The sequence below is a fragment of the Streptomyces sp. NPDC052496 genome (assembly GCF_040679095.1).
GTDB lineage: Bacteria > Actinomycetota > Actinomycetes > Streptomycetales > Streptomycetaceae > Streptomyces.
On the sequence record NZ_JBFAUH010000027.1, the window covers coordinates 37,083 to 138,022 of the forward strand.

Genomic DNA, 100,940 nt, shown 5'->3' on the forward strand with positions numbered 1-100,940 from the left:
GTCGTCCCGGCGGTCGCGGTTGAAGCCACCACCGGAACGGTCGTCACGACGGTCACGGCTGAAGCCACCGCCCGAGCGGTCGTCACGACGGTCACGGCTGAAGCCACCACGGTCGCCACGCTCGCCGCGGTCGTCCCGGCGGTCGCGGTTGAAGCCACCACCGGAACGGTCGTCACGACGGTCACGGCTGAAGCCACCGCCCGAGCGGTCGTCACGACGGTCACGGCGCTCGAAGTTGCCCCGCTCGTCGCGGTACGTGGAGCGGCGCGGCGCCTCGTCGGCCTCGGGGGCGGCCTGGGCCGGTACGGCGGCCTCGGCGGCCTCCTCCACGGCGGCCTCGGCGGCGGCCACCGCCTCCTCCGGGTCCTCGCCCCGCTCCCGCGCGGCGCGCGCGGTCAGCCGGTTGGCCTCCTCGCGCAGCTCGGCGGCGCGGCGCTGCGCGCGCTCCAGCTCGCGGGAGAGCTCCTGGGCCTCGCGCTCGGCCTGCTTGGCGGAGTTGGTCGCCGAGTCGGCCTGCACCTCGGTGAGGGAGCGGGCACCGGTGATCCGGGCCACGTCCTCGTCGAAGGCGCCGGCGCCGCCGACGATGTGGCGCGAGGCGTCCACGCCCGCGTCCTCCATCAGGCGGAAGATCTGGCGGCGCTGGTGCGGCAGCGCCAGCGAGACGACCGTGCCGGACTGGCCCGCGCGGGCGGTACGGCCGGAACGGTGCAGGTAGTCCTTGTGGTCACCGGCCGGGTCCACGTTCAGGACCAGGTCGATGCCGTCGACGTGGATGCCGCGGGCGGCGACGTCGGTGGCGACGAGGACGTTGACGTAACCGTCCTTGAAGTCGGCCAGCGTGCGGGTCCGCGCGCCCTGCGTCATGCCGCCGTGCAGCGCGTCGGCGCGCACACCGGAGTCGCACAGCTGCTCGGCGACGCGGTCGGCGCCGAGCTGGGTGCGGACGAAGATGATGGTGCGGCCCTTGCGGGCGGCGATGGCGGCGGTGACCGGCGCCTTGTCCTTCGGCTTCACGACCAGCACGTGGTGGGTCATGGTGGTGACCGCGCCCTGGGCCGCGTCGACCTCGTGGGTCGCCGGGTTGGTCAGGTAGCGCTTGACCAGGGTGCCGATCTCGTTCTCCATCGTGGCGGAGAACAGCATGCGCTGGCCGCCGGACGGGATCAGGTCGAGCAGCTCGGTGACCTCGGGCAGGAAGCCCAGGTCGGCCATCTGGTCGGCCTCGTCCAGGACGGCGGTCTCGACGTCGTCCAGCGAGCAGGCGCCGCGGTTGATGATGTCGCGCAGGCGGCCGGGGGTGGCGACGAGGACGTCGACGCCGCGCTCCAGCGCGTAGATCTGGTTGCCCATGGACGTACCGCCGCAGACGACCTTGAGCTTGAGGCCCAGGACGTCGCCGTACGGCTGGAGCGCGTCGCTGACCTGCATGGCCAGCTCACGGGTCGGGGTGAGGATGACGCCGCGGGGGCGCTTCTTCTCGGTGTGGCCGCCGGCCAGGCGGCTCAGCAGCGGCAGACCGAAGGAGAGGGTCTTGCCGGAGCCGGTGCGGCCCCGGCCGAGGATGTCGCGGCCGGCGAGCGCGTCCGGGATGGTCGCGGCCTGGATGGGGAACGGGGTGGTGACACCGTTCTGGGCCAGCTTGCGGACGATCTTGTCGTCGAGGCCGAGGTCACCGAAGGTGATCTCGGGGGCCGCGTCCTCGGCGGCGTCCTCGGTCGCTTCTGCCGGCTCGGGGGCCTCGGTGGCCTCGGCCACGTCGGCAGGCGTCTCGGTGACGGCCTGGTCCTGCGGCTGGTCCTGCTGGGGAGCCGCCTGCTCATCGGCTGCGGGCAGGACGGACTGATCAGTGGAAACAGACATGCGAAATGCGAAACCTTCCGGAGTCTCGGCACAGGCACGCGCCCAAACTCCGTGAGACTTCACAAACGACCGCCTCAATGCGGTCAGCCACGGCAAGGGAGAGAACGCGCCACACGGCGCTGCATCATGCGCCGGGCAAATGGGATCAAACGATCTACCACCATACTCACTCGGACCCCCGGAAGGCAAATGCCCTCCCGAACCCCCGTTCCCCACTGCGACTCCCAGGGCCCGTGTCACGCTCCGTACACCCCTGTTCTCGCAGGTCACACGGGTCGCCCGAGGACCCCCTCCGCGTGCTCCTCAACATGCCCCTCCGAAGCTCCCCGGATGGCCCGGAGGGCTCGGACGGCTCGGACGGCTCGGACGGCCCGCCCCTACCCCGCGCTCTCCGGGTTCGACGGAGCGGGCGGTGCGGACGACTGGGTCGGTGCGGGGGAACTCGGCTGCGGGTCCGGGCTCGCGCTCGGGGTCGGCTTCACGGTCGGGGTCGTACGGGGCGGCTGGGCCGTCGACGAGGGCCGGCCGCCGGGGTGCGCCGGAACGGGCGCCGCGGGACCGCTGCCGGGCGGTCCGGGCTGCTCGGGACCGGGGGCGGCGCCCGACGCCGGTTCCGGTTCCGGCTCCGTTTCGCCCGCCGAGGGCGTGCGATCGCTCGCGGGCGCCCCCGCGTGCCCCTCCACACCGTGCCCGCCGCCCGCACGCCCCCTGCGGTCCGGGCTCCCGCCGCGACTGTCGACCGTTCCACCGTCCGGCGCGGGCCCGCCGTCGGGGCGCGCCGACGAGCCCGACGGCTTGGGCGGTTCCGCGTCGCTCACGCTCATGCAGCCGCTCAGCGACGCGGCCAGGGCGGAGGCGGCGGCCACGGCGGCGGCGAGCCGGTTCAGGGCCGGGCCGGAATGGGGAGAAGCGATCGGGCGCACGGGCGGGACCTCCGGATCCGGAGCGCGGAGACTGCGGAGATGAACGCCCTGCCCAACTCCCGCCGACCGCCCGAGGACACGCGCCGTACGCACGAGATCGCGTCCGTACGGGCCTGATCACCGCCCTGATCGCCCTGCGGACGCCCCCGGCGCCATCGCGAAGGCCGCGAAGACCACGAAAGCCGTGAACCGACCGCGAAGCGACCGGGAACCGACCACGAACCGGCCGGGAACCGACCGCAGCGCGGCCCGTCCGGCCACCGCCCGCTCCCGGCCGGCCGAGCCTGTCCCGCGCCCCCGCGCCTCCTTCGCCCTTCACCTCTGTGTCCACACCCCTGCGCCCCTGGGCCCCTGCGCCCCGCCTCAGCCGTATCCCAGCGCGTGCAGCCGCTCGTCATCGATCCCGAAGTGGTGCGCGATCTCGTGCACGACGGTCACCTCGGTCTCCGCGACCACGTCCTCCCGGGTGTCGCACATCCGCAGGGTCGGGTTGCGGTAGATGGTGATCCGGTCGGGCAGCACGCCCGCGTACCACTCCCCGCGGTCGGTCAGCGGCGTCCCCTCGTAGAGCCCCAGGAGATCGGGGTCCTCGGCCGGTGGTTCGTCCTCGACGAACACCGCCACGTTGTCCATCAGCCGTGTCAGCTCCGGCGGGATCCGGTCCAGCGCCTCGGCCACCAGTTCCTCGAACTCCTCGCGCGTCATCTCCAGCACACCGCCCATTGTCCGTCACGGCACCGCGCGGCAGCGGTGCAGCTCGGCGGCGGTACCGCGCGGCGTGGCAGCGTCGACGGGCCGGCCCCGTAGGCGCGACCGGAGCCCATTCCGGGGCATGGCGGGCGCGGCGCCCGGGAATATGCGCCCAATGGCCCGTGTCGCGCCGCCCGGGGGCTCCTCCCCAGGCCCTCCCGACTCACCCGGCTCCTCCGGCTCGTCCGGCACTCCCGGACCCTCCGGCTCTCCCGCCCCGCCCGACCCGTCCGGCTCCCTCGTGCTCCGACTGCTCCGTACCGCGCTCGCCCGGATACGGGGCGTTCCCGCCGCCGTCCTCCGCGACTACCGCTCCCACCACACCGCCCCCACCAGCACCCTCACCCACACCCCGCACCCGTACGCCCGCGCCCTCGGCCTGCTCGCCGTCACCTTGCTCGGCGCCTGGCTGGGCCTGCTGATCGTCGGCAGCGTCCACGCTCCCGTAGGGCCGGTGGACACGAACATGACACTGCGGCCGTCGCTCTCCGGCGGCACGAAGATCAACGTCTCGCCGCTGGGCGCCCTGGAGCTGCGCAGCCACTACGCGCCGATACGGCTCGATGTCGACGTCGACCGGCTGGATCCCGTACGGTCCCAGGCCCTGGTCGACCACCCGGAACGGTTCGCCGGCCTCCAGGAGCAGGTCACCCGTGACGTCGTCAGCGGCACCGGCACCCTCGCCTTCCGTTCCTGCGTCGCGGTGGTCTCCGGCGCCACCGCGCTGGGCCTGGCCGTCTACCGGCGGCCGCGCCGCGCGCTGGCGGCCGGCGGACTGGCGCTCGCCCTGCTGGCCTCGTCCGGCGCCGCCGCGTACGCCACCTGGAACCCCAAGTCCGTCCTGGAACCGAAGTTCTCCGGTCTGCTGTCCTCCGCGCCCTCGGTGGTCGGCAACGCCCGCAACATCGTCAGCGAGTTCGACGTGTACCAGCGGGAGTTGGCGCGCCTGGTGACGAACGTGACCAAGCTGTACGAAGCCACCTCCACCCTGCCCGCGTACACGCCCGATCCCACCACCATTCGGGTGCTGCACGTCTCCGACATCCACCTCAACCCGGCGGCCTGGCAGATCATCAAGTCGCTGGTGAAGCAGTACAAGATCGACGTGATCATCGACACCGGCGACACCATGGACCACGGCTCGGCCGCCGAGAACGCCTTCCTGGACCCCGTCGCCACGCTCGGCGCGCCGTACGTCTGGGTCCGCGGCAACCACGACTCCGCGACCACGCAGCAGTACCTCGCGTCCCGGAAGAACGCCACCGTCCTCGACGGTGGCCGGGCGGTCAGCGTCGGCGGGCTGCGGATCGCCGGGGTCGGCGACCCGCAGTTCACCCCGGACCGCTCGGTCGTCGCGGAGGGCGACTTCGCCGAGCGCACGGCGGGCGGCAAGCTGGCCGACTCGCTCCGTACGCAGCGGCTCGCGGGTACGCCCGTGGACATCGCGCTGGCGCACAACCCGGTCGCGGCGGCCGAGGCGGACGGTCTGGTTCCGCTGGCGCTGGCCGGTCATGTCCACCACCGCGAGAACAGTGTGCTCCCCCAGGGCACCCGGCTGATGATCGAGGGCTCCACGGGCGGCGGCGGGCTGCGCGCGGTGCAGGGCAAGAAGCCCGCTCCGGTGCAGGCGTCCGTCCTCTACCTGGACCGCCGGACCCGGCACCTCCAGGCGTGGGACGAGATCACGCTCGGCGGACTGGGCCTGTCGAGCGCCGAGGTCAGCCGCCACCTGCCACGGGAGAACCGGCCGGGGGCCACACCGTCCGCCGGCGCCACGCCGTCCCCGAGGACCACGCAGTCCCCCAGCGCCACGCCACACCCGAGGACCACGTAGTTCCCCAGCGCCACACCGCACCCGAGCGCCACGCAGTCCCCCAGCACCACCCCGTCCCCGAAGCCCACGACGCCCCCGGGAGGCCCGTCGCCCCCTAAGGCCACGCCCTCCCCGTAAGCCTCGCCGACCCCGTCCGAACGCCTCCGCCACCGGCCTCGAACAAACCGTTTTGGCGAACGGTCCCTGCATCCCATATGCTTCTCACGTCCCCGACGGCGCCCCACAAGGCACCAAGGCGGGCCATCAGCCCTCATCGTCTAGTGGCCCAGGACGCCGCCCTTTCAAGGCGGTAGCACGGGTTCGAATCCCGTTGGGGGCACGCATTACCGTGTGCGAGACCAGGTACGCTTGATCTCGCACAGTGCAAGGTCCTGTGGAGCAGTTTGGAGTGCTCGCCACCCTGTCAAGGTGGAGGCCGCGGGTTCAAATCCCGTCAGGACCGCTGTGGCTGGGTAGCTCAGTTGGTACGAGCGATCGCCTGAAAAGCGATAGGTCGCCGGTTCGACCCCGGCCCCAGCCACCAGCAGTGGGAAGAGGCCCCGATCTTCGGATCGGGGCCTCTTTCGTTCACCCCTACGGCGGAGTCCGGCCCCGGGAGCGGGGCCGGACTCCGCCGTACGTTCAGGCCCCCGGCGCCCCCGCCCGGTGCACCCCCGACGCGAGCGCGCCCACCTCGCGCCCGCCCGGGTGCCGGTGCCGCCAGATCCAGAAGACCGCGCAGGAGACCAGCGCCCAGCCGGCCAGCACCAGGAACGGGAAGAGGTGCTGCGACGCGCCGAAGTAGACGGCCGTGTGCTGCGCGTTGACCGAGGCGCCCGGGGGCAGCCAGCGGCCGATGTGCCCGAGGACGGACGGCAGCAGCGGCCAGGAGACCGCGCCGCCCGAGGACGGGTTGCCCAGCAGCACCATCAGGCCCCACGTCGGGATCATGGCCCAGCGCCCGATCAGGGTGTTGAACATCGTGAAGACCATGCCGGACGTGAACATCGTCAGCGCCAGGATCAGCCAGGACTCCACGAACGGCAGGTCCAGCGCGCCCAGCAGCCAGTCCACGACCGCGGCGATCGCGAAGGCGCCCAGCAGCGCGTACAGCATGGTGAAGGCGATCCGCTCCAGCGGATTGAGCCCGCGCGCGTGCACGCTCAGCTGGATGGCGCCGACGAAACCGATGATCACGGCGGCGAGCGAGATGTAGAAGAGGGCGAGCCCGCGCGGGTCACCCTCCTGGAGCGGCTTGAGGTCCTTGACCTCGACCGGCACGCCGACCGCCTGCCCCACCTTGGGCCCCGCCTGCTCCAGCACCTGCGCCACCTGGGCGCCCGCCGCCCCGGCCACGTCCAGCTCCATGCCCTTGTCCCGCACCCGCAGGATCGCGAAGACCTCCTGCTCCTCGATGCCCTTCTCGGCGGCGGCGTACGAGTCGTACGTGTGCAGCTGGAGGGAGGCGTTCAGGGCCTTCTCCATGCCGCCGACGAACGCCTTGCCGTGCGGGGAGTCCGCCGGGCCGACCACGGCGGTCGGGATGTGCCGCGGGGTCGGGTTGGCCATGGTGTACGTGTACGAGCCCGCGAAGAGGCCGGCGGCGACGGCGAGGATGAAGACCAGCACGGTGGCGGGCAGGAACGGTGACTTCTTGAACGCGGCCCATCTCTCGGCCTTGGTCGGAGGCCGCCCGTGGGCGCCGTGCGGTTGGGGAAAGTCACCGTGCTGATCAGCCATGAGGCCACGCTAAAGCACCTAACCCGGACATTCTCCTGGTGGTCGGCCCACCGTGCGCGAGCCCTGCCGGGGCGACCGGGCAGCGGCCGGGAACACTCCTAGGACTGCCCGGCACCCCGGCCGCGAGCACCCCGCATCCCCACCCGGACGCCCACCGGCGGCAATTCGTTCGCCACCGTATTCGCGGAGGTGAGATCCTGGGTGACGTATGTCCAGTCAGCCTGCCTCCGCCCGGCCCGACGGTGCCGCCCCCTCCCTGCCCGCTCTCCTGGAGCGGCTGCCCGAGCTGATGCTGCGCGACCAGCAGCGGCTGGGGCGCCGGCTCGACGGCGCGCGCCGGATCCGTAAGCCCGAGGCCCGCGCGGCCGTGCTCGCCGAGATCGCCGCCGGGGTCGAGGAGGCGGAGCTGCGGGTCGAGCAGCGGCGCGCCGCCGTGCCCGCGATCACGTATCCGGAGCAGCTGCCGGTCAGCCAGAAGAAGGACGAGATCCTCGAAGCGATCCGCGACCACCAGGTCGTGATCGTCGCGGGCGAGACCGGGTCCGGCAAGACGACCCAGATCCCCAAGATCTGCCTGGAGCTGGGCCGTGGCGTACGCGGCCTGATCGGGCACACCCAGCCGCGCCGGATCGCCGCCCGTACGGTCGCCGAGCGGGTCGCCGAGGAGCTGAAGACCCCGCTGGGCGAGGCGGTCGGCTGGAAGGTGCGCTTCACCGACCAGGTCGGTTCCGACACCCTCGTGAAGCTGATGACGGACGGCATCCTGCTCGCGGAGATCCAGACCGACCGCGAGCTGCGCCAGTACGACACGATCATCATCGACGAGGCGCACGAGCGCAGCCTCAACATCGACTTCATCCTCGGGTACCTGGCCCAGCTGCTGCCCCGGCGCCCGGACCTGAAGGTCGTGATCACCTCCGCGACCATCGACCCGGAGCGGTTCGCCCGGCACTTCGGTTCCTTCGCCGCCGTGGCAGCGCCCCAGGACGGGGACGGGGGGCAGGAGAAGGGCGGGGACCAGGCTCCGAGCGCGCCGATCGTCGAGGTGTCCGGCCGTACGTACCCGGTCGAGGTCCGCTACCGCCCGCTCCTGGAGGAGGGCGGCACCGACAGCGACCGCGACCAGATCACCGCGATCTGCGACGCGGTCGACGAGCTGCAGGCCGAGGGGCCCGGCGACATCCTGGTCTTCCTGTCCGGCGAGCGGGAGATCCGCGACACCGCCGACGCGCTCAACAAGAAGAACCTGCCGCAGACCGAGGTGCTGCCGCTGTACGCGCGCCTGTCGCACGCCGAGCAGCACCGTGTCTTCCAGCGCCACACCGGCCGCCGGATCGTGCTCGCGACCAACGTCGCGGAGACCTCGCTGACCGTGCCGGGCATCCGGTACGTCATCGACCCCGGCATGGCCCGGATCTCCCGCTACAGCTACCGCACCAAGGTCCAGCGGCTGCCGATCGAGCCGATTTCGCAGGCCAGCGCCAACCAGCGCAAGGGCCGCTGCGGCCGCACCAGCGACGGCATCTGCATCCGGCTGTACTCCGAGGACGACTTCCTCACCCGTCCGGAGTTCACCGACGCCGAGATCCTGCGCACGAACCTGGCCTCCGTCATCCTGCAGATGACCGCGGCCGGCCTCGGTGACATCGAGAAGTTCCCGTTCATCGACCCGCCGGACCGCCGCAACATCAAGGACGGCGTCGACCTGCTGAACGAGCTGGGCGCGCTCGACCCGAAGCAGAAGGACCCCAAGAAGCGGCTCACCCAGCTGGGGCGCAAGCTGTCCCAGCTGCCGGTCGACCCGCGGCTGGCCCGGATGGTGCTGGAGGCCGATCGCAACGGGTGCGTACGCGAAGTCATGGTGATCGCGGCGGCCCTGTCCATCCAGGATCCGCGGGAGCGGCCCGCCGACAAACAGCAGCAGGCCGACCAGCAGCACGCCCGCTTCAAGGACGAGACCAGCGACTTCCTGGCGTACCTGAACCTGTGGCGGTACGTCCGCGAGCAGCAGAAGGCGCTGTCGTCCTCGGCGTTCCGCCGGATGTGCCGCAACGAATACCTGAACTACCTGCGCATACGCGAGTGGCAGGACATCTACTCGCAGCTGCGGACGGTCGCCAAGACGATGGGGGTGCACCTCAGCGAGCAGGACGCGGCCCCCGACGCCATCCACACCTCCCTCCTGTCCGGTTTGCTTTCGCACATCGGGCTGAAGGACACGGACGCCAAGAACGAGTACCTGGGCGCCCGTAGCGCGAAGTTCGCGGTCTTCCCCGGCTCGGCGCTGTTCAAGAAGCCGCCGCGCTGGGTCATGTCGGCGGAGCTGGTCGAAACGTCCCGCCTGTGGGCGCGGGTGAACGCGAAGATCGAGCCCGAGTGGATCGAGCCGCTGGCCCAGCACCTGGTGAAGCGGACGTACAGCGAGCCGCACTGGGAACAGAAGATGGCCGCGGTGATGGCGTACGAGCGGGTGACGCTGTACGGCGTGCCGATCGTCGCCCAGCGGAAGGTGAACTACGGGCGGATCGACCCGGAGACCTCCCGGGACCTGTTCATCCGCAACGCCCTGGTCGAGGGGGACTGGCGTACCCACCACCAGTTCTTCCACGACAACCGCAAACTGCTCGGCGAGGTCGAGGAGTTGGAGCACCGTGCCCGGCGGCGCGACATCCTCGTGGACGACGAGACGCTCTTCGACTTCTACGATCAGCGCCTGCCCGAACATGTCGTATCGGGTGCGCACTTCGATTCCTGGTGGAAGAAGAAGCGCCATGACGAGCCGGAGTTGCTCAACTTCGAGCACTCCATGCTCATCAACGAGTCCGCCGAAGCCGTCACCAAGGACGATTACCCGGACTCCTGGCGGCAGGGGAAGCTGAAGTTCCGCGTCACGTACCAGTTCGAGCCGGGTGCGGACGCGGACGGCGTGACCGTCCACATCCCCCTCCAGGTGCTCAACCAGGTCACTTCCGAAGGCTTCGACTGGCAGATCCCGGGCCTGCGCGAACAGCTGGTGACCGAACTGATCCGGTCGCTGCCCAAACCGATCCGCCGCAACTACGTACCGGCACCGAACTTCGCCGCCCGCTTCCTGGACTCGACCGTGCCGCTCCAGGGCGCGCTGACCACCTCCCTGGCGGCCGGGCTGCAGCGGATGGTCGGCGTCCCGGTCGACCCGGCCGACTTCGACCTGGCCAAGGTCCCGGACCACCTGAAGATCACGTTCCGGGTGGTCGACGAGCGCCGCCGCAAGCTGGCCGAGGCCAAGGACCTCGAAGCGCTGCGCCTCAAGCTCAAGCCGAAGACGCAGGCGGCCCTCACCAAGGCCTTCGCGCAGGCCGCCGAGCGGCCCGCCAAGGGCGGCGGGGACGGCGCGCCCGCGGGGGCCGGCGCACCGGCCGGCCTGGAACAGCGCACCGGCCTGACGTCCTGGACGCTCGGCACGCTGCCCCGCACCTTCGAGACCCGGCGCGGGGGCCAGCCCCTGAAGGCGTACCCGGCGCTGGTCGACGAGGGCACGAGCGTGGCCGTCCGCCTCTTCGACACCGAGGCGGAACAGCAGACGGCGATGTGGACCGGCACCCGCCGTTTGATCTTGTTGAATATCCAGAGCAACCCAGCCAAGTTCGCGCAGGGCAAGCTCACCAATCAACAGAAGCTGGCGCTCTCGGCCAACCCCCACGGCTCCATACAGGCCCTCTTCGAGGACTGCGTGACCGCCGCGGCCGACCGGCTGATCGCCGCGCACGGCGGGCCGGCCTGGGACGAGGAGTCCTTCCGCAAGCTCTTCGACGCGGTCCGCGCCGACCTGGTGGACGCGACGTTGAAGACGGTCCAGCAGGTACGGGAGGTACTGGCCGCCTGGCAGGCGTGCGAGCGCCGCCTGAAGGCCACCACCTTCGCCTCGCTGCTGCCCTCCCTGACCGACATCAAGGAACAGCTCGCCGCCCTGATCAAGCCCGGCTTCGTGACCGCGCACGGCGCCAAGCGCCTGCCGGACCTGATGCGCTACCTGGTCGCCGTGGACCGCCGCCTCCAGCAGCTCCCCAACAACGCCGACCGGGACCGCGCCCGGATGGCGAAGGTCAAGGAGATGCAGGACGAGTACGCCTGGCTGCTGGAGCAGTACCCCCAGGGCCGTCCGGTACCGGCCGAGGCCCGGGAGATCCGCTGGATGATCGAGGAGCTGCGGGTCAGCTACTTCGCGCACGCGCTCGGTACGGCGTACCCGGTCTCCGACAAGCGGATCGTGAAGGCCGTGGACGCGGCGGTGCCCAAGGCGTGACCGGCCCCGGGCCCCTTCCGGACGGCCCGGCGGGACCGAGTTCGACCGCACCCCCTGACCTGCTGTAGAGTCTTGCTTCGCAGCACCGCGCAAGCGGAAGCGGCACCAAGGTCCTGTGGAGCAGTTTGGAGTGCTCGCCACCCTGTCAAGGTGGAGGCCGCGGGTTCAAATCCCGTCAGGACCGCATCGTTCGGCCCGCGTCCCTCTGGGATGCGGGCCGATTGCGTTGTGGCAGCCGACCGGTCAGGCCGCGCCCGCGGCGGAGCCGCCATCAGGCACAGCAGATCCCGTCAGGACCGCATCGTTCGGCCCGCGTCCCTTTGGGATGCGGGCCGTTTGCGTTGTCCGGGGAGGGCGGCGGCTGTTTGCTTCGCCTCCCGCGTGGGGAGGGTGGACGGGAACGGCGTTCCACCCCGTGGCCTGAAGGCCCGGGCCGTGCGGGCCTGGGCCGATGCGCGTATTGACTGGGGCACGTACCACCGGTAGTCACGAGGAAGGGCGCGGGGCCGGGAGGAGTGTGCGATGTCGTCAGCCGCCAGGCATGAGACGAGGGCGCTGCTGCGGGCTCACCTGTCGGCCGCCACGGGCTATCGCCATCTGACCCGCCACTGCCCCGTCTGCGCCCGCCTGTTGCGGCTCGCCATGGAGCCCCGCAGCCGCGCCGCCGGCGCCCCGGCCGCCGACTCCGGCGCCCCGACGCCCGAGAAGCCCTTCAGGGGGCCCTCCACGGCTTCTGGCGCCGCGCCGGACGCGGACCCGGCGTCCCGCGAAGCGGCGCGTGCGGCGGCGGCCGTGCCCGCCGTGGCGTCCGCGGAGGCGGGCGGGGACCAAAGTCCCCCGGCCCGGTGACCAACGGCGGCTTTCCCACCGGCCCTGCGGTGGGAGGCTGTTGAGGGAGGAAGGGCCTACGGGCCCCAATATCGCAGCGGCGTCGGCGCCACAACCTTCCCGGGCTGTGACGGGTGTCACCGGCCGGGTTTCAGGAACCGGGAATCTTACGGCCGCCCTACACCCGGTCAATTTAATATGTGCAATTGCACTGCTCACCCGGCAGCCCTTGGACTGGACCGGAGAACAGCGAGGCCCCGGCCCCGGTAGCCCCCGCGGGCGGTGCCCAGCAGGCCGGGCCGGCCGCCCGTACGGGCCGTGGCGCGCACAAAAAAGATCGCGCTGGACCCGGCGGAGTCCAGCGCGATCGATGACGTACCCAGATGGTGCGGGTGTGGGGCCTGTTGGGGCAGGCTCCGCGTCGTATGGAGCTGTGTGGTGCTAGGTGGTGCTGAGTGGAGCCGGGTGGGGCTCCATGGGCCGAGGTCGGGTTGGGGGGCCCGAAAACAGCCCGGTCATGCGGTTGTTCAGCTTTCGCTGCGCTGCTGCGGAATGCCCGCGAGCAGAGCGCGAACCTCGGCTTCGCGGTAGCGCCGGCGTCCTCCGAGCGTGCGGATGGACGTGAGCTTGCCTGCCTTGGCCCAGCGGGTCACCGTCTTCGGGTCCACGCGGAACATCGTGGCGACCTCGGCGGGGGTAAGCAGCGGCTCGGCGTCAGGGGTGCGAGCGGTCATGAGCGGCCTCCTCGGGAGAACCGAACCATCACGGTTCTTTCCTCTAAATTCTGCACCTTGACCCGCGTTGCCCGAAATGGCGGACGCGGGCCGAGTCGGTTATAGGACGAACGGCTTGTCCTCGGCACTACAACTACACCATCTGTCCAGCCACGTCGGCCAAACCGATGGAATTGCCCTCTCAGGTGTTCAACCTCGGCGGAAGCCGATGGACCATGCCATAGCGGACAGTCACACCACCGTGACGATCAGTCACACGGTGATCAGCCGCCATCAGACCCACCAAGGAGCGCAATACCGAACTATCCGCCCTTAGTAGGGCGGAAGGGGCCCTTGTCAGGCTCCTTGTCCTATTTTGGCACGAGGGTATGGCTTGGCCGCAAGGCCCGAAGTCAGTGCTTTAGGTCACGCTTGAGGCAATCGCCCGGATCGGGACCTACGTCCTGCACCTCCGCACCAGTAGTGTGCACGAGCCTCGACGGCCGCAGATCATTTTGTCGTCCCGGAGAGGGGGACGAGCCCCGTCTCAGCTGGCGAACTGCCGCTCACGTACCTCTCGCCACCGGTCCGACAGCTTCTCGTACGCCTCGCCGGCCCGGTCGCTGTCCCCCTCGCGCAGCGCCGCCAGCCCCTCCGCCACCTCGGCGGCCGACCGGTCCTCGGCGAGCTGCCCCTCGGGCACCGCGTGCACCAGCCCGCCGTAGTCCAGCTCCACCAGCGCCCGCGGATGGAACTCCTCCAGCCAGCGCCCCACGTCCACCAGGCCGTCGATCAGCGGTCCCTCTTCCAGGGAGTCGCGCAGCGTACGCAGTCCCCTGGCCACGCGGCGCCGCGCCTGCACCATGGGCGTGCGGTACCGCAGTACCGGGCCGTGCTCGCTCTTGGTGTACTCCCGCTCGCCGTCACCGAAGAGGGCGAACCAGCGCACCGGTACGTGCCAGGTGGCGGTGCGGATCCAGGGCCGGGCGTCCGGATTGCGCTCCAGCCACTCCTCGTAGTCCGCGGCCGCCTGGCGCCGCACCACCGGTGGCAGCGCCGCGTCCAGCACGGGCGCCGGGAGCAGCTCGGTCAGCTCCTCCAGGGCCTGCCAGCCGCGCAGCCGCGTCCGCCAGGGGCAGACGCAGGTCACGCCGTCCACGACCGTGACGAAGGCGTCGCTGCTCTCATGGACCGGCACCGGCACCGGCGGGGTCGGCAGCAAATCGGCCAGAGACCGCCGAAGTTCGTCCTGAACCGTGGGGGTCTCCGCGCGTCGGGCATAGCGCGCCCAGTAGGAGCGCTCCGGTTCGGGGAACGCCGCGAGCGGCTCGTAGACCCGTAGATATGCCGCGTACGGGACCATCACCGATGACGCCAAGGCCACGCCCGCTCCTTTGTCTCCTACAACGTGACGTCCGCAGAACTACCGCAAAGATTGGCAAACAGGTGCAAAGCACCGGGAGTTGACTCACGCCACCCGGCTCGGGATACGGCAAATCGTCCCACGCCCGTCCCCCAGGAGAGGGTGATCCTCCGCACTGCACCGATCAGCGCGCCTCTCAGGTCTTACTCTCTTCCCGACCGGCCCTCCCGCCCTCCCCCTGCCACAAGCAATAGGGAGCCACCGGAGGGCGTACTCCGCGACTTATGGGAGTCACCACCGTGACCGACGTACGTCCCTCCTCCCCCCGGCATTCCGCGCAGGGGGCACCCGCAGCCGACGGCGGCGTCCTGCACACGCTGTTCCGTTCCGAGCAGGGCGGCCACGAGCAAGTGGTCCTCTGCCAGGACCGCGCCAGCGGCCTGCGGGCCGTGATCGCCATCCACGACACCGCCCTGGGCCCGGCCCTCGGCGGCACCCGCTTCCACGCGTACGCCTCCGAGGAGGAGGCGGTGCTGGACGCCCTGAACCTCTCCCGTGGCATGTCGTACAAGAACGCCCTCGCCGGTCTCGACCACGGTGGCGGCAAGGCTGTGATCATCGGTGACCCCGAACTGATCAAGACCGAAGAACTCCTGCTCGCGTACGGCCGGTTCGTGGCTTCCCTCGGCGGCCGCTATGTGACCGCCTGCGATGTCGGTACGTACGTCGCGGACATGGACGTCGTCGCCCGTACGAACCGGTGGACCACCGGCCGCTCCCCCGAGAACGGCGGCGCCGGCGACTCCTCCGTACTGACCGCCTTCGGTGTCTTCCAGGGGATGCGCGCCTCGGCGCAGCACCTGTGGGGCGACCCGACGCTGCGCGGCCGCACGGTCGGCGTCGCCGGCGTCGGCAAGGTGGGCCACCACCTCGTCGAGCACCTTCTCCAGGACGGCGCGGAGGTCGTGATCACGGACGTGCGCGCCGAATCGGTCGAGCGCGTCCGCAGCCGGCACCCGCAGGTGAGCGTGGCCCCGGACACCGGGTCGCTGATCCGTACGCCGGGCCTGGACGTGTACGCGCCGTGCGCCCTCGGCGGTGCGCTGAACGACGAGACGGTGCCGGTGCTGACCGCGAAGGTGGTCTGCGGCGCGGCCAACAACCAGCTGGCGCACCCCGGCGTCGAGAAGGACCTCTCCGACCGCGGCATCCTCTACGCGCCGGACTACGTGGTGAACGCCGGTGGTGTCATCCAGGTGGCGGACGAGCTGCACGGCTTCGACTTCGACCGCTGCAGGACCAAGGCGGCGAAGATCTTCGACACCACGCTGGCGATATTCGCTCGTGCGAAGGAGGACGGCATTCCGCCTGCCGCGGCGGCGGACCGGCTGGCCGAGCAGCGCATGGCGGACGCCCGGCGGGCCTGACATGTCCGGCGCCACCGCTCGCCGGTGGCGCCGACCCGGACGGTACCGCTCGATTCAGGCCAATTTTTCAGCCGGTCGCGGCCCAGATTGCGACCGATTCCGCCCATCAATGTCCGACAATGCTCGGGACCGACCGAAGCTGATCGCGATCCGATCATGCTCACGGACAGCTCCGAGCGAGCCCCTATCGCCCTGTTGACACCGCGTTAATCACCATCCGTATCGAGCGGCGTCACGGTGCGTACGGAAAACCGCCGCGGGGCGCTCGCGTGACGATCTCCGAGCGCTCCGTAAGGGATCACGTGTGGTGAAGGAGACATCCCTCACCACCCGTCGGCGGGTCGCCCGGGCGGACAGGTTAAAATCGCAGCTGACCAGCGGGGACGGGGCGTCCTGCCGGTCATGCCGAGCGGTCGGTGATGCGGGCGACGTACCGTATGGCCGCGGAAGCAGGTACCGTTGAAGCCCTACGGGCCGGTCTCTCCGTCGAGAGTCCGCTCTGAATCATGAACGCGTGTCAAGACTCTGGGGCCGTCGAGCCCCGTCGTTGAGGGGGTCGAGCCATGGGGCGCGGCCGGGCCAAGGCCAAGCAGACGAAGGTCGCCCGCCAGCTGAAGTACAACAGCGGTGGGACTGATCTCTCACGCCTGGCCGAAGAGCTGGGTGCATCGCCGCAACAGCCGGCACAGCAGCAGCCGCCGAACGGCGAGCCGTTCGAGGATGAAGAGGACGACGACCCGTACGCGCGGTACGCCGACCTTTACAACCGAGACGACGATGACGAGGACGAGGGCAACTCGTCCCAGCAGCGTCGTCGCGCCTGACGTACGACGTCTCCACTGTCGTACGTGCACGGTGTGCACAGCATTTCCACGGACCCGGTCCGGGGTAGTCACCTCGGACCGGGTTCTGTGCTGCCCTGCGGGCCGGGTCAGGCAGCGTAGTCACCGGTCAGGGTCACTGCCTCGGTGTGGTCACCACGCTCGACGATCTCGCCGCTGACCCAGGCGTCCACGCCGCGGTCCGCGAGGGTGGCCAGCGCCACGTCGACCGACTCCTGCGGGACGACGGCCATCATGCCGACGCCCATGTTCAGGGTCTTCTCCAGTTCCAGCCGCTCGACGTCACCGGCCTTGCCGACCAGGTCGAAGATCGGGTCCGGGGTCCAGGTGGACCGGTCGACCGTCGCGTGCAGGCCGTCCGGGATCACCCGGGCCAGGTTGTTGGCCAGGCCGCCGCCGGTGATGTGCGAGAAGGCGTGCACCTCGGCCGTACGGGTCAGGGCCAGGCAGTCCAGCGAGTAGATCTTCGTGGGCTCCAGCAGTTCCTCGCCCAGCGTCCGGCCGAGCTCCTCGACCCGCTGGTCCAGGGACATCCCGGCCCGGTCGAACAGCACGTGGCGGACGAGTGAGTACCCGTTCGAGTGAAGGCCGGAGGACTCCATGGCGATGACGACGTCACCCGTACGGATACGATCCGCGCCCAGCACCCGATCCGCCTCGACCACGCCCGTACCGGCGCCCGCGACGTCGAAGTCGTCGGCCCCGAGCAGCCCCGGGTGCTCCGCGGTCTCGCCGCCGACCAGCGCGCAGCCGGCCAGCACACAGCCCTCGGCGATGCCCTTGACGATCGCCGCGACCCGCTCCGGGTAGACCTTGCCGACGCAGATGTAATCGGTCATGAACAGCGGCTCGGCACCGCAGACGACCAGGTCGTCGACGACCATCCCGACCAGGTCGTGACCGATGGTGTCGTACACCCCCATCCGGCGGGCGATGTCGACCTTGGTACCGACGCCGTCGGTGGCCGAGGCGAGCAGCGGCCGCTCGTACCGCTTGAGGGCGGAGGCGTCGAAGAGGCCGGCGAACCCGCCGAGGCCGCCGACGACCTCGGGGCGGGTGGCCTTCTTGACCCACTGCTTCATCAGGTCGACGGCGCGGTCGCCCGCTTCGATGTCCACGCCCGCTGCTGCGTAGCTGGCGCTGGTGCCCGCGTGCTGGGCATGCTCAAAAGACTCGGCAGACATGGCGTTGAAATCTTCCTGTCGGTGTGAACGAGCTCTACGGGCGGCGCAGCGCGTCGGCGCCGCCGACCCCGGCCGTCAGCGTCTCGACGCCGTCCAGGTCCGGCTTGGCCTGGCCCGCGGTCTCCGCCTCCAGGAGGTGCTTGCCCAGCAGCTCCGGGTCGGGCAGGTCGACCGGGTACTGGCCGTCGAAGCACGCGCGGCACAGGTCCGGCTTGGCGATCGTCGTCGACTCGATCATGCCGTCGATCGAGATGTACGCCAGCGAGTCGGCGCCCAGCGACGTACCGATCTCATCCACGGTCAGACCGTTGGCGATCAGCTCGGCGCGGGTGGCGAAGTCGATGCCGTAGAAGCACGGCCACTTGATCGGCGGCGAGGAGATCCGGATGTGGACCTCGGCCGCGCCGGCCTCCCGGAGCATCCGGACCAGGGCGCGCTGGGTGTTGCCGCGGACGATCGAGTCGTCGACGACCACCAGGCGCTTGCCGCGGATGACTTCCTTGAGCGGGTTGAGCTTGAGGCGGATGCCGAGCTGGCGGATGGTCTGCGAGGGCTGGATGAAGGTCCGGCCGACGTAGGAGTTCTTGACCAGGCCGACGCCGTACGGGATGCCGCTGGCCTCGGCGTAGCCGACCGCGGCCGGCGTGCCGGACTCCGGGGTCGCTATGACGAGGTCGGCCTCGGCGGGCGCCTCGGCGGCCAGCTTGCGGCCCATCTCCACCCGGGAGAGGTACACGTTGCGGCCCGCGATGTCGGTGTCGGGACGCGCCAGGTAGACGTACTCGAAGACGCAGCCCTTGGGCTTGGCCTCGGCGAAGCGGGAGCTGCGCAGGCCGTTCTCGTCCACGGCGATCAGCTCGCCCGGCTCGATCTCGCGGATGAAGCTGGCGCCGCAGATGTCCAGGGCGGCCGTCTCGGAGGCCACCACCCAGCCGCGCTCCAGGCGGCCGAGGACCAGCGGGCGGATGCCCTGCGGGTCACGGGCCGCGTACAGGGTGTGCTCGTCCATGAAGCACAGCGAGAAGGCGCCGGAGACCTTGGGCAGGACGCGCGGGGCGGCCTCCTCGACGGTCAGCGGCTTGCCGTCCTCGTCGACCTGGCCGGCCAGCAGGGCCGTCACGAGGTCGGTGTCGTTGGTCGCGGCCACCTGGGTCGCGCGGCCGCCCTCACGGGGCAGTGCGGCGACCATCTCGGCCAGCTCGGCGGTGTTGACCAGGTTGCCGTTGTGACCCAGGGCGATCGAGCCGTGCGCGGTGGCACGGAACGTCGGCTGGGCGTTCTCCCACACCGAGGCACCGGTGGTGGAGTAACGGGCGTGACCCACGGCGATGTGGCCCTGAAGGGAGCCGAGGGATGTCTCGTCGAAGACCTGGGAAACCAGGCCCATGTCCTTGAATACGAGGATTTGGGAGCCGTTGCTCACTGCGATGCCCGCGGACTCCTGTCCGCGGTGCTGCAGGGCATACAGCCCGAAATAGGTGAGTTTGGCGACCTCTTCACCCGGAGCCCAGACACCGAAGACGCCACATGCGTCCTGGGGGCCCTTCTCGCCGGGGAGCAGGTCGTGGCTGAGTCGTCCGTCACCACGTGGCACATCACTGAGTCTAGGGCAGGACCGCGATTCATCCGAACCGGGGATCGAACCGGGGCGGGGTCCGGGGGGCCTGCTCCAGGTGGCCGAGTGCTTGCCGTGAGCGTGTGCTCACGGACAGGATCACGCCCCACGCAGAGTCCGCAGCCCTTGGTGCAGCGCCGCCGCGTCGGCCTCGGTCGCGTCGCCGGCACCACCTGCCGCTGCCCGCGACGCGGCTGACCGCCGCTTTCCCCTGCGTTTCCTTCCACGTTCACTTCACGCGAGGCCCGGCCGGTTCCAGTACGGGGCCGACGTGCTCCGCAGCGCCTTCCTGGCGGCCCGCACCGGGCCCGAGGTGAGATGCGCCACTCCCGCGCCCGAGAGGGGTGTCGCGGTGAGCGTTCCGGTGATTTCCGGGTTATTTCACCCATGGCCCCTGGCGTTTCCCGCCCGCGTTCCTCCGGGGCGCTCGCCGCCTTCGCCCCTTACGGAAGGGCCTGTTCCGCGAGGCGTTGCGACTCTGTCCGCGCTTCTTCGCGCTCCTTCGCACTTCTTCGCGCTCCTTCGCGCTCCTTCTCCCCGGCCCGGTTCCGGCTGGGAACGGCGGGTTTCTGCCGCGGGTGGCGCCTCCGTAGATCGCCTTTCCTCGGGTGGCCTCTTTTCGGGTGGGTTCTCCTTGGGTGGCTTCTTCTCGGGTGGCCTCTCCGCGGGTCGATCCTCCTCGGGTGGCTACTCCCGCCGCGCCTTCAGCGGTCTGGGAGGCGGTGAACGCGGACATTGCTGCCGTATGAGGCGGTGAAAGCGGACATTGCTGCCGTATCCGGGGGGGGGTGAGGCCGGCCGCCCCGGGGCGGCTCGTCGCGTAGCTGCTCTGGGCGGACCGGCGCCGGACTCAGCCCATGAGGGGCAGGTACGGCGCGAGGTCCGCCCGTTCGCCGCTGGCCCGTACGGCGGCCGCTTCCAGCGCGTGAGGCCAGGCCGTACGGCCGGTGGCCAGCCGCAGCCAGGTCAGCGGGTCGGTCTCGACGACGTTCGGCGGCGTGCCCCGGGTGTGCCGGGGGCCCTCGACGCACTGGACGACGGCGAACGGCGGCACCCGGACCTCGACGGAACCGCCGGGTGCCTTGGCGGCCAGCTCGTCGGCGAGCAGCCGGGCGGCGGTGGCCAGGGCCTGGCGGTCGAACGGGATCTCCAGGCCGGTGGCGGCCGCCAGGTCGTCCGTGTGCACGACCAGTTCGACGCAGCGGACCACCAGGAAGTCGTCCAGGCGCATGGCGCCGATACGGGCCGCCAGCAGCCGGTCGTCGGGCGCCATCGGGACGGCCTCGGCGTACCGGGCGGCAGCGTGGTCCAGGAGGGCGGACGGCTCGCCGCCGGCCGCCGTGTCGCGGGCGATCTCGTCGACCTTCGCGGCCAGTGCGCGGGTCGCGGACGGCCAGTCGGCGAGGGTGACTTCCTGGGCGGGCGGCGCGGGCTGCGCGAGCGCCGCGGGGACCTGTTCGACCGCCATGGCCAGGTGGGCGACCAGTTCGCGGACCGTCCAGTCACCCAGGCGGGTGGGCAGCGCGAACTGCTCGGCAGCCAGGCGTTCCACGGCGGCGCGTACGTGTCCGAACTGGGCGACGACGGCGGCGCGGGTCTTCGCCGAGTCGTACCTGCGGGCGCGGGATCTACCGGACGGCTTGCGGGCACTTGGCATGGCGTCGAGGCTACTCGGCGGGGCGCGTGGCGTGGTCCCCCAGTGGTGCGGCCCTCTTCGGGACGGTGCTGGCCCGCGTCTACGCCGCCCACCGAGGGCGCCCGCGCCGGGAGGCCCGTACGGCCGCCCAACGGCGCGGTGGCCCGCCCCGAGAAGGGACGGGCCACCGTACGGGCGGACGGGCCGACGGCTCGGGCGGCAGCTGCCCGAACGCGGCGGCTGCCGGAGCCGGCCGGACTCAACCGGGCTCAACCGGACGGAGCCCGCCTCAGCCGAAGAGGCCGGGGAGCGTGGCCTCGTGGGCGTCGCGCAGGTCGTTCAGCGACAGGGTGAACTGGCCCTGGACATCGAGGGCATCACCGTCCACGACGCCGATACGGGTGGCCGGCAGCCCCCGCGCCGCGCACATGTCACTGAAACGCAGCTCCTCGCTGCGCGGCACCGCCACCACCGCGCGGCCCGCCGACTCCGAGAAGAGCAGGACGAAGGTATCCAGCCCATCGGGGACGACGATCCGGGCGCCCTTGCCGCCGCGCAGGCACGACTCGACCAGCGCCTGGACCAGTCCGCCGTCGGAGAGGTCGTGCGCCGCATCCACCATGCCGTCCCGCGACGCCGAGATCAGGATCTCGGCCAGCAGCTTCTCGCGGCCCAGGTCCACCCGCGGGGGCAGGCCGCCCAAGTGGCCGTGGACCACCTGCGACCAGGCCGAACCCCCCAGCTCGTCCCGCGTGTCCCCCAGGAGGTAGAGCAGCTGCCCCTCTTCGGCGAACGCCATCGGCGTACGACGGCTGACGTCGTCGATGACGCCGAGCACCGCCACCACCGGCGTCGGGTGGATGGCGGCCTCGCCGGTCTGGTTGTACAGCGAGACGTTGCCGCCGGTGACCGGCGTGCCCAGTTCCAGGCAGCCGTCGGCCAGCCCGCGCACGGCCTCGGCGAACTGCCACATCACCGCCGGGTCCTCCGGCGAGCCGAAGTTCAGGCAGTCCGAGACCGCCAGCGGCCGGGCGCCGGTGGCCGCGACATTGCGGTAGGACTCCGCCAGCGCCAACTGCGCCCCGTGGTACGGGTCGAGCTTGGCGTAGCGGCCGTTGCCGTCGGTGGCGATGGCGACCCCGAGGCCGGTCGCCTCATCGATGCGGATCATGCCGGCGTCCTCCGGCTGCGCCAGCACGGTGCCGCCCTGCACGAAACGGTCGTACTGGCTGGTGATCCACTTTTTGGAGGCCTGGTTGGGCGAGGCGACCAGCTTCAGGACCTGCGCGCGCAGTTCCTCGCCGGTCTGCGGGCGCGGCAGCTTGCCCGCGTGGTCGGCCTGGAGCGCGTCCTGCCAGTCGGGGCGCGCGTAGGGACGCTCGTAGACCGGGCCCTCGTGGGCGACGGTCTTCGGGTCGACGTCGACGATCTTCTCGCCGTGCCAGTAGATCTCCAGCCGGTCGCCGTCGGTGACCTCACCGATGACGGTGGCGGTCACGTCCCACTTCTCGCAGATCGCCAGGAACCGCTCGACCTTCTCCGGCTCCACGACGGCGCACATGCGCTCCTGCGACTCGCTCATGAGGATTTCCTCGGGCGAGAGCGTGGAGTCGCGCAGCGGCACGTCGTCCAGCTCGACGCGCATGCCGCCGGAGCCGTTGGAGGCCAGCTCGCTGGTGGCGCAGGACAGGCCGGCCGCGCCGAGGTCCTGGATGCCGACGACCAGCTTCTCGGCGAACGCCTCCAGGGTGCACTCGATGAGCAGCTTCTCCTGGAAGGGGTCGCCGACCTGGACGGCGGGCCGCTTGGAGGGCTTGGCATCGTCGAAGGTCTCGGAGGCCAGGATGGAGGCGCCGCCGATGCCGTCGCCGCCGGTGCGGGCGCCGTAGAGGATGACCTTGTTGCCGGCGCCGGACGCCTTGGCCAGGTGGATGTCCTCGTGCCGCATCACGCCGATGGCACCGGCGTTGACCAGGGGGTTGCCCTGGTAACAGGCGTCGAAGACGACCTCGCCGCCGATGTTGGGCAGGCCCAGGCAGTTGCCGTAACCACCGATGCCCGCCACGACACCCGGCAGGACACGCTTGGTGTCGGGGTGGTCGGCAGCACCGAAACGCAGCGGGTCCACGACCGCGACCGGCCGGGCGCCCATGGCGATGATGTCGCGCACGATGCCGCCGACGCCGGTGGCCGCGCCCTGGTACGGCTCCACATAAGAGGGGTGGTTGTGCGATTCGACCTTGAAGGTGACCGCATAGCCCTGGCCGACGTCGACGACGCCGGCGTTCTCGCCGATGCCGACGAGCATCGCGTCGTTCTCGGGGACCTTCTGGCCGAACTGCTTCAGGTGGACCTTGCTGCTCTTGTAGGAGCAGTGCTCGGACCACATGACGGAGTACATGGCCAGTTCCGCGCCGGTGGGGCGGCGGCCGAGGATCTCGCGGACGCGCTCGTACTCGTCCTGCTTCAGGCCGAGTTCGGCCCACGGCTGATCGGTGTCCGGCGTCTCGGCTGCGTGCTTGACCGTATCGAGCGTCATGCGTTGACCAACTTCTTCAGGATCGAGGTGAAGAATCCGAGACCGTCCGTACGGCCCGTGCCGATCAGCGGCTCGACGGCGTGCTCCGGGTGCGGCATCAGGCCGACGACATTGCCCGCCTCGTTGGTGACACCGGCGATGTCACGCAGCGAACCGTTCGGGTTGCCGTATCCGTCGGCGGCGTCGCCCTGGGTCTGGTAGCGGAAGGCGACCCGGCCCTCGGCCTCCAGCATGTCGAGCGTGCGCTCGTCGGCGACGTACCGGCCGTCGATGTTCTTCAGCGGTACGGAGATCTCCTGACCGGCCGTGTAGTCGGTGGTCCAGGCGGTGTCCGCGTTCTCCACCCGCAGCTTCTGGTCGCGGCAGATGAAGTGCAGGCTGTCGTTGCGCAGCATGGCACCGGGCAGCAGGTGCGTCTCGGTCAGGACCTGGAAGCCGTTGCAGATGCCCAGGACCGGCAGGCCGTCCCTGGCCTGTTCGATCACGGTGTCCATGACCGGGGAGAAGCGGGAGATGGCGCCGGCCCGCAGGTAGTCACCGTAGGAGAAGCCGCCGGGCAGCACCACGGCGTCGACCTGCTTGAGGTCCTTGTCGCGGTGCCACAGCGGCACCGCCTCGGCCCCGGCGAGCCGCACGGCCCGCTGGGTGTCACGGTCGTCCAGCGTGCCCGGGAAGGTCACGACTCCGATGCGTGCCGTCATGACCCGGCGGTCCCGTCCTCGACGTGCACGGTGAAGTCTTCGATGACGGTGTTGGCCAGGAAGGTCTCGGCCATCTCGTGGATACGGGCGAGGGCGGCGTCGTCGACCGGGCCCTCCACCTCAAGTTCGAATCGCTTGCCCTGACGGACGTCGCCGATCCCCTCGAATCCCAGGCGTGGCAGTGCGCGCTGCACCGCCTGCCCCTGCGGGTCGAGGATCTCCGGCTTGAGCATGACGTCGACTACGACGCGTGCCACTGGCACTCCCGATGGTGTGGTGCGTAAGGCGGTGCCATCACAGTACCGTGTTCGAAAATCTACGCGCATAGATATCGTGACGGCCCGGTCACGGTACGGCGTCGGCCGCGGTAAGCGGTGGGGAAAATCTCAGAAAAGACCTAGGGTCCGCATTGCGGAAGGACACGCTGAGGAAATTAACTGGGCTTCACCATGCAATGCCCGCCGCTGTACAAATGAAAATGCATTGATCCCAATCAGCCGGATCTGCAGCATCCCCCCATGTCAAGGCGGGGTCGCTGCTCGAAAGGACCGATATCCGTGGCGCAGCGCGTAGTAGTCACGCTCTCCGATGACATCGAAGGCGGAGAAGCCGCAGAGACGGTCACCTTCGGCTTGGACGGGAAGTGGTACGAGATCGACCTCAATCCCGCCAATGCGAAGAAACTGCGCGGCACCCTCGCCCCGTTCGTGGAGGCCGGCCGCAAGCGGTCGAAGTCCGGCAAGGCGTACCACCACACCTCCGTGACGGCCGACCCGGCCGCCGTACGCGCCTGGGCCCGTTCCCACCACATGGACGTGCCCCCGCGCGGCCGGATCCCGAAGAAGGTCTACGAGGCTTTCGACGCGGCCAACAGCTGACCCTGACCGGCCGCCGCCCCGCCCACCCCCTCCCCGGGGACGCCGGACGGACACCGCACGGGCACCGGGCGTGCGGCGGCCGGGCCGGAGCCGGGCGGCGGCCGGTTCCGGCTGTTCCGCAGCGGAGTTGCGCGGCACCCCTGTTGATCAGCTAGAGTCTGGAGCACGCCGAGGGGCGAGGCCGAAAGGCCGGATCCCGAGGAGTCACGCGGGTGTAGCTCAGTAGTAGAGCGCCCTCTTTCCAAGAGGGAGGCGCAGTGTGCGATCCCTGTCACCCGCTCTGACAGCATCAACCGGTTCTCACGGACCGATTGATGGTGGTCATGCGGGTGTAGCTCAGTAGTAGAGCGCCCCCTTTCCAAGGGGGAGGCGCAGTGTGCAATCCCTGTCACCCGCTCCGACAGTACCGACCACTCCGGTGGATCAGGTAGAGTAGCTGTCGCGCCGCCCGGTGAAAGCCGGTCGGATGCCTGCGGACGTAGCTCAGTTGGTAGAGCGCAACCTTGCCAAGGTTGAGGTCGCGAGTTCGAGCCTCGTCGTCCGCTCAGGAAAAAGACCCCGGTCCTCGTGACCGGGGTTTTTTGTCTGCCCCGGGCGTCCCCGGCGCCGGCCCCGCTCCGGCCCCCGACCTCCACTCGCCCCGCGCCCCGCCCCTCCTGACATTTGTCATCTGCGGTGATGACAAGCCGCACTGCCCCGGGCCGGATTCCGGCGGGAGCCTTGAAGCATGAACATCGGGGACACGAACGGGCACGTGATTGACGTCACAGGCCTGCGCAGGCGGTACGGACCGGCCGGGGGCGGCCGGAAGCGCAAGAGCGGCAAGCAGAGCACCGCGGCCTTCGAAGCGGTGCGCGGCATCGACTTCTCCGTGGCCCGCGGCGAGCTGTTCGCCCTGCTGGGGACGAACGGGGCGGGCAAGACCTCCACCCTCGAACTCCTGGAGGGGCTGGCGGAGCCGACCGGCGGCACGGTGCGGGTGCTGGGCCACAACCCGTACACGGAGCGGACGAAGGTCCGGCCGCGGGTCGGCGCGATGCTCCAGGCGGGCGGCTTCCCCGCGGAGTTGACCGTCGAGGAGACCGTACGGATGTGGGCCGGCGCCACCACCGGCGCCCGGCCGGTCGCCGAGGCGCTGGCCACGGTCGGTATGACCAAGCGCAAGGACGTACGCGTCAAACAGCTCTCCGGCGGCGAGCGCCGGCGGCTGGACCTGGCCACCGCGACGCTCGGCCGGCCCGAGGTGCTCTTCCTGGACGAGCCGACCACCGGTCTGGACACCGAAGCCCGCCACACGACCTGGGAGTTGATCCGCGAGCTGCGGGCGGGCGGCACGACGGTGGTGCTGACCACCCACTACCTGGAAGAGGCCGAGGAGCTGGCCGACCGCCTGGCGATCATGCACCGGGGCCGGATCGCGACGACCGGCACCGTCGCGGACGTGGTGGCCACCCACCCCGCGCAGATCTCCTTCGAACTGCCCCCCGGCCACACGGTCGGCGACCTGCCGCCGCTGCCGCAACTGGGCGTCGACGGACACCAGACGGTGGGCCGGACCCTGCGGCTGCACACGTCCGACCTGCAACGGGCCGCGACCGGCGTACTGCTCTGGGCGCGGGACGAGGGAATCGAGCTGCGGGGGCTGGACGCCCGTTCGGCATCGCTGGAAGAGGCGTTCCTGCGGATCGCCAAGGGTTTGGAGGACAAGTGAGCGTCACCGACGTCGAGACCGTCGAGGAACGGCCCGGCCCGGGTGCCGCGCCGGCCGCCCGAAAGGGAGCGCGGGAGCGGCTGGCCGCGCTGGCCCGCGCGGAGCTGATCCTGCTGGGCCGCAACAAGACCACGCTGTTCATGGCGCTGCTGATGCCCGTGATCATGGCAGGCGCCCTGCGGCAGGCGGTCGCCGAGCTGCCGCTGCAGAAGAACGGCCTGTCGGTCGGCACCGTGCTGCTGCCGGGCACCCTCGGCTTCGTCCTGATCTTCGCGGTGTATTCGACCGTCACCGGCGCGCTGGTGACGCGGCGCGAGGAACTGGTGCTCAAGCGGCTGCGCTGCGGTGAGCTGACGGACCGGGAAGTGCTGGCCGGCACGGCGCTGCCGACCGTGCTCATCGGGCTGGCGCAGTGCCTCCTGCTCACGGTCGGCGGCAGTCTGGTGCTGAAGGCGGACCTGCCCCGGGCCCCGCACCTGGTCGTACTGGGACTGCTCCTCGGCATGGTGATCGTGGTGGCGATGGCCGCGGTCTCCACCATCGTCACCAAGACCACCGAGGCGGCCTCGCTGACCACGCTGCCCTTCGTCTTCCTCTCGATGGCCGGGTCCGGGCTGTTCATACCGCTGGACATCTTCCCCGACCGGGTCGCCGCCGTACTGGAGCTGCTGCCGCTGTCCCCGGTCATGGGCCTGATACGGGACGGCTGGCTGGGTGAGGGCGACCTCATGGACACGCTGAAGCGGCTGGTCATCGCGTTGGTCTGGGCCGGTCTCGCAGTGTTTGCTGTACGTCGGTGGTTCCGCTGGGAGCCACGGCACTGACGATGTACGGCGATGGGGACGACGGGGGTGCGGGGCCGGTGTTCCACGGGCAGCTGCGCAAGTTGCGGGGGCGCGGCAGGGTCGCGCAGGTCTATCTGTGGGCGCGGTGGACGCTGTACGTCACACCGTGGCTGATGTTCATCGGCTGGCTCGCGGCGCCCCTGACCGCCGCGGCGGCCGAGGTGCACCGGGTGCCGCCGCTGGTCATGGCGGTCGCGGTGCTGGGACTGGTGCAGTGCGGTGTCTACGTTCCCGGTGTCCGGCGCGGACTGTCGCACTACGTGTACGGCACCCCCGCTCCGTGGCGGCTGATCGCCGTGTCCGGGGTGCTGTCGGCCGTGTCGGTGGGTCTGCTGACAGCGGTCGCCGTCACCCTGCCGTTGCGGGCCGCGGTCTACGCCACGGCGATGCTGTTCCCCACCCTGCCCGCCGGATCCCTCCTCTCCCTGGTCGTCAAGAAGCGCTGGCAGGCCCTGGTGTGCGTCGCGGTCTCGGTGGTCAGCGTGGCGGCGCTGGCCCTCGCGGGCGTCCCGCTGAAGTACGCAGGGGGGTTGCCGCCCACCTTCGCCTTCTCCGCGGCCTTCGCCGCGCTGACGTGCCGCAGCTGGGCCTGGATCCTCGCCGCGATGCGGGAGCTGGACGAGGCCAAGGGTGATCAGGCCCGGCTGGCCGTCACCGAGGAGCGGCTGCGGTTCGCGCGCGACATGCACGACGTGGTCGGCCGGAACCTGGCCGTGATCGCGCTCAAGAGCGAGCTGGCGGAACGGCTCGCGCGCAAGGGGCGCCCGGAGGCCGCCGACCAGATGGCGGAGGTGCAGCAGCTGGCCCAGGACTCCCAGCGGGAGGTACGGGACGTGGTGCGCGCCTACCGGGAGGCCGACCTGGAGGTGGAGCTGGCGGGGGCACGGGCCGTGCTCCAGGCGGCCGGGGTGGAGTGCCTCATCGACCAGGAGGACAGCGCCGGGGTGCCGCAGCAGACGCAGTCGGTGCTGGCCTGGGTCGTACGAGAGGGCACCACCAATGTGCTGCGGCACGCCAACGCGGCCACCTGCTGGCTGACGCTGCGGGTGACGGGCGACGGCCCGCACGGCGCCGGGCGGACGGCCCCGGCGGTACCGTCCGGGCCTGCGGTGGTGTTCACGATGGAGAACGACGGCGTGGTGCAGGATGCCGTGCGGCGCGACGGCGGGAGCGGCATCGCCGGGCTGCGGGAACGGCTCGCCGCCCTCGGCGGCACCCTGACCGTCGGCCCCCGGCCGGACGGACGCTTCTGGCTGCGGGCCCAGGTACCGCTGGAGAAGGACGAACCGCAGAGGTACGGGCCGGAGGCCGCCGTGGACGGGCGGGCCGCCGCCGGGACGCGGAAGTAGGCACGAGGACGGCCGGGCGTGGTGCCACAGGCCACCGGAAGCCGCCGGATGCCACCGGAAGCCCCGGCGCAGGACGGAACGACGTGAGAGAAGCGGAGAGCATGGTGGAGGCGCAGCGGGCCGAGGGGCGGGGACCTGAGGGACGGGGGCCGGAAAGGGTTCCGGGCGCGGAGGGGGCTCCAGGCGTGGAGGGGGCTCCAGGGGCTGCAGGCGTGGAGAGGGCTCCGGATGCCATCGGGGCTTCGGCTGGGGCTCCGGAGGCCGGCGAGGGTCCGGCGCCGCTGCGGGTGCTGCTCGCCGACGACGAGCATCTGATCCGGGGCGCGCTGGCGGCGCTGCTGGCGCTGGAGGACGATCTCCAGGTGGTGGCGGAGGCCGCTTCCGGGCCGGAGGCCCTGGCGATGGCGCTGGCCCACCGTCCCGACATCGCCGTACTGGATCTTCAGATGCCGGGGCTGGACGGTGTGGCGGTGGCCACATCCCTGCGCAGCCGGCTGCCCGGCTGCCGGACCATGATCGTGACCAGTCACGGGCGTCCCGGCCATCTGAAGCGGGCCCTGGAGGCGGGGGTGCGGGGGTTCGTCCCGAAGACCGTGTCGGCCCAGCGGCTGGCCGAGATCATCCGTACGGTGCACGCCGGAAACCGTTACGTGGACCCGGAGTTGGCGGCCGACGCGATCAGCGCCGGGGACTCGCCGCTGACCGTACGGGAGGCGGAGGTGCTGGAGTACGCGGAGAACGGCGCGCCCATCGCGGAGATCGCGGAGCGGGCCGCGCTGTCGCCGGGAACGGTGCGCAACTACCTCTCCTCGGCCGCCGCGAAACTGTGCGCGGAGAACCGTCACGCGGCAGCGCGCATCGCCCGCGCCCGAGGTTGGCTATAGTGGAGCCCGCACCGCGCCGCAGAGCGCGGGGCAGGCGGACGTAGCTCAGTTGGTAGAGCGCAACCTTGCCAAGGTTGAGGTCGCGAGTTCGAGCCTCGTCGTCCGCTCAGGGAAAAGGCCCCGGTCATCGCGACCGGGGCCTTTTTGCGTACAGGCGGTGTGGGTGGTGCGGACGGTACGGGTGGGGAGTGACGGCACCCCCCACCCCGTACGTCACGACCAGGCCAGCCCGGTGAGCCGCTCGTACGCCTCGATGTACTTGGCGCGGGTGCGCTCGACCGTCTCCTGGGGCAGGGCCGGGGGCGGCTGCTCACTCCTGCGGTCCCAGCCGGAGGCGGGCGAGGTGAGCCAGTCGCGGACGAACTGCTTGTCGAAGGACGGCTGGGACCGGCCCGGCTGCCACGCGTCCGCCGGCCAGAAGCGCGAGGAGTCCGGCGTGAGCACCTCGTCCGCCAGCGTCAGCTGCTGCTTCCCGTCGAAGCCGAACTCGAACTTGGTGTCCGCCAGGACGATGCCGCGTTCGCGGGCGATGTCGCGGGCGCGCCCGTACACGGCGAGGGTGGTCTGCCGGAGCTGGGCGGCGACCTCCGCGCCGACCTGGCGGGCGACCTCCTCGTACGGGACGTTCTCGTCGTGCTCGCCGACGGCGGCCTTGGTGGCGGGGGTGAAGATCGGCCCGGGCAGCTCCGAACCGTCGGTCAGTCCCTCCGGCAGCGCCAGCCCGCAGACGGTACGGGTCTGCTGGTACTCGGCGAGGCCGGAGCCGGTGAGGTAGCCGCGGGCGACGCACTCCACCGGGACCATGGCCAGCGAGGTGCAGACCGTCGTACGGCCTTCCCAGTCCGCCGGGGCGCCGGGGGGCAGGTCCGTGGACAGCACGTGATTCGGGACGAGGTCGGCCAGCTGGTCGAACCACCACAGGGAGAGCTGGGTCAGCACGCGCCCCTTGTCGGGGATCTCGGTGGGCAGCACCCAGTCGTAGGCGGACATCCGGTCGCTGGCGACCATGATCAGCTCGCCGTCGGCGTTCTGGTAGAGGTCGCGCACCTTGCCGGTGTGCAGGTGGGTGAGACCCGGCACCTCCACGGCCTCGGGCTTTTCTACAAAACCGGTCACGCTGCCTCCGCGTAGGTTGATCCAGGCCCCGCGGCCCGATTCTCCCGCATGCAGGGTGACAACGGCGCCGCAGGGTCGGGGGTGACCGGCCCGGAGCGGCCGTTCGGGGCGGGGCTACGGGTGGGGGCGGGGCGGGAGCGCTCTGGGCCAGGGCCCTCAAGGCCGTTCGTGGCGAGCCGCCCGGGTGACCGCGCCCAGGGTGAGGACGGCCAGGACGGCGACACCCGTGAGGACGGCGGGCGGCGGGACCAGTGCGCCGAGCAGGGTGATCACGTACGGGGCGAAGAAGCCCAGGTAGGCGAGGGTCCAGAAGCGGGCGGTGAGGCGGGCCAGACGGTGCGGCGGCGCCAGGGCGGCGACCTCGGTGAGCCCGTACGCCACGCAGAGCCCGTAACCACCGCCCAGCACCATCGCGGCGACCAGCGCCACGACGGGCTGGGTGGCCGCGACGGCGACGGCGGCGACGAGCAGGCCGAGAGCGACGGCCGCCAGTCCGGCCGCGGCGGTGGCGAAGCGGTGCCGGGCGGCGAGCCGGCGGGCGACGGGCGCCACGAGGAGCCCGGCGCCGGGGGTCACGGCGGTCGCGACGCCCGCGTACACGGTCTGCCAGCCGTCCAGGCGGTCGCCGACGAGCCCGGGGAGGGTCACGAACGCGATGGTGGGGGCCGCGAACACCCAGGGGGCCACCGGGACGACCAGCCGCCGGAAGGAGGCACGGGCCGGGCGGTGGGCTGCGGAGCGCGGCTCGTCGGTGGCGTTCCGCGCCACATCGGTGGCGACCCGCGCCACATCGGTGGCGACCCGCTCCGCATCGGCGACGGCCCGTTCCGCATCGGCGACGGTCCGCGCCTCGTCGGCAGCCGGCCTGGGCGCTGCCCCGGTACGGGCCGTTTCCGGCGCCCGGGCGGCCGCCACCGCGGCCACCGCCGAGAGCACCAGGTGCGGGACGTACGCGGTGACCATCGGGTGCGGCGCCCACTGGGCGATCAGCGCGGCGGCCAGCCCGCCGGAGGCGAAGCCCGCGGAGAGGAAGAGCCCGGAGCGGCGGGCCGCCGTGCCGGGCGGGGTGCCCCGGTCGTACGGGGCGGACGAGAGCTCCTTGATCCAGACGCTGCCCGCGGTCAGCAGGGCGCCCGCGCCGAGGCCGGTCAGGAAGCGGCCCGGCCACAGCAGCCAGGTGGCGGCCGGGCCCGCCATCAGCAGGCACGTCGCGACGGCGGCGGTGGCGAGCGCGGTGAAGACGACCGGGCGGCGGCCGCGCCGGTCGGCCAGCGGACCGCCCAGCAGCAGGCCGGGAATCAGGCCGAGGACGTACACCGCGAAAAGGGCGGTGGTGGTGGCCGTGGTCAGCCCCAGGTCGTCGCGGTAGGCGCCGAGCAGGGCGGAGAACTGGTTGGCGCTCCAGCCGGAAGCGGTCATCATCCAGCCGGCGCGCAGCCAGTGGCGGCGGGGGCGGCAGCGGGCGCGGGCTTCGGTGGGGGCCTCGGCGCGGGCTTCGGTGTGGGGGCGGGTGTGGGGGCGGGTGCGGGGATCGGTGCGGGGGTCGGCGGCGGGCGTGCTCATGAGAGCCGTTGTACGAGGCCGGAGGCCTCCGGCGCCGCCCCCGTTCAGGAATCGTGAACGGCCCACGGGGCCGGGCGCCCGCGCGATTTATCGTGGCACGCATGGACCTGCGACGGCTGTCTTCCTTCCTGGCGGTGGTCGAGGAAGGACACTTCGGGCGGGCCGCGTCGCGGCTCTACCTGTCGCCGGCCGCGGTCACCCAGCACGTCCAGCAGCTGGAGCGCGAGCTGGGCGCCCGGCTGCTGGACCGCGGCAACGGCCCCGTACGCCCGACCGCCGCCGGGCAGCGGCTGGCCTCGCACGCCCGGACGCTGCTGGCCGCCGCGAACGCCGCCGTGGAGGACGTGACCGAGGCGGCGCAGCGCACCTCGGCGGCGTCGGCCCTGGCGGCGCGCGGCCTGCGGGTGGGGGTGATGGGGCACGGTTCGGCCGAGGTGACGCCGGCGGCCGTCAACGCCTTCCGCCGGGCCCGCCCGGAGATCCCGCTGAAGCTGGTCCAGCTGAACTTCACGGAGCACTGCAGCGCGCTGCGCGAGGACCGGGTGGACGTCGCCTTCGTACGGCCCGCCGTGCAGAGCGAGGACATCGAGGTGGACATCCTCACCACCGAGCAGCGCATCGTCGCCGTCCCGGCCGCCTCGCAGCTCGCGGACGCGGCGGCGACGGGCGTACGGGTCGCGGACATCATCGACCTGCCGTACCTGCGGCTGCCCCGGCACACCCCGCGGCCCTTCACCGACTACCTGTACTTCGACGAGGGCGAGCGCCGCGCCCCGGACTGCGCGCTGACCCCGCACGACGTGCTGACGAGCGTCGCGGCGGGCCGCGGGGCGGGCTCCGGACTGAAGTCCTTCGCCCGCTACTACCCGTGGCCCGGGACGGTGTACGTGCCGGTGCTGGACGCGCCCTGCGCGCACAGCGTGCTCGCGACGCGGGCGGGCGACCCCAACCCCGAGGTGCGGATCTTCCGGGCCCTGACGGTGGCGCTGGCACGGGAGCTGGGGCCGTTCGCAGCGCGGTGACCTCCTGGCGCGTCAGTCGCGTTTGCAGATCCGGTCGAGCAGGTTGGCCGTGGCGCGCTGGACGCGCTCGTCGACGTGTCCCGGGCGGTCCAGCGCCGGTGACCAGGCAAAGGTGCCGGACGCGAAGACCAGGGCGCCGCTCAGGGCGCGGTACAGGGACGTCTCCTGGTGACGGCGGGTGCCCTCGCTGTCCTCGTACGGGGAGTGCGCCAGCAGGATGCGGTGGCTGTGCTCGGGCAGCGGCGTGCGGGGGAAGTAGCGGTCGGCCTCGCCGGCGACCAGGCCCGGCAGTTCGTCGCCCTCATGGGCGCCGGTGGCCTCCCACATCCAGTGGTCGGCGTTGCGGACGACCAGGGGCGCGGGCTCCGGAACCCGGCCGGCGTACTGGATGCCCATCAGCTGCTGCTCCGGGTCTCCGGCCTCGCGCCACAGGGCCGGACGGCCGGGCCCCTGCCGTTTTCGGCAGCTGAGCAGCGAATCCGGGCCGGCGGGCGAGGGGGCCAGTTCGACCTGCCAGTACATGGTGTTGGCGGACAGGAAGACGAGCGAGGTGCCGCTGTCGCGGGCCAGTTCGGCGGTCCGGCGCATGGGCTGGGACCAGTACTCGTCGTGGCCGGGGAAGACCAGGCCGCGGTAGCGGGACGGGTCGACCAGCCCGGCGTGCAGGTCACGGGCGTCGGCGTACGCGAGGTCGTAGCCGTAGCGCTCGGCCCAGCGGATGAAGTCGTAGGCATGGCCCACGTGCAGCGGCAGGCCGGCGCCCGCGTACGGGCGGTCGAAGGAGACGGTGGTGGCGGCGTCCGACTCGCCCAGCAGCGAACCGTCCGCGTCCCAGGCGTGGTACAGGCTGGCGCCGGTGCGGCCGTCCTCCGGGTAGAGGTTGTAGGCCTGCCAGGTGATGTCGGGCAGGAGCAGCAGGAGGTCGGCGGGGTGGGCGTCGCGGACCGTGAAGGGGACGTGGCTGCGGTGGCCGTCGGCGGTGGTCAGGACGGCGACGTAGGCGCCCAGCTTCCAGTACGTGGGGACCTGGAGGCGCCAGGACAGCCACCAGTGGTGGCAGGAGACCGTGCGGTCGGCGGTGAGCGGCGCGGGCTGCACGATGCCGGCCAGCCGGGGGCTGGTGGTGATCTTGGCGGCGCCGGTGCCCGCGTAGTGGCCGATGCGGTAGATGTCGATGCTGAAGGGCTGCGGCGGGTCGACCGAGACGCGGAAGTCGATGGCCTCGCCGGGGGCCACCGCGCCGGTGCTCACGAAGCCCTTGATCTGCCGCCGTACGTCGTCGGCCGTACGGGGGCCTGCGCTGGAGCGGGGCGAGGGCAGGCGCTTCTCACCGGGGGCCACCGCCGGGTCGACGTACCAGGGGACCACCTGACCGGAGTCGAAGTAGTTCTCACTGCCGCGCAGCCAGGGCAGCGGGCCCTGTCCGAACGGGTCCGTGACCGCGTGCGCAAGCGCTCCCGACTCCCAGCGCCGGATCTGCTCCGTCCCCACCTCGTACTCCCCTCCCTGCGTCCCCCCGCCGACTGAGCAGGCCGCCGCGGCACTCAGATTTCGTGCTCGATTGAACGACTGGGGCCTCCCCCAGCACATCACATTACGCACTTGCACCGTCACCCTTCGTCGTGAATTCGCGCGGGTTCCGGCCATGAACGACGAACTGGAGGGGAACATTCAGCCCGGTCGTGCGGGTGATGCTCAGCGGGTGCCGACAACAGGCGCACTCGGCTCCTTCATGCCCCCGAATGCGCCCCCGTACGCTCCCAACGCGCCCTTGGCGCCCCTCATACGAGCCGGACCGGCTTCTCGGGACGCACCCCGACCTCACCGAGCCACTCCCCCAGCGGACCGGCGTCGCCGTCGTCGACGAGCCGGAGCACCGGGTGGCCCAGATCCGACCGGCGCACCCCGTCGACCAGCAGGACAGGACCGTCGAGCCAGTCCAGGCCGGGGGCGGCGCCGGCGGTGTCCACGGCGGCGCAGCACACCATCGCGGTCACATGGTCGGCGAGCAGTTCACGGCCCGTGCGCGGGGGCTGCATCGGGAACAGCGGAAGCCCGTCGGCGAGGCCGTCACCCCAGGTGACACCCGGCCCGCCCGAGACGCCCGGCGTACCCGGTACGCCCGCGTCCGGGCCGCCGTCGGCCGCGGGCTCACGGGCCGCCTGGCGCTCCGCCTCCGCGCGCTCCTCGCGAGCCACCTCGGCACCGAGCCGGGCCGCGACGAGGTCGCCCGCGCGCTCGTCCCCCATCAGACGCTCGATGACCCGTATCAGCGTCGGCCCGGAGCTGCCCGGGCCGGGATCGACGGAGCGGGCGGGGGGCTGGGGCTCGGGGCGCGGCTGGGGCTCGGGGTACGGCTGAGGTTCGAGACGCGGCTCGGCCTGGGCGCGCGGTTCGGGCTCGGGGCGCGGCTCCGGCTCGGTGACAGCCTGCGGCTCAGGCTGCTCCACCGCCGGATTCCGCGGTTCCGCCACCGGACCCTGTGTTTCCACCGCCGGATTCCGCGGTTCCGCCACCGGATCCCGTGGTTCCGGGCGGGGTATGGGGAACTCGGGCCGGGCGGACCGGTCATGCGCCGCCGGGGGGCGCGCAGGCCGTGCGCCGTCACCCGGGGCGGGCGGGAGCGCGTCCAGAACCCGGTGCAGCCGGGCCGCTTCCTGACGCCACTTGCGGTCCACGACCTCTTCCGGATACTGCTGCCAGCCGACCGGGGACCAGTCCGGTCCCGGCTCGGCCGGGCCGCCGTGGAAGAGCCGGGCGGCGAGGAGGGACGCGGCGCGGTCCACGGCGCCGGGCTCCTCCAGCAGATCGCACGCCGGGCGCTCGCCCAGGCGGGAGGCGAAACCTTCGGCCAGACGGTCGCGGCGGGACAGTTCGGTGAGCGCGGAGACCACCCCGGCGTCCAGCCGGGAGGGCCAGCGGCCCATCCGCCAGGCGGGCAGCGCGACGCGGGTCAGCAGCCGGTCCCAGCCCGCGTACGCCAGGCCGACCTGCTCCTGGGCGACGACCCGCAGGCCGTAGTCCACGCTCTGGGCGCGCTCGGAGGCGGCGGCGGCCACGCACCGCTCCATCTCCAGGGCGTGCTCACGGCAGGCCCGCAGCAGCAGCCGCGCGACCCAGCCCACGAACGCCGGCGCCGGTGCGGCGAGCGGACTCCTGGCACGCGCGGAGACCGCCACCGCGGCGTCCAGGCCCCGTACGAAGCGGCGGGCCGCGGCTATGTCCGGGTTGGCGGAGGGGCCGGTGCCGGCCACGACGGGCGCCAGCAGCGCCCGCAGCTCGGCGACCCGCATCCACCACATGAACGGCGACCCGATCACCAGGACCGGCGCCTGCACGGCACGCACGCCGTCACGCACTCCCGCGCCCGCCGCCTCACCCGCGCCCCGGCGCGCCGCCCGGCCGCGCGGCGGAGCGTGCGCCCGGTGCGTACGGTCCTCCAGCCAGCTGTCGCAGTCGGGCGTCAGGGCTATCGCGGACGGCGCGGGCACCTCCAGACGGTCGGCCAGGTCCCGTACCAGGCGGTAGAGATCGGGGGCCGAGGACTCCGCTATCGGGACCGACGGGCTCAGCGCGGGCCGGGCCCGGACGATGACGGCCGTGACCAGCGCCGCCAGCAGCAGCACGACCAGCGCGAGGCCCGCCACGGCCCAGCGCGCCGCGTCCCAGCCGCTGGAACTCGTGACCGGGTCGGCGCGCCCGATCCTGCCGGTGAGGCCGCCGACGAGCAGCACCACGGCCACCGCTGCGGGCACCAGGGCCACGCCCAGCGCCGCGCCGCGGATCCGCAGCACCGCGAGCGCGCGGGCGCGCGCCGCCTCTGCTCCTGCTTCCGGACCTGCCACCAGCCTGTACACCCCCTGCTGCCCTGGACCAACGGGACGGAGAGAACACGGGACGACCAGAGCGGGACAACGGCGCCGGGGCCGCTGACGGCTCCCGGCGGCGCTGCTCACTCCCCACCACTGTGGCACCGGCCACTGACATCGCAATGCCGGTGAGCCACTTGCCGGACGCCGCCGCGGCAGCCGGGCCGCGGGCGGCACGGGCGCCGGACGACGCTTGCGGGGAACCCTAGTTGGGGCTCCCCGCCCCGTCAGCCGGATGGCGGTGTGGTCACTCGATGGAATGGCTTTGGGTAAAGCCGGGAGCCCCATCCCGGCCAAAATCATCCGGGTCAGCCGGGCCGGCCGAGGGCAGACCGTCGGCAGGTCAGCGGCAGATCAGCGGCAGAGCGACGGCCGGCCGGAGCAGCTCAGTGGCAGAGCGACGGCCGGCCGGAGCAGCCCAGTGGCAGAGCGACGGCCGGCCGGAGCAGCCCAGCATCAGGCCAGGGAGACCCACCAGCGCACCGGCAGCCGGCCCGGGAGCGTGCCTACCGCCCCCTCGCCGCCCCCTAGCCGTCGCTCTCAGCTCTCCCCCGCCGCCCGCGCCGCGATGTCCGTACGGTGGTGCGAACCGTCCAGCGTGATCCGGCCGAGCGCCCGGTAGGCACGCTCCCGGGCCGCGGCCAGGTCGGCGCCGGTGGCCGTCACGGACAGCACCCGGCCGCCCGCGCTGACCACCTCGCCGGTGGCGGCGTCCTTCTTCGTACCGGCGTGCAGGACGTACGCGCCGGGCGCGTCCTTCTCCGCGACCTCGGTCAGGCCGCCGATCGGGTCACCCGTGCGCGGCGTACCGGGGTAGTTGTGCGAGGCCACCACGACCGTCACCGCGGCGTCGTCGCTCCAGCGCAGCGGCGGCAGCGCGGCGAGCGTGCCGGTCGCGGCGGCGCGCAGCAGCGCGGACAGCGGGGTGCGCAGCCGGGCCAGCACGACCTGGGTCTCGGGGTCGCCGAAGCGCGCGTTGAACTCGATGACGCGCACGCCGCGCAAGGTGATCGCCAGGCCCGCGTACAGGAGTCCGGAGAAGGGCGTGCCGCGGCGGCGCAGTTCGTCGACGGTGGGCTGCAGCACGCTCCGCTGCACCTCGTCGACCAGCTTGGGGTCGGCCCAGGGGAGCGGGCTGTAGGCGCCCATGCCACCGGTGTTCGGGCCCTGATCGGCGTCGTGCGCGCGCTTGAAGTCCTGGGCGGGCTGCAGCGGTACGACGGTCTCGCCGTCGGTGACGGCGAACAGGGAGACCTCGGGGCCGTCCAGGAACTCCTCGATGACGACCCGGTCGCAGGCCAGCGCGTGCGCGCGGGCGGCCTCGACGTCCTCGGTGACCACGACGCCCTTGCCGGCCGCCAGGCCGTCGTCCTTGACGACGTACGGGGCGCCGAACGCGTCCAGTGCCGCGTCGATCTCTTCCGGGGTGGTGCACAGGTAACTGCGGGCGGTGGGCACCCCGGCGGCGGCCATCACGTCCTTGGCGAACGCCTTGGAGCCCTCCAGCTCGGCCGCCCGGGCGGACGGCCCGAAGACCGGGATGCCGCGCTCGCGGACGGCGTCGGCGACCCCGGCGACCAGTGGCGCCTCGGGGCCGACCACCACCAGGTCCGCTTCCAGGCGCTGCGCCAGGTCTGCCACGGCCGCGCCGTCGACGGCGTCGACGGCGTGCAGCTCGGCCACTTCCGCGATGCCGGCGTTGCCGGGGGCGCAGTGCAGCGCGGTGACGTCGGGGTCGAGGGACAGTGAGCGGCACAGGGCGTGTTCGCGGGCGCCGCCGCCGATGACGAGGACCTTCACGTGTGCAGCCTAGTCGCCGTCGGCGCCGGTGCGGGGCGGCGCCCCCGCGGGCCCCGTAGGGCGGGGCGGGGTCTGCGGGGACGAGACGGGCGGAAGGCGGGGAAACCGTACGACGCCGGGCAGTGGCCACTCTTTCGAGTGAGAGCGGGCATGGTCCTATACCTGATTCCGCACCACTTCCGGGCGGAAATAAAGCGATCTTGGGGGCGAGGCCCACCGTTCGGCGGTAGGAAGGTGGATGCGCACCGGCCGTCTCGTACGTACCGCGCGCACCGCACGTATCTGCATGAGGGAGTGCACGGGTGAGTCAGCCGGAGATGCAGCCCGAGGGGCTCCCTCGGGAGGAGCGCGGGCCCGGGGGCGGCCGCGGCGATCTGGGGAGCCGCCCCTTCCCGCTGGGGGACTGGGGCGAGCCGGCTGAGCGCCTCGACGAGCTGTACCACTGGGTCGAGGAGGGCGCCTTGCGGGCCGCCTCCTGGTACCTGCACGACCGGGTGGCCAAGCGGCGCGGTGCGCGGGCGCTGCGCCTGGGGGCCGCGATCGGGGTGGCGGCGGGCGGCCTGATGCCGCTGCTCGATCTGACCGGGGTGGCGCCCGGGGGCGCGAAGTGGGGGTACCTGGCGCTGCTGGTGGCGGCGGCGTGCGTGGCCGGTGACCGGTTCTTCGGGGTGACCGCGGGCTGGATGCGGGACATGGCGACGGCGCAGGCGGTGCAACGGCGGCTGGAGGCCCTCCAGTTCGACTGGGCCTCGGAGAATGTCCGCGAGGTCCTCGGCCCGACGGAGGGCACCGCGGGCGAGGCGGCGGAGCGCTGTCTGGGCGTACTGCGCCGGTTCAACGAGGACATCGCGGAGCTGGTGCGGGCCGAGACCGCCGACTGGATGGCCCAGTTCCGTCCAGGCCCGCTGCCGCCGGCCGCGCGGGCGACCGCGCAGTGGGGCCAGCGCCCGGAGCCCGGCGGTCCGCAGCCCGGCCGGATCACGCTTCCTCCGGGCACCCGCCCCAACATGCCGCGGCAGCGGCCGCCGGAGTCCCCTCGCTGAGGCGAACACCCGCTGGCACACGTACCCGCTTGCCCACGTACGCCTGCTTGCCCACGTACGTTCGCCCGCGCACCGAGCGGACCTACGCGGCGCGCGGGCGAACGTACGCGGCGCGCAAGCGGGCGGACGCCTCGGCCCGCACACGGCGTACAAGCGGGCGTACGCCCCGGCCCGCACACCGCCCGCGCACGGCCCACACGCGGGCGTACACCTCGATCCGCACACGGCGCGCAAACAGGCGTACTCCCCAGCCCACAGACGCCGCACCGCCCCCGTCAGCTGAAGACGATCATCGACCCCTGCCCCAGACTGCGGGTCGCGGCGGCGTGCAGCCCCAGCCAGACGTGCCGCTCCCGCGCGAACGGGCTGTCGTCGAGCGGCAGCCCCTCCACCCGTTCCTCCAGCGTGGTGGGGCGCGACGGCGGCTGCGGCGCGGCCGGCGGATTGGCCGGATCGATACCGATGGTTGGCGCGACCAGTTCGAGATCGCGCAGCAGACCGTGTGCCGAACCCAGCGGCCCGCCGCCCGCCAGCAGTTCGTCGGTGGCCAGCGGATGCGGGAAGTCGACCGGGACGTACGCACCCGCGTGGTCGTAGTGCCAGACCAGGTGGGACTCCTGGGCCGTGGTCTCGAACATCTCCAGCAACTGCTCGTAGTCCCCGCCCAGTTCGTCCACCGGGGTCACTTCGAGCCCGCAGATCCGCAGCAGGTACGCACGCCGCAGGAAGTGCAGCGCGTCGTAGTCGAAGCCCGCCACGGGGGCGACGTCCCCGGAGAGGCCGGGCATGTAGCTGAAGACGGGGACGGGCGGCAGTCCCGCCTCCGTGAGGGCCTGGTCGTAGACGGCGATCTCTTCGGAGAAGGGGTTGTCGGGGCTGTGGCACAGCACATCGACAAGGGGGACCAGCCACAGGTCACATGCCACGAGATGAGGCTCGCTTCCGGTCGGGTGGGGGGCGGTCGGGACAGCGTAGTGCTACCCGGGGCCACCGACGAGAGCGAGGGAGTGCTCGTTGTACTCGCGCACCAGCCGCTGCGCCTCGGGCAGGTCGTGCCGCGCGACGGCGCTGACCAGATCGCGGTGGCCGCACCACAGGCGGCCGCGCAGATCCGCCTCGCGCCGCAGCAGCGGCACGGCGAAGACCCAGCTCTGGACCCGTACCCGGTCCAGGAAGTCACTGATGTACGGGTTTCCCACCAGACTGCCCAGTTCGCGCCAGAAGCGCAGGTCGTACCCGATCAGTACGTCCAGGTCCCCGGCCCGCGCGGCCCGTTCGGCCTCCTCCGCGCGGCGCCTGACGGACATCATCACCGCGGGGGACGCGGTGCTCAGCGCCCGTTCCGCGCGGGTGCGGAAGATGCCCTCGACGATCAGGGTGCGGGCCTCGACCATGGCCCGGTAGTCCGCGGCCGTGAAGGCGTGCACCCGGAAGCCGCGGTGCTGTTCGACGTCGAGGAGCCCCTGGGCGCACAGGTCGAGCAGCGCCTCGCGTACGGGCGTCGCGGAGACGCCGTACTGCTCGGCGATCTCCTTGACCGTGAACTGGTCTCCGCAGGGCAGCCGTCCGGCCAGCACCTCGTCGCGCAGCGCGTCGGCGATCTGCTGGCGCAGGGTGTTGCGCCGTATGACTGCGCTGCCTGGGCCGGCGGGCATCGTGTCCGTCTCCTTCGGCGGCCGCGTGGGCCCGGGGGCCCGTGCGACCGCATGGTCCGTAGACCGCGCAAGGAGAGCGGCCCTCGCCCTCACGATAGGCGAGGGGGACGGGCGGGGCGACGGTGGCGCAGGGGCCGGGCCGGGACGGCCGGTGCCGCCGGGCCGGTCCGGCGGGAGCTCCGGGCCGGCCCGGCAGGGGCTCCGGGCCGGCCCGGCGGGGGTTTCCGGCCCCGCGCCCCCGCTCAGCGGGTGTGCGCGTCCGCCGCCGACAGGGCCGCGTCCAGGATCGCCAGGCCTTCCTTCGCCTCGGCCTCCGTGACGGTGCAGGCCGGCACGGCGTGCGTACGGTTCATGTTCACGAAGGGCCACAGGCCGCCCCGCTTGCAGGCCGCCGCGAACTCGGCCATCGGCGCGTTGGCCGCGCCCGACGCGTTGTACGGGACGAGCGGCTCGCGCGTCTCCTTGTCCTTGACCAGCTCCAGCGCCCAGAAGACGCCCAGGCCGCGCACCTCGCCGACCGAGGGGTGCCGCTCCGCGAGGGCCCGCAGTCCGGGCCCGAGGACCTGCTCGCCGATCTCCGCGGCGTTCTCCACGATCTTCTCCTCGGCCATCGCGTTGATCGTGGCGACGGCGGAGGCGCAGGCCAGCGGGTGCCCGGAGTAGGTCAGGCCGCCCGGGTAAGGACGCTGGTCGAAGGTGGCGGCGATCTCGGCGGAGATCGCGACGCCGCCCAGCGGTACGTAGCCGGAGTTGACGCCCTTGGCGAAGGTCAGCAGGTCCGGGATGACGTCGAAGTGGTCGGCGGCGAACCAGCGGCCCGTACGGCCGAAGCCCGCCATGACCTCGTCCAGGATGAAGACGATGCCGTACCGGTCGCAGATCTCGCGGACACCGGCCAGGTAGCCGGGCGGAGGGACCATGATCCCGGCGGTGCCGGGGACGGTCTCCAGGATGACCGCGGCGACCGACTGCGGACCCTCGAAGGCGATCGTGTCCTCCAGGTGCGCGAGGGCGCGCTCGCACTCCTGGGCCTCGGTCTCCGCGTGGAAGGGCGAGCGGTACCGGAACGGGCCCCAGAAGTGCACGACACCGGCCGAGGCGGTGTCGGAGGGCCAGCGGCGCGGGTCGCCGGTCAGGTTGATCGCGGCGGCGGTGGCGCCGTGGTACGAGCGGTAGGCGGACAGCACCTTCGTCCGGCCGGTGTGCAGCCGGGCCATGCGGACCGCGTTCTCCACGGCCTCCGCGCCGCCGTTGGTGAAGAAGATCTTGTCGAGGTCGCCGGGGGTGCGCTCGGCGACCAGCCGGGCGGCCTCGGACCGGACGTCCACGGCGAAGCCCGGTGCGATCGTGCACAGCTTGCCGGCCTGCTCCTGGACCGCGGCGACGACCTTCGGGTGCTGGTGGCCGATGTTGGTGTTGACCAGCTGGGAGGAGAAGTCGAGGTAGCGGTTGCCGTCGTAGTCCCAGAAGTACGAGCCCTCGGCACCGGCCACCGGCAGCGGGTCGATCAGGCCCTGCGCGGACCAGGAGTGGAAGACGTGCGCGCGGTCGGCGGCCTTGACCGCCGCGCCTGCTGCCGGGTCGGGTTGCGTCGTGGTCACGGTCACTACCTCGGATCGCTCGGGCCCGCCAGGGGGCACGGTACGGCGGACGCCCTCAGCCTAGGGAGCGCCGTGCGACGCCAGGCACCGACACTGTGTAAGGCGCTCCGCGCGGGCGCGGACAGTCTGTCGGTGGGGCTGTAGGAAGCTCCAGGGCGGTCCCGGCAGCTGCTGGGACGGCTCAGTCGTCATCGTCGTCCGGGGCCTGGGCGGCCTGCGGGCGGCCGTCCGCCGCGCAGCGGAGCGTGTACGCGTGGTCGTCGCCGGAGTGGTCGTCGAGCGGCTCGAACTCGATCGCCGCGGTGGCGGCCGGGCCGCGCCGTACGTCGTCCGCGCGGTAACCGGTGGCCGGGCTCCAGGCCGTCAGGTAGACGCGGCCGTCCGTACGGCACTCCGCGGTGGCGGTGCCGCCGGCCAGGCGGACCGTTCCGCCACCGGCGGGGCGGGCCGTCGGGGAGCCGGAGGCGGTACGGGACGGGGACGCGGCCGGACCGGACGGCGACCCCGGCCCTCCTGACTGCGCGGAGGACGGGCCTTCGGAGGACGGCCCTTCGGAGGACGGACTCGGGGCGCCCGGTTCCGGCGAGGCGGCGCGGGCCGCGGCGAGCTTGTCCCGTACGCCTCCGTCGTCCAGTGGTACGGCCCGCTCGTGGCGACCGCCGGTGTCGGCACTCGCCAGCGACCAGGCACCGAGACCGCCCGCCGCGGCCACCGCACACACCCAGGCAGCCGTCGCCGCCACACTGCGCCACGCCATCACGCCGTCCTTCCCGCCGTCCGTCGTACGGCCCCGGCGCCCGTACGGCCCGCGTCACCGTCCCGGTCACCCTCCCGCACCCTTTCCTAACGTCCGGTTAAGGCGCGGACAAACCCCTGGCCCGGCGCGCACCGGCCGGCCCCGGCACCTCCCGCCCCGGCGGCGCGCCTGGTTACGGTGACGGGCATGTCCCACCTCCTCGTCGTCGAGGACGACCCCCAGCTGCGCGGCGCGTTGCTGCGCGCCCTGCGCGACCGCGGCCACGCCGTGGCCACCGCGGCGACCGGCATGGCCGGCCTGGACGCCGCTGTGACGGACCGCCCGGACCTCGTCGTCCTGGACCTCGGGCTGCCGGACGTGGACGGTGCGCAGGTGCTGCGGATGCTGCGGGCCGTCAGCGACGTACCGGTGATCGTCGCCACCGCGCGCGACGAGGAGCCGGACATGGTCGCGATCCTCGGGGACGGCGCCGACGATTACCTCGTCAAGCCCTTCGGCGCTGCGCAGTTGGACGCCCGTATCAAGGCGGTGCTGCGCCGCCTCACCACCACCGGACCGGAACCCGCGCTGCGGGTCGGTGGCCTGCGCGTGGACCCGGCCGCGCGCGAGGTGTCCCTGGACGGCACGCCGCTCGACCTGACGCCACGCGAGTTCGACCTGCTCGCCTACCTGGCGCGCCGCGCGGGGCAGGTGATCTCGCGGCGGGAGCTGCTGGCGGAGGTGTGGCAGCAGCCGCTGGGTGGCGCCGACAAGACGGTGGACGTGCATCTGTCGTGGCTGCGGCGGAAACTGGGCGAGACGGCGCAGCGGCCGCGCTACCTGCACACGGTCCGGACGGTGGGGGTCAAGCTGGCGGCCCCGGACGCGGCGGACGGCGCGGACCCGGCAGGCACCCCGCCCGCATCCACGTCCACCCCGCGCCGCACGCCGTAACCATGCGCCGCAGCCTGCTCCTCCTGACCGCCGCGACCACCGCGCTGGTCCTCGCCGCCCTGCTGGTCCCGCTCGCCCTGCTCACCCGCAGCCACGCCGCCGACCGGGCCACCGCCGACGCCACCTCGCGCGCCCACTCGCTGGCCGCCGGGGTCGGTCAGGCGCTGGCCGGCGCGCCGGGCGGCGGATCCGGCGGGGCCGCGGACGCGCGCCGGGCCGCCGCGGGCATCGTCGGCTCCGCCAACGGCCCCGGTCTGCCCCGTACCTCGGTCGTACTGGCCGACGGCGCCGTGCTCGGGCCCGCCACGCCCGTCACCGACGCGGTGCGGCTGGCCCGCTACGGGCGGGCGTTCACGTACGAGCCGCCCTCCGGGGGCCGTACCGTCCTGGTGCCGGTACAGGGGGTGGCGGGCGGCACCGCGGTCGTCCTCGTCGCCCTGTCGGAGAGCCGGCTGTACGCGGGCACGCTGGCCTCGTCGCTGGAGCTCGCCGGGATCGGTGTGGCGCTGGTGCTGCTCGGGCTGCTGGTCGCCGACCGGCTCGGTGCCCGCCTGGTCGGCTCCGCGCGCCGCCTGTCCCGGGTCGCCGACCGGCTGGCCGCAGGCGACCTGGCGGCCCGCGCCGAACCGTCCGGGCCGCCCGAACTGCACGCGGTGGCCCGGCAGGTGAACCACCTCGCGGACCGTATCGAGGGCTTCCTGACCGCCGAACGGGAGAACGCGGCCGACCTCGCACACCGGCTGCGCACCCCCGTCGCCGCGCTGCGTCTGGACGCGGAGGGGCTGCGCGACCCGGCGGAGGCGGAGCGGATCGCGGCGGGCGTGGCGGCGCTGGAGCGCAGCGTCGACGACATCATCCGTACGGCACGCGAGCCGCTGCGCGCGGCCCGGCGGGACGCGGAGGGCCCGCGGACGGACACGCCGCCGGCCCGTACCGCACAGCACCCGCCCCGGGCCGACCTGGCCGCCGTGGCCCGCGAACGCGCGGACTTCTGGCGGCCGCTGGCGGAGGACCAGGGCCGCGAGCCGGCCTTCCAGGCCCCTGACGGGCCGGTCGTCGTACGGGCCGACGCGGCCGGGCTCGCCGCGGCCGTGGACGCCCTGATCGGCAACGTCTTCGACCACACCCCGGACGGCGCCGGGCTGCGCGTCACGGTCGCCCGCGAGGACGACGGCCGGGGCCGGCTGACCGTCGAGGACGACGGCCCCGGCTTCCCGGCCGGGCACGTCCCGGAACGCGGCCGCAGCGGCGGCGGGTCGACGGGGCTGGGTCTGGACATCGTGCGCCGGGCGGCGGAGGAGTCGGGCGGCTCACTGGAGTGCGGCACGTCGGCCGGGGGCGGCGCACGCGTCACGGCCCGCTTCGGCCCGGGCCTACGCGCCTGACGGCGTCCCGGCCTCCCAACCGTGGGCCGCCGCCCGCGGGAACGCCGCCCGCACCGCCCGCCGCCACTGGTTGGCCGTCAGGCCGGGCCGGAGCGCCGCCATCGCCCCGCAGTACTTGGTGAACTCCGCGGCGCGCAGCCCGTAGGTGTGCAGCAGCCGGTCCGCATCCGTCAGGTGGCCGGTGACCGGGGTCTTGGTCTCGACCAGGACCAGGCCGCCGTCGGCCCGTACGCTGCGGCCGGTGCTGGCGTCCCGGCAGACCAGGTCGGCGTCGCAGGTGATGCGCTGCCCGTCGGCGACGAACGTGGTGCGCCGGTAATCGGTCACCAGCGACGGCACCAGCTCCTCGGGGGCGGCGATGCCGTACGTACCGTGCAGGACGGCGGCCAGGAAGCCGCGCGGGCCGCGCCCGAGCGTCGCCTCCCCGGGCAGCAGCGGCTGCCGCCGTTTGAGCGTCTCGCCGCGCCGCCCCTTGAGCTTGATCTCGAACTGCCGCTCCCCGGAGTCCTCGTACAGCCGCTCGCGGATCTTGTAGCGGTAGCGCCGGCCCTGCCGGTGGTCGTGGAAGGTCTGAAGGTCAGGGGTGTCGTAATAGACCGAGTGGTACCCGAACCAGCGGCGGCCGTTGATGCACAGCGCGTGGAAGGGGCCGCCCGGCCGCCGCGGGTCGGTCAGCCGGGCGGCGAAGTCCGCGAAGACCTCGACCGGTACCAGGTAGCTGTGGTCGATGCGGGCCATCAGCTCCGCGCGGGCCTGGAGTTCGGAGAGGGTTATCGGGCGCGCGGCCATGGCGGCGCGGGCGATCGCCCGTACGGCGGGAATCACACGGTCTCCTCGGAAAGGGGACGGGGCTGCGGGTGCGCGGGGGGACGGGTGATCGTGCGGGGCCGGTTGCGGTGGGAGCGTTGTGAGGTCGTACGAGCGGGCCTGCCGAAAGGTTCCGGCAGGCGGAAGCGGACGTCCACCACCATCAGGTCCCGGACAAAGTCGACTTCCTTGACCGTCCAGTTGAAGGGCTCACCGCCGAGGCGGCGGGCCAGGTCGTCGCGGAGCGCCTGCTGCCCGGTGTGGACGGCGTCGAGGGTGACGACGGTGCGGCAGGTGCGGGCCATCAGCCGTGGGTGGTCGGCGCCGTACATGACCAGGAGCAGCAGCCCGGCGAGCGACGCCGCCATGGGGAATCCGAGGTGCGGCAGGCCGCACAGCAGGCCGAGGACCAGGGTCGTGAAGTAGTACGCGACCTCCTCGTGCTGGATCGAGTCGGACCGCAGCCGGATGATCGACAGCACTCCGAACAGGCCGAAACCGAGCGCCGTGCCGCCCTCGCCGACCTGGGCCAGCGCGGAGACGACCGCGAACAGCGCGACGTTCAGCGCGAGGTAGGCGGGCACCAGGTCGCGGCGCCGGTGGCGCGGGTAGTAGATGGCGAACGTCAGCACGCTCACCGCGGCGAGGTCGAGCACGAGGTGGGCGGCGAGCTGCCCCGGCGTCTCCATGGCGCTTCTCCTGTCGGTCGCTGATCGGTACGCGTCAGACGCTAGGAACGGACGGGTTAACTCCACCCCTCCCCGCGGGTTAACGCGCGCGGCCCACCCGGACGGCCGACATCCGGCCCGCCTATTGACAGCCTGCTGTCATAGCGACAGGATGCTGTCACAGGGTCCGCGCGGCACCGTGCGGCGCGGCCCGCTCACCAGGGGGAGCCACCGTGGCCCGTACGACCGAACAGTCCCGTACGACCGAGCAGCCCAGCACCGCCGGGCAACCCAGCACCACCGTCCAGCCCAGCACCACCACCCAGCCCCGCACCGCCGCCCAGATCCGCACCACCGACGCGCCCCGAACCACCGTCCACCTGGCCGTCTACGACACGCTCGCCGACTGGGAGCCCGGCTTCGCCACCGCCCACCTGCGCGCGGGCACCGCCTTCCGCGCCGGCCGTACCGGCTTCGACGTCGTGACCGTCGGCCTCGGGGACGACCGCCCGGTGACCACCATGGGCGGACTGCGGATCACGCCCGACACGACGCTCGACGCCCTCGCCCCCGGGGACAGCGCGTTGCTGATCCTCCCCGGCGCCGGCCTGTGGGACGCCGGAGACACCCTCGCCCCGTTCGCCCGGACGGCCCGTACGTTCCTGGAGGCGGGCGTTCCGGTCGCCGCCATCTGCGGCGCGACCGCCGGCCTGGCCCGCGAGGGGCTGCTCGACAGCCGTACGCACACCAGCGGCGCGGCCGGCTACCTCGCCGCGCAGGACGGGTACGCGGGCGGCGGGCACTACCGGGAGACGGACGCGGTGCGCGACCGCGGGCTGATCACGGCCGGGCCGACCGAACCGGTCGCCTTCGCCCGGGAGATCCTCGCCGAGCTGGACGTACTGGAGCCGCACGTGCTCGACGCCTGGTTCCGGCTCTTCCGGCACTCGGACGCGAGCGCCTTCCCGGTACTGGCGGCCGCGGGCCAGGAAGGGGAAGCGGCGTGAGCACGCCGGACGCCGGCACCGGTGACGCCCCGCGCACCGACCCCGCCCCCGAACTCCTCAGCCGTACCGCCCTCGGCGTCTTCCGCCTCAACGGCCAGTTCCTCGCGGTGTCGGAGAAGCTGGCGCGCCCGGCCGGCCTGACCACCGCCCGCTGGCAGGTGCTCGGCGCCGTGGCGGGCGGGCCGCTGCCCGTGGCCGGGATCGCGCGGGCGATGGGCATCACCCGGCAGAGCGTGCAGCGGGTCGCGGACCTGGTGGTGGCGGAGGGGCTGGCCGAGTACCGGCCCAACCCCGCGCACCGGCGGGCCAAGTTGCTCGCCCTCACGGACGACGGTCTGACCGCTTTGCGCCGGATCACCCCGGATCACGGCGCGTTCGCCGCCGAGCTGGCCGAACAGCTCGGCGGGGCACCTGAGTTCCGTGCGGTCATGGAGGCGGTGGAGACGCTGTCGCGCGCGCTCGATAACCTCGGCTACTGAGTTCACCGGAGTGTGGGCTCGTGCCCGCGTCCTGACGACCGTTCCGAAGCCCGCGCCCGGCCCGGCCGGCCCGACCGCACCGCCTCGCACCACGTACCACTCGGCCCGGCCACGGCCCGTACGGACACCGGGGAACCGAAACGAAACCGGCGGCGTCGTCCAGAACGTTCGCGTCTGCGGCGCCGTCCCCGCAGGGCACGTCCGGGAGCACAGGGCGAACAAGGTGAAAGGGCAAGCGGAACGTGAATGAGCGCGCAGAGCGCGGCCGCCTCGGGCAGCTCGGCCCCCAGGACCCGCCGCGGATCGGGGCGTACCGGCTGCTGGGGCGGCTGGGCGAGGGCGGTATGGGCCGGGTCTACCTCGCCCGTTCCGACCGCGGCCGCACGGTCGCCGTCAAACTGGTCAAGACCGAACTGTCGGGCCAGGACGACTTCCGGGCCCGCTTCCGGCAGGAGGTGCAGGCCGCGCGGCGGGTCGGCGGCGAGTGGACCGCGCCCGTCCTGGACGCCGACACCGAGGCCGCCACACCGTGGGTCGCCACCGGTTACATCGCGGGCCCCTCGCTCCGGCAGGTGATCACCGAGGGCCGCACGCCGCTGCCCGAGCGCTCCGTACGGATCCTCGCCGGCGGGCTGGCGGGCGCGCTGCGCAGCATCCACGCCGCCGGCATCGTGCACCGCGACCTCAAGCCGTCCAACATCCTGCTCACCATCGACGGTCCGAAGGTCATCGACTTCGGCATCGCGCGGGCGCTGGAGGCGGTGACCGTCGGCGGCGGTCTGACCCGCACCAACCAGGCGGTCGGCTCGCCCGGCTTCATGTCGCCCGAGCAGGTGCGCGGCAGGCCCGTCACGCCCGCCAGCGACGTGTTCTGCCTCGGCTCGGTGCTGATGTTCGCGGCCACCGGGCGGCTGCCCTTCGGTACGTCCGACAGCGGTGTGCACGCCCTGATGTACCGCATCGCCCAGGAGGACCCGGACCTGACCGGGCTGCCGTACGGGCTGCACAGCCTGGTCGCCGCCTGCCTCGCCAAGGACCCGGCGCAGCGCCCGACGCCGGACCAGCTCATCGCGTACACCAGGTCCGACGACGACGGCCACGAGCCCTGGCTGCCGGGCGCGCTCATCGCCGAGCTGGGGCGGCACGCCGTCCAGCTGCTCGACGCGGAGAACCCCAACGGCGCCGGGGACGAGCCCGGCGGCCCGCCCTGGGAGTCCGCCGACCGCCACGCCGACCGCTCCTGGAGCCACTCCGAAGCGGCCCGGGAGCAGACCCCCGCACCCGCTCCGCCGCCCGCGTCGGTCCCGATGCCGCCGCCGGCCTCCGGGTCCGCGACCCCGCCGCCGTACGCGGCGGCCGGCGCCCCGGCGCCCGTGACGGCCGGTCCGGAGGCCCCGGACGCCACCGTGGCCCCGCCCGCGTCCGCCACCACGCACGGGCGGCGACGCAAGAGCCCCACCGGCCGCACCGGTCACGGCGGCAGCTCCGGCCACAGCAACAGCGGTCACGGCAGTCACAACAGCCACAGCGGCGGGCGTTCCGGGCCCGTCGGCCGCGGCCGCTCCACCGGCGCTGCCGGCCGCGGCCGCAAGCGCACCGCCAGCCTGGCCGCCGCCGTCGGCATCGGCCTCGCCACCGCCGGCATCGGCATCGCCTACGTCCTGTTCAGCCCCGAGGACGACGGGGCCCCCGCGAAGGCCGACGGCTCCACCGTGACCGCGGCGGACGGCAAGGTCGGCAAGGCGGCCGGCAAGGAGCCCGGCGTCATCCCGCAGAAGTTCCTCGGCGTCTGGGAGACCAAGCGCGGCAAGGGCGGCAGCGACACGTACCGCTTCACGATCTCCCAGGGCGCGGTCGGCGACACCGTCCTGGCCATGGAGGTGCGCGGCCCCACCTTCCGCTGCGAGTTCAAGGCCATCCTCATGAACGGCGGACCGCCGCTGCGCCTCGGCCCCACCACCGTCGTGGCGGGCCCGGCGACCAGCTGCAGCCCGGGCGCCCCCAGCACGCTGCGCATCCAGCCCGACGGCAAGCTCCGCCGCGCCTTCGACGACGGCAAGCCGACGTTCACGTACACGAAGAAGGGGTGAGGCCGGGCGGCCCGCCCCGGGACGGCCGCGACACGCGAAAGCCGTGTCCCCGCTCCGGAGCGGAGCGGGGACACGGCTCGCGTACGGTCACCGCCTCACGGGCGGCCCGGTACCCGTCAGTCCAGGAACGAGTTGATCTCGATCGTCTCGTCCCGGCCCGGGCCGACGCCGATGGCGGAGATCGGCGCGCCCGACATCTCCTCCAGCGCCTTGACGTACGCCTGGGCGTTCTTCGGCAGCTCGGCGAAGGTCTTGGCCTTGGTGATGTCCTCGGACCAGCCCGGCAGGGTCTCGTAGATCGGCTTCGCGTGGTGGAAGTCGGTCTGCGAGTAGGGCAGCTCCTCGACGCGCTTGCCGTCGATCTCGTACGCGACACAGACCGGGATCTGCTCCCAGCCGGTGAGCACGTCCAGCTTGGTCAGGAAGAAGTCGGTCAGGCCGTTGACGCGGGTCGCGTAACGGGCGATGACCGCGTCGAACCAGCCGCAGCGCCGGTCGCGGCCGGTGGTCACACCGCGCTCGCCGCCGATGGTGCGCAGCGCCTCGCCGTCCGCGTCGAACAGCTCGGTCGGGAACGGACCGGCGCCCACGCGGGTGGTGTACGCCTTGAGGATGCCGATGACCCGGTTGATCTTCGTGGGGCCGACCCCCGCGCCGGTGCAGGCGCCGCCCGCGGTCGGGTTGGAGGAGGTCACGAACGGGTAGGTCCCGTGGTCCACGTCGAGCAGCGTGCCCTGGCCGCCCTCGAAGAGGACGACCTTGCCGTCGTCGATCGCGTTGTTCAGCAGGAGGGTGGTGTCGGCCACGTAACCCTTGATCTGGTCCGAGTAGCTGAGCATCTCCTCGACGACCTGCTCGGCGACCACCGCACGGTGGTTGTAGAGCTTGGCCAGCACCTGGTTCTTGAAGTCGAGGGCCGCCTCGACCTTCTGGTGCAGGATCGACTCGTCGAAGAGGTCCTGCACGCGGATGCCGGTGCGGTTGATCTTGTCGGCGTAGGTCGGGCCGATGCCGCGGCCCGTCGTACCGATCTTCCGCTTGCCGAGGAAACGTTCCGTGACCTTGTCGACCGTGATGTTGTACGGCGTGATCAGGTGCGCGTTTCCGCTGATCAGCAGCTTGGACGTGTCGACACCACGCTCGTTGAGTCCGCTCAGCTCGGAGAGCAGGACCGCGGGGTCGACGACGACACCGTTGCCGATGACCGGGGTGCACCCCGGCGAGAGGATTCCGGAAGGGAGAAGGTGCAGCGCGTATTTCTGGTCGCCTACGACAACCGTGTGACCGGCGTTGTTGCCGCCCTGGTAACGCACCACATAGTCGACGGACCCACCGAGCAGATCGGTGGCCTTTCCCTTGCCCTCATCACCCCACTGAGCACCGAGCAGCACAAGTGCGGGCACAGGCGTACACCCCTTCCGGGCGGGGCATGTCCAACGTGCGCGAGGCCGTGTGCGCGCGGACGCACGCGTACGGCAACGCTGAAGCCGTCGAACCGGTGCCCCGGAATAGACGAAGCCCCTGGCGCAATAGCGCAAGGGGCTCTTGCACCGAGATGCTACCTGAGGAAGGACCGAGGTGTCGGCGCAGCCTTCTGGGCACTCTCTCCCGGACGGGGTCCGGGGGCACCCCCTGCTCGTGGTCATCGACCCGGCCGCCCGCAGTACGGACGGGGAATCCGTACGGATCGCCAAGGACGTCCTGTGCGCGGGCGCGGCCGCGAAGATCTGCCTCCCGGACGGACCCGAGGAGTACGCGCGGGCGCTCGCCCGCCGCGGCCATCGCCGCCCCGTGGTGATCGGCGACGACCGCGCCCTGCTGCGCGCCGTGGCGCTGCTGCACAAGGAGCGCGATCTGGCGGGCGTGGCGCTCGCGGTGGTGCCGGTGGGCGCGCCGGGCACGGTGGAGCTCACCCGCGCGCTGGGCGTGCCGACGGACACCGTCGCCGCCGCGCGGGCGGTCCTGGACGGCACGGACCACAGCCTGCACCTGCTCACCGACGACAGTGACGGCATCGTGCTGGGCGGCCTGGACATCCCCTCCGGCACGGAACCGGAACCGCGGGCCGAGCCGGGCCGCCGGCAGCGGCGGCGGCACCGGGGGCCGGTGCCCGAAGGCCGGCAGGGGCGGCCGGGCGGCTCCGAGCGGCGCCTGCCGGGCCCGCGCGCCGGCGCGGAAGCGGGCTCCCGGCCGGACCCGCGCGCGCCCTGGTGGGCCCGGCTCACCCGTGGAGCCCGTACGGCTCTGTCGCGGCTCACGGCCGCCGCCGGCACCTCGCGCCCGCCCGGCAGCCGGCGCTCCCGTCCGGCGGGCCACCGGCTGCGGGTCGAGGCGGACGGCGTGGTGCTGGCCGACCTGGACCGCCCGGTGCGGTGGGTCTCGGTGACGCCCGGCGACGGCGACGGCACCGGGCTGGCCGAGGTCGTCGTGCACTGGCTGGAGTCCGGGCCGCCGGTACGGGCCCGGGCGCGGGCGGTGACCGTCTCGGGCGCGGACTTCCGCTACCGGGCGGACGTGGTCGTCGGCGGCCCGGTCCGGACCCGTACGTGGACGGTGCACCCGGACGCGTGGCGGCTGACGCTGCCGCACGACTGAGCCGGCGCCGGGCGGCGGCCGTGCCTCAGCTGTCCTCCGCGAGCCGCTGCGCCCGGTGCTCGCGCCAGCGTTCCAGCAGCACCTCCAGCTCGCCCTGCATGAACTCGAAGAACTCGACGGTCTCGGCGACCCTGGCGCCGGCGGGCGTGTCCGGTCCGAGGGTCTTCGCGCCCTCCCGCAGCACTTCCTCCCAGCGGGTCAGCACCTTGTCGCGGTTGCCCAGCGTCTCGTACCAGAGCTCGTTGTAGAGCCGGTAGCGGTCCCGTCTGGTGCCCGGTTCGCGCTCGCGGCGGACCATGCTGACCTGCACCAGGTAACGGACCGCGCCGGAGACGGCGGCGGGGCTGATCTGCAGCTGCTCGGCCAGTTCGGCCGAGGTGAGAGTGCCGGAGTCGGAGGCGAGCAGGGCCGCGAAGACCCGGGAGGCCATCCGCTGCATGCCCGCCTCGGCCAGTTCCGCCGCGAAGCGTTCCACGAAGCGGGAGACCGCCTCCTCGTCCCGCCCGGTGGTCCGGTCCTGGTGCTGCTCCGCCTGCTCGCTCACCGTCTCATCCTCTCCCCTGTGCCCCCGGCCCGGAACGTTCCCTCAACTTTATACGCTTTCTTAACTTCACAAATTTGTGAAAGAAGCGTACGTTCAAAAACATGACGAAGGCAATCTCGGTGTCCGGCCTCCGCAAGACCTTCGGCCGGACCCAGGCGTTGGACGGTCTCGACCTCGGCGTCGAGACCGGTGAGGTGCACGGCTTCCTCGGCCCCAACGGGGCGGGCAAGTCCACCACCATCCGTGTCCTGCTCGGCCTGCTGCGCGCCGACGGGGGCGGCGCTCAGCTGCTGGGCCAGGACCCGTGGCGCGACGCGGTCGCCCTGCACCGCCGGATCGCCTACGTCCCCGGGGACGTCACCCTGTGGCGCAACCTCTCCGGCGGCGAGGTCATCGACCTGTACGGGCGGCTGCGCGGCGGCCTCGACCGGGCCCGCCGGGACAGCCTCCTGGAGCGCTTCGAGCTGGACCCCACCAAGAAGGGCCGGACGTACTCCAAGGGCAACCGCCAGAAGGTCGCCCTGGTCGCCGCGTTCGCCTCCGACGTGGACCTGCTCATCCTGGACGAGCCGACCTCCGGGCTGGACCCGCTGATGGAGGAGGTGTTCCAGGACTGCGTCGAGGAGGAGCGCGACCGCGGCCGTACGGTGCTGCTCTCCAGCCATGTGCTGTCCGAGGTCGAGGCGCTGTGCGACCGGGTCAGCATCATCCGCAGGGGCCGTACCGTCGAGTCCGGCTCGCTCGCCGACCTGCGGCACCTGACCCGTACGAGCGTGACCGCCGAACTGGCCGGCGCGCCGAACGGCCTCTCCGCCCTGCCCGGCGTGCACGACCTCGACATCCAGGGCCACCGGGTCCGGCTCCAGGTGGACACCGACAAGCTGGACGCGGTGCTGCGGTCGCTCAGCGGGTCCGGCGTACGCAGCCTGACCAGTACGCCGCCCACGTTGGAAGAGCTGTTCCTGCGCCACTACCAGGACGACACCCCGGCCGCCCGAGGAACGGCAGCCGCCGCCTCCGCTGCCCAGAAGGCGGCCCTGCGATGACTGCCGTGACGCTCCCCGCCGCCACCCGCACCGGCGGCTCCCGCGGCCTGGCCGGCACCGGCACCCTGCTGCGCCTGGCACTGCGCCGCGACCGGCTGATGATCCCGGCCTGGGTAGTGCTGCTGGGACTGACCGTCGTCAGCATGAGCAGCGCTCTGGAAAAGTTCTACGACACACCCGCCAAGCGCGCGGAAGTGGCGGGCTCGATGACCGCCAACGGATCACTGCGCGCCGTCTACGGCCCGGTGTTCAGCGACTCCCTGGGCGGCCTGACCGCCTGGCGCATCGGCGGCATCGCCGCGCTGCTGGCCGGCGTGCTGAGCCTGCTCATCGTCGTACGCCACACCCGCGAGGAGGAGGAGACCGGCCGCCAGGAACTCCTCTCCGCCGCCATGGTCGGCCGGCGCGCACCGCTCACCGCCGCCCTGCTCACCGCGCTCGTCGCCGACGCGGCGCTGGCCCTGTTCGTCACCGCCGGGCTGGCCGCCTCCGGCCGGCCGGCGGACGGGGCGCTGGCCCTCGGCCTCGCCGTCGGCGGCACCGGCCTGGTCTTCGCCGGGCTGGGGGCGGTCACCGCGCAGCTCACCGAGAGCGCGCGGGCCGCCAAGGGGCTGGCCGGGGCGGTGCTCGGCGCGGCCTTCGTGCTGCGGGCCGCGGGCGACGCCGTCACCGAGGACGCCTCCTCCCCGCTCACCTGGGCCTCCCCCGTCGGCTGGGCCGAGAACCTGCGCGCGTTCGCCGACGAGCGCTGGTGGGTGCTGCTGCTCTTCCTCGCCGGCACGGCCGTCACGGCCGTCACCGCGTACTCCCTCACCGCGCGCCGCGACCTCGGCGCGAGCTTCCTGCCCGCCCGCCCGGGACCGGCCCGCGCACCCGCCTCCCTCAGCGGCCCCTTCGGGCTGGCCTGGCGCCTCCAGCGGACCACCCTGCTCGGCTGGTCGGCCGGCTTCCTCGCCGCCGGCGCCGTCTTCGGCGGCATCATCGACGGCGCGTCCGGCCTGGTCGGCGACAACGAGCAGACCCGCGAGATCTTCCAGCGGATGGGCGGGCAGCAGGGCCTGACCGACGCGTTCGTGTCCGCGCTGACCGGCATACTCGGCATGGTCGCGGCCCTCTACGCCACGGGCGCGGTGCTGCGGCTGCGCGGCGAGGAGACCGGCGACCGGGCCGAGCCGGTGCTGGCCGGCGCCGTCGGACGGCTGCGCTGGGCCACCGGGCACCTGGCGATCGCCTTCGCCGGCACGGCCCTCGTCCTCCTCCTGGGCGGCCTGGGCCTCGGCCTCACGTACGGCCTGACGGCCGGCGACGTCGGCGGACAGCTCGGCCCCGCGGTGGGCGCGGCGCTGGCCCAGACCCCGGCCGTCTGGACGCTCACCGGCCTCGCGGTGCTGCTCGTCGGCGCCCTGCCCAAGGCGTCGGCCGCCGCCTGGGCCGTGGTCGGCGGCTGCCTCGGCATCGGCTGGGTGGGCCCGGCCGTCCGGCTCCCCCAGTGGGTGATGAACCTGTCACCCTTCAGCCACCTCCCGAAGCTCCCGGGCGCCGAGACCACCGCGGCCCCGTTCCTGTGGCTGCTCGGCCTCACCGCGGTCCTGGTGGCCGCGGGCCTGGCAGGACTGCGGCGCCGCGACATCGGCTGAGCGCCGGGACGGCACGCCTCCCGGACGTGCGGCGCCGGAGCTGTAGCGGACTCCGGCGCCGCACTTCCCCGTACGCCACCGCTGCGTCGTACGGCGGGAGCGACCCCCGCCCGGGGGCGTGCGCCGGTCCGGCGTCCGCGCTCCCCACCGCTCCAACTGGTCGAGACCTCCTGCCGCCACCGGTGCTCCGTGAGCGCCCGGAAAAGACCAGTGGAGCGGGAGTGAGGCATTCCGCGCCGGTGTGCCGCGGGCCACGCCGTGGGCCGCGGTTGTCCGCCTTTACGGCTGGGCACACATCCGGCGAGCGGCGATGACGGCGCGCACAGGCCGGCACGCCGCGGTTTCACGCCTGAGGGCGGGCGGAGGTGTCCGTGAACGGAATGGGACCACGCACAGCGATCTCGGTACTGCGGAATCTGGGAGTCGTCCTGGCGGCCGGAGCAGCCTGTGTGCTGTTCAGCCTGATCATGACGATGGTGCCCGGTCTGCGCACCCCCGGCAGCGGAAATGCGGGCCAGGCTTATGGCGCCGCGGCTTCTTCCACCGCCGTACTGGTGCTGTTCTACATGGCGAGGACGCTGCGCCTGCAGCGCGACGAGACCTCGCTGCAACGCCAGGAACTGGAACTGCAACGCGCGGAAATGCGGCTGCAACGCACCGAACTGGAGCTGCAGCGGGACGAGCTGCGCCGGTCGGCCGGTGAACTGCACCGCAGCGCCGAGGCCGATATGCGGCGCCTGCACATGGAACTGCTCAAGATGAGCATCGGCGACCCGGAACTGGCCGAGGTCTGGCCCGCGTACGCACCGGGCCTGTCACCGAAGGAGAACCGCCAGTACCTGTACGCCAACCTGATCTACTCCCATTCCATGCTCGTCCACAAGCTGGGGATGGCGAACGACCGCGAGATGCTCGGCCATCTGCGCTACATCACCGACACTCCGGTCTTCCGCGGCTACTGGGAATCCGCGCGCTTCATGCGCGCCGAAATGGATCACGCATCGCACGAACACCAATTCGCCGTTCTCGTGGACGAGGCACTGACCCAGACGAACGCCCAGCCACCGGCACCCCCCGTGCCGAATCTGCGTTTGATCGACGGGCAAAACACCGAGCAGTGACCCACTCACAGGTGTAGTGCTTTTCCCCCGAAGGGAAAACCTCTGCAATTCGGCTCGCACTGCCGCGCGCCACCGGGGTAGTCCAGGGCCGGTGACAGCACCCGACATCTCCCGGCGCCTGGGCGCCACCCCCCAGGAGCGCGGCAGCGTGGGCAACGGCAGCTGCCCCGATCTGTTCGAACTCAGCGACGGCCGTATCGCCGTGATCGGCACCGACATGACGGCCGACCTGGACGGCAAACTGCCGGACGACGCCAGCCGCGCCGAGTACGAAAAGATCGTGGTGATCACCCGCGACACCCTGCTGCGGGCCAGACCCGACATCGCGCACCTGTGAGCCGCCCGGCGCGCCGGGCGGCCGTCACCCGCCCGGCGTGACCAGCCGCGCCTCGTACGCGAAGACCGCCGCCTGGGTGCGGTCGCGCAGTCCCAGCTTCACCAGAATCCGGCTGACGTGCGTCTTCACCGTCGACTCGGCCACGACCAGATGCTCGGCGATCTCACCGTTGGACAGTCCCTGGGCCACCAGCACCAGGACCTCGGTCTCCCGCTCGGTGAGGTCGCCGACGCGTTCCTGGGTGGGTGCCCTGGGCGTGTCCAGCTTGGAGAACTCCGAGATCAGCCGCTTGGTGACGGCCGGCGCGAGCAGCGCCTCGCCGTTCGCCACGATCCGTACGCCCTCCGCGAGCTGGCCCGCCGAGGCGTCCTTGAGCAGGAAGCCGCTCGCCCCGGACCGCAGCGCCTGGTAGACGTACTCGTCCAGGTCGAAGGTGGTCAGCACCAGCACCTTGGCGTCCGCGTCGGCCGCGACGATCTCGCGGGTCGCCTCCAGCCCGTTCATGTGCGGCATCCGGATGTCCATCAGCACCACGTCCGGCCGCAGCTCGGCGACCTTGGCCACCGCCTGCCGGCCGTCCACGGCGGCGCCCACCACCTCGATGTCCGGCATCGCGCCCAGCAGCACCGAGAAGCCCTCCCGGACCATCTCCTGGTCGTCCACGATCAGTACCCGGATCACGCCGTCTTCCCCTCCGCCGCACCCGGCGTCGCCGACACCGGGATGAAGGCCGCGACCTCGAAGCCGCCGTCCTCGGTGTGGTCCGCGGTCATCTCCCCGCCCAGCATCTGCACCCGTTCCCGCATTCCCAGTACGCCGTGCCCGGCCCCCGGTGACGGTTTGGCCAGGCGGCTCGCCTTGCCGTTGACGATACGCAGTCCGAGACCGCCGAGCACGTACGAGATCTCCACCCGCGCCTCGGCACCCGGCGCGTGCCGCAGCGTGTTGCTCAGCGCCTCCTGGACGATGCGGTACGCGGACAGCTCGACGCCCTGCGGCAGCGGCCGCGGCGAGCCGGTGATCACCGCTTCGACGACCAGCCCCGCACTGCGCACGCTCTCCAGCAGCGAGTCGAGACTGGCCAGCGTCGGCTGCGGCGCCTCGGGGTCGGCGTCGGCGAAGGCGTCCGGGTCCTCGGACCGTACGACACCGAGGATGCGGCGCAGCTCGGTCAGCGCGGCCACCGCGTTCTCCCGGATGGTCGAGAAGGAGGTGGCCAGCTCGGGCGGGGTGTCCTTGACCCGGTACGGGGCGGCCTCGGCCTGGATGGCGATGACGGACATGTGGTGCGCGACCACGTCGTGCAGCTCGCGGGCGATCAGGGCGCGCTCCTCCAGGAGAGTGCGCCGTGAGCGTTCCTCGGCGGTGGCGGTCCGGGTCTCGACGACGTTCTGCCGCTCCTCGCGCCAGGCGCGGATGGCGGCGGCGGGAACCAGCACGAACACCGTGAACACCGCGAACGCCACCACGTCCGAGAGCCGCCGCGGCAGGAACACCACCATGAGACCGCCCGCGGCCATGGTGGTCAGCCACATCTCGGCGGCCAGCCGGGGCCGGGTGCGGAGCACGACCAGGGCCATCACCGCGATGTGGAGGACGGCGCCGATCTCGTACCCGGCGGAATCGGACCCGGTGACGGCGTACACCGCCATCGTGAAGAACAGCGCCGCGCCCGACAGCCAGAACGCGCCGACCGGCCGGAAGAGCGTGAGCACGATCGGCGCGGCGAGCAGGAAGCTCTGGACCACCGTGAAGAGCAAGGACAGCGGGCCGGAGCGGGCCAGCACGCTCGTCGCCCCGAGGAAGACGACGGCCGCGACGCCCGCGAGCACGAAATGCGGGGCCCAGCGCACATGGCGGCGCAGCCGCTGGGGCGCCCACGACCAGCCGGACACGCGCGCGTCGTCCAGGGGCAGCATCGGGCGGAAGGCGAAGGCGTCCACGATCAGGTCCTGGCGCAGCCGGTCGAGCGCGCCGCGGACGAGCCGGGCTTCCGAGCGCAGGTCGTCGCGCTGCGAGTGGGTCGTCTGGTTCACGCACACCACGGTATGCAGCGCGCGGCCTGCGGTCGTCCCCTGCTGAGCGGATCTGCGGCCGTCCTCCTCAAGTACTACGCAGGGTGTCGAGGAGGACGCGGAAGGCGGCGGTGCCGGGCGTGACGTGCGCGTAGTGGCCGGTGCCGGCCTGTTCGCGCAGCAGCGGCACGGGGCCGCCGGCGGCCGCCGCCGCCCGTACGTAGCGGCGGGACAGCTCGACGGGCACGTCGGGGTCGGCGGTGCCGTGCAGGATCGTCACGGGCACCGTCGCCGGCAGCCGCCGTACCGGGTCTGCAGCGGCGAGCCGGTCCGCCCGCCCGGGGCCGTCGCCCAGGAACTCCGCCACCGCGCCGCCGCTCAGCCCCAGCTCGTGGGCGTGCGCGAGGTCGGCGACGGGCGCCACGGCGACGACCCGCAGCGGGGCGTCCGGCCCGGGACGGTGCGCGCGCGCCGCCGCGAGCAGCAGTGCGAGGTGCCCGCCCGCCGAGTGCCCCACGGCCACCACGGGCCGCGCGAGCGCGGCCGCCGCGGCCGGCACGTCCTCGTACGTACGCGGCCAGCCCCCGCCCGCGCCCACCCGGCGGTACTCGGCGAGGGCGACCGGCAGCCCGTGCCGGGCCAGCTCCGCGGCGAGCGGCGACAGGTGCGTACGGTCGTACGCGGCGCGCCAGAAGCCGCCGTGCAACAGCAGCACCACCGGTCCGTCGTTCCGCGGCCCGTACAGGTCGATCACCTGGTCCGGATGCGGCCCGTACGCCGTCGTCGCGTCCGGCGGCACCGGCGCGAGGCCGAGCAGCGCCGCCTCCTCGGCCGCGGCGCCCGCGGCGTTCACCCCACGACCTCGCCCAGTACCCGCGCGGCCCGCGCCACGTCCGCGAAGGACGTGTAGAGCGGGGTCAGGCCGAAGCGCAGCACGTCGGGGTGGCGGAAGTCGCCGACCACCCCGCGCCGGATCAGCTCCGTCATCACCTTCCCGGCGTCCGCACAGGCCAGCGCGATCTGGCTGCCCCGCAGCGGGTGCTCCCGCGGGGTGACACAGCGCACCCGGCCCTCCGGGACGTACGCGTCCACGCACTCCAGGAAGAAGTCGCCGAGCGCGAGGCTCTTGGACCGTACGGTCTCGACGCTGATGCCGTCCCAGACGTCCAGGGCCGCCTCCAGAGCGAGCATGGACAGGATGTCGGGGGTGCCGACGCGGCCGCGGGTGATGCCGTCGGCCGGGGCGTACGCGGTGTCCATGCCGAAGGGCACGGCGTGCGAGTTCCAGCCGGGCAGCGGCGAGTCGAAGCGGGCCTGGAGCTCCTCGCGGACGTACAGGTACGCGGGCGCGCCCGGCCCGCCGTTGAGGTACTTGTACGTGCATCCCACCGCGAGATCCACGCCGTGCGCGTCCAGCCGGACCGGCAGCGCGCCCGCGCTGTGGCACAGGTCCCAGAGCGCCAGGGCCCCGGCCTCGTGCAGCGCGGCGGTGATGCCGGGCAGGTCGTTGAGCCGGCCGGTGCGGTAATCGACGTGGTTGACCAGCGCGAGCGCGGTACGGGGGCCGGCCTCGCCGGCCATCCGCTCGGCGGGCAGGGCCCGCAGCGTGCAGCCCGTCATCCGGGCCGCGGACTCCGCGATGTACCCGTCGGTCGGGAAGGACGCCTCGTCGGCCAGGATCTCGTCCCGGCCCGCACCCGCCATCCGTACCGCGCCGACCACCGCCTTGAACACGTTGACGCTGGTCGAGTCGCCGGCCACCACCTGCCCCGGCGCGGCGCCCAGCAGCGGGGCGATCCGGTCGCCGACGCGTTCCGGGGCGCTCCACCAGCCCGACTCCTCCCAGGAGCGGATGCGCAGTTCGCCCCACTGGCGGGTGATGACGTCCGCGACCCGGCCGGGTACGTGGCCGGGCAGCGCGCCGAGCGAATTGCCGTCCAGGTACACGCAGTCGTCCAGGACGAACCTGTCCCGGACGGGTGCCAGTTCGTCCTTCGCGTCCAGCGCCGCGGCGCGCTCGTCCTGCTCAGACATGGCTGCGCGCCGTCCACAGCTCCGGAAAAACGTTCTTGCTGGCGCGCTTCTCCAGCCACGCCACGCCTGCCGAACCGCCGGTGCCCATCTTGGCTCCCATCGCCCGCCGCGTCGCCACCAGATGATCGTTTCGCCAGCGCCACACCAGCTCCGCGACGTCCGTCAACGTCTCGCCGAGCCGCACCAGTTCGCTGTCCCGCGGCCCCGCGTACACCTCGGCCCACACCGCCTCGACCCGCGCGTCCGGCTCGTACCGCGCCGTCACCTCGCGCTCCAGCACCTCGCGGGGGATCCCGTACCCGCGGCGGGCCAGCAGCCGCAGCGTCTCGTCCCACAGACTCGGCTCCTGCAGCGCCTTCTCCAGCTCCGCGTACTCCCGCGGCGCCCCGCGGTGCGGTACGAGCATCGACGCCGACTTCTCGCCCAGCAGGAACTCCAGGCGCCGGTACATCGCCGACTGGAACCCCGAGCCCTCGCCCAGCGCGCCCCGGAACGCGTTGAACTGCGCGGGCGTCAGCCGCGCCAGCGGCTTCCACGCCGCGTTCAGCGCCTCCAGCTGGTACGTCGAACGCTCCAGCGCCTCCAGCGCGGCCGGCAGGTCGTCCCGGCGCAACGCCTGCGCCGCGGTGTGCCACTCATGCACGACGACCGTGAACCACAGCTCCATCACCTGGGTCGTGACCAGGAAGGCCATCTCGCCCGGATCGTCGGACAGCGGATGCTGAAGGTGGGTGAGCACGTCCGCGTGGACGTAATCCTCGTACGGGGTCGTCCCCGTGCTGCCGATGCTCAGATCGGGCCGCCGGGCCTCGGCGGCCTCCGGCTGATCCTGTGGGGCGGACTGCTGCGACATGAGGAACTCCTCGATGCTGCCGGCTTCCGGGTAGCGGTCCGCTCCTTCCCGTCGGCAAACGGAGCCCCGGTCCCCTCGGGCACGGAATCTTCCGGCCCACTGGCATCATCCGTGCTGCGCCGGGGGCGCGCAAGGGGCCGCCGCCGGGTGTGCCGAGGGCCGGTCGCGCTCGCGCGACCGGCCCTCGGTTCACTGCGTCCCGCAGCCGGGGCGCGGCTCTACGCCGGGCCTACGCGGGGCCGACGCGGGCTCGACGCGGGGTTCGCACGCCTTACGAGAGGGTGTCCGCCGCGGTGGGCGACGAGTCCCGCAGGAACGTCGTGCAGCGCTCGTACTCCTCCTGCTCGCCGATCGCCTGCGCGGCGCGGGCGAGCGCGTGCAGGGCGCGCAGGAAGCCCCGGTTCGGCTCGTGCTCGAACGGCACCGGCCCGTGCCCCTTCCAGCCGGCCCGGCGCAGCGCGTCCAGCCCACGGTGGTAACCGGTACGCGCGTACGCGTACGACTCGACCGTCCGCCCCGCCTGGAACGCGTCGTCCGCCAGCTGCGCCCAGGCCAGCGAGGAGGTCGGATACTTCGCCGCGACGTCCGTCGGCGCGGCACCCGAGGCGAGGAGCTCGCGGGGTTCGGGATCGTCGGGCAGTTCGGTCGGGGGCGGGCCCCCGAGCAGGTTTTCGTGAATGGCCATAGCTCCATCTTCCCGGAGGGACCGACTGGTCTCGCGCTTCGCGCGAGGTTTTGCGCTGTCGCGCGGCTCGCATAGGTAGGTGCCGGGGCGGGGGCGCGCAGGGGGCCAACTCCTCGGCACCGTGTACGTCGCCCGGGACGTGAGGTGAACCCGGGCTCCCGGCTGACCTGCGGGGATGGCCCCCTACGCACCCCCTCAGGCCGGTTCGGCGAGGCCGAGACAGCAGGGGGGAATCTGTCGATCACCCCGGTGTGCCCCCACCACATGGTGAGGCTCACGTGGGGGTAGGGGGTGGCCCCACTGCACGCGCCCTGAATCGCGGCCCGGATGTCGGCCTGCCTCCTCGCGCTGCGCGCGAGGGGGCGGGATTTTCGCCACGATGGCGGGATAGCCGCAAACGGCGCGGGCTCGGGGACATACAGGGGTCTCCCCGCAGGTCAGCCGGGAGCCCGGGTTCACCTCACGCCCCGGGCGACGTACACGGTGCCGAGGAGTGACCCCTGTGTGGCCCCGAGCCCCCCACCACCGGACCCATCGCGCACAACGCATACCCCCACCAGGCCCCACACCCCCACACCAGGCCGGCGCACCCACAAGCCCGTCCGGCGATTGAGGACAACAGGAACCCCAGCCACAACAGACCGACAACGCAACGGCCCCGCTCCCCCAAGGGGCAAACGCGGGGCCGCAGCACCAAAGGCGTTACTTGATCTTGGTCCCGGTGGACCGCAGATTCGCACAGGCCTCGGTGACCCGCTTGGCCATGCCCGCCTCCGCGAGCTTGCCCCAGCTGCGCGGGTCGTACGTCTTCTTGTTGCCGACGTCGCCGTCGACCTTCAGGACGCCGTCGTAGTTGCGGAACATGTGGTCCGCGATCGGCCGCGTGAACGCGTACTGCGTGTCCGTGTCCAGGTTCATCTTCACGACGCCGTTCTCCAGCGCCGTGGCGATCTCCTCCGCCGTGGAGCCCGAGCCGCCGTGGAAGACGAAGTCGAACGGCGAGGACTTGCCGTACTTGGAGCTCACGCCCTCCTGGAGGTCCTTCAGGAGCTCGGGACGGAGCACGACGTTGCCCGGCTTGTACACGCCGTGCACGTTGCCGAACGAGGCCGCGAGCAGGTAGCGGCCCTTCTCGCCCAGGCCCAGCGCCTCAGCGGTCCGCAGCGCGTCGTCGACGGTGGTGTACAGCTCGTCGTTGATCTCGTGGGTGACGCCGTCCTCCTCGCCACCGGTCGGGGTGATCTCGACCTCAAGGATGATCTTCGCGGCGGCAGCCTGGGCCAGCAGCTCCTGGGCGATGGACAGGTTGTCGGCCAGGGTCTCGGCCGAGCCGTCCCACATGTGGGACTGGAACAGCGGGTTCTGGCCCTTGGCCACCCGCTGCTCGGAGACGGCCAGCAGCGGACGGACGTAGCCGTCCAGCTTGTCCTTGGGGCAGTGGTCGGTGTGCAGCGCGACGTTGATGTCGTACTTCTCGGCGACGATGTGCGCGAACTCCGCCAGCGCGACGGCGCCGGTCACCATGTCCTTGTTGTGCTGACCGCCCAGGAACTCCGCACCACCGGTGGAGATCTGGACGATGCCGTCGCTCTCGGCCTCGGCGAAACCACGCAGCGCTGCGTGCAGAGTCTGCGTCGAGGTCACGTTGATGGCCGGGTAGGCGAACTTGCCTGCCTTCGCCCGGTCCAGCATCTCGTTGTAGACCTCGGGAGTTGCGATGGGCATCTGTCCGCTCCTTGTGATGTGCGGGTGTGCGTTCTTGGCCCTGACCAGGGGGCGACGACATCGCCGTAGCTCATCTTCCCAGACGCGGCGGTTTGCTCCACATCCCCTACACGCCACCCGCGCGCAAAGGGGTGGCCGGTTTCACGTGAAACCGACCACCCGTTTGCGATAAGCGCTGGTCAGCGCCAGGACGGCCGTACGGGGCTCAGGCCAGGCCGAGGTCCCCGAGCTGGTAACCGGTGATGTACGGCAGACCCGCGTCGGCGATCGCCGCCTCCGCCCCGCGGTCCACGATCGTGGCGACCGCGACCACCTCCGCACCCGCCTCGCGCGCCGCCTCGACCGCGGTCAGCGGCGAGCCGCCGGTGGTGGAGGTGTCCTCGACCACCAGGACCCGGCGGCCCTTGATGTCCGGGCCCTCGATCCGCCGCTGCATCCCGTGCGTCTTCTGCGCCTTGCGTACGACGAACGCGTCCAGCCGCCGCCCGCGCGCCGCGGCGGCGTGCAGCATCGAGGCCGCGACCGGGTCGGCGCCGAGCGTGAGCCCGCCGACCGCGTCGTAGTCCAGGTCGGCGGTGATGTCCAGCATCAGCTGCCCGACGAGGGGCGCGGCCGCACCGTCGAGGGTGATCCGGCGCAGGTCGATGTAGTAATCGGCCTCCTTGCCGGAGGAGAGCGTCACCTTGCCGTGCACCACGGCCTTGTCCTTGATCTGCTGCAGCAGATCGCCGCGTACGTCGTCAGTCATGTGCATGAGCTTAGAAGGTGGCCGGGGCCCCGGCCCGACACCGGTCGCCGGGGCCGGGCGGTCACGACAGCGTGCGCCAGCTCCACGTGGTGGAGATTTCCAGCGGTTCGATGGGCGTGACCAGGCGCGGCGCCGTGTTGAGGCCGTTCGGCGGACCGGACTGCGGCTCCACGCAGACCGCTTCGTCCTGCTCGTCGTAGACCACCACCCACTCGGCACCGCTGGTGACCGTCAGCTCCAGCCGGCCCGGCCAGGTGAGGGTGACGTCCACGCCGTCCGGCATGCCGAAGCAGTCGTCCCAGGGCCCGGGCTTCGGGTCGATCCGCCGGCCGGTGGGCAGGTGGTCGTCGCCCCGCTCCTCCTGCCACGCGGCGCTGAAGTCGATCCGTACGTCGTCGCCGCCCCGGCCGTCCCCACCCAAACTGCGCAGGAACCACGGGTGCCAGCCGGCCTGGGCCGGGAAGGAGTCGCCGCTCGCCTCGACGCCCATGGTCAGGGTGAGCGAGCCGCCGTCCTCGGCCAGCTCGACCAGTTGGGTGACGCGGCCCGGGTACGGCCAGGGGGCGGCGCCCGGGTCGAGGAGGTCGTAGGTGAACGCGGCGCTGGCCGCGTCCGCGCGCGCCGTCGTCCAGGCGACGTTGCGGCCGGTGCCGTGAATCGCGTGCGGCGGGGAGTTGACCGGCATCTGGTGCAGCTCGCCGCCGTTGCGGAAGCGCCCGTTCTCGATCCGGCCGCACCACGGCACCATCGGGAAGGAGCCGTACTTGGCGCCCTGCCGCAGCAGTTCCGTGCCGCCGATGCGCAGGCTCGCGAGCCGGCAGCCGTTGGCCGGGTCGACGGTCACTTCGGCGTCGCCGGCGGTCAGCCGCACCTGCCCCGGCGTGGCGTTTCGCGTGTCGTTGTCACTCACGGTCCGACCCTAACGGGGAGCCGGCGCGGTACGGCGGCGCGCCAGGCGCGATGTCGCGCGCGGCGCGGACCGGCCCCGCGCCCGCACCGACCGGAGCACCTGCACCGGTCAGCCTCGCACCCGCCCGACCGGCCGGAGCGCCCGCACCGACCGGCCCCGCGCCCGCACCGACCGGCCGGAGCACCCGCACCGACCGGCCCCGCGCCCGCTCCGTCCGGCTCAGCGGCGGCGCCGCAGTACGCGGCCCACGACCACCGCCGACGCGAGCGCGAGGGCCGCCGCCGGGGCCGCCCACCGCAGGGTGGCGGAAGTGGTCGCCGACTGCGGGGCGGGCACGGGGGCGTACCGGCCACGCGGTGGTGCGTGGTCGACCTCCTCCGCGCTGCGCCCGATCATCGTGCGCCGCGCGTGCGCGGCCTCGGCGGGCGGAGTGCCGTCCTGGTCGTCGGCGTCGGCGAGCGGGTCGAGCGACGGCGGCGGGACGTCGGTGTCGAAGACGGACGCGGCGGCAGGGGAGGCTGCCGGCGGGCCGCTGTCCGCGGGGGCCGGCGGGTTGTCGGTGAGGTCGGCGGCGAGGTTCGCGGCGAAGCGGTCCAGGACGCGGCGTCCGGCGGACCCGGCCGCCTGGTCGCCGGCCTCCGCGAGGCGGCCCGTGCTGGTGACCGTGCCGGCGCACCGCAGGACCGTGGCGGCGGAGTCGTCGGGCGCGGTGGCGAGCCGTACGGTCAGGGACAGCTCGGCGGAGCCGTCACCGCGCGACTCCATGCCGCTCGCCTCGACCAGGACCGTGTCGGCGCCGCGGCCGGTGACGGTCAGGGTGCCGCGGTAGGTGATGGTGGAACTGCCGATGCGCAGCCGCAGCCGCCCACCGGGGGTGCCGGGGTCCGCGTCGGCGTCGAGTTGGCATCCGGGGATGCAGCGCGCCACGCGCTCCGGCTCGGTCAGCGCCTGCCGTACGGTCTCGACGGGAAACGGAACGTACACCTCGTGCTCCATGGCATGGGAGCCTACCCAGCCGCCCCGGCCCACGTGCCCGCTCCGGCACCATTTTCTCCCGCGGCCGAACGGGGGAGCGAGAGCGGAGCGCCGCCGACGGGCGCCGGTCCGGCGGCCCGGGCCGGTGTCAGTTCAGGTACCGCGGATGCATCAGCGTCGACGGCGGGCCGGGGATGCGCGCGCCGGCGAGGGCGCGGGCGGCGGCCTGGAGGGAGGCGGGCGTCAGGGAGCGGAGGGTGGGGGTGTCCGGGGAGAGGGTCAGGCGAGGCGGCTGGCGGGCGGCCAGCAGGAAGCCCCAGCCGCAGGCGGGGCGGTGAGCGGCCGGCCGGCCGGTTCCGCAGGAGCGTTCCGGCGCGCTGTCGCGGGGCGGGGTCCGGGGCACGGTGCGCCCGGGAACGCGGTACGGGACGGTGCGCAGACCGGCTGCCCGTACGGTCGCGTCGACCGTCCAGAACGTACGGGGCCGGGACACGGGCTCTCCGGCGTGCACCGCCAGCCGCCCGCCCGCGGCCAGGGCGCGGACCACGAGGCCGTAGAACTCCTGTGAGTAGAACTTGGTGCCGGCCGTGCTCCCCGGGTCGGGCAGGTCGGCGATCACGACGTCGTACGGTCCGCCGTTGCGGTCCGCGGCGCCGCCCCGCCGCAGCCACTCGAACCCGTCACCCGCGACCACCCGGACCCGCGGGTCGTCCAGCGCGTGCCCGTTGAGCGCGGACAGCCCCGGGTCCGTGCGGGCCAGACGGGCCACGCCGGGGTCGAGTTCGACGATCGTCACGTCCGTGACGCCGGGGTGGCGCAGCACCTCGCGGGCGGCGAGGCCGTCGCCGCCGCCGAGCACCAGGACCCGGCGGTGCGGGCCGCCGGCCATCGCGGGGTGCACCAGCCCTTCGTGGTACCCGCGCTCGTCGGCCGCACCGGCCCGCAGCCGGCCGTCCAGGTAGAGCCCGAGCGGCCCGCCGGCTCCGGCGCCGCCCTTCCCGTCGTGCGGTACGGGCCGCCCGCGCCGGTCCGCGACCCGGCCCGACCGGTCCGGGTGGTCCGCAGCGGCCCCGGTGCCGCCGGTGCCGACCGGGCCCATGGCGTCCGGCCCCGTACCGCCCGTGATCACGACTTCCTGGACGCCGGTACGGACCGCGACCCGCGCCGCCGACCCGTACACCGCGTCCCGTGCGGCCCGTTCGAAGGGAGCCACCAGCACCGTCCCGGCGGCGAGCAGCGTCAGTACCAGCACATTGCCGGCGATCAGTGCCCAGCGGGCCCGTACGGACAGGTCGCCGCGGAAGAGCCAGAGCACCAGCCCGCCGCCCGCCACCGCGTTGACCGACCCGGTGAGCAGCGCGCCGGAGAGCTGGCCCAGCACCGGCAGCAGCAGGAAGGGAAAGGCCAGGCCGCCGACCAGGGCGCCCACGTAGTCGGCCGCGAACAGGTCCGCCACCGCGCCGCCCGCGTCCTGACGGCGGACCCGCTGGATGAGCGTCATCAGCAGCGGCACCTCGGCGCCGATGAGCATGCCTATGGCCAGTGAGAAGGCGACCAGGACGGAGCGGGACTGGCCGAACCAGGCGTAGCAGGCGTAGAGCGCCATCGCGGAGAAGCCGCCGACGAGCGCGAGGACCGCCTCCAGCGCGCCGAAGCCGGCGGCCGCCCGGCAGCGCAGCCGTTTGGCGAGCAGTGATCCGATGCCCATCGCGAAGACCATGACGGACAGCACGACGGAGGCCTGGGTGACCGAGTCGCCGGTCAGGTAGGAGGCGAGCGCGACCAGTTCGAGTTCGTAGACGAGGCCGCAGGCGGCGCAGACGAAGGTGGTGGCCAGGACGAGCAGCCGGCCGAGCCCGGCGGCCACGGGCAGCCGCGCCGGACGCTCCGCCTCGGGCGGCACGGGCGAACCGCGGTGGACTGGATCAGGCGGATCGATCATGTCGTGCAACGCTACGTGACGGCCGGATGGCCCTATGTCACCCACACGAGCGTAGTACGCGTCCCACACGGGCGACTTGGAGCATGACGGGCACGCGGGCGGCCCCGCGAGCCGGTAGGAGCGCCCACGGGAAGCGCCGTCGCAGGCAGGGCAGCCGATGGCGCCGGGCGGGCGGTCACCGGTGCAGGCCGGGCGGCCATCGGTGCAGGCCGAACGGTCGCCGGTACAGGCCGGGCGGTCGCCGGCGCCCGTCAGATGGCCGCCGCCATCCGGACGCCCACCCGCGTACGGGTCGCGACCAGCCGCCCCTCCTGCGGGTAGGCGTGCCAGGTACGCCAGCGCACCTGGCCGCCCTCGCGCTGCGCCAGCATCGCGGTGAACGCGTGCGGTGAGCCCGGGAACGTTCCGGCAAGGCCGAGCGGGTGTTCGGCGACCAGGGCGAGCAGTTCCTGGGCGCGCCCGGCGAACGAACCCTGCGAGAGCGTCTCGACGTGGGCCGCGAACTCGTACTCCCAGTCGCCGATGCGTTTCGCCACGCCCAGCGGAAGCGGGGTGCTGCTGCCGGGTATGCAGGCGACGGTCTCGGAGCAGGTGCCGCGCTCCTCCTCCAGGAGCACTTGGTGAGAGGCGCCGAGCAGTCTCAACTGCACGCGCGCGTCGGCAAGTTGGAGGTCGAGCACGGCGAGGGCCGGCAGCGGCTCCCGGCCGAGCGCCCAGGCCAGGTCGGATGCGCGGGTATCGGTGTAGGCCGTTTTCAGGGTCGTGAGCATGGGTCGGCTCCGCAAGCACGCAGTGGATGGTGGGCCGGCCTGCCCCGGAGACGGGATCAGGGTGTACGACTGTCTGCCGGCTCGTGCCCACGTGGGGTCCGAGAACTGGGATTCTCTAGGGAGAGGGAATCATGAAACGAGCGGGGCCCACAGCGTTTTTACCCATCTTCGCCGGGTTTCCATCCCTCAGAGGGCCACTCAGTTCAGTTGTTCAACAACCCACTCCCCAGCGGGCGTTGACCCTGCTGGGCGCATATGCGGACCGGCATGGGCCCCCTGCATGTGTACGGGGCAGCAACGCTCCCGGACCGCTCCCGGAACCGGCCGCCGATCACCCGGGAACCCCTGCGGAACCGGCCCCGGGCCGCCCCTCAGGAACTGCCCCCACCGCAGCCACCGCCACCCCCACCGCAGGACGACGAGTGATGCCCGCCCCCGCCACCGCCCCCGCACGAGACGCCGCCGCAGGAGGAGCCTCCACCGCAGGAGGAGTGGCCGTGGCGGTGCCCGCCGCCCACGCCCGGGTCACCGACCACCCACCAGCCGGTGCCGTCCCGCCCGCGCCTGCCGAGGCTGCGCCGGCCACCGCCGTCGCGGCTCTGCGCCGCCGTGGCCACCAGGGCCGCGACCACCACACAGATCACCAGGAAGACCACAAAACCCATCGTTGCCCCACACTCCTTTCCGTCCCCCGAAGCGAGGCACCCGCTCCGCCCGCCGCCGCGTCCCACGGCCCGGCCGGAGCCCTGTCGTACGTGTCGTACGCGTCGTTCGTGTCCTTCGATCCCTCTCCGGTCCGCGCTGATCCACTCCGGTTCCGGCGTCCTCTTTCGGGCCGTCCGGTCCCGCACCGTGCCATCGGTGCGGGGGTCATGCCCGGGCCGCCCGGGCCGCAAAGCACAGTTGAGGAAGTCCAGAGGTTCGGCGGAGGATGGCGGGCATGTCACGACCGCTGCTCAACCGCCGCCTCGCCGAGTTCGGTACGACGATCTTCGCCGAGATGTCCGCGCTCGCCGTACGCACCGGATCGATCAACCTGGGACAGGGCTTCCCCGACACCGACGGCCCGGAGGAGGTCAGGGAGGCGGCGGTCCGCGCACTGCGCGACGGTCGCGGCAACCAGTACCCGCCCGGCCCCGGCGTCCCCGGACTGCGGACCGCCGTCGCCGCGCACCAGCACCGCTTCTACGGCCACCTCGGCGTGGCGTACGACCCCGACACCGAGGTGCTGGTCACCGCCGGCGCCACCGAGGCCATCGCCGCCTCGCTGCTCGCCCTCCTGGAGCCCGGCGACGAGGTGATCGCGCTGGAGCCGTACTACGACTCCTACGCCGCGTGCATCGCGATGGCGGGCGGCACCCGCGTCCCGGTGACGCTGCGCCCGTCCGCCGAGGACGGCACGTACGCCCTCGACCTCGACGAGCTGCGGGACGCCGTCACCGACCGCACCCGCCTCATCCTCCTCAACACCCCCCACAACCCCACCGGCACCGTCCTCGACCGCGCCGAACTCACCGAGATCGCCCGCCTGGCCTGCGAACGCGACCTCCTGGTCATCACCGACGAGGTCTACGAACACCTCGTCTTCGAAGGCGAGCACCTCCCGCTCGCGTCCTTCCCCGGCATGCGCGAGCGCACCGTCACCATCGGCTCGGCCGGCAAGACCTTCTCCTTCACCGGCTGGAAGGTCGGCTGGGTCACCGCGACCCCGGAGCTGGTAGGCGCCGTCCGCTCCGCCAAGCAGTTCCTCACGTACGTCTCCGCCGGCCCGTTCCAGTACGCGGTCGCCGAGGCGCTGGCCCTGCCCGACAGGTACTACACGGACCTCCGCGACGACCTGCGAGCCAAGCGCGACCTGCTCGCCGACGGCCTCGCCGCCGCCGGTTTCCGCGTCTTCCGCCCCTCCGGCACCTACTTCGTCACCACCGACATCCGCCCCCTCGGCGAAGACGACGGCTTCGCCTTCTGCCGCGCCCTCCCGGAACGTGCCGGCGTCGTAGCCATCCCCAACGCCGTCTTCTACGACCATCAGGACCAGGGCGCCCCCTATGTCCGGTTTGCCTTCTGCAAACAGGAGAAAGTCCTCCAGGAGGCGGTCGAGCGGCTCCGCGGTCTCTGACCGCACGCCCCCGTCGCGCGCCCCCGCCAGGCCACCCGGTCGGCCTACCGGGGTCGCGTGACGGGCGGTCCACGCCGAGAGTCGTGGTGTCGGGGTGTGCCGGGCGTGTGGAGGCCTGGGGTGTGAGCGCCGCGCGTGTACCGGAGGTGTTCCGTGTCCGCCGAGACCGTCGACACCGCGGCCGCCGCCGTACGGCCCGGTTCCGTGCGGGTGCACGTCCGGGCCGCCCTGCGCCGTGCGGCCCCCGCCCTCGCGCTCTTCGCGGCCGTCCGCTTCGCGGGCGTCCTGTGCACGGCGCTCTGGGCGTGGCGTACCGGGCGCCACCCGCGCAGCCTGCTCGGCGCCACCTGGGACTCCAACTGGTATCTGGGCGTGGCCCGGTACGGCTACGGCTCGCCGGCCCCCCGCCACATGTGGCCGCCGGACGCCCTCGCCGACCTGGCCTTCTTCCCGCTGTACCCGGGCCTGATCCGCGGCCTGTCCGCCGTCGTGCCGATCGGCGCGCTCAACGCCGGGCTGCTGCTCGCCTGGACGGCCGCCGCCGTGGCCGCGTGGGGGATCTTCGCGGTCGGCGCGCATCTGTACGGGCGGCGCGCCGGAACGTTCCTGGTGGTGCTGTGGGCGCTGCTGCCGCACGCCGTCATCCAGTCGCTGAGCTATACGGAACCGCTGCTCACCGCGCTGGCCGCGTGGGCGCTGTACGCGCTGCTCACCGGCCGGCCGCTGTGGGCGGGCGGCCTGGCGGTACTGGCCGGACTCGCCCGGCCGAACGGTCTCGCGGTCGCCGCGGCGGTCGTCGCGGCGGCGGTGGTACGGGCCTGGTGGCGCGGGCGTGACGGCCCCGTACCGCGGCGGAAACGCACTCTCCGGCTCTACTGGGTCGCGGCCCTGATCGCCCCCGCCGGCTGGCTCGGCTACGTCCTGTGGGTGGGGATCCGAACCGGTGCCGGGCCGCGCGGCTACTTCCAGGTGCAGGAGATCTGGGGTTCGCGTTTCGACTTCGGGCGGGACACCCTGCGGTCCGTGAAGCGGCTGTTCCTGCACGACGGGCCCCTGCTGCACCCCGTGGCCGCCGCGGTCCTCGCCGTATCGGTCCTGCTCCTCGTCCTGCTGGTGCTGGACCGGCCGCCCCTGCCGCTGCTCGTCTACACCGTGGTGCTGGTGGTGCTGGCGCTCGGCGGCACCGGTTACTTCCCCTCCAAGCCGCGGTTCCTGCTGCCGGCCTTCCCGCTGCTCGTCCCGGCAGCGGTCGTACTGGCCCGCGCCCGGCCTCGTACCGTCGTCCTGACGGTGGGCTCCCTGGCCGCGCTCTCCCTCGGGTACGGCGTGTATCTGCTGGCCATGGCGCCACTGCCGCTGTGAGAAGGGACCGGCCGGAAACGGCGACAGGCCCCGGAGCGCTGTGCTCCGGGGCCCGACGCCGATGGCGGTGGGGGCTTACGCCTCCTCGTCGCCCGGCTTCTCGTCCGCGTCACCCTCGATCTCGGCCTCCAGGCCGAGCTGCTCGACGATCCACTTGTCGAACTCGATCGACGCGCGGACCCAGCTGACCGTGCTCGACACGAAGTGCTCAAGCGCGACGCCGGTGCCGATCAGCATCGACGCCTCACCGATCAGGCGGACCGTGCCGTCGTCGTGGGTGTGGGTGTAGGCCTTGGGCCACAGCGTCCGGCGGTTCCAGTCGTCGAGCGCTTCCAGCAGCTTCGGCTTGTCGTCGATGCCGTGCGGGCGGTCGTAGAACGTACGGACGGAGAAGATCTGCTGCTCTTCCTCGCCGCGGAACATGAAGTACGTGCGGAACTGCTCCCACGGGGCGGCGAGGTCACCCTCGTCGTCGACTACGTACTTCAGCTCCATCTGGTCGAGGAGCTGCTTGACCAGGTCCTGGTCGGGCAGGACGGGACCATCAGGCCCCGACGGCTGCGGTTCGGGCTGGCCCCCGAAATTCGGGATCGAGGACGGGTCGATGCTCACCGTGGAATTCCCTTCGTATGGTCTTCGCCATCCTCCCCCATCCCGGCCCCGTCATGGCAAGCCCGCCGCCCACTCTCCGCTGCGGGCTGAAGACCCGGGGGGAGGGGCGGGCGGCGGGGAAGCGCGTACGGTGGCCAGCGGCCGCGGGCCGGTGCGGCTCACCGTACGGGAGCGACCTCCAGCGACCTGCCGTCCTCGGCGACATCCACCCGTACGGTGTCGCCGTCCAGCACCTCGCCCGCCAGGATCGCCTTGGCGAGCTGGTCGCCGATGGCCGTCTGGACCAGGCGGCGCAGCGGGCGGGCGCCGTAGGACAGGTCGGGCCCCGGGGAAGCCTCCTGCGGCCGGTCCACGACCGGTTCCTGGCCGAGCCAGGCGAGCCAGGTCAGGGCGCGGTCGGTGACGTCCAGCGTCAGCCTGCGGTCGGCGAGCCGGCGCTGGAGGTGGTCGAGCTGGATCTGCGCGATCCGCTGGAGCTGGTCGGTGCCGAGCGGGTGGAAGACCACCAGGTCGTCCAGCCGGTTGAGGAACTCGGGCCGGAACGACGACCGCACCGTCTCCAGCACCTTCTCCTTCTTCTGGTCCTCCTTCAGCAGCGGGTCCATCAGGAAGGTGGAGCCCAGGTTGGAGGTCAGGATCAGGATCGTGTTGCGGAAGTCGACCGTGCGGCCCTGGCCGTCGGTGAGCCGGCCGTCGTCCAGCACCTGGAGCAGTACGTCGAAGACCTCGTGGTGCGCCTTCTCCACCTCGTCCAGAAGGACGACCGAGTACGGGCGGCGGCGGACCGCCTCGGTGAGCTGGCCGCCCTCCTCGTAACCGACGTAACCGGGCGGGGCGCCGACCAGCCGGGCGACGCTGTGCTTCTCGCCGTACTCGCTCATGTCGATGCGGACCATCGCCCGCTCGTCGTCGAAGAGGAAGTCGGCGAGCGCCTTGGCCAGTTCGGTCTTGCCGACGCCGGTCGGGCCGAGGAAGAGGAACGAGCCGGTGGGGCGGTCCGGGTCGGCGATACCGGCACGGGTACGGCGCACCGCGTCGGACACCGCCCGGACGGCCTCGGCCTGGCCGATCAGCCGCTTGCCCAGCTCGTCCTCCATGCGCAGCAGCTTCTGCGTCTCGCCCTCCAGCAGGCGCCCGGCCGGGATGCCGGTCCAGGAGCCGACCACGTCCGCGATGTCGTCCGGGCCGACCTCCTCCTTGACCATCGAGGACTTGCCGTCGGCGGACGCCTCCTGCTCGGCCTCGGCCGCCGCGGCCTCCTCCAGCTCCCGCTCCAGGCCCGGGATCTCCCCGTACAGCAGCTTGGAGGCGGTGTCGAAGTCGCCGTCGCGCTGGGCGCGCTCGGCCTGGCCGCGCAGCTCGTCCAGCTTCTCCTTCAGCTCGCCGAGGCGGTTGAGGCCCTGCTTCTCCTTCTCCCAGCGGGCGGTCAGGCCGCGCAGCTCCTCCTCCTTGTCGGCGAGGTCCTTGCGCAGCTTCTCCAGGCGCTGGACCGAGCCGGCGTCGGTCTCGTTCTTGAGGGCCAGCTCCTCCATGCGCAGCCGGTCGACGGAGCGCTGGAGTTCGTCGATCTCCACGGGCGAGGAGTCGATCTCCATACGGAGGCGGGAGGCCGCCTCGTCGACGAGGTCGATGGCCTTGTCCGGCAGGAAGCGGGAGGTGATGTAGCGGTCGGAGAGGGTGGCGGCGGCGACCAGCGCGGAGTCCGCGATCTGCACCTTGTGGTGGGCCTCGTAGCGGCCCTTGAGCCCGCGCAGGATCGCGACGGTGTCCTCGACGGTGGGCTCGGCGACCAGCACCTGCTGGAAGCGGCGCTCCAGCGCCGGGTCCTTCTCGATGCGCTCGCGGTACTCGTCGAGGGTGGTGGCGCCGACCATCCGCAGCTCGCCGCGGGCCAGCATCGGCTTGAGCATGTTGCCCGCGTCCATGGCGGAGTCGCCGCCGGCGCCCGTACCGACGACCGTGTGCAGCTCGTCGATGAAGGTGATGATCTGGCCGTCGCTGGACTTGATCTCCGCCAGGACGGTCTTGAGCCGCTCCTCGAACTCGCCGCGGTACTTCGCGCCCGCCACCATCGCGCCCAGGTCCAGGGCCACCAGCCGCTTGTCGCGCAGCGACTCGGGGACGTCGCCCTTCACTATCCGCTGCGCCAGGCCCTCGACGACGGCGGTCTTGCCGACACCGGGCTCGCCGATGAGCACCGGATTGTTCTTCGTACGCCGGGAGAGCACCTGCACCACGCGGCGGATCTCCTGGTCCCGGCCGATGACCGGGTCCAGCTTGCCCTCGCGGGCGGCCGCCGTGAAGTCCGTACCGAACTTCTCCAGCGCCTTGTACGTGCCCTCCGGGTCCGGGTTGGTGACCCGGCGGCCGCCCCGGCTGTCCTCGAAGGCGCTCAGCAGCTTCTTGGCCGTGGCGCCCTGCTCCGTCAGCAGCTCGCCGGTGCGGCCGCCCTTGGCGGCGATGCCGATGAGCAGGTGCTCGGTGGAGATGAACTCGTCGCCCAGCTCCTTCGCGCGCTGCGCGGCGTCGGCGATGACGGCCAGCGTGTCGCGGTCGGGCTGCGGCGGGGCGACCGTGGAACCCTGCACGCTGGGCCGTGCGGCCAGCAGGCGTTCGGCGCCGGAGCGCAGCGCGGCGGCGTCCGCCCCGACGGCGGCCAGCAGGTCGGTGATGTTCTCGTTGTCCGCGCCGGCGAGGAGGGCGAGCAGCAGGTGTGCGGGGGTCATGTCCGCGTGTCCCGCCGTCACCGCCCGCTCGTTGGCGGCGCTCAGCGCCTCGCGGCTCTTGTTGGTCAGCTCGGCGTCCACTCGCGCGCTCCTCCTTGGGCTCGGGTGCGTGATCGGTGCCGTGTCCGGCAGCGAAACCTGCTCAGCTCAACGTCCGATAAGTTGAGTCTATTCCACTCAATGCGGTTTCGGGGACTTCCCTGGCGTCTTCCGGCCCTTCTACGGGTGCACCGGGTGGCGCGGTCCATGCCGCCGCGCGGCCGTCCGGTTTTCACGGCGGCACCTCCGGACCGCCGTACGGGCACCGCCGCTGCCCGGACGGCCCCACCCGACCTGCCTCCGTCGTCCCGGACCGGGCCGTCCGCCGCCGGGCCGGAACCGGCCGGCGCCGCTCACTCCCGAGCTGGTCATTCGGCGATTCCGCGGCGCCTTCACGCCTCCTCCACGTTCCCTGCGCTGTCCCTTTGCAGGCCCTCCGCACGGCGCCCCCACAGGATCCCCAATTACTCTTCCGGTCATGGCCCACGACCTGGATGACCTCAGCCCCGAGTACCTCGCCTTCTGGAGCGAGCACCTCCTGTGCACGCTGACCACCCTGCGCCCCGACGGCACGCCGCACGTCGTCCCGGTCGGTGTCACCTTCGACGCGAACCAGCGCATCGCCCGCGTGATCACCCGTAAGGACAGCAGCAAGGTCGGTCACGTCCTCGCCGGCGGCCCGGACGGCGCCCGGGTGGCCGTGTGCCAGATGCAGGGCAAGCGGTGGGCCACCCTGGAAGGCGTCGCCCGGATCCGTACGGACGCGGACGTGGTCGCGGACGCGGTACGGCGCTACGCGGAGCGGTACGGCCGCACCCCGACCCCCAAGCCGGACCGGGTGATGATCGAGATCACCGTCCGCAAGGCACTGGGCCGGGCCTGACGCGGCGGGGCCGCCGCCCCGGAAACACGGCGGGGCCGCCGCCCCGGAAACGGCGAAAGGGCCGGGCTGCCCACAGCAGTCCCGGCCCCATGGCCTGCGACGACGGCGCACCGGCCGGCGCGCCGCGCGGAGCGTCAGTCGACGCGCTTCTTGCCCGGACGCCACACGACCAGCGCGCTGGTCTGCTGCACGTCCTGATACGGCACCAGGTCCCGCCGGTACGAGGCGTGCACCGCCGCCTCCCGCTGCTGAATGGCGGCGGCCGCGCCCTCGACCGCGTGCTGCAGCTCGGCGACCCGCTGGCGCAGGGCCGTGACCTGGTTCTCCAGTTCGATGATGCGCTTGATGCCGGCGAGGTTGATGCCCTCGTCCTGCGACAGCCGCTGCACTTCCCGGAGCAGTTCGATGTCCCGGGCCGAATAGCGCCGGCCGCGCCCTGCCGTACGGTCGGGCGAGACCAGCCCCAGGCGGTCGTACTGACGCAGCGTCTGCGGATGCAGACCCGAGAGCTGAGCCGCGACGGAGATGACGTACACCGGCGACTCTTCGGTCAGTTCGTACGGGTTCCGACGCCCGCCCCGGCCATCCATCCGACTCAAGCTCCCTTCGCGGCCTGGAACAGCTCCGCCCGCGGGTCCTCGCCCGCGGTCGCCTCACGGTAGGACTCCAACGACTCCCGTGCCGTGTCGCCGAGGTCCTTGGGGACGCTCACCTCGACGGTGACCAGCAGGTCGCCGCGGGTGCCGTCCTTGCGCGACGCGCCCTTGCCGCGCACGCGCATCGTACGTCCGTTGGGCGTCCCGGCCGGCAGCTTGAGCGTCACCGGCGGGCCGCCGAGCGTCGGCACCCGCACCTCGCCGCCCAGCGCCGCCTCCGGGAAGGTGACCGGGACGGTGACGGTCAGGTTGTCGCCCTTACGGCCGAAGACCGGGTGGGCCTCGACGTGCACGACGACGTACAGGTCGCCGTTCGGACCGCCGCGCTCGCCCGGCGTGCCCTTGCCGCGCAGCCGGATGCGCTGCCCGTCGGAGACACCCGCCGGGATCCGCACCTGCATCGTGCGCGAACTGGTCGCCCGGCCACTGCCCTTGCAGACCTCGCAGGGGTTCTCCGCGATCAGGCCGCGGCCCTTGCAGTCCACGCACGGGTCGGTGAGCGAGAAACCGCCACCGCCGCCGCGGCTGACCTGCCCGGTGCCGACGCAGGTCGGGCACACGCGCGGCGTGCCGTTCTTGTCGCCGGTGCCCGAACACGCCTTGCAGGGCGCCTGGCTGGACATCCGCAGCGGGACCGTGGCCCCGTCCGCCGCCTCGGTGAAGCTGAGCGTCACCTCGGACTCGACGTCCTGGCCGCGGCGCGGCTGCGTACGCGTGGCACCACCGCGGTTGAACAGGCCGCCGAAGACGTCACCGAGCCCGCCGCCGAAGCCGCCGCCCGCCGTGCCGCCCTGCGCGCCGCCACCGCCACCGAAGAGGTCGCCCAGGTCGAAGTTGAACGATCCGCCACCGGCGCCGCCGGGGCCGGCACGGAAGCCGCCGTTGCCGAACAGCGCCCGCGCCTCGTCGTACTCCTTGCGGCGCTTGGGGTCACCGAGGATGTCGTTGGCCTCGGAGATCTCCTTGAAGCGCTCCTCGGCCTTGGCGTCCCCCTTGTTGGCGTCCGGGTGGAACTCCCGGGCCAGCTTGCGGTACGCCTTCTTGATCTCCGCCTCGGTGGCGTCCTTCGGGACGCCGAGGACCTTGTAGTAGTCCTTCTCCACGAAGTCCTTGGTGTTCATCCCCGACGTCCCTCCTCCCGAACTGCTTTCCGCGCCGCCGCGTCAGCCCTCTTCCGGGCCACCGCTCTCCTCGTCCGAAGCCTTCGCGTCGTCCTCCGAGGCGGCCTTGCCCGGCTGCGCGCCCGGCTGCGGCTCGGCGACCGCGACCCGCGCGGGGCGGATCGTTCGTTCACCGATGCGATACCCGGGCTGGAGGATGGCGACGCACGTGGTCTCCGTGACATCCGGAGCGTACGAGTGCATCAGGGCCTCGTGGATCGTCGGGTCGAAGGGCTCGCCCTCCTTGCCGAACTGCTGGAGGCCCAGCTTCGCGGCCACCGTCTCCAGCGACTCGGCCACCGACTTGAAGCCGCCGACCAGCTCGCCGTGCTCCCGGGCCCGGCCGATGTCGTCGAGCACGGGCAGCAGCTCGGTGAGCAGATTCGCCGCGGCGATCTCCTTCACCGACACCCGGTCCCGCTCCACCCGGCGACGGTAGTTCTGGTACTCCGCCTGGAGCCGCTGGAGGTCCGCGGTGCGCTCGTTGAGCGCGGTGCGCACCTGGTCCAGCTGCGCCGTGAGAGCTACGTCCTGGTTCGCATCCCCGGCCGGGGCCGAGCCCGCCGTGTCGGCGGACTCGGCCTGCGCCGCGTCATCAGGGGTCTGTGCGGCATCGGCGGGGACGTCGGGCTTCTTGTCGTCGAAGCCCGGAGTCTCCTCCGTCACGCGGCACCGTCCTTCTTCGGCTTCTCGTCGTCCACGATCTCGGCGTCCACGACATCGTCCTCGGCCTTGGCCTGCTGGCCGCCCGCGGCACCGGCGGCACCCTCGGCGCCACCCGCGGCACCGGCCGCCTGCGCGTCGGCGTACATGGCCTGGCCCAACTTCTGGCTGACCGCGGCGACCTTCTCGGTCGCGGTGCGGATCTCGGCCGTGTCCTCGCCCTTGAGCTTCTCCTTCAGCTCGGCGACGGCGGTCTCGACCTCGGTCTTCACCTCGGCGGGGACCTTCTCCTCGTTGTCCTTGAGGAACTTCTCCGTCTGGTAGACGAGCTGCTCGCCCTGGTTGCGGGACTCGGCGGCCTCGCGGCGGCGGTGGTCCTCGTCCGCGTACTGCTCGGCCTCCTGGCGCATCCGGTCGACCTCGTCCTTCGGCAGCGAGGAGCCGCCGGTGACGGTCATCTTCTGCTCCTTGCCGGTGCCGAGGTCCTTCGCCGCGACGTGCATGATGCCGTTCGCGTCGATGTCGAAGGTGACCTCGATCTGCGGCACGCCGCGCGGGGCCGGGGGCAGACCGGTCAGCTCGAACATGCCGAGCTTCTTGTTGTACGCCGCGATCTCGCGCTCGCCCTGGTAGACCTGGATCTGCACGGAGGGCTGGTTGTCCTCGGCGGTGGTGAAGATCTCCGAGCGCTTGGTCGGGATCGTCGTGTTCCGCTCGATGAGCTTGGTCATGATGCCGCCCTTGGTCTCGATACCGAGGGACAGCGGGGTGACGTCCAGCAGGAGGACGTCCTTGACCTCACCCTTGAGGACACCGGCCTGGAGCGACGCGCCGATGGCGACGACCTCGTCCGGGTTGACGCCCTTGTTGGCGTCCTTGCCGCCGGTCAGCTCCTTGACCAGCTCGGCGACGGCCGGCATACGGGTCGAGCCGCCGACCAGGACCACGTGGTCGATCTCGGACAGCTCGATGCCGGCGTCCTTGATGACGTTGTGGAACGGGGTCTTGCAGCGCTCCAGGAGGTCCGAGGTCAGCTGCTGGAACTGCGCCCGGGTGAGCTTCTCGTCCAGGTGCAGCGGGCCCTCGGCGGAGGCGGTGATGTAGGGCAGGTTGATCGTCGTCTCGGTGGACGAGGACAGCTCGATCTTCGCCTTCTCCGCGGCCTCACGCAGGCGCTGGAGCGCCATCTTGTCCTTGGAGAGATCGACGCCGTGACCGTTCTGGAACTGCTTGACCAGGTAGTCCACGACGCGCTGGTCCCAGTCGTCACCACCGAGGTGGTTGTCACCGTTGGTCGCCTTGACCTCGACGACACCGTCGCCGATCTCCAGCAGCGAGACGTCGAAGGTACCGCCACCGAGGTCGAAGACCAGGATGGTCTGGTCGTCCTTCTCCAGGCCGTAGGCCAGCGCCGCGGCGGTGGGCTCGTTGACGATGCGCAGGACGTTCAGACCCGCGATCTCACCGGCCTCCTTGGTGGCCTGGCGCTCGGAGTCGTTGAAGTAGGCCGGAACGGTGATGACCGCGTCCGTGACCTTCTCGCCCAGGTAGGACTCCGCGTCGCGCTTCAGCTTCTGCAGGATGAAGGCGCTCATCTGCTGCGGGTTGAAGTCCTTGCCGTCCAGGTTGACCTTCCAGTCAGTGCCCATGTGGCGCTTGACCGAACGGATCGTCCTGTCGACGTTGGTGACCGCCTGGCGCTTGGCGACCTCGCCGACCAGCACCTCGCCGTTCTTGGCGAAGGCGACGACGGACGGCGTGGTCCTGGCGCCCTCGGCGTTGGTGATGACGGTGGGCTCACCGCCTTCGAGAACACTGACGACGGAGTTCGTCGTGCCCAGGTCGATGCCGACCGCACGTGCCATTTCGATTCCTCCATGACTTGAGTGGAACAGGCTCAAGCGTGCAGCACCATCGCCAGCCTGTCAATTGACCTGAGCCTTGCCCGCTCAACTTTTATGTCGGGCTTACCGTCACTCCCTCTTCGGGGGACGCGACGCGGGGCGGGAAGGGTTGCCTGCGCGACACAGATCACCGGCCGGGCGGCTTCATGGGGCTGGGGATACTGGGTAACCTCAGCGCAGACTGGAAAAGTTACTGCTTAGTAATCGCTGTAGTCCTTGTCCCGCGGACTCCGCGTACCCCTCGTATGTACGCGCAGCCCCTCAAGTATTCCCCGTAACCCCCGCACTCGCAGGCCCGAGGAGCCACCCATGCAACTCGCCGCGATCATCGTGTCGCTGGTCCTAATCGCGGTCGGCGTCGCACTGTTCGGCCGCGCAATCGTGCAGCTCTTCCGCTTCATGCGGATGGGCCAGCCCGTACCCGCCGGCCTGAGGACCGACAACCCCTGGCAACGCACCGTCACCGTGGTCAAGGAGTTCCTCGGCCACACCCGCATGAACAAGTGGGGCATCGTCGGCGCGGCGCACTGGTTCGTCGCGGTGGGCTTCTTCTCGCTGCTGCTGACGATCGTCAACGCCATCGGCCAGCTCTTCAAGGCCGACTGGCTGCTGCCCGTCATCGGCGAGTGGGCGCCGTACAACGTCTTCGTCGAGTTCATCGGCACGATGACGGTGCTCGGCATCCTGGTCCTGATCGGCATCCGCCAGCTCAGCAGGCCGGGCGCCGCGGGCCGCAAGTCCCGCTTCTCCGGTTCCAACATCGGCCAGGCGTACTTCGTCGAGGCGGTCATCCTCATCGTCGGCGTCTGCATCTTCATGCTGCACGCGCTGGAGGGCGCGCAGCACCACGTGGACGGCTACGAGGCGTCGTTCTTCATCTCGTACCCGGTGGTCTCGTGGCTGGAGGGCATGGACGTCTCGACGCTCCAGAACCTCACCTACTTCTTCGCCGGCCTGAAGATCGCGACGTCCTTCATCTGGATGATCACGGTCGCGCTGAAGACCGACATGGGTGTGGCCTGGCACCGCTTCCTGGCATTCCCGAACATCTGGTTCAAGCGCGAGGCCTCCGGTGACGTGGCGCTCGGCGCGCTCCAGCCGATGACCAGCGCGGGCAAGCCGATCGACTTCGAGGACCCGGGCGAGGACGACCAGTTCGGCGTCTCCCAGATCGAGCACTTCTCCTGGAAGGGCCTGCTCGACTTCTCCACCTGCACCGAGTGCGGCCGCTGCCAGTCGCAGTGCCCCGCCTGGAACACCGGCAAGCCGCTGTCGCCGAAGCTGCTGATCATGGCGCTGCGCGACCACGCGCACGCCAAGGCCCCGTACCTGCTCGCCGGCGGCGGCAAGGACGAGGAGGGCGCCGAGAAGGCGACCGCCGCCCAGCTCAAGGACGTCCCGGCGGCGGCGCTCGCCGAGGCCGAGCGCCCCCTGATCGGCACCCTCGAAGAGAACGGCGTCATCGACCCCGACGTCCTGTGGTCCTGCACCACCTGCGGCGCCTGTGTCGAGCAGTGCCCGGTCGACATCGAGCACGTCGACCACATCGTCGACATGCGCCGCTACCAGGTCATGATCGAGTCGAGCTTCCCCAGCGAGGCCGGCACGATGCTGAAGAACCTGGAGAAGAAGGGCAACCCCTGGGGCCTGGCCAAGAAGCAGCGCCTGGCGTGGACCAAGGAGGTCGACTTCGAGGTCCCGGTCGTCGGCAAGGACGTCGAGGACCTCACCGAGGTCGAGTACCTGTACTGGGTCGGCTGCGCGGGCGCCCTGGAGGACCGCGCCAAGAAGACCACCAAGGCCTTCGCCGAGCTGCTGCACATCGCGGGCGTGAAGTTCGCGATCATGGGCGGCGACGAGAAGTGCACCGGTGACTCCCCGCGCCGGCTGGGCAACGAGTTCCTGTTCCAGCAGCTCGGCGCGGAGAACGTCGCGAGCCTGAACGCGGCCTTCGGTGAGGACGACGAGGACCCGGCGACGAAGAAGCCGAAGTCCGCGAAGAAGATCGTCGCGACCTGCCCGCACTGCTTCAACACGATCGCGAACGAGTACCCGCAGCTCGGCGGCGAGTACGAGGTCATCCACCACACCCAGCTGCTCCAGCACCTGATCGACGAGGGCAAGCTGATCCCCGTCACCCCGGTCGAGGGCCTGATCACGTACCACGACCCCTGCTACCTGGGCCGCCACAACAAGGTCTACACACCGCCGCGCGAGATCATCGCCAAGGTGCCCGGCCTGCGGAACGAGGAGATGCACCGCCACAAGGAGCGCGGCTTCTGCTGCGGCGCGGGCGGTGCGCGCATGTGGATGGAGGAGCGGATCGGCAAGCGCATCAACAACGAGCGCGTCGACGAGGCCCTGTCCCTCAACCCGGACATCGTCTCCACCGCCTGCCCGTTCTGCCTGGTCATGCTGACCGACTCGGTCAACGGCAAGAAGAACGACGGCAAGGCCAAGGAGTCCGTCCAGGTCGTCGACGTGGCCCAGCTGCTGCTGGACTCCGTCAAGTCGCCGGTCGACCCGGCGGGCGAGGAGGCCACGGCGGACGCGCCCGAGCCGGAGCCGGTGAAGTAGCGGGTTCCCGCACCGCCTGATCCACGGCCGGTCCCGCTGCGGCGGGGCCGGCCGTGGGCGTTGGGGGGCGCTCGGGGCGTTCGGGGGTGGTACGGCGTAACGCCGTGTCCTGACGAACCGCCCGCGTATCGACGTACCGCCCACGCCCCGACGCACCGATGGCGTTACGACGTAACGTCACCGTCCCGACGTAACGCCCTCACCCCGACGTACCGAAGTCGTCGCGACGTCCCGGGCCGGTACGTCGTACCGTCCGTATATGAGATCCGCTTCCGTCGCCCTCGCCACGGCCGCCACGCTCGCCGCACTCGTCACGCTGTCCGGGTGCGGTGGCGCGTCGCAGGCGGCGGATCCCTCGCTGCCCGCCGCCCGGTCCTTCGAGGGCCTGCCCTTCGTCGGCGTCCTGATCGCCGGCGGTGAGCACTACTGCACCGCGAGCGTCATCGACAGCCCGAAGGGCAACATGCTGGCCACCGCGGCGCACTGCGTGCACTTCGACGACGAGGACCCGCCCGACGAGGACGAGCCCGAGCCGGTCACCGGCGACATCCAGTTCGCGCCCCGCTTCTCCGGGGCCGGGGAAGGCACGTACCCGTACGGAAAGTGGCGGGTCAGCAGCGTCCACGTGCCCACGGCCTGGACCGAGGACGACGACGACCGAGGCGACTACGCCTTCCTGACCGTCGAGCCGGACGCGCAGGGCCGCTCCGTGCAGGAGGTCGTCGGCGCCGCCACCCCCGACTGGTCCTCGGGCCCCCGCCGCCACGTCACCGTCGTCGGCTATCCCAACGAGGCGTACAACCCGAAGAACCGCCCGGTCACCTGCACCACGGACACCCGGCGGGACGACGACGAGCCGTACATGGTCCAGATGCGCTGCGGCGGCTTCTACGACGGCACCAGCGGCGGCCCCTGGCTCGCCGACCACCACGACGCCCGCCGCCCCGGCCGCCTGATCGGCGTACTGAGCGGCGGCGACACCGACGCCGAGTCGACGGCCGTGCTCTTCGGCGAGGGGGCGCGGAAGCTGTACGAGCGGGTGGCACGGGGCGCGGCCGACCCGGCGTGACCGGTACCGTCACCCTCCGGCCGCCCAAGTACCCTTCCGCACCGCCGCCTTCAGCGGCGGCCGACACCGGCCGCCCGGCGCACCTCCGGAGCGCGGGCCGCCGTACGCGGATCACCCCGTATGGGGGTATCCCGCTCCCGCGCCTGGAGGACGCACCTATTCTTTCCCCCGTGCGCAGGTGAGGCAGCCGGAACCGGACGGATGGTTCGGTCTGCCCGGGGGGAAGGGTCGTACTGAACATGTCTGCGGAGCCGGGGGCCGCCACCCCGCCCGTGCCTTCCGTGCTGTCCCTGCGGACGGCGGACCTGGACGAGGCGCGGTGGGTGATCGGCGAGACGTTCTACGCCAACCACATCGACCGGCTGTCCCGGTGCCAGGACGTGGACGCGTCCTTCGACGTGGTGCGGTTCGGCGCGGTCACCGTCGGTGAGGTGGAGTTCGGCGCCGAGCTGCGGCTGCGGTTCGGCGAGTTGGGCGCGTACCACGTGGACGTACCGCTGATCGGCTCCATCCAGTGGCGGCAGGGCACGCGGGAGCCGCAGACCACCACACCGGAGCGGGCCGGTGTCTTCCAGCCGGACGGCGTCACCACCATCGACCGCTGGCACGGCGGGTGCCGGCTGCTGGCGGTGAAGATCCGTACGGCGGACCTGGAGCGGCACCTGGAGCACCTGCTGGACCGGCCGGTCCGCACACCGGTGCGCTTCGCCCCCGGCCTCGACGTGTCCCGGGGGCCGGGACAGAGCTGGGCACGGCTGGTCCGGACGGCCGTACGGGACATCCAGGACGCGGGTGCGCTGATGCGCCAGCCCCTGGTGGCGGCGCCGTTGCAGGAGGCACTGCTCAGCGGGCTGCTGCTGGCCGCCGACCACCCGCACCGGGAGGAGCTGACCCAGCCGTCGGCCCCGGCGGCGCCGTCCTACCGCCCGGCACCCGTGAAGCGCGCGCTGGACGCCATCCAGGGGCAGCCCGAGCACCCCTTCGACACCGCCGAACTGGCCGCCGTCGCGCGGGTCAGCGCGCGGTGGCTCCAGGAGGGCTTCCGCCGGCACGTCGGCATGTCCCCGATGGCGTACCTGCGTGACGTACGGCTGACCCGCGTACGGGACGAGCTGCGGCGGGCCGGGCCCGGCGAGCTGAGTGTGGGCGAGGTGGCGTACCGGTGGGGCTTCGTGCACCTCGGGCGGTTCGCGCGCAGTTACCGGGAGCGGTTCGGGGAGTCGCCCTCGCAGACGCTGCACGCACCGTGAACGGGCGGCCGACCGAGCGCGACCGGGGCGCGCCCCGCGGCGAACACGCAGCGTGATCCGGATACCGGCTGCGCAGAATGGATCATGCTCGCGTTCGCGCGGCGCTACGGTCTGGAGTGCCAGGGCCGAGCCGGCGTTGCCGATGCGTTCGTCCGTCAGTGCAAGCCGACGGCGGTGCGCACCGGTGGGCCGGCCCCTGGGTACCGGCCGGTATCCCCCCGTAACCGTAGCCGGACCCCCGCCCGTGAGGCGTCGGACGACGATGGTCCGATGCCTCATGGGCCGGTGGGGGCCAGCGGCCAGGGGTCAGTCACCGTACGTGTGCGTGCCGGTTCGGGCCGGTGGAAGCCGGAGACCACCTCACGCCTGTCTCTCCCGCATCCCCTGCCTCCCCCTCACCTCTCGTATCTCCCCGGCCCCCTGTATCCCCTCGGGGACCGGCCCCCGCTCCCCTAGGGGATGTCACAGGTCGGCAGCAAAGCCGCCCCGTGCCCCCGGGCCCGGCCACGCGGCCTCCGAGACCAGGTACGTTCGATGACGTGGCTGGATTCAGGATGGGTCGCGGACGGGACGCCCGGTCCGCGCAACAGGGGCAGCAGCAGGGGCAGCAGGCTCCGTACGGTCAGCAGGGACAGCCGTACGGGCAGCAGCCCCCGTCTCCGCACGGGCAGTGGCAGCAGCAAGCGCACCGGCCGCCGCAGCCCCCGCAGCCGTACGGCGGCCCGCACCCCGCAGGCCCGCCCGGCGGCGACGGGCACGGCGAGCCCGAGTACTTCGGTGACGGCGGCTACCAGCCGCAGCAGCAGTCCTACGCCCCGTACGCCAACGACAACAGCCCGGGCCACACCCAGCAGTTCAGGGTCGGCGAGGCCCCGGACGCGTACGGCGCGCCGCCCGGGGGCCCGGCGCACGGCGGGTACGACAACGGCGGACACGGCGGCGGCCAGTACGCCGACGACGGGTACGGCGACGGCGGCACCTACCGCGCGGGCCAGGCCACGGCTCCGCCGGCCGGCCCCCGCCTGCCCTGGAAGCAGCTGCTGACCGGCCTGGTCACCCGCCCGAACCCGACGTTCTGGCAGATGCGCGACCACCCGGTCTGGGGCCCGGCCCTGATCGTCACGTTCATCTACGGCCTGCTCGCGGTCTTCGGCTTCGACAAGGCCCGCGAGGACGTGCTCAACGCCACGCTCTCCAACAGCATCCCGTGGGTGCTGATCACCGCCGTGATGTTCGTCGTCGGCGGGCTGATCCTGGGCGCGGTCACCCACACCCTCGCCCGCCAGCTCGGCGGCGACGGCGCCTGGCAGCCCACCGTCGGCCTGTCCATGCTGATCATGTCGGTCACGGACGCGCCGCGCCTGCTCTTCGCGATGTTCCTGGGCGGTGACAGCACCCTGGTGCAGGTGGTGGGCTGGGCCACCTGGCTGGCCGCGGGCGCCCTCTTCACCTCGATGGTCAGCAAGTCGCACGACCTGCCGTGGCCCAAGGCGCTGGGCGCCTCCGCGATCCAGCTGGTCGCGCTGCTGGCCCTGGTCAAGCTGGGCACGCTGTAGCCGTACGCCGGCTCGTCCGGACCTGGGGAAGGCCCCGCTCCAGCCGGAGCGGGGCCTTCCCCGTATCAGTGGGTCACGGATCACGGGTCAGGGACACGGGTCACGAGTCACGGGACACGGATCACGCGAACCGCTGCGCCGCCGACCCGTCGCACTTCTGCAGCCGTACCGCGTCCTTGGCGGAGCCCAGCGTCAGGCACAGCCCCGGCGCGGCCGCCGGCCGGACCGACCCGCTCGCGGCGTCCTTCGTGAACTGCTGGTTGGCCGCGCCCGAGCAGTTCCACAGCACCAGACCGGCGCCGGCCTCGTACTTCGCTCCCGGTACGTCCAGGCAGCGGTCCTGCGTCAGTCCCACGTGCACGGAGCGCCGCTCCGCGTCGTACCACCAGTCCTGGTTGCGCTGGCCGTTGCAGTCCCAGCCCACCACCGCCGTACCGTTACTGCTGCTCGCGCCCTTGGCGTCCACACAGCTGCCGGTACCGGCGTTCTTCAGCGGCTTGTACACGTCGTCCCAGGCCAGCGGGTACAGCTTCGGCTGCCCGGTGCTCGCGGGGTCGGCGCAGGACGCCTCGCGCCGGTCCGACGCGTACAGCTGTGTGAGGCAGGAGGCGAAGGCGGCGTGGCCGCGCGCGTTCGGGTGGAAGGACTGCCGTACGGAGTTGGCGTTCGGCGGGAACGGGTTCGTCAGGTCCACGTACAGGCCGCGGGCCCAGGTGTCCTCCATGCACACCTCGTGCCCGTGGAAGAGCCGCGAGTTGTCGAGGTAGGTGGCGCCGGTCTCCGCGGCGATCTTCCGCATGCCCTTCTCGAACGTCGGTACGGCGACGTTCCGTCCCCACGCGGAGTCGGAGGTGTAGCCCGTGCACCCGCCCGGCAGCTTGCCCGGGAAGCGCGGGTTGTCCTCGATGTCCGGCCCGATGGGGCTCGGGTAGCCCATCACGACCAGCCGGTAATCGCTGTCCGCGTACCCCGCGCCGCGCATCACGGTCCGCAGGTCACGCACGCTCTTCTCGACCTTCGGCACCAGCGCGTCGACCCGGCCCTGCCACCCCGGGGCGTACTTGGACTCGCACGGGCCCTGCAAGGTGAACCAGCGCGTGACGCAGTCCGTCATCACCGGTCCGAACTGCAGGTCGTCGTTGGCCCCGGCGACCAGCAACACCATCTTCAGCCGGGTGTTGCGGGCCTTGATCGCCAGGTTGTCGCTCTGCACCAGCTCGTCGGCGTACTGCTTGGTCCCGCCGATGTTGATGTTGCCGGTGTACGCACCGGAGCAGGCGACGTTGTACGTGACGTCGGCCGCGATGCCCGTACGGTGGATGGCCGCGTCGGGCGAACGGTGGCACCAGTTGTCGGGCCCGTCCGTGCCCGGCTCGTACGTCCCGACACCCTCGCCCGCTATCTCACTGTCGCCCAGCGAGATCAGCGAGGTCTTGCGCTGTCCGACCGGCCGCTCGGCCGCGTCCCCGTACAGCTTCACGGCCTCGGCCGCCCGGATCTTCTCCAGCTCGGGCGGCAGCGGCTCGGCCGCCGCGGGGCCCGCCTGGGCGGCCGCCGCCGTACCGGCACCCACCCCCGCGACCGCACCCGCTCCGCCGAACCCCACCGCCAACGCCGCTGCGGCGGCCATCAGCCGCCCTGCTCTCGCACGCACCCTTGAGCCTCCCCGGCTTCCGGTCTGCTGTCACCGCCGGTTTCTACTCGTAGGTAGTGACCGGTGGAACACCCGGAACGGGATTGGCCCGAATTCACAGCCCGCCCTCTAAACCCGTACGGCACGCCGGAATCACACGAAAGCCCCGGCCCCGAACGACGGGAAGCGCACCGGGCCGTCACCGCCCGATGCGCTTCCTCCACCCGGCCACCGGCCGGGCTCCGCACTCCTGCCGTCCCCGGACCGCCCCCTCAGGCGTCGAGGACCTGCCCCTCGCGCCGCACCACCGGCGGCTCGACGCTCCACGGGAAGTTGATCCACTCGTCCGTGCGCTTCCACACGTACTCGCACTTCACCAGCGAGTGCGACTTCTCATAGATCACCGCGCTGCGGACCTCGGCGACCGTGCCCAGGCAGAAGTCGTGCACCAGCTTCAGCGTCTTGCCGGTGTCGGCCACGTCGTCCGCGATCAGCACCTTCTTGTCGGAGAAGTCGATCGCGTTCGGTACGGGCGCCAGCATGACCGGCATCTCCAGGGTCGTACCGACCCCGGTGTAGAACTCCACGTTCACCAGGTGGATGTTCTTGCAGTCCAGCGCGTACGCCAGGCCGCCGGCCACGAAGACGCCGCCGCGCGCGATCGACAGCACGATGTCGGGCTCGTACCCGTCGTCGGCGATCGTCTGCGCCAGCTCACGAATCGCGCCACCGAAGCGCTCGTACGTCAGGTTCTCCCGCACACCACTCACTGGTTCTCTCGCACCCTCAGACCTGTGTCCGATGAAAATTCTTGAACGACCGCGAAGGCGTCGGCCCCCGCTGGCCCTGGTACCGCGAGCCGTACTTGGCGGAGCCGTACGGGTGCTCGGCGGCCGACGTCAGCCGGAACATGCACAGCTGGCCGATCTTCATTCCCGGCCACAGCTTTATCGGCAGCGTCGCGACATTGCTCAGCTCCAGCGTGACATGCCCGCTGAAACCCGGGTCGATAAAGCCCGCGGTCGAGTGCGTCAGCAGCCCCAGCCGCCCCAGCGAACTCTTCCCCTCCAGCCGCGACGCAAGGTTGTCGGGCAGCGTGATGACCTCGTACGTCGAGGCGAGCACGAACTCACCCGGGTGCAGGATGAAGGCCTCGTCCCCCTCCGGCACCACCTCGCGCGTCAGGTCCTGCTGCTCCACGGCGGGGTCGATGTGCGGGTACCGGTGATTCTCGAACACCCGGAAGTACCGGTCGAGGCGCACATCGATACTCGACGGCTGCACCATCGACTCGTCATAGGGGTCGATGCGGACCCGGCCCGCGTCGATCTCGGTCCGGATGTCCTTGTCTGAGAGAAGCACGCATCGAGGATACGCGCCCGTCCCCGCCCTTCCCGCACACCACCGCCCCGCCCCGCCCGGCCCGCTCACCAGTACGCCGAGGGCCCGGCCCCCACCTCAGGGGACCGGGCCCTCGCCGACAGCTCGCACAGCTCTCACAGCCGCTCCACCGGCTGCCGTTCCGTTCCGCTTCCGGCCCACCACAGGACCGCCGCGCTCCCGGCGCGGTCAGGCCCCGGCGGCCTCGACCTCAGCGCTTCTCGCACTCCACCGGCACCGAATGCCGCAGCCGCGCGCAGCGCGGACACCGCAGCAGCCGGCCGGGGCCGAGCCGGTCCGTGGTCTGCATGGGAAACGAAGCGGTGCTGAACACGTGCCCTTCGGCACAACGTACGACGGTGCGCTCCATCAAGTCCTTCTCCCAAGTGCGTGGACAACAAAAGCCACATTAGGGGATGAACTGGGCGCCACCACACACGGCACTCCGCACCCCCACCGTACGCCCCAACTCCCGCCCCCCACACCGCAACCCACCCCCCACACACAACCGGACCCCACGGTCAACTGCACCGGGGGTCCGCGATGAGGTAGAGTGTGCGACGCTGCACCGCCCTTACTACGGCGGCGCTCAAGCGGGTGTAGTTTAATGGTAGAACATGAGCTTCCCAAGCTCAGAGCGCGGGTTCGATTCCCGTCACCCGCTCCGACAACTCAGGCCCGGCCAGAGGGACACTTCCCCGGCCGGGCCTTTGTGTTGTTCGAGGCGCTTGCCGGGCGTCACGTGGTTGCCGCGTCCGTTGTGTCCCACCGTGGGCCAGCGTGACGCCTTACTCTTTCGGTACCTGCCGCTTCCGCTGTCGTCGGGACCGCCCGGGGCTCCGCCACGTACTGCGTGCCGCGGAAGGCGGGCAGCCGCAGCAGACAGCACGGGACGTGTAGCGGCGCGCTGCGCCGATGGCCGGGGCGTGTGCCGGTGCGTGTTCCTCCGCGCTCTTGTGTGCAGGGGCGTGATGGCAGCCGGCGGCTTCGGCCGGACCGTGGTCCGCGCTGCTGCCCGGGGCCCCGATATCGGCCGTCCCACCCCCGCCCGCCTGCGAAAGGGTTTCAATAACGCGGCGAAATCCGCTCTGCATAGCCTCGGCCCACGAGTGTCATGCGTGTATGCCCACACCACGCGGCCCCACACACGTCTGCATGTCGAGAGCACGAGCCCTTCGTCGGGCCACGAGGAGTTGCGGAAAGATGAGCGGTTCGAAGACTGCGGATGCGGTGGAGTCCCACGCCGAGGAGGAGCTCTTCGCGGGCGTCCCGGCGCGCTGGCAAGGGCCGCTGAGCGCCGTTCCCGACCTGAAGCTGCCCGAGCTCTTCGAGGCCCAGGTACGCCGTACCCCCGACGCGCCCGCGGCGTCCTTCCGCGACCGGACCCTCAGCTACCGCGAGCTGAACGAGCGTGCCAACCGACTGGCCCGGATGCTGGTGGCCCGCGGCGCCGGCCCCGAGCGGATCGTCGGCGTGCTGATGCCGCGTTCGCTGGACCAGATCGTGTCGCTGGTGGCCGTCACCAAGACCGGCGCCGCCTACCTTCCGGTGGACGTCGACTACCCGGCCGAGCGCATCGCCTACATGCTCGGCCACTCCGACCCCACCTGCCTGCTCACCACCGCCGACTCCCCCGCCGCGGAGCAGCTCGCCGATCGGCTCGTGCTGCTCGACGACCCGGCGGTGGACACGGCGCTGCGCGGTCTGCCGGACACCGACCTGACCGACGCCGAGCGCACCGAACCGCTGCGCATGGCCAACCCGGCGTACGTCACCTACACCTCCGGCTCCACCGGGACGCCCAAGGCCGTGGTGATCGAGCACCGCTCACTGGCCGACTACCTGGCCTGGGCCCGCAAGGACTACCCGAGCATGGGGCCCGGCGGCACCTCGCTGTGGCACTCGCCGGTCTCCTTCGACATGACCGTCTCGGAGCTGTGGGGACCGCTGGTCTCCGGCGGGCGGGTGCTGGCCGCCGCGCTGGAGGAGGACGCGTACGCCGACACCGTCTCGTGCACCTTCATGAAGGCCACCCCGAGCCATCTGCCGATGCTCAACCTGCTCCCGGACGGCTACTCGCCGACCGGTGAGCTGATGCTCGGCGGTGAGGCGCTGCTGGGCGCCGCGCTGGACGAGTGGCGCCGCCGCCACCCCGGGGCCACCGTCATCAACGTGTACGGCCCGTCCGAGATCACCGTCAACATGGCGCAGTTCCGGCTCGAACCGGGCCGCCCGACGCCGGACGGCGTACTGCCGCTGGGCCGCCTGATGGACAACATGCGCGGCTACGTCCTGGACGACCGGCTGCGCCCGGTGGCGCCGGGCGTCACCGGCGAGCTCTACATCGCGGGCCCCGGTCTCGCCCGCGGCTACTTCAAGCAGCAGGCCCTGTCCAGCGAGCGGTTCGTCGCCGACCCGTTCGGCGCGCCCGGCACCCGGATGTACCGCTCCGGTGACCTGGCCCGGTGGACACAGGACGGCCAGCTGGAGTTCCGCGGCCGCGCCGACCACCAGGTGAAGGTCCGCGGGTTCCGCGTCGAACCGGGTGAGATCGAGGCGGTGCTGACCCAGCACGAACAGGTGTCGCGCGCCGTGGTGCTGGTCCGCGAGGACCGCCCCGGCGACCAGCGCATCGTGGCCTACGTGAGCGCCGCGGAGGGGGCTGCCGAGCCGGACGCCGCGACGCTGCGGGCGCACGTCTCGGAGATCGTGCCGTGGTACATGGTGCCGTCGGCCTTCGTCGTGATCGACGAGTGGCCGCTGACGCCGAACGCGAAGGTGGACCGCAAGGCGCTGCCCGTACCGGAGTACAGCGCCGGTGCCGGCTGCGCCCCGCGCACCCCGACGGAGGAGATCCTGTGCCGGCTGACTGCCGAGGTGCTGGGCCTGCCGGCGGTCGGTATCGATGACAACTTCTTCGACCTGGGCGGCCACTCGCTGCTGGCCAACCGGCTGACCAGCCGTATCCGCACGACCCTGGACGCCGAGCTGTCGATGAGCGCGGTGTTCGAGGCGCCGACCGTCGCCGGGCTGGCCTCCCGGCTGTCCGACGCCGGCGCGGCACGCCCCGCGCTGGTCCCCGCGCAGCGCCCGGACCGGATCCCGCTCTCCCTCGCCCAACAGCGCCTGTGGTTCCTCCACCAGCTGGAGGGCCCCAGCCCGACCTACAACATCCCGATCGCCGTCCGGCTGACCGGCGACCTGGACCGTACCGCGCTGGAAGCGGCGCTGGGCGATGTGGTGGCGCGGCACGAGGCGCTGCGCACCCGCTTCGACGACTACGACGGCGAGCCCCGCCAGGTGATCCTGGACGCCGAAGAGGCGGCCCCGAAACTGGAGTTCACAGAACTGGGCGACGCGGACCAGCTTCAGCAGGCGCTGGCCGAGCAGGCCGCGTACGGCTTCGACCTCACCGCGGGAGTGCCGCTCAAGGCCACCCTCCACCGGCTCGGCGAGGGCGACCACGTCCTGCTCCTGCTGCTGCACCACATCATCACCGACGGCTGGTCCCGCGATCCGCTCACCCGCGACCTGTCCGCCGCGTACACCGCCCGCGCCGGCGGCCGGGCCCCGGCCTGGTCGCCGCTGCCGCTGCAGTACGCGGACTACACCCTGTGGCAACGCGAGATGCTGGGCGACGAGAACGACCCGGACAGCACCGCGGCCAAGCACCTCGCGTTCTGGAAGCGGGAGTTGAGCGGCGCGCCGGAACTGCTGGAGCTGCCGCTCGACCGGCCCCGCCCGTCCGTCGCCAGTTACCGCGGCGCCCGCACGCAGTTCACCTTCGACGCCGAACTGCACGCCCGGATGGCGCAGTTGGCCCGTGAGTGCGACGTCACGGTGTTCATGGTGCTGCAGGCCGGTCTCGCGACCCTGCTGTCCCGCCTCGGCGCGGGTACCGACATTCCCATCGGCACCGCGGTGGCCGGACGCTCCGACGAAGCCCTCGACGACCTGATCGGCTTCTTCGTCAACACCCTCGTCCTGCGCACCGACCTCTCCGGCGACCCCACCTTCCGCCAGCTCCTGGCTCGCGTACGCAAAGCCGGCCTCAGCGCCTACGCCCACCAGGACACCCCCTTCGAGCGGATCGTCGAGGCCGTCAACCCGGTCCGGTCGCTGTCCCACGCTCCCCTTTTCCAGACCATGCTGACCTCGCAGAACACCCCCGAGGAAGCCATCGCTCTGCCTGGTGTCGAGGCGGTGGCGCAGGACGTGTCGACGTGCGTTGCGCAGTTCGACCTCTCCTTCCACACCAAGGAGAAGACGGCGCAGGACGGCACACCCGCGGGCATCGACGGCATGCTGGAATACGCCACCGACCTGTTCGACCGGACCACCGTCGACTCGCTGACCGCCCGCCTGGTGCGGCTTCTGGACGGGGCCACGGCCCAGCCCGACACCTCGGTCGGCGAGCTGGAGCTCCTCACGGAGCAGGAGCGGCGGCAGGCGCTGGAGGAGTGGCAGGGCCGCCCGCACGAGGTCTCGGGGAAGACCCTGCCCGTCCTCATCGAGGAGCAGGCACGGCGGGCGCCCGGCGCCCCCGCGGTCGCCCACGAGGACACCACCCTGACCTACGCCGAGCTCAACACGCGCGCCAACCGGCTGGCCCGGCTCCTGGTGGCGCAGGGCGTCGGCCCGGAGCGCTATGTCGCGGTGGCGCTGCCCCGCTCGGTGGACCTGGTGGTGACCCTGCTGGCCATCACCAAGGCCGGTGGCGCCTACCTGCCGCTGGACCCGTCCTACCCCGCGGACCGGCTCGGCTTCATGCTGGAGGATGTGGCGCCCGTACTGGCCGTCACGGCCCAGGGTGTACTCGACCACGTCCCCGCACCGTGCCCGTCGCTGCGCCTGGACGACTCCGGGGTCGCCGCGGCGCTGGCCGGTCAGGACGGTACGGATCTCACCGACGCCGACCGCAACGCACCACTGCTGGCGGACAACGCGGTCTTTGTCATCTTCACCTCCGGATCCACCGGCCGCCCCAAGGGCGTCACCGTCCAGCACCGCTCGCTGGACGCCTACCTCAGCTGGACCCGTACGGCGTACCCGGGTGTGGCCGGAAGGGCCCTCGTGCACTCGCCGGTGGCTTTCGACCTCACCGCGACCGGCCTGTTCGCGCCACTGACCTCCGGCGGCTGCGTCGAGCTGGTGGGGCTGGACGGACAGGCCCAGGCCGTCGACGGACGGCCCCGGCCCACCTTCGTCAAGGCCACCCCCAGCCACCTGCCTCTGCTCATCGAACTGCCCGCGCAGTTCTCGCCGGAGGAGCAGCTTGTCCTCGGCGGCGAGTCGCTGATGGGCGAGGTCCTGGACGAGTGGCGGAGCCGGCACCCCGAGGCGACCGTCATCAACGAGTACGGCCCGACGGAAACCACCGTCGGCTGCTCGGAGTACCGCATCGAACCGGGCGACACCGTACCGGCGGGCGTGGTCACCATCGGCCGGCCGATCTGGAACACCCAGATGTTCGTACTGGACGCCCGGTTGCGCCCGGTGCCCACCGGCAGCACCGGCGAGGTGTACATCGCCGGTGACCTGGTGACCCGCGGTTACCACCGGCGCCCGGACCTGACCTCGGGCCGCTTCGTCGCCAACCCCTACGGCCCGCCCGGCAGCCGGATGTACCGTTCGGGCGACCTGGCCAGGTGGCGGGCGGACGGCCAGATGGAGTTCGTCGCGCGCGTCGACGACCAGGTCAAGCTGCGCGGCTTCCGTATCGAGCTGGGTGAGATCGAGGGCGTCATCGGGGCGCACCCGAAGCTGGCCCAGGTGGCCGTGATCGTCCGCGAGGACCAGCCCGGCGACAAGCGGCTGGTCGGTTACGCCGTACCGGCGCCGGGGCAGCGCGTGGACTCCGCCGAGCTGCGCCGCTACGCGGCCGGGCAGCTTCCCGACTACATGGTGCCCACGAGTTTCGTCCTGCTCGACGAGCTGCCGCTGACGGCGAACCGCAAGCTGGACCGCAAGGCCCTGCCCATGCCCGACTACGGCGCCTCGGCAGGCGGACCGGGCCGTGCTCCGCGCAGCGCGCACGAGGAGATTCTGTGCGGCGCCTTCGCGGAGGTACTGGGCCTGCCGCGGGTGGGCGTGGACGACAACTTCTTCTCGCTGGGCGGGCACTCGCTGCTGGTGACCCGGCTGATCGCCGGGCTGCGCCGGACGCTCGGGGCGGAACTGCCGATCCGGGCGGTGTTCGAGGCACCGACCCCCGCGCAGCTGGCCGCCCGGCTGGCCGACGCGGGCACGGTCCGTCCGCCGCTGGTGGCGGGCGAGCGTCCGGAGCGGCTGCCGCTGTCGCACTCGCAGCAGCGGCTGTGGTTCCTGCACAAGCTGGAGGGCCCCAGCCCGACCTACAACGTCCCGGTCGCCGTACGGCTGACCGGCGAGCTGAACCGTGCCGCGCTGGAGGCGGCACTGGGTGATGTGGTGGAGCGCCACGAGGCGCTGCGGACCCGCTTCGCGGAGATGTCCGGTGAGCCGTGCCAGGTCGTGCTCGACGGTGACCAGGCCCGGCCTGTTCTCGAACTGGTCGAGCTGGGCGGTCCGGAGCAGGTGCGCGCTGCCCTGGACGAGGCGGCCGCGTACGGCTTCGACCTTGCCGCCGGTGTGCCGGTCAAGCTGACTCTGTTCCAGGTCGCCGACCGCGAGCACGTCCTGCTCGTCCTGCTGCACCACATCACCAGCGACGGCTGGTCCATGGGTCCTCTTTCCCGTGATCTGTCCGCCGCTTATACCGCCCGCCTCGACGGGCAGGCCCCCGCGTGGGAGCCCCTGCCGGTCCAGTACGCGGACTACACCCTGTGGCAGCGCGACATGCTCGGCGACGAGAACGACCCCACCAGCCTCCTGGCCCAGCAGCTCGACCACTGGCGCAAAGAACTCACCGGCGCCCCCGAACTCCTCGAACTGCCCCTGGACCACCCCCGCCCACCTGTCGCCACCCACCACGGCGCCACGGTCGCTCTGGACATCGACGCCGAACTCCACCGCGCCCTGCTGTCCGTCGCCCAGGAATCCGGCGCCACCCTCTTCATGGTGCTGCACACCGCCCTGGCCGCCCTGCTGTCCCGCCTCGGCGCCGGCACCGACATCCCCATCGGCACCGCCGTGGCCGGACGCTCCGACGAAGCCCTCGACGACCTGATCGGCTTCTTCGTCAACACCCTCACCCTGCGCACCGACCTCTCCGGCGACCCCACCTTCCGCCAGCTCCTCGCCCGCGTCCGCGAAACCGACCTCACCGCCTACGCCCACCAGGACACCCCCTTCGAGCGGGTCGTCGAGGCGGCGGGAGTGGCCCGGGCGCTCTCGCACACGCCGCTCTTCCAGGTCTCGTTGAACCTGGAGGACGGCACCGCCATCTCCCCGGACCTGCCCGGGCTCCAGGTGCGGCCCGAGCCGGTCGGTGTCCAGGCCGCCAAGTCCGAGCTGGTCTTCGGCCTGTCCGAGCAGCACACCGCCGACGGTGAACCGGCCGGTCTCACCGGTGTCCTCACCTACGCCACGGACCTCTTCGAGCGCACCGGCGCCGAGGCCCTGGCCGGGCGCATGGTCCGGATGCTGCGCAGCATCGTGGCCGATCCGGACCGTACGGTCGGAAGCGCCGAGGTCCTCACGCAGGAGGAGCGGCAGGAGCTGGTGCATGTCCGTAATGCCACGCAGCAGGTGGTTCCGGCGCTGACGATGCCGCAGCTGTTCGAGGCCCAGGCCCAGCGCGCCCCGGACGC

The 100,940-nt window shown here is 72.3% G+C and carries 76 protein-coding genes and 9 tRNA genes; 39 read left to right on the forward strand and 46 right to left on the reverse strand.

The genetic code is table 11. From position 1 onward, the window contains the following. A partial coding sequence (locus AB0L45_RS30705) for a DEAD/DEAH box helicase (RefSeq protein WP_365845697.1) occupies nt 1-1,863 on the reverse strand: 1,863 nt, incomplete at its 3' end. A 1,286-nt stretch (nt 1,864-3,149) separates the two neighbouring features. Then, nucleotides 3,150-3,500 (reverse strand): metallopeptidase family protein, encoded by a 351-nt coding sequence (locus tag AB0L45_RS30710; RefSeq protein ID WP_365845699.1) that lies wholly within the window; start codon nt 3,498-3,500, stop codon nt 3,150-3,152. A 151-nt stretch (nt 3,501-3,651) separates the two neighbouring features. On the opposite strand from AB0L45_RS30710, the gene AB0L45_RS30715 reads away from it, so the two are divergent. From AB0L45_RS30715 to AB0L45_RS30730, 4 genes are all read left to right on the forward strand, one after another. Then, nucleotides 3,652-5,370 carry a metallophosphoesterase gene (locus AB0L45_RS30715; protein ID WP_365845701.1) on the forward strand — a complete coding sequence of 573 codons (1,719 nt, stop codon included), beginning with the start codon at nt 3,652-3,654 and terminating at the stop codon, nt 5,368-5,370. A 246-nt stretch (nt 5,371-5,616) separates the two neighbouring features. Further along, nucleotides 5,617-5,689: transfer RNA gene (locus tag AB0L45_RS30720), tRNA-Glu, on the forward strand. Between the two features lie 48 nt (nt 5,690-5,737). Continuing rightward, a tRNA-Asp gene (locus tag AB0L45_RS30725) sits at nt 5,738-5,812 on the forward strand. Nucleotides 5,813-5,816: 4 nt separating this feature from the next. Next, nucleotides 5,817-5,893, forward strand: a tRNA-Phe gene (locus tag AB0L45_RS30730). Nucleotides 5,894-5,991: 98 nt separating this feature from the next. Here the strand turns inward: AB0L45_RS30730 and AB0L45_RS30735 are convergent. Next, the gene (locus tag AB0L45_RS30735; RefSeq protein WP_365845703.1) at nt 5,992-7,089 is read right to left on the reverse strand and encodes an ABC transporter permease; all 1,098 of its coding nucleotides are present in this window, start codon (nt 7,087-7,089) and stop codon (nt 5,992-5,994) included. Between the two features lie 208 nt (nt 7,090-7,297). Here AB0L45_RS30735 and hrpA point away from each other — a divergent pair, with 208 nt between their 5' ends. The 3 genes from hrpA to AB0L45_RS30750 all read left to right on the forward strand — a co-directional run bounded on the left by hrpA (nt 7,298) and on the right by AB0L45_RS30750 (nt 12,223). Then, a complete protein-coding gene (gene hrpA / locus AB0L45_RS30740; protein WP_365845705.1) occupies nt 7,298-11,374 on the forward strand; it encodes an ATP-dependent RNA helicase HrpA in 4,077 nt (1,358 codons plus the stop codon). A 109-nt stretch (nt 11,375-11,483) separates the two neighbouring features. Beyond that, nucleotides 11,484-11,558: transfer RNA gene (locus tag AB0L45_RS30745), tRNA-Asp, on the forward strand. Between the two features lie 338 nt (nt 11,559-11,896). Then, a complete protein-coding gene (locus AB0L45_RS30750; protein WP_365845707.1) occupies nt 11,897-12,223 on the forward strand; it encodes a DUF6274 family protein in 327 nt (108 codons plus the stop codon). Nucleotides 12,224-12,729: 506 nt separating this feature from the next. Here AB0L45_RS30750 and bldC read toward each other — a convergent pair. Beyond that, a complete protein-coding gene (bldC, locus tag AB0L45_RS30755) occupies nt 12,730-12,936 on the reverse strand; it encodes a developmental transcriptional regulator BldC (protein ID WP_031025915.1) in 207 nt (68 codons plus the stop codon). Nucleotides 12,937-13,462: 526 nt separating this feature from the next. Continuing rightward, on the reverse strand, nt 13,463-14,299 hold the full coding sequence (locus AB0L45_RS30760) for a hypothetical protein (protein WP_365845709.1): 837 nt from the start codon (nt 14,297-14,299) through the stop codon (nt 13,463-13,465). A 263-nt stretch (nt 14,300-14,562) separates the two neighbouring features. On the opposite strand from AB0L45_RS30760, the gene AB0L45_RS30765 reads away from it, so the two are divergent. Together AB0L45_RS30765 and AB0L45_RS30770 are read left to right on the forward strand one after the other, a co-directional pair. Further along, nucleotides 14,563-15,705 (forward strand): Glu/Leu/Phe/Val dehydrogenase dimerization domain-containing protein, encoded by a 1,143-nt coding sequence (locus tag AB0L45_RS30765; RefSeq protein ID WP_365845711.1) that lies wholly within the window; start codon nt 14,563-14,565, stop codon nt 15,703-15,705. Nucleotides 15,706-16,268: 563 nt separating this feature from the next. Next, nucleotides 16,269-16,529 carry a DUF3073 domain-containing protein gene (locus tag AB0L45_RS30770; RefSeq protein ID WP_003980574.1) on the forward strand — a complete coding sequence of 87 codons (261 nt, stop codon included), beginning with the start codon at nt 16,269-16,271 and terminating at the stop codon, nt 16,527-16,529. Nucleotides 16,530-16,636: 107 nt separating this feature from the next. Here AB0L45_RS30770 and purM read toward each other — a convergent pair whose 3' ends face one another. The 6 genes from purM to purS form a co-directional block, all read right to left on the reverse strand. Further along, complete coding sequence (gene purM / locus AB0L45_RS30775) at nt 16,637-17,731, reverse strand: phosphoribosylformylglycinamidine cyclo-ligase (protein ID WP_365845713.1); 1,095 nt, start codon at nt 17,729-17,731, stop codon at nt 16,637-16,639. A gap of 34 nt (nt 17,732-17,765) precedes the next feature. Beyond that, nucleotides 17,766-19,325 (reverse strand): amidophosphoribosyltransferase, encoded by a 1,560-nt coding sequence (gene purF, locus AB0L45_RS30780; RefSeq protein ID WP_365845715.1) that lies wholly within the window; start codon nt 19,323-19,325, stop codon nt 17,766-17,768. Between the two features lie 871 nt (nt 19,326-20,196). Further along, the gene (locus AB0L45_RS30785; protein ID WP_365845717.1) at nt 20,197-21,003 is read right to left on the reverse strand and encodes a sterol carrier family protein; all 807 of its coding nucleotides are present in this window, start codon (nt 21,001-21,003) and stop codon (nt 20,197-20,199) included. A gap of 268 nt (nt 21,004-21,271) precedes the next feature. Next, nucleotides 21,272-23,521 carry a phosphoribosylformylglycinamidine synthase subunit PurL gene (gene purL, locus AB0L45_RS30790; RefSeq protein WP_365845719.1) on the reverse strand — a complete coding sequence of 750 codons (2,250 nt, stop codon included), beginning with the start codon at nt 23,519-23,521 and terminating at the stop codon, nt 21,272-21,274. Next, nucleotides 23,518-24,222, reverse strand: a complete 705-nt coding sequence (gene purQ, locus AB0L45_RS30795) for a phosphoribosylformylglycinamidine synthase subunit PurQ (RefSeq protein WP_365845721.1) — start codon at nt 24,220-24,222, stop codon at nt 23,518-23,520. Before purQ ends, purL begins: the two co-directional genes overlap by 4 nt. Continuing rightward, nucleotides 24,219-24,479 (reverse strand): phosphoribosylformylglycinamidine synthase subunit PurS, encoded by a 261-nt coding sequence (purS, locus tag AB0L45_RS30800; protein WP_365845723.1) that lies wholly within the window; start codon nt 24,477-24,479, stop codon nt 24,219-24,221. Before purS ends, purQ begins: the two co-directional genes overlap by 4 nt. A gap of 300 nt (nt 24,480-24,779) precedes the next feature. Between purS and AB0L45_RS30805 the strand changes: the two genes are divergently transcribed. From AB0L45_RS30805 to AB0L45_RS30845, 9 genes are all read left to right on the forward strand, one after another. After that, nucleotides 24,780-25,100 carry an Lsr2 family protein gene (locus AB0L45_RS30805; RefSeq protein WP_365845725.1) on the forward strand — a complete coding sequence of 107 codons (321 nt, stop codon included), beginning with the start codon at nt 24,780-24,782 and terminating at the stop codon, nt 25,098-25,100. A 208-nt stretch (nt 25,101-25,308) separates the two neighbouring features. Then, nucleotides 25,309-25,380: transfer RNA gene (locus AB0L45_RS30810), tRNA-Gly, on the forward strand. Between the two features lie 45 nt (nt 25,381-25,425). Continuing rightward, nucleotides 25,426-25,497, forward strand: a tRNA-Gly gene (locus AB0L45_RS30815). Between the two features lie 75 nt (nt 25,498-25,572). Further along, nucleotides 25,573-25,645: transfer RNA gene (locus AB0L45_RS30820), tRNA-Gly, on the forward strand. A 182-nt stretch (nt 25,646-25,827) separates the two neighbouring features. Beyond that, the gene (locus AB0L45_RS30825; RefSeq protein ID WP_365845727.1) at nt 25,828-26,811 is read left to right on the forward strand and encodes an ABC transporter ATP-binding protein; all 984 of its coding nucleotides are present in this window, start codon (nt 25,828-25,830) and stop codon (nt 26,809-26,811) included. After that, the gene (locus AB0L45_RS30830) at nt 26,808-27,635 is read left to right on the forward strand and encodes an ABC transporter permease (RefSeq protein ID WP_365845729.1); all 828 of its coding nucleotides are present in this window, start codon (nt 26,808-26,810) and stop codon (nt 27,633-27,635) included. Before AB0L45_RS30825 ends, AB0L45_RS30830 begins: the two co-directional genes overlap by 4 nt. Before the next feature lie 38 nt (nt 27,636-27,673). Continuing rightward, on the forward strand, nt 27,674-29,005 hold the full coding sequence (locus AB0L45_RS30835) for a sensor histidine kinase (protein WP_365845731.1): 1,332 nt from the start codon (nt 27,674-27,676) through the stop codon (nt 29,003-29,005). 233 nt (nt 29,006-29,238) lie between these two features. After that, nucleotides 29,239-29,889, forward strand: a complete 651-nt coding sequence (locus AB0L45_RS30840; RefSeq protein WP_365845835.1) for a response regulator transcription factor — start codon at nt 29,239-29,241, stop codon at nt 29,887-29,889. Between the two features lie 34 nt (nt 29,890-29,923). Further along, a tRNA-Gly gene (locus AB0L45_RS30845) sits at nt 29,924-29,996 on the forward strand. A 106-nt stretch (nt 29,997-30,102) separates the two neighbouring features. On the opposite strand, the gene AB0L45_RS30850 is transcribed toward AB0L45_RS30845, so the two are convergent. Further along, nucleotides 30,103-31,005 (reverse strand): phosphoribosylaminoimidazolesuccinocarboxamide synthase, encoded by a 903-nt coding sequence (locus AB0L45_RS30850; protein WP_365845733.1) that lies wholly within the window; start codon nt 31,003-31,005, stop codon nt 30,103-30,105. 156 nt (nt 31,006-31,161) lie between these two features. After that, on the reverse strand, nt 31,162-32,568 hold the full coding sequence (locus AB0L45_RS30855; RefSeq protein ID WP_365845735.1) for an MFS transporter: 1,407 nt from the start codon (nt 32,566-32,568) through the stop codon (nt 31,162-31,164). A gap of 101 nt (nt 32,569-32,669) precedes the next feature. Between AB0L45_RS30855 and AB0L45_RS30860 the strand changes: the two genes are divergently transcribed. Continuing rightward, nucleotides 32,670-33,590, forward strand: coding sequence for a LysR family transcriptional regulator (locus AB0L45_RS30860; RefSeq protein ID WP_365845737.1), 921 nt, complete (start codon nt 32,670-32,672; stop codon nt 33,588-33,590). A gap of 12 nt (nt 33,591-33,602) precedes the next feature. Here AB0L45_RS30860 and AB0L45_RS30865 read toward each other — a convergent pair whose 3' ends face one another. The 3 genes from AB0L45_RS30865 to purD form a co-directional block, all read right to left on the reverse strand. Further along, nucleotides 33,603-35,081 (reverse strand): N,N-dimethylformamidase beta subunit family domain-containing protein, encoded by a 1,479-nt coding sequence (locus tag AB0L45_RS30865; protein WP_365845740.1) that lies wholly within the window; start codon nt 35,079-35,081, stop codon nt 33,603-33,605. A gap of 290 nt (nt 35,082-35,371) precedes the next feature. Then, on the reverse strand, nt 35,372-37,438 hold the full coding sequence (locus tag AB0L45_RS30870; RefSeq protein WP_365845837.1) for a hypothetical protein: 2,067 nt from the start codon (nt 37,436-37,438) through the stop codon (nt 35,372-35,374). A 561-nt stretch (nt 37,439-37,999) separates the two neighbouring features. Then, the gene (purD, locus tag AB0L45_RS30875) at nt 38,000-39,259 is read right to left on the reverse strand and encodes a phosphoribosylamine--glycine ligase (protein ID WP_365845742.1); all 1,260 of its coding nucleotides are present in this window, start codon (nt 39,257-39,259) and stop codon (nt 38,000-38,002) included. A gap of 302 nt (nt 39,260-39,561) precedes the next feature. Between purD and AB0L45_RS30880 the strand changes: the two genes are divergently transcribed. Continuing rightward, entirely contained in the window at nt 39,562-40,302 is a 741-nt protein-coding gene (locus AB0L45_RS30880; protein ID WP_365845744.1) for an SLATT domain-containing protein, read from the forward strand. A 275-nt stretch (nt 40,303-40,577) separates the two neighbouring features. On the opposite strand, the gene AB0L45_RS30885 is transcribed toward AB0L45_RS30880, so the two are convergent. From AB0L45_RS30885 to AB0L45_RS30900, 4 genes are all read right to left on the reverse strand, one after another. Further along, nucleotides 40,578-41,228 carry a hypothetical protein gene (locus tag AB0L45_RS30885; protein ID WP_365845746.1) on the reverse strand — a complete coding sequence of 217 codons (651 nt, stop codon included), beginning with the start codon at nt 41,226-41,228 and terminating at the stop codon, nt 40,578-40,580. 51 nt (nt 41,229-41,279) lie between these two features. After that, a complete protein-coding gene (locus AB0L45_RS30890) occupies nt 41,280-41,957 on the reverse strand; it encodes a GntR family transcriptional regulator (protein ID WP_365845748.1) in 678 nt (225 codons plus the stop codon). Between the two features lie 242 nt (nt 41,958-42,199). Then, nucleotides 42,200-43,558, reverse strand: coding sequence for an aspartate aminotransferase family protein (locus AB0L45_RS30895; RefSeq protein ID WP_365845750.1), 1,359 nt, complete (start codon nt 43,556-43,558; stop codon nt 42,200-42,202). 181 nt (nt 43,559-43,739) lie between these two features. Next, nucleotides 43,740-44,315, reverse strand: a complete 576-nt coding sequence (locus tag AB0L45_RS30900; protein WP_365845752.1) for a hypothetical protein — start codon at nt 44,313-44,315, stop codon at nt 43,740-43,742. A 186-nt stretch (nt 44,316-44,501) separates the two neighbouring features. Here AB0L45_RS30900 and AB0L45_RS30905 point away from each other — a divergent pair, with 186 nt between their 5' ends. Together AB0L45_RS30905 and AB0L45_RS30910 are read left to right on the forward strand one after the other, a co-directional pair. Further along, a complete protein-coding gene (locus AB0L45_RS30905; RefSeq protein WP_365845754.1) occupies nt 44,502-45,248 on the forward strand; it encodes a response regulator transcription factor in 747 nt (248 codons plus the stop codon). A 2-nt stretch (nt 45,249-45,250) separates the two neighbouring features. Further along, nucleotides 45,251-46,633 carry a HAMP domain-containing sensor histidine kinase gene (locus tag AB0L45_RS30910; RefSeq protein WP_365845756.1) on the forward strand — a complete coding sequence of 461 codons (1,383 nt, stop codon included), beginning with the start codon at nt 45,251-45,253 and terminating at the stop codon, nt 46,631-46,633. Here the strand turns inward: AB0L45_RS30910 and AB0L45_RS30915 are convergent. After that, nucleotides 46,622-47,458 (reverse strand): polyphosphate polymerase domain-containing protein, encoded by an 837-nt coding sequence (locus AB0L45_RS30915; protein ID WP_365845758.1) that lies wholly within the window; start codon nt 47,456-47,458, stop codon nt 46,622-46,624. The two genes, AB0L45_RS30910 and AB0L45_RS30915, sit on opposite strands and share 12 nt — an antisense overlap. Further along, the gene (locus AB0L45_RS30920; RefSeq protein ID WP_365845760.1) at nt 47,455-48,129 is read right to left on the reverse strand and encodes a DUF4956 domain-containing protein; all 675 of its coding nucleotides are present in this window, start codon (nt 48,127-48,129) and stop codon (nt 47,455-47,457) included. The genes AB0L45_RS30915 and AB0L45_RS30920 overlap by 4 nt, the downstream gene beginning before the upstream one ends. A 323-nt stretch (nt 48,130-48,452) precedes the next feature. Between AB0L45_RS30920 and AB0L45_RS30925 the strand changes: the two genes are divergently transcribed. The 3 genes from AB0L45_RS30925 to AB0L45_RS30935 all read left to right on the forward strand — a co-directional run bounded on the left by AB0L45_RS30925 (nt 48,453) and on the right by AB0L45_RS30935 (nt 51,684). Further along, entirely contained in the window at nt 48,453-49,115 is a 663-nt protein-coding gene (locus AB0L45_RS30925; protein ID WP_365845839.1) for a DJ-1/PfpI family protein, read from the forward strand. Next, nucleotides 49,112-49,594, forward strand: coding sequence for a MarR family winged helix-turn-helix transcriptional regulator (locus tag AB0L45_RS30930; protein WP_365845762.1), 483 nt, complete (start codon nt 49,112-49,114; stop codon nt 49,592-49,594). The genes AB0L45_RS30925 and AB0L45_RS30930 overlap by 4 nt, the downstream gene beginning before the upstream one ends. Before the next feature lie 242 nt (nt 49,595-49,836). Further along, nucleotides 49,837-51,684 (forward strand): serine/threonine-protein kinase, encoded by a 1,848-nt coding sequence (locus AB0L45_RS30935; RefSeq protein ID WP_365845764.1) that lies wholly within the window; start codon nt 49,837-49,839, stop codon nt 51,682-51,684. Between the two features lie 116 nt (nt 51,685-51,800). Here the strand turns inward: AB0L45_RS30935 and AB0L45_RS30940 are convergent, their stop codons facing one another. Next, the gene (locus AB0L45_RS30940) at nt 51,801-53,087 is read right to left on the reverse strand and encodes an adenylosuccinate synthase (RefSeq protein WP_365845766.1); all 1,287 of its coding nucleotides are present in this window, start codon (nt 53,085-53,087) and stop codon (nt 51,801-51,803) included. 235 nt (nt 53,088-53,322) lie between these two features. Between AB0L45_RS30940 and AB0L45_RS30945 the strand changes: the two genes are divergently transcribed. Then, the gene (locus AB0L45_RS30945) at nt 53,323-54,279 is read left to right on the forward strand and encodes a hypothetical protein (RefSeq protein ID WP_365845768.1); all 957 of its coding nucleotides are present in this window, start codon (nt 53,323-53,325) and stop codon (nt 54,277-54,279) included. A gap of 25 nt (nt 54,280-54,304) precedes the next feature. Here AB0L45_RS30945 and AB0L45_RS30950 read toward each other — a convergent pair whose 3' ends face one another. Beyond that, the gene (locus AB0L45_RS30950) at nt 54,305-54,823 is read right to left on the reverse strand and encodes a MarR family transcriptional regulator (RefSeq protein WP_365845770.1); all 519 of its coding nucleotides are present in this window, start codon (nt 54,821-54,823) and stop codon (nt 54,305-54,307) included. Nucleotides 54,824-54,924: 101 nt separating this feature from the next. Here AB0L45_RS30950 and AB0L45_RS30955 point away from each other — a divergent pair, with 101 nt between their 5' ends. The 4 genes from AB0L45_RS30955 to AB0L45_RS30970 all read left to right on the forward strand — a co-directional run bounded on the left by AB0L45_RS30955 (nt 54,925) and on the right by AB0L45_RS30970 (nt 58,964). Next, nucleotides 54,925-55,869: an ABC transporter ATP-binding protein gene (locus AB0L45_RS30955; protein WP_365845772.1), complete on the forward strand. Its 945-nt coding sequence runs from the start codon at nt 54,925-54,927 to the stop codon at nt 55,867-55,869. Continuing rightward, nucleotides 55,866-57,506: an ABC transporter permease gene (locus tag AB0L45_RS30960; protein ID WP_365845774.1), complete on the forward strand. Its 1,641-nt coding sequence runs from the start codon at nt 55,866-55,868 to the stop codon at nt 57,504-57,506. The genes AB0L45_RS30955 and AB0L45_RS30960 overlap by 4 nt, the downstream gene beginning before the upstream one ends. A gap of 449 nt (nt 57,507-57,955) precedes the next feature. Beyond that, a complete protein-coding gene (locus AB0L45_RS30965) occupies nt 57,956-58,627 on the forward strand; it encodes a DUF6082 family protein (RefSeq protein WP_365845776.1) in 672 nt (223 codons plus the stop codon). A gap of 91 nt (nt 58,628-58,718) precedes the next feature. After that, entirely contained in the window at nt 58,719-58,964 is a 246-nt protein-coding gene (locus tag AB0L45_RS30970) for a hypothetical protein (protein ID WP_365845778.1), read from the forward strand. 24 nt (nt 58,965-58,988) lie between these two features. Here AB0L45_RS30970 and AB0L45_RS30975 read toward each other — a convergent pair whose 3' ends face one another. The 13 genes from AB0L45_RS30975 to AB0L45_RS31035 form a co-directional block, all read right to left on the reverse strand. Further along, nucleotides 58,989-59,645 carry a response regulator transcription factor gene (locus AB0L45_RS30975; protein WP_365845780.1) on the reverse strand — a complete coding sequence of 219 codons (657 nt, stop codon included), beginning with the start codon at nt 59,643-59,645 and terminating at the stop codon, nt 58,989-58,991. Further along, nucleotides 59,642-61,000, reverse strand: coding sequence for a histidine kinase (locus AB0L45_RS30980; protein ID WP_365845782.1), 1,359 nt, complete (start codon nt 60,998-61,000; stop codon nt 59,642-59,644). The genes AB0L45_RS30975 and AB0L45_RS30980 overlap by 4 nt, the downstream gene beginning before the upstream one ends. A 67-nt stretch (nt 61,001-61,067) precedes the next feature. Next, the gene (locus AB0L45_RS30985; RefSeq protein ID WP_365845784.1) at nt 61,068-61,832 is read right to left on the reverse strand and encodes an alpha/beta fold hydrolase; all 765 of its coding nucleotides are present in this window, start codon (nt 61,830-61,832) and stop codon (nt 61,068-61,070) included. Beyond that, nucleotides 61,829-63,013 carry a kynureninase gene (kynU, locus tag AB0L45_RS30990; RefSeq protein WP_365845786.1) on the reverse strand — a complete coding sequence of 395 codons (1,185 nt, stop codon included), beginning with the start codon at nt 63,011-63,013 and terminating at the stop codon, nt 61,829-61,831. The genes AB0L45_RS30985 and kynU overlap by 4 nt, the downstream gene beginning before the upstream one ends. After that, nucleotides 63,006-63,866 (reverse strand): tryptophan 2,3-dioxygenase family protein, encoded by an 861-nt coding sequence (locus tag AB0L45_RS30995; protein ID WP_365845788.1) that lies wholly within the window; start codon nt 63,864-63,866, stop codon nt 63,006-63,008. The genes kynU and AB0L45_RS30995 overlap by 8 nt, the downstream gene beginning before the upstream one ends. Before the next feature lie 271 nt (nt 63,867-64,137). Next, complete coding sequence (locus AB0L45_RS31000) at nt 64,138-64,551, reverse strand: DUF3151 domain-containing protein (RefSeq protein ID WP_003979917.1); 414 nt, start codon at nt 64,549-64,551, stop codon at nt 64,138-64,140. A 702-nt stretch (nt 64,552-65,253) separates the two neighbouring features. Next, a complete protein-coding gene (gene fbaA, locus AB0L45_RS31005) occupies nt 65,254-66,276 on the reverse strand; it encodes a class II fructose-bisphosphate aldolase (RefSeq protein ID WP_365845790.1) in 1,023 nt (340 codons plus the stop codon). Between the two features lie 205 nt (nt 66,277-66,481). Continuing rightward, the gene (gene pyrE, locus AB0L45_RS31010) at nt 66,482-67,024 is read right to left on the reverse strand and encodes an orotate phosphoribosyltransferase (protein ID WP_365845792.1); all 543 of its coding nucleotides are present in this window, start codon (nt 67,022-67,024) and stop codon (nt 66,482-66,484) included. A 61-nt stretch (nt 67,025-67,085) separates the two neighbouring features. Beyond that, complete coding sequence (locus AB0L45_RS31015; RefSeq protein WP_365845794.1) at nt 67,086-67,934, reverse strand: aldose 1-epimerase; 849 nt, start codon at nt 67,932-67,934, stop codon at nt 67,086-67,088. 219 nt (nt 67,935-68,153) lie between these two features. Next, entirely contained in the window at nt 68,154-68,930 is a 777-nt protein-coding gene (locus tag AB0L45_RS31020) for an SRPBCC domain-containing protein (protein WP_365845796.1), read from the reverse strand. A 127-nt stretch (nt 68,931-69,057) separates the two neighbouring features. Continuing rightward, the gene (locus AB0L45_RS31025) at nt 69,058-70,851 is read right to left on the reverse strand and encodes a spermidine synthase (RefSeq protein WP_365845798.1); all 1,794 of its coding nucleotides are present in this window, start codon (nt 70,849-70,851) and stop codon (nt 69,058-69,060) included. 251 nt (nt 70,852-71,102) lie between these two features. Further along, complete coding sequence (locus tag AB0L45_RS31030) at nt 71,103-71,621, reverse strand: DUF2617 family protein (protein ID WP_365845800.1); 519 nt, start codon at nt 71,619-71,621, stop codon at nt 71,103-71,105. A gap of 371 nt (nt 71,622-71,992) precedes the next feature. Next, entirely contained in the window at nt 71,993-72,286 is a 294-nt protein-coding gene (locus tag AB0L45_RS31035) for a hypothetical protein (RefSeq protein WP_365845802.1), read from the reverse strand. A gap of 275 nt (nt 72,287-72,561) precedes the next feature. Here AB0L45_RS31035 and AB0L45_RS31040 point away from each other — a divergent pair, with 275 nt between their 5' ends. Continuing rightward, the gene (locus tag AB0L45_RS31040; RefSeq protein ID WP_365845804.1) at nt 72,562-73,740 is read left to right on the forward strand and encodes a pyridoxal phosphate-dependent aminotransferase; all 1,179 of its coding nucleotides are present in this window, start codon (nt 72,562-72,564) and stop codon (nt 73,738-73,740) included. A 153-nt stretch (nt 73,741-73,893) separates the two neighbouring features. Beyond that, the gene (locus AB0L45_RS31045; protein WP_365845806.1) at nt 73,894-75,102 is read left to right on the forward strand and encodes a hypothetical protein; all 1,209 of its coding nucleotides are present in this window, start codon (nt 73,894-73,896) and stop codon (nt 75,100-75,102) included. A 75-nt stretch (nt 75,103-75,177) separates the two neighbouring features. Here AB0L45_RS31045 and AB0L45_RS31050 read toward each other — a convergent pair whose 3' ends face one another. Continuing rightward, nucleotides 75,178-75,714: a YbjN domain-containing protein gene (locus AB0L45_RS31050; protein ID WP_365845808.1), complete on the reverse strand. Its 537-nt coding sequence runs from the start codon at nt 75,712-75,714 to the stop codon at nt 75,178-75,180. A 158-nt stretch (nt 75,715-75,872) separates the two neighbouring features. Continuing rightward, a complete protein-coding gene (clpB, locus tag AB0L45_RS31055) occupies nt 75,873-78,521 on the reverse strand; it encodes an ATP-dependent chaperone ClpB (protein ID WP_365845810.1) in 2,649 nt (882 codons plus the stop codon). Nucleotides 78,522-78,957: 436 nt separating this feature from the next. Here clpB and AB0L45_RS31060 point away from each other — a divergent pair, with 436 nt between their 5' ends. Next, the gene (locus AB0L45_RS31060) at nt 78,958-79,362 is read left to right on the forward strand and encodes a TIGR03618 family F420-dependent PPOX class oxidoreductase (RefSeq protein WP_365845812.1); all 405 of its coding nucleotides are present in this window, start codon (nt 78,958-78,960) and stop codon (nt 79,360-79,362) included. Between the two features lie 134 nt (nt 79,363-79,496). On the opposite strand, the gene AB0L45_RS31065 is transcribed toward AB0L45_RS31060, so the two are convergent. The 4 genes from AB0L45_RS31065 to dnaK are packed head-to-tail and all read right to left on the reverse strand — an operon-like array spanning nt 79,497 to nt 83,706. Next, nucleotides 79,497-79,952 (reverse strand): helix-turn-helix domain-containing protein, encoded by a 456-nt coding sequence (locus tag AB0L45_RS31065; RefSeq protein ID WP_365845814.1) that lies wholly within the window; start codon nt 79,950-79,952, stop codon nt 79,497-79,499. 5 nt (nt 79,953-79,957) lie between these two features. Continuing rightward, nucleotides 79,958-81,139 (reverse strand): molecular chaperone DnaJ, encoded by a 1,182-nt coding sequence (gene dnaJ / locus AB0L45_RS31070; protein WP_365845815.1) that lies wholly within the window; start codon nt 81,137-81,139, stop codon nt 79,958-79,960. A gap of 42 nt (nt 81,140-81,181) precedes the next feature. After that, nucleotides 81,182-81,844 carry a nucleotide exchange factor GrpE gene (grpE, locus tag AB0L45_RS31075; protein WP_365845817.1) on the reverse strand — a complete coding sequence of 221 codons (663 nt, stop codon included), beginning with the start codon at nt 81,842-81,844 and terminating at the stop codon, nt 81,182-81,184. Continuing rightward, nucleotides 81,841-83,706, reverse strand: coding sequence for a molecular chaperone DnaK (gene dnaK / locus AB0L45_RS31080; RefSeq protein WP_365845819.1), 1,866 nt, complete (start codon nt 83,704-83,706; stop codon nt 81,841-81,843). Before dnaK ends, grpE begins: the two co-directional genes overlap by 4 nt. Nucleotides 83,707-84,054: 348 nt before the next feature. On the opposite strand from dnaK, the gene AB0L45_RS31085 reads away from it, so the two are divergent. From AB0L45_RS31085 to AB0L45_RS31100, 4 genes are all read left to right on the forward strand, one after another. Next, entirely contained in the window at nt 84,055-86,322 is a 2,268-nt protein-coding gene (locus AB0L45_RS31085; RefSeq protein WP_365845821.1) for a (Fe-S)-binding protein, read from the forward strand. Nucleotides 86,323-86,581: 259 nt separating this feature from the next. Continuing rightward, the gene (locus AB0L45_RS31090) at nt 86,582-87,391 is read left to right on the forward strand and encodes a trypsin-like serine protease (RefSeq protein ID WP_365845823.1); all 810 of its coding nucleotides are present in this window, start codon (nt 86,582-86,584) and stop codon (nt 87,389-87,391) included. 239 nt (nt 87,392-87,630) lie between these two features. Further along, entirely contained in the window at nt 87,631-88,641 is a 1,011-nt protein-coding gene (locus AB0L45_RS31095; protein WP_365845825.1) for an AraC family transcriptional regulator, read from the forward strand. A 554-nt stretch (nt 88,642-89,195) separates the two neighbouring features. After that, on the forward strand, nt 89,196-90,197 hold the full coding sequence (locus AB0L45_RS31100; protein ID WP_365845841.1) for a Yip1 family protein: 1,002 nt from the start codon (nt 89,196-89,198) through the stop codon (nt 90,195-90,197). 121 nt (nt 90,198-90,318) lie between these two features. Here AB0L45_RS31100 and AB0L45_RS31105 read toward each other — a convergent pair whose 3' ends face one another. The 3 genes from AB0L45_RS31105 to dcd all read right to left on the reverse strand — a co-directional run bounded on the left by AB0L45_RS31105 (nt 90,319) and on the right by dcd (nt 93,192). Next, nucleotides 90,319-91,827, reverse strand: a complete 1,509-nt coding sequence (locus tag AB0L45_RS31105) for a ricin-type beta-trefoil lectin domain protein (protein ID WP_365845843.1) — start codon at nt 91,825-91,827, stop codon at nt 90,319-90,321. Nucleotides 91,828-92,102: 275 nt separating this feature from the next. Then, nucleotides 92,103-92,600 carry a phosphoribosyltransferase gene (locus AB0L45_RS31110; protein WP_030017816.1) on the reverse strand — a complete coding sequence of 166 codons (498 nt, stop codon included), beginning with the start codon at nt 92,598-92,600 and terminating at the stop codon, nt 92,103-92,105. A gap of 16 nt (nt 92,601-92,616) precedes the next feature. Beyond that, entirely contained in the window at nt 92,617-93,192 is a 576-nt protein-coding gene (gene dcd, locus AB0L45_RS31115) for a dCTP deaminase (RefSeq protein WP_365845827.1), read from the reverse strand. A 611-nt stretch (nt 93,193-93,803) separates the two neighbouring features. On the opposite strand from dcd, the gene AB0L45_RS31120 reads away from it, so the two are divergent. Beyond that, a tRNA-Gly gene (locus AB0L45_RS31120) sits at nt 93,804-93,874 on the forward strand. A 539-nt stretch (nt 93,875-94,413) separates the two neighbouring features. Beyond that, nucleotides 94,414-100,940 (forward strand): amino acid adenylation domain-containing protein (locus tag AB0L45_RS31125; protein WP_365845829.1); only part of this gene is annotated, 6,527 nt, incomplete at its 3' end.

Coding starts and splice junctions, on each gene's coding strand:
- AB0L45_RS31035 (WP_365845802.1), bottom strand. CDS start 72,286: ATGGGTTTTGTGGTCTTCCTGGTGATCTGTGTGGTGGTCGCGGCCCTG.
- AB0L45_RS31095 (WP_365845825.1), top strand. CDS start 87,631: ATGTCTGCGGAGCCGGGGGCCGCCACCCCGCCCGTGCCTTCCGTGCTG.
- dnaK (WP_365845819.1), bottom strand. CDS start 83,706: ATGGCACGTGCGGTCGGCATCGACCTGGGCACGACGAACTCCGTCGTC.
- AB0L45_RS30735 (WP_365845703.1), bottom strand. CDS start 7,089: ATGGCTGATCAGCACGGTGACTTTCCCCAACCGCACGGCGCCCACGGG.
- AB0L45_RS30770 (WP_003980574.1), top strand. CDS start 16,269: ATGGGGCGCGGCCGGGCCAAGGCCAAGCAGACGAAGGTCGCCCGCCAG.
- dnaJ (WP_365845815.1), bottom strand. CDS start 81,139: ATGAACACCAAGGACTTCGTGGAGAAGGACTACTACAAGGTCCTCGGC.
- AB0L45_RS30785 (WP_365845717.1), bottom strand. CDS start 21,003: ATGCCAAGTGCCCGCAAGCCGTCCGGTAGATCCCGCGCCCGCAGGTAC.
- AB0L45_RS31090 (WP_365845823.1), top strand. CDS start 86,582: ATGAGATCCGCTTCCGTCGCCCTCGCCACGGCCGCCACGCTCGCCGCA.
- AB0L45_RS30900 (WP_365845752.1), bottom strand. CDS start 44,315: ATGGCGTGGCGCAGTGTGGCGGCGACGGCTGCCTGGGTGTGTGCGGTG.
- AB0L45_RS31085 (WP_365845821.1), top strand. CDS start 84,055: ATGCAACTCGCCGCGATCATCGTGTCGCTGGTCCTAATCGCGGTCGGC.
- AB0L45_RS31105 (WP_365845843.1), bottom strand. CDS start 91,827: ATGGCCGCCGCAGCGGCGTTGGCGGTGGGGTTCGGCGGAGCGGGTGCG.
- AB0L45_RS30750 (WP_365845707.1), top strand. CDS start 11,897: ATGTCGTCAGCCGCCAGGCATGAGACGAGGGCGCTGCTGCGGGCTCAC.
- AB0L45_RS30860 (WP_365845737.1), top strand. CDS start 32,670: ATGGACCTGCGACGGCTGTCTTCCTTCCTGGCGGTGGTCGAGGAAGGA.
- hrpA (WP_365845705.1), top strand. CDS start 7,298: ATGTCCAGTCAGCCTGCCTCCGCCCGGCCCGACGGTGCCGCCCCCTCC.
- AB0L45_RS30960 (WP_365845774.1), top strand. CDS start 55,866: ATGACTGCCGTGACGCTCCCCGCCGCCACCCGCACCGGCGGCTCCCGC.
- AB0L45_RS30825 (WP_365845727.1), top strand. CDS start 25,828: ATGAACATCGGGGACACGAACGGGCACGTGATTGACGTCACAGGCCTG.
- AB0L45_RS31020 (WP_365845796.1), bottom strand. CDS start 68,930: ATGGAGCACGAGGTGTACGTTCCGTTTCCCGTCGAGACCGTACGGCAG.
- AB0L45_RS30765 (WP_365845711.1), top strand. CDS start 14,563: ATGGGAGTCACCACCGTGACCGACGTACGTCCCTCCTCCCCCCGGCAT.
- fbaA (WP_365845790.1), bottom strand. CDS start 66,276: ATGCCCATCGCAACTCCCGAGGTCTACAACGAGATGCTGGACCGGGCG.
- AB0L45_RS30715 (WP_365845701.1), top strand. CDS start 3,652: ATGGCCCGTGTCGCGCCGCCCGGGGGCTCCTCCCCAGGCCCTCCCGAC.
- AB0L45_RS31000 (WP_003979917.1), bottom strand. CDS start 64,551: ATGGCCATTCACGAAAACCTGCTCGGGGGCCCGCCCCCGACCGAACTG.
- AB0L45_RS31025 (WP_365845798.1), bottom strand. CDS start 70,851: ATGATCGATCCGCCTGATCCAGTCCACCGCGGTTCGCCCGTGCCGCCC.
- AB0L45_RS31065 (WP_365845814.1), bottom strand. CDS start 79,952: ATGGATGGCCGGGGCGGGCGTCGGAACCCGTACGAACTGACCGAAGAG.
- pyrE (WP_365845792.1), bottom strand. CDS start 67,024: ATGACTGACGACGTACGCGGCGATCTGCTGCAGCAGATCAAGGACAAG.
- AB0L45_RS31100 (WP_365845841.1), top strand. CDS start 89,196: ATGGGTCGCGGACGGGACGCCCGGTCCGCGCAACAGGGGCAGCAGCAG.
- purM (WP_365845713.1), bottom strand. CDS start 17,731: ATGTCTGCCGAGTCTTTTGAGCATGCCCAGCACGCGGGCACCAGCGCC.
- purQ (WP_365845721.1), bottom strand. CDS start 24,222: ATGACGGCACGCATCGGAGTCGTGACCTTCCCGGGCACGCTGGACGAC.
- AB0L45_RS30910 (WP_365845756.1), top strand. CDS start 45,251: ATGCGCCGCAGCCTGCTCCTCCTGACCGCCGCGACCACCGCGCTGGTC.
- AB0L45_RS30920 (WP_365845760.1), bottom strand. CDS start 48,129: ATGGAGACGCCGGGGCAGCTCGCCGCCCACCTCGTGCTCGACCTCGCC.
- bldC (WP_031025915.1), bottom strand. CDS start 12,936: ATGACCGCTCGCACCCCTGACGCCGAGCCGCTGCTTACCCCCGCCGAG.
- AB0L45_RS30995 (WP_365845788.1), bottom strand. CDS start 63,866: ATGTCGCAGCAGTCCGCCCCACAGGATCAGCCGGAGGCCGCCGAGGCC.
- AB0L45_RS30955 (WP_365845772.1), top strand. CDS start 54,925: ATGACGAAGGCAATCTCGGTGTCCGGCCTCCGCAAGACCTTCGGCCGG.
- AB0L45_RS30905 (WP_365845754.1), top strand. CDS start 44,502: ATGTCCCACCTCCTCGTCGTCGAGGACGACCCCCAGCTGCGCGGCGCG.
- AB0L45_RS31030 (WP_365845800.1), bottom strand. CDS start 71,621: ATGCTCACGACCCTGAAAACGGCCTACACCGATACCCGCGCATCCGAC.
- AB0L45_RS31060 (WP_365845812.1), top strand. CDS start 78,958: ATGGCCCACGACCTGGATGACCTCAGCCCCGAGTACCTCGCCTTCTGG.
- AB0L45_RS30890 (WP_365845748.1), bottom strand. CDS start 41,957: ATGCCCGCCGGCCCAGGCAGCGCAGTCATACGGCGCAACACCCTGCGC.
- AB0L45_RS31040 (WP_365845804.1), top strand. CDS start 72,562: ATGTCACGACCGCTGCTCAACCGCCGCCTCGCCGAGTTCGGTACGACG.
- purL (WP_365845719.1), bottom strand. CDS start 23,521: ATGACGCTCGATACGGTCAAGCACGCAGCCGAGACGCCGGACACCGAT.
- AB0L45_RS30855 (WP_365845735.1), bottom strand. CDS start 32,568: ATGAGCACGCCCGCCGCCGACCCCCGCACCGATCCCCGCACCCGCCCC.
- kynU (WP_365845786.1), bottom strand. CDS start 63,013: ATGTCTGAGCAGGACGAGCGCGCCGCGGCGCTGGACGCGAAGGACGAA.